Origin of the sequence: Spongiactinospora rosea (assembly GCF_003315795.1) — a bacterium.
Classification (GTDB): domain Bacteria; phylum Actinomycetota; class Actinomycetes; order Streptosporangiales; family Streptosporangiaceae; genus Spongiactinospora; species Spongiactinospora rosea.
Map to the genome: position 1 here is coordinate 167086 of NZ_QMEY01000009.1, position 111514 is coordinate 278599.

At 67.4% G+C, this 111514-nt stretch carries 97 protein-coding genes, 1 tRNA gene and 1 CRISPR repeat array (1 of these 99 cut by a window edge); of the genes, 64 read left to right on the forward strand and 34 right to left on the reverse strand.

The features are described from left to right. Both DP939_RS22035 and DP939_RS22040 read left to right on the forward strand, forming a co-directional pair. Nucleotides 1–122: the end of an MFS transporter gene (locus tag DP939_RS22035; RefSeq protein ID WP_113982649.1), read on the forward strand. 1375 nt of this gene lie to the left of the window's left edge; only the last 122 of its 1497 coding nucleotides appear in the window; the start codon falls outside the window, past its left edge; it ends in the stop codon at nt 120–122. A gap of 50 nt (nt 123–172) precedes the next feature. Next, nucleotides 173–1495 carry a PQQ-dependent sugar dehydrogenase gene (locus DP939_RS22040; protein ID WP_113982650.1) on the forward strand — a complete coding sequence of 441 codons (1323 nt, stop codon included), beginning with the start codon at nt 173–175 and terminating at the stop codon, nt 1493–1495. Between the two features lie 45 nt (nt 1496–1540). On the opposite strand, the gene DP939_RS22045 is transcribed toward DP939_RS22040, so the two are convergent. Next, entirely contained in the window at nt 1541–2728 is a 1188-nt protein-coding gene (locus DP939_RS22045; protein WP_147268071.1) for a DUF418 domain-containing protein, read from the reverse strand. A 264-nt stretch (nt 2729–2992) separates the two neighbouring features. Between DP939_RS22045 and DP939_RS22050 the strand changes: the two genes are divergently transcribed. The 3 genes from DP939_RS22050 to DP939_RS45485 all read left to right on the forward strand — a co-directional run bounded on the left by DP939_RS22050 (nt 2993) and on the right by DP939_RS45485 (nt 4159). Further along, the gene (locus tag DP939_RS22050) at nt 2993–3454 is read left to right on the forward strand and encodes a hypothetical protein (RefSeq protein ID WP_113982652.1); all 462 of its coding nucleotides are present in this window, start codon (nt 2993–2995) and stop codon (nt 3452–3454) included. A 382-nt stretch (nt 3455–3836) separates the two neighbouring features. After that, nucleotides 3837–3980, forward strand: a complete 144-nt coding sequence (locus DP939_RS46260) for a MerR family transcriptional regulator (RefSeq protein WP_158578648.1) — start codon at nt 3837–3839, stop codon at nt 3978–3980. Continuing rightward, the gene (locus DP939_RS45485; RefSeq protein ID WP_147268072.1) at nt 3977–4159 is read left to right on the forward strand and encodes a hypothetical protein; all 183 of its coding nucleotides are present in this window, start codon (nt 3977–3979) and stop codon (nt 4157–4159) included. Before DP939_RS46260 ends, DP939_RS45485 begins: the two co-directional genes overlap by 4 nt. A 532-nt stretch (nt 4160–4691) precedes the next feature. Here the strand turns inward: DP939_RS45485 and DP939_RS22065 are convergent. Next, nucleotides 4692–4853, reverse strand: a complete 162-nt coding sequence (locus DP939_RS22065; protein WP_158578649.1) for a cold-shock protein — start codon at nt 4851–4853, stop codon at nt 4692–4694. Between the two features lie 757 nt (nt 4854–5610). On the opposite strand from DP939_RS22065, the gene DP939_RS22070 reads away from it, so the two are divergent. Together DP939_RS22070 and DP939_RS22075 are read left to right on the forward strand one after the other, a co-directional pair. Further along, on the forward strand, nt 5611–6021 hold the full coding sequence (locus tag DP939_RS22070; protein WP_147268073.1) for a hypothetical protein: 411 nt from the start codon (nt 5611–5613) through the stop codon (nt 6019–6021). Next, nucleotides 6018–6521, forward strand: a complete 504-nt coding sequence (locus DP939_RS22075) for a hypothetical protein (RefSeq protein WP_147268074.1) — start codon at nt 6018–6020, stop codon at nt 6519–6521. Before DP939_RS22070 ends, DP939_RS22075 begins: the two co-directional genes overlap by 4 nt. Here the strand turns inward: DP939_RS22075 and DP939_RS47035 are convergent. Continuing rightward, entirely contained in the window at nt 6518–6778 is a 261-nt protein-coding gene (locus DP939_RS47035; RefSeq protein ID WP_199565351.1) for a peptidoglycan-binding domain-containing protein, read from the reverse strand. The genes DP939_RS22075 and DP939_RS47035 overlap by 4 nt on opposite strands. Between DP939_RS47035 and DP939_RS49320 the strand changes: the two genes are divergently transcribed. Then, on the forward strand, nt 6708–7001 hold the full coding sequence (locus DP939_RS49320) for a helix-turn-helix domain-containing protein (RefSeq protein WP_404828604.1): 294 nt from the start codon (nt 6708–6710) through the stop codon (nt 6999–7001). The two genes, DP939_RS47035 and DP939_RS49320, sit on opposite strands and share 71 nt — an antisense overlap. A 194-nt stretch (nt 7002–7195) precedes the next feature. On the opposite strand, the gene DP939_RS22085 is transcribed toward DP939_RS49320, so the two are convergent. Further along, complete coding sequence (locus tag DP939_RS22085; protein ID WP_113982658.1) at nt 7196–10222, reverse strand: S8 family serine peptidase; 3027 nt, start codon at nt 10220–10222, stop codon at nt 7196–7198. A 750-nt stretch (nt 10223–10972) separates the two neighbouring features. Here DP939_RS22085 and DP939_RS48770 point away from each other — a divergent pair. The 26 genes from DP939_RS48770 (at nt 10973) to DP939_RS22215 (ending at nt 34789) form a co-directional block, all read left to right on the forward strand. Further along, nucleotides 10973–12322 carry a tyrosine-type recombinase/integrase gene (locus tag DP939_RS48770; protein WP_113982659.1) on the forward strand — a complete coding sequence of 450 codons (1350 nt, stop codon included), beginning with the start codon at nt 10973–10975 and terminating at the stop codon, nt 12320–12322. After that, nucleotides 12319–13047 carry a DUF2637 domain-containing protein gene (locus DP939_RS22095; protein ID WP_113982660.1) on the forward strand — a complete coding sequence of 243 codons (729 nt, stop codon included), beginning with the start codon at nt 12319–12321 and terminating at the stop codon, nt 13045–13047. The genes DP939_RS48770 and DP939_RS22095 overlap by 4 nt, the downstream gene beginning before the upstream one ends. A 438-nt stretch (nt 13048–13485) precedes the next feature. Beyond that, the gene (gene cas3, locus DP939_RS22100; protein WP_158578650.1) at nt 13486–16200 is read left to right on the forward strand and encodes a CRISPR-associated helicase Cas3'; all 2715 of its coding nucleotides are present in this window, start codon (nt 13486–13488) and stop codon (nt 16198–16200) included. 382 nt (nt 16201–16582) lie between these two features. Then, nucleotides 16583–18109 (forward strand): type I-E CRISPR-associated protein Cse1/CasA, encoded by a 1527-nt coding sequence (gene casA, locus DP939_RS22105; protein ID WP_113982662.1) that lies wholly within the window; start codon nt 16583–16585, stop codon nt 18107–18109. Between the two features lie 14 nt (nt 18110–18123). Continuing rightward, the gene (gene casB, locus DP939_RS22110) at nt 18124–18837 is read left to right on the forward strand and encodes a type I-E CRISPR-associated protein Cse2/CasB (RefSeq protein ID WP_113982663.1); all 714 of its coding nucleotides are present in this window, start codon (nt 18124–18126) and stop codon (nt 18835–18837) included. Next, nucleotides 18834–19958: a type I-E CRISPR-associated protein Cas7/Cse4/CasC gene (gene cas7e, locus DP939_RS22115; RefSeq protein ID WP_113982664.1), complete on the forward strand. Its 1125-nt coding sequence runs from the start codon at nt 18834–18836 to the stop codon at nt 19956–19958. Before casB ends, cas7e begins: the two co-directional genes overlap by 4 nt. Next, nucleotides 19955–20716, forward strand: coding sequence for a type I-E CRISPR-associated protein Cas5/CasD (cas5e, locus tag DP939_RS22120; protein ID WP_113982665.1), 762 nt, complete (start codon nt 19955–19957; stop codon nt 20714–20716). Before cas7e ends, cas5e begins: the two co-directional genes overlap by 4 nt. Beyond that, nucleotides 20713–21345, forward strand: a complete 633-nt coding sequence (gene cas6e, locus DP939_RS22125) for a type I-E CRISPR-associated protein Cas6/Cse3/CasE (RefSeq protein ID WP_113982666.1) — start codon at nt 20713–20715, stop codon at nt 21343–21345. The genes cas5e and cas6e overlap by 4 nt, the downstream gene beginning before the upstream one ends. Before the next feature lie 457 nt (nt 21346–21802). Continuing rightward, entirely contained in the window at nt 21803–22330 is a 528-nt protein-coding gene (gene cas1 / locus DP939_RS22130; RefSeq protein ID WP_263972337.1) for a CRISPR-associated endonuclease Cas1, read from the forward strand. A 63-nt stretch (nt 22331–22393) separates the two neighbouring features. Then, nucleotides 22394–22687 carry a type I-E CRISPR-associated endoribonuclease Cas2e gene (gene cas2e / locus DP939_RS22135; RefSeq protein ID WP_225878417.1) on the forward strand — a complete coding sequence of 98 codons (294 nt, stop codon included), beginning with the start codon at nt 22394–22396 and terminating at the stop codon, nt 22685–22687. A gap of 72 nt (nt 22688–22759) precedes the next feature. After that, nucleotides 22760–23153: direct repeats of the CRISPR family, unit length 28 nt; unit sequence GTCCTCCCCACGCCCGTGGGGGTGAGCC. Between the two features lie 308 nt (nt 23154–23461). Continuing rightward, nucleotides 23462–24142, forward strand: coding sequence for a 7-cyano-7-deazaguanine synthase QueC (queC, locus tag DP939_RS22140; RefSeq protein ID WP_113982668.1), 681 nt, complete (start codon nt 23462–23464; stop codon nt 24140–24142). A 4-nt stretch (nt 24143–24146) separates the two neighbouring features. Continuing rightward, nucleotides 24147–24527, forward strand: coding sequence for a 6-pyruvoyl trahydropterin synthase family protein (locus DP939_RS22145; RefSeq protein ID WP_113982669.1), 381 nt, complete (start codon nt 24147–24149; stop codon nt 24525–24527). Further along, entirely contained in the window at nt 24524–25222 is a 699-nt protein-coding gene (locus DP939_RS22150; RefSeq protein WP_225878418.1) for a 7-carboxy-7-deazaguanine synthase QueE, read from the forward strand. The genes DP939_RS22145 and DP939_RS22150 overlap by 4 nt, the downstream gene beginning before the upstream one ends. Then, nucleotides 25212–25637: a DUF6884 domain-containing protein gene (locus tag DP939_RS22155; RefSeq protein WP_113982670.1), complete on the forward strand. Its 426-nt coding sequence runs from the start codon at nt 25212–25214 to the stop codon at nt 25635–25637. The genes DP939_RS22150 and DP939_RS22155 overlap by 11 nt, the downstream gene beginning before the upstream one ends. Next, the gene (locus DP939_RS22160; protein ID WP_113982671.1) at nt 25634–26161 is read left to right on the forward strand and encodes a phosphoribosyltransferase; all 528 of its coding nucleotides are present in this window, start codon (nt 25634–25636) and stop codon (nt 26159–26161) included. Before DP939_RS22155 ends, DP939_RS22160 begins: the two co-directional genes overlap by 4 nt. After that, nucleotides 26158–27294, forward strand: coding sequence for a glycosyltransferase (locus DP939_RS22165; RefSeq protein WP_113982672.1), 1137 nt, complete (start codon nt 26158–26160; stop codon nt 27292–27294). Before DP939_RS22160 ends, DP939_RS22165 begins: the two co-directional genes overlap by 4 nt. Further along, the gene (locus DP939_RS22170) at nt 27266–27949 is read left to right on the forward strand and encodes a PIG-L deacetylase family protein (protein WP_113982673.1); all 684 of its coding nucleotides are present in this window, start codon (nt 27266–27268) and stop codon (nt 27947–27949) included. The genes DP939_RS22165 and DP939_RS22170 overlap by 29 nt, the downstream gene beginning before the upstream one ends. Beyond that, nucleotides 27949–28638: a WbqC family protein gene (locus DP939_RS22175; RefSeq protein ID WP_113982674.1), complete on the forward strand. Its 690-nt coding sequence runs from the start codon at nt 27949–27951 to the stop codon at nt 28636–28638. The genes DP939_RS22170 and DP939_RS22175 overlap by 1 nt, the downstream gene beginning before the upstream one ends. Beyond that, nucleotides 28635–29183, forward strand: coding sequence for a GTP cyclohydrolase I (folE, locus tag DP939_RS22180; RefSeq protein WP_113982675.1), 549 nt, complete (start codon nt 28635–28637; stop codon nt 29181–29183). The genes DP939_RS22175 and folE overlap by 4 nt, the downstream gene beginning before the upstream one ends. Continuing rightward, the gene (locus tag DP939_RS22185; RefSeq protein ID WP_113982676.1) at nt 29180–29785 is read left to right on the forward strand and encodes a nucleoside/nucleotide kinase family protein; all 606 of its coding nucleotides are present in this window, start codon (nt 29180–29182) and stop codon (nt 29783–29785) included. Before folE ends, DP939_RS22185 begins: the two co-directional genes overlap by 4 nt. Next, on the forward strand, nt 29782–30798 hold the full coding sequence (locus DP939_RS22190) for a radical SAM protein (RefSeq protein WP_113982677.1): 1017 nt from the start codon (nt 29782–29784) through the stop codon (nt 30796–30798). Before DP939_RS22185 ends, DP939_RS22190 begins: the two co-directional genes overlap by 4 nt. Then, entirely contained in the window at nt 30795–31784 is a 990-nt protein-coding gene (locus DP939_RS22195) for a DegT/DnrJ/EryC1/StrS family aminotransferase (protein ID WP_158578651.1), read from the forward strand. Before DP939_RS22190 ends, DP939_RS22195 begins: the two co-directional genes overlap by 4 nt. Continuing rightward, the gene (locus DP939_RS22200) at nt 31775–32404 is read left to right on the forward strand and encodes a 3'-5' exonuclease (protein ID WP_113982679.1); all 630 of its coding nucleotides are present in this window, start codon (nt 31775–31777) and stop codon (nt 32402–32404) included. The genes DP939_RS22195 and DP939_RS22200 overlap by 10 nt, the downstream gene beginning before the upstream one ends. A 154-nt stretch (nt 32405–32558) precedes the next feature. After that, on the forward strand, nt 32559–33044 hold the full coding sequence (locus DP939_RS22205; protein WP_318656305.1) for a hypothetical protein: 486 nt from the start codon (nt 32559–32561) through the stop codon (nt 33042–33044). Continuing rightward, nucleotides 33035–33832 carry a class I SAM-dependent methyltransferase gene (locus DP939_RS22210; RefSeq protein ID WP_158578652.1) on the forward strand — a complete coding sequence of 266 codons (798 nt, stop codon included), beginning with the start codon at nt 33035–33037 and terminating at the stop codon, nt 33830–33832. The genes DP939_RS22205 and DP939_RS22210 overlap by 10 nt, the downstream gene beginning before the upstream one ends. A 54-nt stretch (nt 33833–33886) precedes the next feature. Next, the gene (locus DP939_RS22215) at nt 33887–34789 is read left to right on the forward strand and encodes a phosphotransferase enzyme family protein (RefSeq protein WP_147268075.1); all 903 of its coding nucleotides are present in this window, start codon (nt 33887–33889) and stop codon (nt 34787–34789) included. Here DP939_RS22215 and DP939_RS22220 read toward each other — a convergent pair. Further along, nucleotides 34775–36157: a transcriptional regulator gene (locus tag DP939_RS22220; protein ID WP_147268076.1), complete on the reverse strand. Its 1383-nt coding sequence runs from the start codon at nt 36155–36157 to the stop codon at nt 34775–34777. The two genes, DP939_RS22215 and DP939_RS22220, sit on opposite strands and share 15 nt — an antisense overlap. A 347-nt stretch (nt 36158–36504) precedes the next feature. Between DP939_RS22220 and DP939_RS22225 the strand changes: the two genes are divergently transcribed. Together DP939_RS22225 and DP939_RS22230 are read left to right on the forward strand one after the other, a co-directional pair. Then, nucleotides 36505–36996: an ATP-binding protein gene (locus tag DP939_RS22225; RefSeq protein ID WP_113982684.1), complete on the forward strand. Its 492-nt coding sequence runs from the start codon at nt 36505–36507 to the stop codon at nt 36994–36996. Then, nucleotides 36986–38404, forward strand: coding sequence for a transcriptional regulator (locus DP939_RS22230; RefSeq protein WP_113982685.1), 1419 nt, complete (start codon nt 36986–36988; stop codon nt 38402–38404). The genes DP939_RS22225 and DP939_RS22230 overlap by 11 nt, the downstream gene beginning before the upstream one ends. Before the next feature lie 294 nt (nt 38405–38698). Here DP939_RS22230 and DP939_RS22235 read toward each other — a convergent pair whose 3' ends face one another. The 7 genes from DP939_RS22235 to DP939_RS22265 form a co-directional block, all read right to left on the reverse strand. Continuing rightward, a complete protein-coding gene (locus DP939_RS22235; protein ID WP_113982686.1) occupies nt 38699–39802 on the reverse strand; it encodes a hypothetical protein in 1104 nt (367 codons plus the stop codon). A gap of 24 nt (nt 39803–39826) precedes the next feature. After that, nucleotides 39827–41770: a hypothetical protein gene (locus DP939_RS22240; RefSeq protein ID WP_113982687.1), complete on the reverse strand. Its 1944-nt coding sequence runs from the start codon at nt 41768–41770 to the stop codon at nt 39827–39829. Further along, nucleotides 41767–42528: a toll/interleukin-1 receptor domain-containing protein gene (locus DP939_RS22245; RefSeq protein WP_113982742.1), complete on the reverse strand. Its 762-nt coding sequence runs from the start codon at nt 42526–42528 to the stop codon at nt 41767–41769. Before DP939_RS22245 ends, DP939_RS22240 begins: the two co-directional genes overlap by 4 nt. A 20-nt stretch (nt 42529–42548) precedes the next feature. After that, entirely contained in the window at nt 42549–43868 is a 1320-nt protein-coding gene (locus tag DP939_RS22250) for a helix-turn-helix domain-containing protein (protein WP_113982688.1), read from the reverse strand. Between the two features lie 566 nt (nt 43869–44434). Next, nucleotides 44435–44836: a serine hydrolase gene (locus DP939_RS22255; protein WP_199565329.1), complete on the reverse strand. Its 402-nt coding sequence runs from the start codon at nt 44834–44836 to the stop codon at nt 44435–44437. 78 nt (nt 44837–44914) lie between these two features. Next, the gene (locus DP939_RS45490; RefSeq protein ID WP_147268077.1) at nt 44915–45298 is read right to left on the reverse strand and encodes a hypothetical protein; all 384 of its coding nucleotides are present in this window, start codon (nt 45296–45298) and stop codon (nt 44915–44917) included. Nucleotides 45299–45457: 159 nt separating this feature from the next. Next, entirely contained in the window at nt 45458–52645 is a 7188-nt protein-coding gene (locus DP939_RS22265) for a polymorphic toxin-type HINT domain-containing protein (RefSeq protein WP_147268078.1), read from the reverse strand. Nucleotides 52646–53870: 1225 nt separating this feature from the next. On the opposite strand from DP939_RS22265, the gene DP939_RS22270 reads away from it, so the two are divergent. From DP939_RS22270 to DP939_RS22355, 17 genes are all read left to right on the forward strand, one after another. After that, nucleotides 53871–54698: a hypothetical protein gene (locus DP939_RS22270; RefSeq protein WP_147268079.1), complete on the forward strand. Its 828-nt coding sequence runs from the start codon at nt 53871–53873 to the stop codon at nt 54696–54698. Between the two features lie 11 nt (nt 54699–54709). Continuing rightward, a complete protein-coding gene (locus DP939_RS22275) occupies nt 54710–55342 on the forward strand; it encodes an SAF domain-containing protein (protein ID WP_147268080.1) in 633 nt (210 codons plus the stop codon). Nucleotides 55343–55380: 38 nt separating this feature from the next. After that, nucleotides 55381–56010, forward strand: coding sequence for a hypothetical protein (locus tag DP939_RS22280; RefSeq protein ID WP_113982693.1), 630 nt, complete (start codon nt 55381–55383; stop codon nt 56008–56010). Continuing rightward, a complete protein-coding gene (locus tag DP939_RS22285) occupies nt 56003–57292 on the forward strand; it encodes a CpaF family protein (protein WP_199565330.1) in 1290 nt (429 codons plus the stop codon). Before DP939_RS22280 ends, DP939_RS22285 begins: the two co-directional genes overlap by 8 nt. Beyond that, nucleotides 57277–58128 (forward strand): type II secretion system F family protein, encoded by an 852-nt coding sequence (locus tag DP939_RS22290; RefSeq protein ID WP_113982694.1) that lies wholly within the window; start codon nt 57277–57279, stop codon nt 58126–58128. Before DP939_RS22285 ends, DP939_RS22290 begins: the two co-directional genes overlap by 16 nt. After that, entirely contained in the window at nt 58128–58967 is an 840-nt protein-coding gene (locus tag DP939_RS22295) for a type II secretion system F family protein (protein WP_113982695.1), read from the forward strand. The genes DP939_RS22290 and DP939_RS22295 overlap by 1 nt, the downstream gene beginning before the upstream one ends. A 60-nt stretch (nt 58968–59027) precedes the next feature. Next, nucleotides 59028–59186, forward strand: coding sequence for a hypothetical protein (locus tag DP939_RS22300; RefSeq protein ID WP_199565331.1), 159 nt, complete (start codon nt 59028–59030; stop codon nt 59184–59186). Beyond that, on the forward strand, nt 59183–59554 hold the full coding sequence (locus DP939_RS22305; protein WP_199565332.1) for a TadE family protein: 372 nt from the start codon (nt 59183–59185) through the stop codon (nt 59552–59554). The genes DP939_RS22300 and DP939_RS22305 overlap by 4 nt, the downstream gene beginning before the upstream one ends. Further along, nucleotides 59554–59958, forward strand: a complete 405-nt coding sequence (locus DP939_RS47040) for a TadE/TadG family type IV pilus assembly protein (protein ID WP_225878425.1) — start codon at nt 59554–59556, stop codon at nt 59956–59958. The genes DP939_RS22305 and DP939_RS47040 overlap by 1 nt, the downstream gene beginning before the upstream one ends. Then, a complete protein-coding gene (locus tag DP939_RS22315; RefSeq protein WP_199565334.1) occupies nt 59955–60344 on the forward strand; it encodes a pilus assembly protein TadG-related protein in 390 nt (129 codons plus the stop codon). Before DP939_RS47040 ends, DP939_RS22315 begins: the two co-directional genes overlap by 4 nt. Further along, on the forward strand, nt 60341–62740 hold the full coding sequence (locus DP939_RS22320) for a BTAD domain-containing putative transcriptional regulator (protein ID WP_147268081.1): 2400 nt from the start codon (nt 60341–60343) through the stop codon (nt 62738–62740). The genes DP939_RS22315 and DP939_RS22320 overlap by 4 nt, the downstream gene beginning before the upstream one ends. A gap of 249 nt (nt 62741–62989) precedes the next feature. After that, the gene (locus DP939_RS22325; protein ID WP_147268082.1) at nt 62990–63430 is read left to right on the forward strand and encodes a hypothetical protein; all 441 of its coding nucleotides are present in this window, start codon (nt 62990–62992) and stop codon (nt 63428–63430) included. Nucleotides 63431–64204: 774 nt separating this feature from the next. Continuing rightward, a complete protein-coding gene (locus DP939_RS22335) occupies nt 64205–65017 on the forward strand; it encodes a hypothetical protein (protein ID WP_113982701.1) in 813 nt (270 codons plus the stop codon). A gap of 778 nt (nt 65018–65795) precedes the next feature. Further along, nucleotides 65796–66320 (forward strand): hypothetical protein, encoded by a 525-nt coding sequence (locus tag DP939_RS22340; RefSeq protein WP_199565335.1) that lies wholly within the window; start codon nt 65796–65798, stop codon nt 66318–66320. Between the two features lie 225 nt (nt 66321–66545). After that, nucleotides 66546–67034: a hypothetical protein gene (locus DP939_RS22345; protein WP_113982702.1), complete on the forward strand. Its 489-nt coding sequence runs from the start codon at nt 66546–66548 to the stop codon at nt 67032–67034. 148 nt (nt 67035–67182) lie between these two features. Then, nucleotides 67183–67449 (forward strand): hypothetical protein, encoded by a 267-nt coding sequence (locus DP939_RS22350; RefSeq protein ID WP_113982703.1) that lies wholly within the window; start codon nt 67183–67185, stop codon nt 67447–67449. Nucleotides 67450–67808: 359 nt separating this feature from the next. Next, complete coding sequence (locus tag DP939_RS22355) at nt 67809–68447, forward strand: hypothetical protein (protein ID WP_113982704.1); 639 nt, start codon at nt 67809–67811, stop codon at nt 68445–68447. Between the two features lie 335 nt (nt 68448–68782). Here DP939_RS22355 and DP939_RS45495 read toward each other — a convergent pair whose 3' ends face one another. The 10 genes from DP939_RS45495 to DP939_RS47045 all read right to left on the reverse strand — a co-directional run bounded on the left by DP939_RS45495 (nt 68783) and on the right by DP939_RS47045 (nt 87446). Beyond that, entirely contained in the window at nt 68783–69223 is a 441-nt protein-coding gene (locus DP939_RS45495) for a hypothetical protein (protein ID WP_147268083.1), read from the reverse strand. Nucleotides 69224–70390: 1167 nt separating this feature from the next. Then, on the reverse strand, nt 70391–76915 hold the full coding sequence (locus DP939_RS22365) for an RHS repeat-associated core domain-containing protein (protein ID WP_158578653.1): 6525 nt from the start codon (nt 76913–76915) through the stop codon (nt 70391–70393). A gap of 380 nt (nt 76916–77295) precedes the next feature. Continuing rightward, entirely contained in the window at nt 77296–78063 is a 768-nt protein-coding gene (locus DP939_RS22370; RefSeq protein WP_113982707.1) for a C40 family peptidase, read from the reverse strand. Further along, nucleotides 78060–78938: a replication-relaxation family protein gene (locus tag DP939_RS22375; protein ID WP_113982708.1), complete on the reverse strand. Its 879-nt coding sequence runs from the start codon at nt 78936–78938 to the stop codon at nt 78060–78062. The genes DP939_RS22370 and DP939_RS22375 overlap by 4 nt, the downstream gene beginning before the upstream one ends. Nucleotides 78939–78953: 15 nt before the next feature. Continuing rightward, nucleotides 78954–81191 (reverse strand): type IV secretory system conjugative DNA transfer family protein, encoded by a 2238-nt coding sequence (locus tag DP939_RS22380; protein WP_113982709.1) that lies wholly within the window; start codon nt 81189–81191, stop codon nt 78954–78956. A 1-nt stretch (nt 81192) separates the two neighbouring features. After that, nucleotides 81193–82158: a hypothetical protein gene (locus DP939_RS22385; protein WP_113982710.1), complete on the reverse strand. Its 966-nt coding sequence runs from the start codon at nt 82156–82158 to the stop codon at nt 81193–81195. Next, entirely contained in the window at nt 82155–83891 is a 1737-nt protein-coding gene (locus DP939_RS22390; protein ID WP_225878420.1) for a VirB4 family type IV secretion system protein, read from the reverse strand. Before DP939_RS22390 ends, DP939_RS22385 begins: the two co-directional genes overlap by 4 nt. Beyond that, nucleotides 83888–84778 carry a PrgI family protein gene (locus tag DP939_RS22395; RefSeq protein WP_113982712.1) on the reverse strand — a complete coding sequence of 297 codons (891 nt, stop codon included), beginning with the start codon at nt 84776–84778 and terminating at the stop codon, nt 83888–83890. The genes DP939_RS22390 and DP939_RS22395 overlap by 4 nt, the downstream gene beginning before the upstream one ends. After that, nucleotides 84775–86175, reverse strand: a complete 1401-nt coding sequence (locus DP939_RS22400) for a hypothetical protein (protein WP_113982713.1) — start codon at nt 86173–86175, stop codon at nt 84775–84777. The genes DP939_RS22395 and DP939_RS22400 overlap by 4 nt, the downstream gene beginning before the upstream one ends. 197 nt (nt 86176–86372) lie before the next feature. Further along, on the reverse strand, nt 86373–87446 hold the full coding sequence (locus DP939_RS47045; RefSeq protein WP_199565336.1) for a hypothetical protein: 1074 nt from the start codon (nt 87444–87446) through the stop codon (nt 86373–86375). A gap of 209 nt (nt 87447–87655) precedes the next feature. On the opposite strand from DP939_RS47045, the gene DP939_RS22410 reads away from it, so the two are divergent. Together DP939_RS22410 and DP939_RS22415 are read left to right on the forward strand one after the other, a co-directional pair. After that, nucleotides 87656–88150 (forward strand): XF1762 family protein, encoded by a 495-nt coding sequence (locus DP939_RS22410; protein ID WP_199565337.1) that lies wholly within the window; start codon nt 87656–87658, stop codon nt 88148–88150. Between the two features lie 127 nt (nt 88151–88277). Next, nucleotides 88278–88514: a helix-turn-helix domain-containing protein gene (locus DP939_RS22415; RefSeq protein ID WP_225878421.1), complete on the forward strand. Its 237-nt coding sequence runs from the start codon at nt 88278–88280 to the stop codon at nt 88512–88514. Between the two features lie 108 nt (nt 88515–88622). Here the strand turns inward: DP939_RS22415 and DP939_RS48775 are convergent, their stop codons facing one another. The 11 genes from DP939_RS48775 to dnaA all read right to left on the reverse strand — a co-directional run bounded on the left by DP939_RS48775 (nt 88623) and on the right by dnaA (nt 102466). Further along, nucleotides 88623–88751: a hypothetical protein gene (locus DP939_RS48775; RefSeq protein ID WP_263972339.1), complete on the reverse strand. Its 129-nt coding sequence runs from the start codon at nt 88749–88751 to the stop codon at nt 88623–88625. A gap of 7 nt (nt 88752–88758) precedes the next feature. Then, nucleotides 88759–88929 carry an ankyrin repeat domain-containing protein gene (locus DP939_RS49325; RefSeq protein WP_199565338.1) on the reverse strand — a complete coding sequence of 57 codons (171 nt, stop codon included), beginning with the start codon at nt 88927–88929 and terminating at the stop codon, nt 88759–88761. Between the two features lie 397 nt (nt 88930–89326). Then, nucleotides 89327–89403, reverse strand: a tRNA-Ile gene (locus tag DP939_RS22425). Between the two features lie 148 nt (nt 89404–89551). Further along, nucleotides 89552–90160, reverse strand: coding sequence for a DUF3566 domain-containing protein (locus tag DP939_RS22430; protein ID WP_113982715.1), 609 nt, complete (start codon nt 90158–90160; stop codon nt 89552–89554). Between the two features lie 414 nt (nt 90161–90574). Continuing rightward, nucleotides 90575–93082 carry a DNA gyrase subunit A gene (gene gyrA / locus DP939_RS22440; RefSeq protein WP_113982716.1) on the reverse strand — a complete coding sequence of 836 codons (2508 nt, stop codon included), beginning with the start codon at nt 93080–93082 and terminating at the stop codon, nt 90575–90577. A 36-nt stretch (nt 93083–93118) separates the two neighbouring features. After that, entirely contained in the window at nt 93119–95062 is a 1944-nt protein-coding gene (gene gyrB / locus DP939_RS22445) for a DNA topoisomerase (ATP-hydrolyzing) subunit B (RefSeq protein WP_113982717.1), read from the reverse strand. A gap of 412 nt (nt 95063–95474) precedes the next feature. Continuing rightward, nucleotides 95475–96002: a DUF721 domain-containing protein gene (locus DP939_RS22450; RefSeq protein ID WP_225878422.1), complete on the reverse strand. Its 528-nt coding sequence runs from the start codon at nt 96000–96002 to the stop codon at nt 95475–95477. Next, entirely contained in the window at nt 95992–97203 is a 1212-nt protein-coding gene (locus tag DP939_RS22455; protein ID WP_113982718.1) for a DNA replication/repair protein RecF, read from the reverse strand. The genes DP939_RS22450 and DP939_RS22455 overlap by 11 nt, the downstream gene beginning before the upstream one ends. 97 nt (nt 97204–97300) lie before the next feature. Further along, nucleotides 97301–98230, reverse strand: coding sequence for a phosphogluconate dehydrogenase (NAD(+)-dependent, decarboxylating) (gene gnd / locus DP939_RS22460; RefSeq protein WP_113982719.1), 930 nt, complete (start codon nt 98228–98230; stop codon nt 97301–97303). 215 nt (nt 98231–98445) lie between these two features. After that, a complete protein-coding gene (gene dnaN, locus DP939_RS22465) occupies nt 98446–99582 on the reverse strand; it encodes a DNA polymerase III subunit beta (protein WP_113982720.1) in 1137 nt (378 codons plus the stop codon). Between the two features lie 676 nt (nt 99583–100258). Further along, complete coding sequence (gene dnaA, locus DP939_RS22470; protein ID WP_450097541.1) at nt 100259–102466, reverse strand: chromosomal replication initiator protein DnaA; 2208 nt, start codon at nt 102464–102466, stop codon at nt 100259–100261. A 330-nt stretch (nt 102467–102796) separates the two neighbouring features. Here dnaA and rpmH point away from each other — a divergent pair, with 330 nt between their 5' ends. From rpmH to DP939_RS22510, 8 genes are all read left to right on the forward strand, one after another. Next, the gene (gene rpmH / locus DP939_RS22475) at nt 102797–102934 is read left to right on the forward strand and encodes a 50S ribosomal protein L34 (RefSeq protein WP_113982722.1); all 138 of its coding nucleotides are present in this window, start codon (nt 102797–102799) and stop codon (nt 102932–102934) included. A gap of 133 nt (nt 102935–103067) precedes the next feature. Continuing rightward, nucleotides 103068–103439 carry a ribonuclease P protein component gene (gene rnpA / locus DP939_RS22480; RefSeq protein ID WP_404828605.1) on the forward strand — a complete coding sequence of 124 codons (372 nt, stop codon included), beginning with the start codon at nt 103068–103070 and terminating at the stop codon, nt 103437–103439. A gap of 17 nt (nt 103440–103456) precedes the next feature. After that, nucleotides 103457–103759: a membrane protein insertion efficiency factor YidD gene (yidD, locus tag DP939_RS22485; RefSeq protein WP_111169113.1), complete on the forward strand. Its 303-nt coding sequence runs from the start codon at nt 103457–103459 to the stop codon at nt 103757–103759. A 4-nt stretch (nt 103760–103763) separates the two neighbouring features. Further along, nucleotides 103764–104726, forward strand: coding sequence for a membrane protein insertase YidC (yidC, locus tag DP939_RS22490; protein WP_113982724.1), 963 nt, complete (start codon nt 103764–103766; stop codon nt 104724–104726). A 41-nt stretch (nt 104727–104767) separates the two neighbouring features. Beyond that, a complete protein-coding gene (locus DP939_RS22495) occupies nt 104768–105286 on the forward strand; it encodes a Jag family protein (RefSeq protein WP_113982725.1) in 519 nt (172 codons plus the stop codon). Nucleotides 105287–106985: 1699 nt separating this feature from the next. After that, the gene (gene rsmG, locus DP939_RS22500; RefSeq protein ID WP_113982726.1) at nt 106986–107669 is read left to right on the forward strand and encodes a 16S rRNA (guanine(527)-N(7))-methyltransferase RsmG; all 684 of its coding nucleotides are present in this window, start codon (nt 106986–106988) and stop codon (nt 107667–107669) included. Between the two features lie 208 nt (nt 107670–107877). After that, nucleotides 107878–108798 (forward strand): ParA family protein, encoded by a 921-nt coding sequence (locus DP939_RS22505; RefSeq protein WP_113982749.1) that lies wholly within the window; start codon nt 107878–107880, stop codon nt 108796–108798. A 101-nt stretch (nt 108799–108899) separates the two neighbouring features. Further along, nucleotides 108900–109895, forward strand: coding sequence for a ParB/RepB/Spo0J family partition protein (locus tag DP939_RS22510; protein WP_113982727.1), 996 nt, complete (start codon nt 108900–108902; stop codon nt 109893–109895). 873 nt (nt 109896–110768) lie between these two features. On the opposite strand, the gene DP939_RS49330 is transcribed toward DP939_RS22510, so the two are convergent. Beyond that, nucleotides 110769–111113 (reverse strand): DDE-type integrase/transposase/recombinase, encoded by a 345-nt coding sequence (locus DP939_RS49330; protein WP_113982728.1) that lies wholly within the window; start codon nt 111111–111113, stop codon nt 110769–110771. Here DP939_RS49330 and DP939_RS22520 point away from each other — a divergent pair. Next, a partial coding sequence (locus DP939_RS22520) for a helix-turn-helix domain-containing protein (RefSeq protein WP_147268084.1) occupies nt 111095–111514 on the forward strand: 420 nt, incomplete at its 3' end. The two genes, DP939_RS49330 and DP939_RS22520, sit on opposite strands and share 19 nt — an antisense overlap.

Consider the following 111514-nt stretch of genomic DNA (forward strand, 5'->3'; position numbering starts at 1 on the left):
TCACCGGCGCATGGCAGCTCGTCCTATGGTCCTGCGCCGCCATCTGCGCCCTGCTCTCGATCACGATCTGGGTCCTGCTCGCCCAGCGCACCGAATTCAAAGCCTTAAAGGAGCAAGGGTAAATATGTGCTGATTCGCCGCTTAGTGGGGGGTATGCGGGCACTTGGGCGGCATGAGAGCAATCCTGCGCCTCTGTACGGCCGCCTCGGTGCTCACGGGACTCGCCGTCAGCGCCCCGCCCCAGCCGAGGGTCGTCGCCACCGGGCTGAAGGATCCGTACGAGATCGTCATGGGCCCCGACGGCCACCTGTGGGTGACGGAGAAGAGCGGCCTGGCCGTCAAGCGCGTCAAGCCGGACACCGGCGAGGTGACCACCGTGCTGAACCTGTCCGGCCAGGCCGCGCACACCCGGCTGGGCACCAAGGACGGCGTACTCGGGCTGGCCCTGCACCCCGATCTCGGCAAGGGAACGGAAGCCGATCACGTCTACCTCTCCTACACCCACAAGGGGGCGGGGGGAAACACGACCAGGCTGGTCCGTTACACCTGGGCTGACGGCCGGCTGGCGAATCCGCGCGATGTCCTGATTGAGCTGCCGTCGAGTGTCGACCACCAATCGGCCCGGCTGCGGTACGGGCCGGACGGCATGCTCTACTACAGCATCGGCGACCAGGGCAACAACTACGAAACCCGGCACTGCCACCCCAACCACGCGCAGACCCTGCCCACCGCCGATCAGGTCGCCGACCGGGACTGGTCCGCCTACCAGGGCAAGATCCTGCGCATGGAACCGGACGGCTCGGTACCGGCGGACAACCCCGAGATCAACGGGGTGCGCAGCCACGTCTACGCCTACGGTTTCCGTAATCCGGACGGTCTGGCCTTCAAGGGCGACGGTCTCTACGCGGTCGATCACGGGCCGAGTACCGACGACGAGCTCAACAAGATCCAGGCCGGTGCGAACTACGGCTGGCCCAACGTCGCCGGGTTCAAGGACGACAAAGCGTACGTGTACGGCGCCTGGGCCGAGGCGCCGAACTGCGCCGGCCTTCCTTACGACCCCAACAAGATCCCACGTCAGGTGCCGCAGACCAAGGAAAGCGCCTTCACCAAGGACGCTCAGGAACCACTGTTCACCTTCGGCACCACGGTCGAGTCCGGTACGGACTTCGGCCCCAGGCCACCGTGCAACGATCCGAAGACCGCCTACGTCTGCTGGCCCACCCTCGCGCCGTCGAGCCTGGAAGCCGCCGGCGACGACCTGCTGGTGACCATGCTGAAGGAAGGCGTGGTCCAGCGGATCTCCAGCACCGGCAAGCCCAAGGACGAGCTGTACCGCACGGTCGACCGCTACCGCGACACGGCGTTGAGCGCCGATGGGAAGACGTTGTACATCGCCACCGATCTCGCCGGTGTACCCACCAGGGACGCGCGGGGAGCACCCACCACGAAGCCGGCCAATCCCGGCACGATCCTGGCGGTGCCGCTCGGCTGACGTCGGCACGGTGACGATGCTCGAAACCACCCGTGACAGCACCGCTCACGTTGCCGAGTGGCTCGGGTCCGCCGCCGCATGAGCCACCTCACGTCGTGGCCTCGCCCATCGTGTGAACCAGCGCAGCACGTACTCGACCGGGCCGTACCGGTGGCCGCGCAGCCACCACGCGCTCAAGGCGAGCAGCACCGCGTAGATCACCGCCGCGACTCCCATCACCGCGAGCGGCGACAGCCTGCCCGCGAGCGCGAGGCCATAGCCGGTGAACACCAGGCAGCACAGGACCGACTGCCCGATGTAGTTCGAGGCCGCCGCCCGTCCCGCCGGGGCCAGCGCCCGGCCCACAGCGGGAAAACGCCTGATCACCTGGAGGAACGTCACCACGTACGCGGCGGTCAGCAGTACCGAGGCCACGTTGTTCACGGCCATCGAGAGGAGTTCGAGGGCGTTCCCGCGGGCTTGCGCCCAGGTGAAGAAGGCCGCCACGGGCAGCCCGACGCCGAAGCCGGCCCACTGGATCCGCGGCACGAGCCGGGCCCAGCGCTCCGGCTCCTGCAACACCCGCGACTTCCCGGCCGCCATCCCGAGCAGGAACAGCGCCAGCGCCATCGGTCCCTGCCCGACCCACACTATTGCGGCCAGCCCCGGATAGGTCTCGGCCTGGAACGTCAGTACGCCCAGCGGCCCGCTCCTGACCAGCTCCTCGGCCCGCGCTCCGCCCGCCGCATCCACCAGCGGCGCCGCACCGCCGGCCGGGTCCAGCAGGGTGAGCCCGGCCAGTACCAGCCAGATCACCGACATGCCCCCGATGATCCAGCAGCCGATGACGAACGCCCTCCTGGCCGAGATGCCGCGCAGGGCCAGCAGGACCAACCCCAGGATGGCGTACAGGGTGAGGATGTCGCCGATCCACAACAGGAACCCGTGCGCCACCCCGATCACGAACAGCCCCAGGCACCGCCGCGCCATCCTGGCCTTCACCTTGACGCCGTCCCGCGACATGAGCGTGAAGGAGTACCCGAACAGGAACGAGAACAGAATGTAGAACTTCGTCAGCACCGCAATGCTGACGAACCACGCGACCGGCCCCTCCGTGATCGGCATCGTGCCGGTGCTCACGGCGTAGCGCGGGTCGGCGAAGAAGCCGATGTTGGCCACCAGAATGCCCGCCAGCGCGAACCCACGCACCGCGTCGATCTCGTGCACTCGCCTTGATCCCGGCGTCTGTGTCATGGCCACGACGCTAAAGACACGGTGCGGGGCGGGGCATCGGCCCTTGGCAGATCCTGGGAGCGACCAAAGTCTACGGCGCGCGGGCGACAGGGGCCGGTGGGGTCGTGCAACGTGTTCTCGATAACGGCCCGGTGGCAACGGAGCACGACGCCTGAATGCCCCGTAAGGCAATGCGGCCCTTCGGAAAGTAGTCGAACTACCGCTGTGCGTTAATGATGGGAAGGCCCCGGCGGGAACGCCGACCCCCACCTCCTGGAGGCACCGATGAAACACCCCCGCCCCCCAGCACCCCCCGCCGCTCGCCGTGCGCCGCCGGCCGCCCGCGCCGCCCTGCTGGCCCTGACCGCCGCATCCGCTCTGACCCTGACCGCTCCCACCGCCACGGCCGAACGCCGGCAGCCCGGATGCGGCACCAGCATCGAGCAGTGGATCAGCGGCTCGTTCGCCCAATACCAGGGCTACCTGCGATCCTCCGACGGCGAGACCGCCGACGTGATCGTCCGACTGGACGGGCAGGACGCCACCGTCCTCCTGAACGGCTCTCCCCAGCCTCCCCAGCCCTACCAACTGGCCCCCTCCGCCACCACCATCAGCTGGGGGCCATCCGCCTTTCCCAGCACCCTGTCCGCCCCGTCCTGCGCAGGCGGCAGCGTGACCGACGCCGACTTGTCCGTCCAGACCCCGGGGCAACTCGCCGCGCAGGGCCGGGGCTACCGCACCGGCTGACCCCGCCGGCGGCACCGATCACGCTCGTCACGGCCGCCACCCGGCATCGAGGCCGGGAATGTCCCGGCCGGTCGGTGACCAGCACGTAGCGGGGCCAGATATCCCGGCGACGCCCAGGGCCGCGGCGATCCGGGCCGGGCCGGGCACGGCGCGACACGATCACCCTCGCAGAATGGGCGAAGGAGATCGGTCGCACGCCCGAGCACATCGCCATACGCTGACGGCCGGCCCGGGACTTCCCACGCCCGACCGGCCGCCGCCGACGGCCGGGCATCCCCGGGCCCGGCGAACCGGTGTACGACCGCCAGGCCCTGGAGGCCTGGCTCGCCGCATGGGAGAAGGCCGACGCCGCCGGTGTGAGATTTCCGGCGATCCCGACGAGATGCGTACCCTGGGTGCGATCGCCCGGCTGCTCGGCATCGACGGCACGACGCTCACGCAGTACCGGCCGAAGTTCGATTCGCACGCAGAACATCGCGGTCAGGGAGCCCGCAGGCTCTACCGCACGGGCGACATCGTTGAGTGACGGGCGCTGCCAATGCTGATGCTCGCCGGGGACGCGACCTCACCGATCAGGAGGCCACGCGCCTGCGGGCCGCCTCCACACCGGAGGAGTGGGCGGCCATCGCGCGGGAGCTGCTGGCCGACGGTGCGAGCCGCCCGGGCATCGGCCGGGCGGCTCGGCCTCAGCGGCAACGCCGTTGAGCAGCGGCTACGGGACCGATAGCGGCAAAGTGCGGTAGTGGTGGCTTTTTGACCCACCCGAGCGGTCCGAGTCAGGGACTTCTCCTCCGCTCAGGACGCGGCACGCCGTGCCTGGCGCATGCGCGATGTGGGTAACGCCAACGCCCGCCTACCACGCTCTTTGTCCTTGGCCAGTACAGCGACTACGCCAGCAAGTAGCCGCACGATCCCATCCGGGGCGTATCGGAGGACAAGAAACAGAGCGACCCGCAGAGACCGGAAGCGCGGCAAGGACGGCGGCAAACGTGGACATGGCGCGGCTCTCCCAACAGTGAGAACAGCGCCTATGCCGCAGGGCCGTCTATGGGTGCGCGAAGCCGCAGAGACAAAATCAATTGCCACCACATTCCACCCGCTGAGCACCAAGCCGAACCGTCACCCCAGAGCCAGGGGATCTTTCCCCTTCACTGCCCGATCCGATAGAGCAGCTTCATGCCCATACCCCAGCCCTCCCCCAAGGATCTGTACAGCGCCAAAGCATCCGGCGGCGAAATCACAACGTGCGGATGTTGACCGCGACGAAGTCGTAGCCGTCCTGCCGGCGCTGAATGAGCTCGAATTCCACGCGGTCTCCGGGTTCCAGGACCCGGTAGCCGACGGCAACGATGTCGCTGAAATGCGCCCACGCGTCCCGCCCCGAGGGCAGCTCACGCAAGGAGATCTCACCCCACCCTTCTTCTGCGTTCTAGGACTTCACAACACCACGCGTCATCACCCAATCCTGCGCCTTGTGGCGGGATGGGACATCCTGGGTCGGCCGAGAAAGCCGACGTGGACGAGGGCGTCGAGCAGTTGGCCGCCCGCGACTTCTTCCGGGCCGACATCGACGCCGTCCGCTCGCAGGACCCTCGCGTTCTGCCCGGCAGCATTTGGGTCGAACTGGCGCTGATCGACGTCCGGACGACGGCTTCGCCATCGGCCACGTCAACCATCAGGAGTTGTTCGATCGAGTGGCCGCAGTCGGCCCCGGGTCTCCGACCAGCCGTACTGGGCGGGCCGGGCGACCGCACCAGGCATCGCTACCGGACACGACGCTCCGACGCCAACCGCGGCGTCCCTGTCAGCCACCCTCACGATCGAGTTGACCGCCGAGGCCGGCGCTCGCGCGGCCGTCGTGGCCGAGACGGTACGTGCCGACGGGGCGGAGGCGCCCGCGAGGCTGCTGCTCGATGTGATCGGCTGGAACGGGCCCGTTGACGCGCCTGGAAATTCGGTTAATTTAACAACTGCAATAGATGGCCTTCCAAATTATGGCCTTCCAAATTCAATTTTGCACGGCGCTTCACCGAGATCAATTCGGTACCATGGCACGGCGACCCATTGATTGGCAGCGATTCGTGGACTAGTATTCATTCCGGCAACGCGTAGGTTCCAGAATTCATTTCCAACAACGGGGGAGTCGGGGAGTTCTGATGACACAGCCGCGCCGGGTTCTGGCAGTGTGCCTTTCGACGCTGCTCATCTCGACCGTCTCGGTGACGCCATCCCAGGCCAGCGCCTTCGCCGGACCGACGTTCGACTGGGGAGCGGGCAAGTATCACGCGAGTAGCGACTTCGTCCCCGGAGCGTCGAAAATCCAAATCGGCGGTGCCGGCGGATCCGGTGGCTCCGCGAAACAGTGGTACACGCAACTCGTCCGCACCACTGACAAGAAAAAGATTCTTTCCACCTACAGCTACCCCACCGACGGGCAGAACCACACCCACCCCCCTCAGGCCCGCGTAGCCACCAACACCGCTTACTACCTGCGCTGGTACGGGCAGGACAAGAACGAGAACAACGGCAAGTCCGCGCCCTGGGCAAAGGCGTACGCACGCTGGTGAACTTCAGCACGCGCGTGACGACGTTGGCAGGGCGAGCGTCGTTGGCCACAGGGATGCTCGCCCTCGCCTGCCTCAGCGGATGCTCCGATGACAAACCGCTCGCCGTGCTCGGCGCGGGCACGATGGACGGCGCGTCCTGGCGGGTCGAACTGGTAGAGGACACTGGTGAGTTCTGCACGCGAGCCTGGGTCGCCGACGTCAGGACCAGTTACGGTTGCGCACCCGCGCCCCGAGCGGCCGACCTGCCGGTCAACTTCGTCCTCGACGGAAGCGATCCACGCATCCTACTCATCTACGGAATTGCCGCCCCGAAGGTCGTGCGGATGGAGTCGCACGGCGATCGGACTCTTGCCGTCCCCCTTCGCACGCAGGCCGCCGCACCCGACCGGCGCTATTTCGCCTACGCCGTACGCCCTGGAACCGCACGCGACCTGATCGCTTTCGCCGCTTCCGGCGAACCGATATTCTCCGGTGCCGCAAAGATCCGAGAATTCTCCTAACGACAGCACGCGCGTCCCGGCTTCACCCCCGCGGCGGCCCACGTCTTCGGCCCGACCACGCCGTCTACGGTCAGCCCCTTGTGGTCATGCTGGAGCCCTTTCTTCGCCGCGCGGTCATGGAGAGGCAGGTTGGCAGCACCTGCCGTCGAGGCGATCGGAAACAGTCGGTGATGTGCATTGATCGCCATGACGATCGCCGAAGTGGAGAATCCACCTGCGGTGATTCCTTTGCTGACCGCAGCGCGTGCGCTCGGCATCAGCCGGAATTCGGCCTACAGGCTCGTGAAGCGCGGCGAATTTCCTGTCGGGTCATCCGGATCGGAGACACGTATCGGGTGCCCACCGTCGATCACTAGGACGGGGTTCCTTGTAAGGGTCGCATCGGTGCGGGACTGTGGCTCCTTCGCCGACGGTGACCACTGGACCATGAGCCGCTGCATCTCGGGTGGTCATGTCCGTGGCCTTGGGCGACAAGCTTGATCTCCGTCATTGGAGCAAGATGCCATGAGGCCGCCCAGCCGCCTCTTGATTTTAGGCCAGGCCGTCAAGGCCATATCGACGATCTTCGCCCAAGTAGTCGTATCCGCCGGAGTTCAAGGCGGAACGCCGTTGCGTTGTGCCTGTCCGATCGGGCGGGCCCGGATTGGACCCGCCCGCCGTCCTGTCGGCCGCCGCTATGCAGCGACGGTGAGGGTGACAGGTACCTTGAGGACCGGCTGCCGTCCGCTGGCGGAGCGGATGAGGAGTTCGCCGGTGCGGGTGTCGCCGGGGGACAGGCCCGTGGTGTCGGCGGTGAGGGTGAGGGTGGCCGTCTCGTTTCGCGGGAGCCCGCCTTCGGCGGGGGTGACGGTGAGCCAGGGGGTTTCGGTGGTGGCCTCGTAGGCGGTGGGGGCGGTGCCGCTGTTGGTGAGGGTGAGGGTGGCGGTCCGGATGGTTTCCGGCGGGGCGGTCACATTGATCTCGGTGGGTGCGGCGGTGACCTTTCCGGTGATGAGTCCGGTGTTCAGGGTGGTGATCGCGCCGGAGGTCACGGTGACGTCCTTGTAGTTGGTGCTGTAGTGCTGTTTGGAAATCTTGGCGTTGTGGGTTCCGGCGCGGATCTGGCCGGTGAAGGTGCCGTCGGGGCCGGTGGTGAGGGTGGCGACGTGGGGGAATTCGACGGTCGCGCCGGCGATGGGTTCGCCGTCGCCGGCGTCGGTGACCGTGCCGCGCACCACTCCGTACTGCCGAGCGGTGAACGTGACGCTCTGCCCGTCCCGGAGCGAGGGGGCGTCGTAGGAGTACTGGAGGGCGTCGGAGCCGTCGGCGTTCTCGATGCCGACGGTGGCGCTGTCGCTCGCCTCGCCGACGTTCTTGTACCGGTAGCTGATCGTGCCGTCCTCGCCGAGCAGCACGGAGAACGAGACCTGCCCCTCTTCGGTGGTGGCGTCACGCCATTCGATGACGAACGAGCGGCGCGGCGCCGTGCCCACCGTGGCGGTGTAGACCCCTGCCCCTTCGTCTACGAACCGCAGGTCGTCCCAGAAGGGGTAGACGGCCGCATTGGGCTCGTCGGGCCCGATCGGGGCGTTCCAGCCGGGCGGGTACGTGTCGGCGAAAGAGGCGAACCCGTCTTCGGTCACCCAGATCTCGGAGTGCGCCGCGCCGTAGAACGGCACCGGGAACGGCAGCGCGACCCGCTCGACCCGTGCGGAATCGCTCACCGACAGGCGTTGCGTCCCGCCCACGTACGGCTCGCTGCCCGCCTCGCAGGTGTGGCCGAAGTCATCCGACTTCACCTGAAGGCTGACGTTCCTGGTCATGTCCCCGGCCACCGTGATCTGCTCTTCGGTGGCGTGGACACAGTGCGAGTCAGTGGCGATCTCCAGTCGGTGCGAGCCGTGCGGTAGCGCCAGCCGGTAGCGCCCCGAGGCGTCGGTGACGGTCCTGAGGGGCGTGCCGGACGCCACGACCCTGACGCCTTCCTCGGGGGCGTTCCCCACGGTGACCGTTCCGGAGACCACGCCGTGCGGCAGCCGGGTCAGTGCGATGTTCGCGGTCGCCGTCTGGCCGTCCACGACGTTCACGTTCACGGGCGCGGAGGTCTCGTGGCCGTACCTGGCCGCGGTGACCTGGTAGGTGCCCGGGGACAGGCGTGGCACAGAGTACGTGCCGTCGGCGCCGGTGGCGAGCATACGGCCGTGCGGTCCGGTGATCGTCACGTCGGCGTCGGGCACCGGTTCGCCATTCGCGGTGACCGTGCCGCTCAGGGTGCCGAGCGGCTCGTCCGGGGCGGCCTGGACGGCGGCGTAGGCATCCAGGCGGCCTTCGCCGTAGACGTTGTTGTCCTGCGGCGTCCCGCCGCACTGGTCGTCGGGGGTGTCGATGGCGCTGCCGTCGAGCAGCGCGCGGGTGGCGGCGACGTCCCTGCGCAGTGACGGCGCGGCCGACCAGATCAGCGCCACCGCGCCGGCCACGTGCGGGGAGGCCATCGAGGTGCCGTTGTAGCTCTGATATCCCCCGCCGGGCTTCGCGGAGCGCACGTTCACCCCGGGGGCGGCGATGTTGGGCTTGATCTCCCCGTTCTCACCTGGGCCCCTGCTGGAGTTGTCCCAGATCGTGTCGTTCACGTCGAACGCGCCGACGCTGTAGCTCTCGGAGTCCCACGCGGGAGTCCGGGCGGTATCGCACCCTGGCCCTTCGTTCCCGTTGGCGAACACTGGAAAGATCCCTGCGGCCAGCCATGTGTCGAGGACCGTTTTGTACCAGTGATCGGGCGTGTTGGTCCTAAAGAAGCCCCAGGAGTTGTTGATGATGTCCGGAGCGAGGTCCGGCCGGGGGTTCTCGCCGTTCAGGTCGGTGGGAGCGGCCATCCACTGGCCGGTCGCGATCTCTCCTACCTTGTCCTCGGCACTAGCGGCGGCGATCCACCTGGCCCCAGGAGCGACCCCGATGCCGTTCCCTCCGATGACGGTCCCCGTCACGTGGGTCCCGTGGCGCCACTTACTGTCGCACGGGGCACTCGGGCACTCACGCCCGGTGTGGTCGAACCAGTTGTAGTCGTGGTCCACGCTCCCGTCGGCCCGCCTGCCGCGGTACTGCCCGGCCAGGTCGGGGTGCTCGAAGTCGACTCCGGTGTCGATGACGCCGATGACGATGCCCTCGCCGCGGTTGCCCAATTCGTTCCACACGCGAGGGGCGCTGATGCGGTCTATGTTCCACTCGACGGCGGCGGCCTTCGTCTTGACCCTGGGATGGGTTCTGCCGGGCAGGGGCTTCGGCGGCTCGACGGTGGTGTTCGGCTCGATGGAGGTGACCTCGGGCAGTGCCGCGATCTCGGCGGCGAGCTTCGCGTCGCCGGTCACGTGCACGGCGTTGACGATCCAGAACGCGGTGTGCTTCGCCTGCCGCCCGGCCAGCAGACGGCGCAGCCCCGCCTGGGACTTCTTCGCGTGCGCGGTCTTGGCATCGAAGACCGCCTTGCCCTTGGCCGCCTTCGTGGTGGCGGCGCGGGCGGCGGACAGGTCGGCCTCGCCCCTGAGCCGGACCAGGAAGGAGGCCCTGCCGTCCTTCAGGTCCGCGCGCACCTCGGCGGAGATCTTGTCGTTCCCGGGTTCGGCTAGGGCCGCGTCCTGGGGGATGAGTAAGGCGGATAGGGTGAGCAGGCCGGCGAACATCCGGGTGAGGATGGCCGGTCGCCGCCGGTTGGAGGGCGTCTTCATGGGCGGTGGCTCCCGGTAGAGATCTTCTACTTCTGGACGGAAGCACCATCCGCCATGCGGATGACCATATGGAAGCCCGTTCCGGGTCCACTTTCTGATCAGCCGCCGACGACCGAACGGAGCCGCGGGCGCGGCCGGTGCACGGGCAGATGTCGGCGGCGGCCGGGCGACGGGGCGGCGTTCGGACAGGAACAGCGGACCGTGCGTACGCGTGGCGCCGTCAGAGAGGCGGAGCAGCCGGGGCAGTAGGTGGGCGGTACCGCTGTCCCAGTACACCCACTGGCGGCGGTCTTGTACCCCTTGCCCATCCAGTTAGCCATCTGGTGGATCACCCACCAGTGACCCATGAGCCGCCGATGCCGCCACGACTTGAACGCCGCTCTCGGTCGCCACGCCGAGGGAGCAAGTGATCAAGGTGCTCTCGCGGGCCCTCCGAGGCCCTGCCGTAACCGCGAGTGGCGTCGTGGGCCACGGTCAAATGACGGCCAAACGATCAAGAGGCCGCACCCGCGATTTGGGATGTGGCCTTTGAATTGGAAAAACAGGGTGGGGCTACCAGGACTTGAACCTGGGACCTCTTCCTTATCAGCGCCTCTTTATCGTTCAATCGAGTTACTGGCCACATTGGGATCAGGACGTAAACTTGCAGGTAGAGGCCATAGCTTTGATCCCCAAGACTGACCAGCAGTGCCCATCGCTGACGGACAGTGCCACGGTCAAACGACGGTCAAACGATCAAGGAGGTGATCCATGGGGTTTTCCCGCCCTCGCCGCAACCGCGAAGGCAAGGTGCGCTACACCGCCTACTACCTCGACATCAAGGGCCTGGAGAAGTCAGCCGGAACCTTCTCAAACCAGAAGGAAGCGGACAAAGCCTGGCAACGAGCCGAGTCAGAGGTAGCCAAAGGTCGAGTAGGTGATCCGAAGCGTGGTCGCCAGACTTTCCGAAGCTACGTACGTGAGACCTGGCTGCCCAATCATGAGATGGAGGCGACCACTCGCCAAAGCTACACATACGCAATCCACAAGCACATCCTGCCCGAGTTCGGCCGGATGCGCATGATCGACATCATGCCCGAACATGTTCGCTCATGGGTCACGACCATGAAGGCACTCGGGCTTGAAGCAGCAACCATCCAGAAGAACAAGACGATCCTGAGCGCCGTCTTCACTACTGCCTTTCACGACCAAGTGACCTTCATTCATCCCTGTAAAGGGGTCAGGACACCGCCGGTTCCAGCAAAACCGCGAACCATCATCACGCCGGAGCAGTTCGACATCCTTTATGAAGAGCTTCCGGACGCCGACACCCAGCTACTCGTCGAGACCGACATCGAGACCGGGCTGCGCTGGGGTGAACTAACAGAACTGCGCGTGAAGGACCTGCATGTAGGATCTCAAATACTGACGATCAGCCGAACGGTCGTCGAGGTCAACCCGAAATTCCACCCCAAGGGCGAGCGGTTTCTGGTCAAGAACTACCCGAAAGACAAGGAGTTCCGCCGCTTCAAGCTCACCCGCCAGCTCGTCACTAAACTGAGCGCCCATATCAAGGAACAAAACCTCGGCCCCGACGACCTCCTCTTCACCTGGCGGCACGAGTCGGCCACCCGGAGGAAATTGCGTCCAGTGCCGGATCCCGAACAGTTGGGCTACACAGAGCCCAATGCCGCGGGACGCGCCTACCGACACGGGACCATCACTGCATACAACACGGGCAAGTGCCGGTGCGATCACTGTCGCGCGGCCTTCGCGATCTACCGTGCCCAACGTCGCAACAGCGGCAAGGACAACCCGCGCCTACCACGCCGCCGCGATACCGATGGCCACATTCCCGCTGACGCCTTCCGCCGTAAGATCTGGAAACCCGCCCTTGCCGCGGCCGACCTTGGCATCAAGGTCCGTATCCACGATCTACGCCACGCACACGCCTCCTGGCTGCTGGCCGGCGGCGCCGACCTCCAAGTCGTCAAAGAGCGCTTGGGTCATGCCTCCATCGCCACCACCGAGAAATACCTGCACACCCTCGACGACGCCGACGAAACCGCGCTGGACGCGTTCTCCAAGATCCGCAACCGCTCCAACGGGGGCCGCGTATGAGGTCGCGTGCTCTTACTCAGTCCACGCCAGATACTGCGCAGGCAGAAGTCTCCGTACCTGCCGATCGCCCATCACGCGACTACATCGCGACCACCAGTCGCTCCGCCAACATCATCCGTCGCACCACCATCGCCACAGTCGTGGTGCTCGCCACCATAGCGGCCATCGTCAGCTACCAGCACATGCACCAACTCGCCATACAACACGGCGAATCTTTCTGGTCTGCCGCCCTCGTGCCACTCGCCGTGGACGGCATGATCGTGGCCGCGTCCCTCGCCCTCCTGGAAGACTCCCGCGCAGGCCGCCGCGGCGGCCTCCTCCCGTGGCTGTTCCTCATCATCAGCAGCGGCGCCAGCCTCGCCGCCAACGTGGCAATCGCCGAACCGACCTTCACCGCCCGTATCATCGCCGCCTGGCCCAGCCTCGCCCTGATCGGCGCCTACGAAATGCTCATGCGCATGATCCGCCACACCGCCGCCCGGCAGCAGGCCCCCATACACACGGCCTCTTATCCACAACTTGTGGACAAGCCCGAAAGCGGCCATGATGCCCATGCCGCCAGTGGCCGCCACCTCCAACGAGAAGCATGGCGATGGGCGACGTCGGTCCAGCAGACGAACGGCCACCTGCCAAGCGCGACCGCCATCGCCGCCGCCTACGGCCGCAGCGCACGATGGGGACGCCTGGTTAAAGCAGCGGGCCAGTCCGGCGGACTGGACTACTGAGCCCCAGGCTTTCTAGAACGCCTTCAAGGAAGGCCGGTCCACACAGCCATGGCGGGCACACAGCGCCTCCGACCACGTTATGGCCGGTGACAGGCTCCCCCACAGCCGCGGCGAGCACAGGCGGCCGGTTGACGCCCACGCTGGCACTGTCGGCTCATCCCCCACAGGCGTGGGGAGCACGCACAGCGGTGACACCCCCTCCGGGTGATCACCGGTTCACCCCCACGGGCGTGGGGAACACCCTTACTGAGCAGCCATGATACGCACGACCTGCGACGATGGAGTGTCGGGGTTTGTCGGTGATCAACTTGGAAAACGTGAATATTGTTCTCGCACTGATTTTTACGAAATCGGCACACAGGCGAAGTCTGATCCCATATGCTCCCGGCGCGCGGGGCTATCGTGCGCGGCGGACTGCCGAGGGAAACCGAGGAGCAAATGGAGATAGACCTAGACCTTTGGGGCAAATCAAAAGGGCTCGATCGGCCCTACCCCGTGATCTGCCACCTGCTGGACGCCGCTGCCATGGCAGAGGCGCTGTGGGAAAGCTACCTCCCGCCCGCGCTTCGCAGCTTCATTGCGAATTCTCTTTCAGTGTCCGAAGAAGCAGCACGCAAGCTTGTAGGTTTTTGGGCAGGTTTGCACGATATCGGCAAGTGCATGGCGTGCTTCCAACTTCAAGACCCCGTCGCGTTCGGCCTCCTTGACGGATATCCAGACGTGGCCGGGGAAAATCAGCGCCACGAATACGCTGCGCACGTCTGGCTGAGTCGCCCGTTGAGTCGCATGGGGTACGACGCCCGCTCCCCGCGCAGCGCCGCCTTCGTGGTGGCCCAGATGCTCGGCGGGCACCACGGACGGTACAGCGTCCGCGATCACCGTGAGTGCCGAGCACCGGCGGCGGCCGTACTGCCGGAACTCGGGGATGGGAAGTGGGAGGAGCAGCGGGAGGCCTTGTTCAGTACGGTCGCCCGGATCGTCGATCCGCCTTCGGCGCCCCCTGCGGTCACCCCGGTGGCCGCTGAGCTGATCTGCGGGCTGGTGATTCTGGCGGACTGGCTGGTCAGCCAGGACGTACATTTGATCAAGCGCCTGCCCGAGGTGCCCACGGTGGCAGATGGCCTTAAGGCCCACTACGAGCGTTCACTCCACCTCGCACCGAGTTTGATCGACGAAGCGGGCTTGGCCCCCGTGCACCTGCGTAGCGGAACCTTCGCCGACGAGTTTCCGCACATTGAAACCCCGAACGATCTGCAACGATCGATCTCCGAGAACCTGCCGCACCTGCTGTCAGGTGGTCCCGGGCTGCTGCTGGTCACCGCGCCCATGGGGGCCGGCAAGACCGAGGCGGTGTTCCATGGTGCGCGACTGCTGGGTGAGGCGAGCGGCGTGCCCGGATTCTTGTTCACTCTGCCGACGATGGCGACGGCCGACCAGATGTACGGCAGGACCAGGGCGTACGGTGAGCGGCGAGCCGAAGACGATGCGGCGCTCACCTTGCTGCACAGCATGTCCTGGCTCAACGACGCCTATACCGGCACCGGTACCGACTCCACGGTGATCACGGACGACACGAGCCTCAGGGCACCGGAGTGGCTGCACGGCAGGAAACGAGGGCTGCTGGCATCCATGGGGGTGGGAACCGTCGATCAGGCCCTGCTGGCCGTACTCCCCTTGAAGCATTCCGCGCTTCGCATGTTGGGGCTGGCGACTAAGGTACTGATCGTCGATGAAGTTCACGCGTACGACGCCTACATGCAGGGGCTACTGGCCGAGACGCTGACCTGGCTGGGCGCGTTGGGGGTGCCGGTGGTGCTGATGTCCGCCACATTGCCCACCCGGATCGCCAGTCGTCTGATGGCGGCGTACCTTCGCGGCGCCGGCCACCCGGATTCGCCCCTGCCGTCGATCCGGTATCCCGGATGGGCCTATGCGGATGCGACGACCGGGCAGATCTCATCTTTCGACGTGACGGCAAAAGCGGTCGATCTGCACTTGGAAGTACGACAAGCGCCTATCAGCGGGGCTGTCATGGATCGTTCCGCGGCCCTGCGCGAACTCTTGAACCCCTTGGTCGAGAACGGAGGATGCGCGGCCGTCGTATGCAACACGGTTGCCGAAGCTCAGGAAACCTATCGGTTCTTGATGAAATGGTTCGATGGTCTCCAGACCGATTCGGTACCAGAGCTGACGCTGCTACATGCACGTTTCCCAGCGCGCCGGAGGGAAGAGCTCACCCGCCAGGTGACGGCCGACTTCGGCAAGTGCAGCACCTGTGAGGACTTGGCCGCCTGCGAACACCGACCCCACGCCGCGGTGCTGGTGGCCACTCAGGTGATCGAGCAATCACTTGATCTCGACTTTGATCTTCTCATCAGCGACCTCGCCCCGATCGCACTGCTGCTACAGCGAGCAGGCCGCTGCCACCGCCACGACGGACGGATCCGACCATCCTGGGCGGCTGTTCCGCGCCTCGCCGTCCTCCGGCCGAGCAGGGCGGATGGCGGGCTGGCCTTACCCGGCTCGTGGCCCTTCGTCTACTCCCGGGCCTTGCTGCGCCGTACCGACGAACTGCTCAACGACCGCGTCATCGCCATACCCGACGACGTCCAGGGACTGGTGGAGGAGGTCTATGACGATGCCTTCGCCAGTGGGCAGCTCGACGACGATGCCTTGGAGTGGCTTGGCCAGGAAATGGCCGGCTTGAGCATGGCTGACGTAACCGCCATACCAGATCCGGACGAGATCTCCAGCCTGCACGAGTTCACCATGTCCGAGGCGAGCGAGGACCTGATCTCAACCCGGCTGGGCGCGGACTCGGTGCGGGTCTTGTGCGCGTACACCGGCGACGACGGCGCCCTATATCTTGATCGCGATTGCTCCACCAAGCTCCCAGACCTCGAAAAGATCCCCCGCCGTTTGATCAAGCAGGTGTTGGCCGAGACGATCCCTCTGCGGGCTGGGCTACTGAAGGACAGGGATATCGCGACCGATCCTCCAGCGAGCTGGGGGTCCAACGCGTGGCTGCGCGATATCACCATAATCAGCCTGAAACGTGACACCGAAGGCTATTTCTCCAAATCGGTCGGCCCTAAACGATTTGTATTGGACGAACGGTTAGGGCTATGGATACGAGAAGGTGAGCAAGAATGATGACCTCACTTCCCCTCAACCGAAGCAGCGACTAGAGTTTCCACCGCACGGACAATTCGCGGTTCCTCACAGGAGGTGTCGGGAAGTGCATGGAGAGCTTCACCTGTCGAGCGATGCCATAACAAAGGCCGCTCGGTGGTTCACGAAGTGGGCCTATCGGATCATCATCCTCGTGCTCATCGTCTTGCTATCCGCGCAACAGGCGAAGGCCTGACGCGTCACGCGCAAAGTGACCGCAATCCTCGTCCTTGCGTGTGGGGGTGAGCTGTAACCCCACGCGCAGGGACGTCACCCAACCCCCACGAGCGTGGGGACACCCACCAGTCACCACAGCAGGGTGATGGCCTCACGGTTCACCCTCATGATCAGATGAGGATCGGTTATGCCCATTGTGCCCGATCCCCGACTCCACTGGGACCTCGTGTCCTGCCCATGGATCCGGGTCGCCGACGATAAGATCATCGGCCTGGGCGAGCTTTTTACGCATGCACACGACCTAGAAGACGTTGAGGCGCCTTTGGCGCCCGGCGGTGCCGGCTTGTGGCGCGTTTTGACACTGATCGCCGCCCGAGTCACTGGCCTGGATGAGGTAGCCCCCTTCGCAACGTGGGCAAGGCGGCGAGAGGACGTATTGATCGCAGGCCGGTTCGACGCCGACCAGGTGCGGCAGTACTTTGACCAGCACAAAAACGGGTTCATGCTGTTTCACCCGGAGCGCCCCTGGCTCCAGGACCCGCGATTGGCCACCGAGTGCAAGAAGACCTCGGGGATCAACAAGCTGGTACTGTCCCGGCCGGCCGGTAACAACCAGGTGTGGTTCGACCACCACACCGATCTCGACACTCGCCCCATTCCTCCAGAAGAGGCGGTCTGGTACCTCCTCGCCCAGCTCTACTACGGCCCTTCTGGCCGATGCACGGCCCGTACCGTCAACGGCCGGAATGAGGCCAACAGCACGGCCGGCCCCCTACGTGGCACGATCTCATTCCATCCTCTCGGCCGTACCGTTTTCGAGTCCCTCATAGTCGGCATTCCCTACCCCGGCAGCCACCGGCCGGCCGATGACCTCGCCCCGTGGGAACGAGATGAGCTTCCCCACCCTCTCGGCCTCCCCCCGGCCCCGTCGGGCGTCGCCGGTCGCTTGACCGGACGGTTCCGGCACGCCGTACTGCTATCGCACCACGACGGCATGGTCAACGACGCGTGGATCACGTGGGCATGGCGCCATCCGACCCCACCCGCGGAGGACCCCTTCCTGATCTATCAGGTCAACAAGACCGGGGATCGCTACGCCCGGGGGGCGCAAAGTGATCGAGCGCTGTGGCGGGACGTGGATGCGCTCCTGCTGGAACGTCTCGGCGAACGGAATGCCCAGCGGCCGAAGGTACTTGATCACGCCAGCGAGCTGCCGTTCGACGTGCTCGACCACCTGCGCGTGCGTGCCTTCGGCTTCGACCAGGACGGACAGACCCGTGACCGGCAGTGGTTCACCGCCACCACGCCCGCAGTCCTGTCTCTCCTCCGTGACGACCAGAGTGCGAGCGGCCTCAGCCGCGTCAGAGTGGCCGCCGAAGGCGTCGCCGTACACCTGCGTTCAGCACTGCGAAGCGTCTGGGTGGCGATCAATGACCCGTCCAATGGCCAAGGACCTCCCGCCCGCAAGGACGTTTCACCCGGGCCGTTGCGGGACCAAGGCGAGGCGTGGTACTGGCCGGAAGCCGAAAGGATCTTCTGGCGCAAGGTGTGGGCACGCGAGTTCGACGATCCGACGCTCGACTTCATCAAGCTGGCGCTGCACATCTATGACAAGGCCTGCGACCGGGCCGGCAACACTCCGCGGGTACGGCGCGCGGTCGAGCGCAACCGCGGTCACATCTTCGCCGCACGTAACCGCCCCAAAGCCGCATAGTCCCAGGAGCACGGATGCCCGACAACGCCACCTGGCAAGAGCAACGCGATGAACTCGGGAGACGGGCGGCCATGCTGGTCGAAGCGGCCGTCAGGACACTCGACGACAAGAAGGACTCTCGAAACAAACGCCGCCGTGTCGCGCTACGCAGAGCCCTCGGCCGGGCTCCGGAACATCCCGCCGCGCGCCCGGCCCATATGGTGGTCGCCTACACCCTTCCCCAGAACCCGGACGAGGCCACCGAGCGCGCGTTCTACACGGTCGCAGCGATGATCGCCGCCCAACCGAGAGACGCCCGCGACCAGGCCACAGGCCGAAACGACGACAATGCCGACGACGCTCCCCAGGCAGAGGATGAGCCGGAAGCGGCCGAAGCCATCGAGTCCGCGTCGGAAGATCAGCAGGAAACTCTCGGTGCCACGCTGGGCCGAATGGTGGCGACCGGCAAGGGCCGCGAGGACACCATAGAGCCACGCCTGCACCTGATGTGCCGCCAGGACGTGGCGGGCATCCATCGCCACCTGCCGCGTCTGATCGCCACCATGCGAGCCGACCTGGTCCGGGTCGATTGGTTGCGTCTCACTCTCGATCTCGCCGCCTGGGGGACACAGCGTGATCGCGTGACCAAGCGGTGGCTTCAGGACTACTACCGCACCTTGCACGCCATACGCGGCGTGCAGAAGAAGGCCAAGGCCAAGAGCGAATCACCCGAAGGTGAGGACCAGTGACGAAAACCCCCCGATTCATCGACATACACCTGCTGCAAACCCTCCCCTACAGCAACATCAACAGAGATGATCTTGGGTCTCCCAAATCCGTCACCTATGGTGGCGCGAACCGTACCCGCGTGAGCAGCCAGAGTTGGAAGCGCGCCGTGCGACTGGCCGTGGAACAGGCGCTCGGCGACCCGGCCGCGCGCACCCGCCGCATCCCTGAGCAGGTCGCACAACGGCTTGTCGCCCGCGGCTGGCCGAGCGAACTCGCCACGGCCGGTGGGCAGCAGGTCGTCCTGTCGGCCGGCAAGGGCCTGAAGGTGGAAGACGATGGTGTCACCTCGGTACTGCTGTACCTGCCCGTCTCCGCCCTCGACGAGCTGGCCGACGTGGCCGCCGAGCACCGCGAGAAGATTGCCGCGGAAGCGGGGAAGAAGAAGCCACCAGCAGTGCTCCCCGCCGCCCGGATCGCCGACGTGCTGTCCCGTCGCAACGGAGTGATCAACCTGTTCGGCCGGATGCTCGCCGAACTGCCCGGCGCTGAGGTGGACGGTGCGGTCCAGGTCGCGCATGCCTTCACCACCCACAGCACCAGCGCCGAGGTGGACTTTTTCACCGCGGTGGACGACCTCAACCCGGAGGAGATGCGCGGCAGCGGCCATATGAACTCCGCCGAGTTCTCCGCCGGTGTTTTCTACCGCTACGCCAGCGTGGACATCACCGGCCTGCAAGAAAACCTCGCCGACACCGCGTCGGCGGCCGAACTCACCCGTGTCTTCCTGACATCGTTCATCTCCGCCCTGCCGACCGGCAAGCAGAACTCGACGGCCGCCAACACCATTCCTGACCTGGCCTACCTCGCGGTCCGCGCGGATCGGCCCGTCTCGCTGGCGCCGGCGTTCGAGGCACCGGTACGGCTCACCGCGGAGGGCGGTTACGCGGCACGGTCCCGCGACGTGCTGGCCTCCTACGCCCAGCGTCTGCACACCCTGTGGGGCGAGGAGGGGGTCGTACGACACGCGCACGCTGGAATCGACGCCAAGCAGCTTTCCGGGCTGGGCGGCATGGACAACTCCTACGCCGACCTGATCAAGAACGCGGTGGCCGCGGCGTTTTCCTCGGGTTCGGGCGAGTGAGCGGGCTGGTCCTGCGTCTGGCCGGGCCGCTCCAGTCCTGGGGTGAACACAGCGCCTTCACCGAACGTGACACCCAGCGCTTCCCGACTCGGTCCGGCCTGATCGGCATGTTCGCCGGGGCGTACGGCCTGTGTCGCGGCGAAAGCCTCGACCGTTTCGGGGACCTTGAGTTCGTCATCAGGATCGATCGCCCCGGTGTCCCGCTGGTGGACTTCCACACGGTCGGGGGCGGACGCAGCCGTCAGCAGACCGTGCCCACCTCGGAGGGCGGGCGCCGCAGCGTGGAGACCGCCACCATCGTCACCCGCAGGCACTACCTGTCCGATGCGGTGTTCGTCGTGGGCGTCATCGGTCCGCCCGACGTGATCAAGCCTCTCGGCGATCGGCTTGCCCGGCCGCGATGGCAGCCCTACCTGGGGCGTCGCTCCTGCCCGCCCGACCCACCGCTGCTGCTGCGCCGTACCGACGATCCGCACCAGGACCTCGCCGAGCACGTCCCTGTCGCGCGCCGCCTGCCTCAATCGAACGGAAACCCCACGCCCGAACCACAACTCGAATTCGTCAGGGAAGGAGCCGACTCCCGCGCCACGGCGGTCGCGGAACTGCTCGATGCGCCGGTCAGCTTCGCCCGATTCGACCGGCGTTACCTGCTCCGCACGGTCAGCGTCACCCCTCACCATGTGCCCGCACGCCTCTGGCTCGGACACGGAACCGAATACCAGAAAGCCCTGTTCGACTACGCAGGAGGGACATCATGAGCACCTGGCTGACGCGGATCGTCCCCGAGCCGCGTAGCCGCCTGGCCCGTCTGGACCTCCGCAACGCCGAAGCCCTGCACAAGCGGGTCATGTCCCTGGTTCCAGACGGACTCGGTGAGCGGGCCCGAGCCCAGGCGGGCGTGCTTTACCGCTACGACGACACCAGCGCCGTTGGCCCGCACCTGCTCATTCAGACCCGCGCGCCGGTCGATGCCACCCGGCTGCCCGACCAGTACGGCACGCTCGCCGTACGCGACCTCACCCCACTCCTGAACATGCTGCGGCCGGAACTCGCCGTTCAGTACCGAATCATCGCCAACACCTCCAAACGGCTCGGCCGAACTTCGGAGCGTTCCGGCAAGCTGGTCGCCCTACGCGGACCGGAGGCCGACGAATGGTGGCATGCCAGGGCCCAGGCGAACGGCCTGATCCTGCGTACCGTCGTCTCGACATCACTGCCCGACATCCGCAGTCCGGGCAAGGCGGGGATACGACACGCCGCGACCCGCTTCGACGGCATCGCCGTAGTGAAGGACGCTGAGCTGGTACAACAGGCCGTGCTCAACGGAATCGGCCGCGGCAAGGCGTACGGTTGTGGCCTGCTGAGCCTCGCTCCGACGGCCCTCTGATGGCCGGGCCCGCCAACGCCAAACGGCGTCTCGGTCAACCCACGCTGGCGATGCTGCCGCGCATCGCGGACTCACTTTCCTTTCTTTATATGGAGAGTGTCCGAATCGTCCAGGATGACACCGGCGTGTGCGCCCAGGTGGAATCACCTCGGGGCATCGAACGCGTCTATCTGCCGACCGCCTCCCTCGCCTGCGGACTCCTCGGCCCGGGCACATCCATCACACAACCCGCCCTCGCCACCTTCGCCCGGCACGGCACCAGCCTGGTATGCGTCGGCGCGGGCGGCGTACGCTCCTACGCGGGCATCCTGCCCGCTCAGCTCACCACCGACTGGCTGGAACGCCAGGTCCGCGCCTGGGCGAACGACGACGAACGACTCCGTGTTGCCATCCGGATGTACGAGCACCGGTTCGGGGCGGGCTCTCTTCCTTCTGCGGTCAACCTCAGCTCCGCGGCTTGGAGGGCCAGCGGATCAAGGCGTTGTATCGCATGCTGGCGACGAAGTACGGCATCACCCGCTTCCGCCGTAACTACGACCCGGCCGCTTGGGACGCACAAGACCCGGTCAACCTGGCACTGTCCGCGGCGAATGCCGCCCTCTACGGGGTCGTCCATGCCGCCACACTGGCGCTGGGCTGCTCGCCGGCATTGGGCTTCGTTCATGCGGGTACCCAGATGGCGTTCGTGTATGACATCGCCGACCTCTACAAGGCCAAGGTGACCATCCCGCTCGCCTTCTCGCTGGCCGCTTCCGCACAGCCCGAGCGTGAGGCACGTACGCGACTCCGCAAGGAGTTCCGGCTGATCAAGCTCATGCCCACGATCGTCTCCGACCTCCAGAAGATGATCGCTCCGGACGCCGTCGAGGCCGCATCTACCGCTCGCACCGCCGACATCGTCCATCTCTGGGGCCCAGATCTCGGCTCTCTCCCGGCGGGCGTGAACTACGGCGACGACCTGGCCAGCGGCGACATCCCCTGGTAAGCCTCAACCTCGTCGGTGTGCGGGGCGTCGCATTCCTCAGAAGGTGTATCTCGCATGGCATCCATGATCGTCATATCCACCACCGCTGTCCCCGACCATGTCCGCGGGGCCCTCACTCGCTGGCTCATCGAACCGGCCCCCGGCCTGTACGTCGGCACCGTCTCAGCCCGCGTCCGCGACGAGCTCTGGTCCGCTCTCGGCGCATGCATCGCCGACGGCGCCGCCGTGTGTCTTCACCCTGCGGAAAACGAGCAAGGCTTCACCATCCGCACCGTCGGCGAACGCCGCCGCCACGTCGCCGACTTCGACGGCCTCCAACTCGTCCGGTTCCTTCCAGAAGTACCTGTCCAACCATGACCCCTAAAAAATCACCGACAAACACCGACATCACATCACCGCAGGTCGCACGAGTTTCCGCACTTCACGAAGGTCCTCCCCACGCCCGTGGGGGTGAGCCTTCGGCGGTGGCGGTGGCGGTGGTCGTGGTGGTGTCCTCCCCACGCCCGTGGGGGTGAGCCTTCGGCGGTGGCGGTGGCGGTGGTCGTGGTGGTGTCCTCCCCACGCCCGTGGGGGTGAGCCTTCGGCGGTGGCGGTGGCGGTGGTCGTGGTGGTGTCCTCCCCACGCCCGTGGGGGTGAGCCGGTGTCAGGCGGACGCGCGGGCCATGCCCTGCGGTCCTCCCCACGCCCGTGGGGGTGAGCCTTCACCCTCCAGGAGCATCCGGGGCTGCTGCGCGTCCTCCCCACGCCCGTGAGGGTGAGTCGCTGGACTTCGGCGCCCTTTGAGGGGCGATCTTGCCCTCCCCACGCTCGTGGGGGTGAGTCGCGAATGTTCGGCCCCATCGATGTAGCCGTGCTGTCCTCCCGCGCTCGTAGGGGCTGCCAGGTGCATGGGCCACCTATTCCCGTGCAGGAACCCGGCTACAACAGGCGCATCGCCTTCTGGGCGTTGTTGGGCGCGCCGTGGGCGCGCCTGGGTGTGCGCCGGGTGTTCGCCTGGGGGCGCTGGGTTTCTTCGCCGGTGGGGGCGGTGGTGAGCTTGCTCTGCGCGATTGGACGGACTGGTCCCGTCCACCCTGTCTGCCAGGGCGGTGTGCTCTGGTGGCCCCGGGAAGATCACTGGGAGGAACGCCATGAGCAAGGACCAGGCAGACACCGTTGTCCTCGCCTCGGGCGGGCTGGACAGTACGGTTTTGGCCTATCACCTGCGGGACAAAGGCCGCCGGATTCGGATGGTCTCGTTCGACTACGGGCAGCGGCATCGGCGTGAGCTTCAGGCCGCTGCCCTGGTGGCGACCGCTCTGCGGGTGACTCACGATGTGGTGGACCTGAGCGTCCTCGGTCGGCTGCTGGGCGGCTCGGCGCTCACCGATGACTCGGTCGCCGTGCCCGACGGGCACTACACCGACTCCAGCATGGAGGCGACCATCGTTCCCAACCGCAACGCCATCCTGACCGCCATCGCTGTCGGGATCGCATCTGCGGAAGGCTGCGGCCAGGTAGCGCTCGGGGTGCATGCCGGCGATCACCCCGTCTATCCCGACTGCCGGCCGGACTTCGTCGAGTTGGCGGACCGGATCGCTCAGGCTGCCACGGCGAACACGGTGCGGGTGGTGGCGCCGTTCGTGACGTGGAGCAAGGGCGAGATCGTCGGCCATGGGGCCGCGTTGGGTGTGCCGTATGACCTGACCTGGTCCTGCTACCGGGGCGAACTGCTGCACTGCGGGAGGTGCGGGACCTGCGTCGAGCGGCGAGAGGCGTTTGAGCTGGCCGGGGTGCCCGATCCGACCGGGTATGCGGGCGGGAGGCACTGAGACGATGGGCACGTTCGAGATCGCCAAGCGGTTTCGGTTCGAGGCCGCGCATCGGATCGGTGGCCTGCCGAAGGGCCATCCGTGTGGGCGTGTGCATGGGCACTCCTACCAGGTCGAGGTACGGCTGGCCGCGGAGCGGCTGACGGCTCCCGGGTTCGTGACGGACTTTGGGGAGTTGGCGCCGCTGGGCAAGTACCTCCAGGCGACCTTCGATCACCAGCTACTCAACGACGTGCTCGACGTCGAGCCGACCTCCGAGAACCTCGCAGTGCATCTGGCCTGCTGGTTCCTGGACAACCTTCAGCCCGGCCTGCCGGGGCGCCTGGTCGCGGTCCGGGTGGCTGAGACGGCGACGAGCTGGGCCGAGTACCGGGTGGAGCCGTGACGACCGCGACGCGGTTGCTGGTGGCCGAGACCTTCGGACCGACGCTTCAGGGGGAGGGCCCGAGCTGCGGCGAGCAGGCGATGTTCATCCGGCTGTCGCGGTGCAACCTGAGTTGCGGCTTCTGCGACACCCCGTACACCTGGGACTGGGCCCGGTACGACCCCCATCACGAGGCTCGTTGGCAATCGGTCGCGGAACTTGCGGAGTGGGCTGGCGGGCATTCGCCACGGCTGGTCGTGATCACAGGTGGGGAGCCGTTGATTCAGCAGGACCGCCTGCTTCCACTCGTGGACGTGCTGATCGCTGATGGCAGACGAGTGGAGATCGAGACGAACGGCACGATCGCTCCCACGCCGGGCTTGGTCCGCGAGGGCGTACAGTTCAACGTCTCCCCGAAGCTCGGCAACGCCGGTCTCGCAGAAGATCACCGGATCGTGCCCGCCGCGCTGACCGCACTGGCCGACACCGGCAACGCGATCTTCAAGTTCGTCGCGACCGAGCCCGCGGACTTGGCCGAGGTCGCTGAGCTGGAAGAACGGTACGCTCTGGCGCCGATCTGGGTGATGCCCGAGGGCACGACCACCCAGGCCGTACTCGATCGCGCCCGGCAACTCGCCGACCAGGTCATCGCTCGCGGCTGGAACCTCTCCCTCCGCCTCCAGGTCCTGTTGTGGGAGGGCGAACGTGGCCGCTGACCCGCGCAGTGGGCTGGTCATCGTCGGATGCTCCCGTCGCAAACTCGACACCGCCCAGCCGGTCCCCGCCCTGGAGCTGTACCAGGGATGGTGCTTCCCGCAGCTCCGCGCCAGGATCGCCCGCGGCCCGGCGTACCGCGACCGCGTGCTGATCCTTTCCGCGCTGCATGGCCTGATCCCCGCCGATACCCCCATAACCCCCTACGACCAGCAGCTCACCCCCAGACGAGCTGCCCAGCTACGGCCAACAACCGCCGCGACCTTGGCCAGTCGGCCGGCATCGCGTGTACTGCTCCTCCTGGAACCCCGCTACCGCGACGCGCTCCCCGACCTGCCGAACACCATCGAGATCAACGATGCCGTCCGCGATTGGCCGAAGGCGGCAGCGGTCCTGGACTCCTGGGGCTGGCCATGATCATCAAACGCATCTACCAGCACAAGCGGATCTGGTCCCTGAGCAACGAGCGCTTCGAGGCAGCAGTAGCACTGCTCGCCGAGCACGAACGCCGGAACGCTCCAACCCTGCTCGTCGGCATCGCCCGAGGCGGCGTACGGCTTGCGCATCACCTCGCCGCCCGCCTTCAGGTCCCCGCCACGTTCATCACGGCCCGCCACAACCCCGACGACACGATCGAATCCCCCGCTACCGGACACGTCACCGTCACCGACATCCCCACCATCGACCCAGCGGAACGAATCCTCCTGGTCGATGACGTATGCGGATCAGGCGCGACCCTAGCCACGGTTGCAGGCGTGCTGGCCGTACCTGCCACCCGCGCCGCCACCCTGTGCCGCAACGTCGGAGCCGCCCACCACCCCGATGCCTGGGTCTGGGATGTCGCCGACTGGACCGTCTTCCCCTGGGAGACCGCGCCGCCCGACGTGTCGCCACGCCCCCTGCCGTTTCCCCATCGCATCCGAACGAGGAGCGAACCATGAGCGTCATCGCCTTCTGCCTGCTCACCTACGCCCCCGACGAGCCGGCCGGGATAGAACGCAGCGTGGCCGCCCTGATGGAAGGCTGCCGCCGGCTCGGCCACCGGCCGCTCGTCCTGACCGCCACGATCCCCGGCCATCCCGCCAAAAGTCCGGACATCATCCCGCTACGCTCCCTCGTCCTACCCCGCCCGATCATGGGCAAGCACATCCGGGAGGCGCTCGACCACCCCGCCCCGGTCGTCACCGAGCTCCACCGCATCCTGCGTGAACGCGAAGTCGAGATGGTCTGCTGGATCGACGCGCTCTGGGGCCTCGGGTACCTCGGCGCGGCCCCGGACGACATCCGCTCGGTGCTGATGGTCCACAAGATCCGCAAAGACGACCTCTTCCACGACGCCATCGCCACCGCCGACCTGGTGTGCCCGATCAGCGACTACCTCCTGCACGAGGCCACGGCCGCGGGACTCGACACGCGCACCTGGCATCTGATCCCCAACGCGCTGCTCAGCCCGGTCCGCCCCGTCCCCGCCCCGGAACGCGAACTGCTGCGCCGCCGCGCCCCGGTCCGGATCGTCTCGCGGGCCGAACCGTACAAGGGCCTGGCCGAACTCCTCCAAGCGCTCCCCGACACCTGGACACGCCCAGTGGAGATCGTCCTGGCCGAGGCGGGCTTCGAGTACTGGCAGGGCATGCAGTCCGACGTCATCGACGCCTGCCAGCGTGCCGCCAGAGCGCGGCCGGAGGTGGTACGGCTGCTGCCCGCGATGCCGTGGCGTGCCGTACCGGACTTCCTGGCCGGGGCATGCACCACGGTGATCTCCAGCTACGAACCGGAGACCTTCTGCAACACGGCCGCGGAAGCGCTCAGCGTCGGCACCCCGGTCGCCGGGTTCTCGCTGGGCAATCTTCCGTACCTGATCGGAGCGGCGGGCCCACTTGTCCCCCTGCAACACGGCTACCGCGCCCTATGGGACCAGCTCGCCCACTTCCTGGACGACCCGCACCACTATCACGCCGCCGCCCGCGTGGCACCCGAGCGCGTACGCAACAACCGGCCCGAACAGGCCGTCGCCGCCCTGCTGGCCCACGGACAGGAGGCCCCGAATGCCGCCGTTCGGACTCACACCCGCTGACCACGTACTCGTCATCGCGCCCCACCCCGACGACGAGACCCTCGGAGCCGGCGGCACGATCGCCCGGCTCGCCGAATGCGGAATCCCGGTGCACGTCCTGGCCGTCGCCTGCCCGGCCGTCACCACGGGCAACGCGGCGGACCGGCTCGACGAGTTCGACACCGCCTGCGACGCGCTCGGCGTCACCAAGCGCGACGTCGCATGGACCGGAGCACGGGCGCGCCACCCGGGCTCTTGCCCGCGCGACCTGGTGAGCCTCATCGAACTCGATCATTCACTCTCCCTGCACACGCTCAGGCCCACCGCACTTCTGATCCCCGCCGACGGGACGTTCCATCAAGACCACATCGCCGTACACCAGGCGGCGCTGGCCGCCGCCCGCCCCCGAGGAACATGCGGCCCCGTGCCGAGGATCGTGCTGGGGTACACCGGCCCGGAGGACCGGGCGTGGACCGCCCGTGAAGGCGTCGTCCATGTGGACACCACCGCAGCGTGGCCCCGCAAGGAAAAGGCTCTGAACTGCTACGTCTCCCAGCTTCGCCGGCACTGCCACCCCCGCAACCTCGACCGGATCCACGCCTTCGACATGACCTCGGGCGCGGCGATCGGCACCGAACTGGCCGAGAGCTTCGTGCCGTACCGGATGGGGTTTTAATGACGATGACGCGCCCCGAAGTGCTGGTCGCGCACCAGCCCGCCTACCTGCCCTGGCCCGGCTACCTGTCGCGGCTGCTCGACGTGGACACGCTCGTCCTGCTCGACCACGTGCAGTTCGCCGAGCGAGGTCGCCAGCACCGCAACCTGATCCGTGGCAGCGGCGGCGTGCCCCAACGTCTGACGGTTCCGGTCCTGCACCGCTTCGGACAGCGCATCTGCGAGGTCCGCGTGGCCGGTACGGCGTGGGCCGCCGCCCACTGGCGTGCTCTGACCTGCGCGTACGGCAAGGCGGCCTACTTCGCCGACTACCCGCTACGAGCGGTGTACGAGCATCACTGGGAACGCCTCACCGAAGTCAATCAAGCGGTCTTGGACGTCCTGCTCGACGGGTTCGGCATCAAGGTGCACTGCGTCCGCTCCTCATCGATCGCCCCAGAGGGCTCGGGCACGCACATGCTCGCCGACCTGGCCCGCCGCCTGGGGCGGAACGTGCTGCGCGTCGGCACCGGCGCGACGCGGTACCTCGACCACGCCGTACTCGCCGAAGCCGGCATCGCCGTAGAAGTCGCCACCTACGACCCACCCGACGGCCTCGCGGTCTCGGCCGTCGATCTGCTCATGCGCCATGGGCCGGCGGCCCGAACGATCTTGGAGCAGCACGGGCGCGTCACGGCGGTGACAGCATGACCATGGACGAGGCCCGCATCCAGGCCCTTTACCGCGAACTGCTGATCGCGATCGGAGAGGACCCGGACCGCGAAGGGCTGCGCGACACTCCCCGGCGCGCCGCCGCCTTCTGGCGCGACTTCCTCACCTACCAGCCCGACCGGATCGACACCACGTTTCGCCACGAGCCGGCCGGTGAGCAGTTCGTCCAGGTCAACGGGATCTCGACCTGGTCCCTCTGCGAACACCACCTCCTCCCCATCCACTTACTCGTGAACATCGCCTACCTCCCCGCAGGCGCGGTACTCGGACTGTCCAAGCTCGTACGCGTCACCGAACTGGCCGCGAGACGCCTGCAGATCCAGGAGCGGATTGTCGAGCAGGTCGCCGACGAACTCCAGAAGATCACCGGCACCGACGATGTCGCCGTCGTGGCCGCCGGCCATCACCTGTGCATGAGCATGCGCGGCACCCGCGCCCAAGGTTCCCGGACGCTGACCCGGACCTTGCGCGGACGCTTCCTGCAAGACCCCCGCCTGGTCTCTGCACTCGGAGCCGGGCCATGAGGTGGGTGACCGTGGAGGGCGTCAACGGCGTCGGCAAGAGCCACCTCATCGCCCAGGTCCCCGATGTCGTCCGGCTGGCCGAGTTGCCGGACTGCGCCGCCGATCCGCTCACCGAACGACTGATGGCCGCACTCGGCGGAGATCGTTTTCTGCGTACCGGATTCCCGCTCGCCGAGACGTTCACCCTGCTCGGCCTGGCCGCACGGCGCTTCGAGCTGGCCAGACGAGCCTACGGGGACAGTGCCGTGACGATCCTCGAAGACCGCGGCGTGGACACCATCGCCATCTACCAGGCGGCGATCCTCTCCAACGGAGATGACGACCGCGCCCTTGAGCTGGCCCTTCGCCTGCGGGCGATGGCCGCGCAATGGCGGCCTCCGCCCGACAGGACCGTACTGGTCGTAGATGACGATCAGACCTGCCTCGCGCGATGGAACGCCCGCGAGGGCAGGTCCCCCACCCCCTCCGAACGGTCGCTGATGCGCCAGGCGAGCAGGCTCTACCAGCGGCTTCTCCAGCACTACACCATCATCGACCGGCGCGAACTCAACGAGCAGCAAGCGGTCCAAGCCCTGCTGAACGCCTGCCAGGAGCATTCATGAGAAAGCCGATCACCCTGCTGTGGTCCTTGCGATCACCCTGCAACCTGGGCTGCCGGTACTGCTACTTCGGCACCATCGAAGAGCATCGCGGCCGGCCGACCCGCCCTGTGGGACAGCTCTCCCACCTCTCCCGAGACGACCTGAAGGCCGACGAGGTGTTCGCCTTCGCCCGCACGCTCGGCCACTCGCCGGTCGGCCGCGTGTACGTCGCAGGCGGTGAACCGCTGATCTGGCCCCCGATCCTCGACCTCCTGAAGATCCTCAAAGAGGCGGGCATCGAGGTCGTGGTGTGTACCAACGGCATACCGCTCGCCCGAAAAGAGATCCTCACTGGGCTGGTCTCGCTCGGCATCGACGCCGTCTCCGTTTCGCTGGACTCGACCGACCCCGCCTACAACGACCTGTGGCGCCCGGCCCGCAACGGCGCGGACGGATGGACCCAGGTGATCAACGGCATCCGCGCCACCCGCCACGCGACCCCGCGCCTGCGCATCGGCGTCTACAGCGTCATTACAAGGTGCAATATCCCGCAGGTCGTCCAGGTGGCGCGGCTGGCCGCCGACCTCGGCTGCGACTACTACGTGCCACAACCGGTCGCGCTGGACACCACACACCGTCTGCACAAAGAACTGTCCCTGCGGGTGAGCGACATCCCCACGATCCAGGAGGCGTTCGCCGAGCTCTACGCCGCCGGCCTCCCGCTCACGCTGCCGCACCCGGGTTTCCCTACGCAGGTCATCGCCTCGATCTCACACGCCACGGCGACCGTCCAGAACTGCTTCGGCGGCCACACCCTGCACTTCATCCAGCCCGACGGCACGGTATGGGACTGCCCGTCGTCCCTGCGTATTGCGGCGACCCCCGAAGGACGCCGAAAGACCATCAAAGGCCACAGCGCTATCGAGATCTTCCCCGAACCGCGTGGCTGCCGAGCCTCCTGCGCGCTGTTCTCCCGGGACTGCGTGAACATGTGGCCGCTGATGGACGGCGTACCGCTGGAGCGTGCCGCGTGACCCAGTCTCATGTGCGAGAGCTGGAGTCCGAGCTGGCGGAGGCGTTCGGCTTGCCGTACGCGGTCGCGGTCTCCTCCGGTACGGCGGCGCTGCACACCGCCCTCGTCGCCGCCGGGATCGGCCCCGGCGACGAGGTGGCGGTACCCGCCGCGTGCGTACCGATGACCGTAGCAGCGATCACGTACACCGGAGCCCGGCCAGTACTGATCGACGGAACCGGCCACCAGATCACCCCCGCCACCCGTGCCGTCATGGCCGTGCACCTGGCCGGCCGCTGCACGGACCTGCCGAAGCTGGCCGACTTCGCAACAGCTCACGGCCTCCGCCTGATCGAGGACGCCTGCCAGGCCCAAGGCAGCGAGTATGCCCACCGGCCCGCGGGAAGTTACGGCGACGCAGGCTGCTTCTCCCTGAAGGACGGCAAGATCCTCAGCGCGGGCGAAGGCGGGTACCTGCTCACCCACGACGCCGACCTCGCAGAACAAGCTCGTCGCTTCCGCACTCACCTCCCCGTCGATCACCACCGCGCCGGACCCCGTTTCGGCCACAACTACCGGATGCCCGAGCTCACAGCGGCCCAGGCCCGCCGGGCGCTACAGGAGTTCCCCGCCAAACTCGCCCGGCGCAGAGCCCAGGCCATGCTCCTCATGAAGCTCGTCGAAGGCACGCCCAGAGTCCGGCCGATGCACCCGCCACCCCAGGAGAACTGGAACGGTTACAGCGCACTGTTCCACCTCGATCTCCCCCGGCCACGCGACTTCTGCGCCCACCTGTCCGAAGCGGGCGTACCCAACAGCATCGGTACCTATGGCCTCATATCCGCCGATCAGCTCCCGGCCATGGCCGCCTTCAGGCCCACACGATGCCCACAAGCAGCAAAGTTCCTGGATCACACCCTGGCCGTGGTACTCAGCGAGCAGGATGACGACGACCGCATCCGGCACCTCGCCCACACCATCGCCAAGGAGGCCCGCTCGTGGAACTGACCGAGCCGACGTTCGTCATCATCGACTTCGAGACGGTCACGCCCGCCGGTCAGCGGCCCCACCCCATCGAGGTGGCCGCCTGCGCCGCACGCTACCGCGACGGCTCTCTGACCGAAACCGGCCGGTTCACCTCACTGATCCGGCCGCCGGACGGCATCAGCCTCACCCGCTACGACATCGCCCAGACCGGCATCACCCCGGACATGCTCGCCGACGCCGAACCGGCCGCGACCGTACTGGCCGCCCTCGACGGCCGCCTGCGCCAGCCCCCTTACCTCCTCGTGGCCCACAACGCCCCCTACGAGGCCGGCCTGCTGTACGACTGGCGCACCGCCTGCCCGGTCCTCGCCCGTACCCCGTTGCTCGACACTGTACGGCTGGCCCGCGCCGCCTACCCGGACCTGCCCCGACACCGCCTGGACGACCTGCTGCGCCACCTGGACATCCCCGCCCCCGCCGACCGGCACCGCGCGCTGCCCGACGTCCTCGCGACTCTCGCCGTCTTCGAGCGCCTGCTGGCCGGCGGACACGACCTTTCGCACGCCGAGATCACGCCAAAGCTGCTGGAGGAGGAGCGTGAAGCCGCCAAGGGGCAGCAGGAATCTCTGTTCGCCCCCTGACCGTCCAGGGCACCTGCTGACCGTCGAAGGTCTGAGCGGCACCGGCAAGACCTTCTTGACCACCCGTGCCATAGCCCGACTGGGTTCGCGGGCACCACACGTCTTGGACGACTTTTCACAGCGCCTGGGACGGCCCGACCTCGGCAGCCGCATCGTGACCGAACTCGCAGCGACCGGCGACCGCTTCCTCCGTAGCGGCCTTCCGCAGAGCGAGACGCTACTGCTGCTCGCCGTCCAGATGCACGCCTACGAAACGGCCCTGCCCCACTTACACCGTGGCCATGACGTACTGGAAGGCCGCAGCGTCCATGCCGTAGCGGTCTACCAGGCCGTACTCCGCCACCCCGACGATCCAAATCTGGCGCTGACCCATGCGCGAATGCTCATCGAACTCGCCGCCGCCTGGCGCCCCTTACCCGATCGCGTCCTGCTGATCACGGATGACGTACCGGCCGCGCTCGCCCGAGCCGAGGCCCGCGACGGCCGCCCCCACAATTATGAGGAACTGCGGCTGCACCACCTTGCCGACCACCTCTTCACCTGCCTCGCTGCGGAGGACCAGGTCCGCTTCCATATCCTGGACCGGCGGACCACACCACCAGGCAGGGCATTGGACGAGGTGACCCGCTGGTGCGGCTGAATCCCACAGAATGCACCCACGCCCGTACCCGATTCCCCACCTACCTGTGCGAGGGCTGCGACACCACCCGCGACCACCTACGTGGCTGCGCCTCTTGCCGCCGCGCATGGAACCGCTATCGATGGGACATCGCCGCCACCACCCTCCTCTACGCCGAGCTGCGAGCCTTCTTAGGCGCGTCGTTCACCCCCTACCTCGACTCCTCCGAAGTACTGGCCCGCGAATGGCGTGCCAGACCACCGGGGGCGGACATCGCCGACTTCTTCCGCCACAGCACCGCCTACCTCTACAACCTGGCGATCTGGCAGGCCAGCGGCCACCGCCCGGACTACTGCGCCGCCGGAATCCCACTACTGCATGAACTCGGCGTACGGACCGTCCTGGACTTCGGCTGCGGCATCGGCAACGACACCCTGCCCCTCCTTGACGCCGGATTCCAGGTCACCGGATGCGATTACGACTCCCCGTCCACAGCCTTCCTCCGCCACAGGTCACGCCACCCGATCACAGTGGTGGACCCCGATCATGTCCGCACCCTGCCGCCCTTCGACGCCGTGTGGATCATCGACACCCTCGACCACCTGCCCGACATCGACGCAGCGATCGGCCCGCTGATGCGAACCACGCAGGTGCTGGTGTGCGAGAACCTCGCCGTACCGCGCGGCGTGACCGGCAAGGGTTTCCACCGGCAGCTCACCCTCGCCCAGTTCACCGAGCTGGCGTCCCGGTACGGCCTGCGCCCGGCCCCACTTCCGGCAGATTCACCGATCATGGCCTGGCGGCGCTGACCTTCCCCCCGGTTATGCTCGCAAGCAGGTGACCGAGCCGGCAGCGGGGTGATCATGGACAGCGAAACGTCCTTCACCGCGGACATCGCACTCGACGTCCTCCAGCAGGTCTGCGCGGATGCCGGGCTCGATGCGCGCGGAGCCGAACTCCTCGGCCCCGTCGGCGACAACGCCGTATGGAGGCTGCCGCTCGAAGGAATCGTCGCGCGGATCGCCTGGAGTACCGACGCGCTGCCCAGCGTACGGCGTGAACTCGGAGTGGCGGCCTGGCTGGCGAAGCAGGACTTCCCCGCCGTACGCGTGGCCGCGTGCGGAGATCAGCCGGTGATCCACCGCGGCCGGGTGGTGACATTCTGGGAGGAGATTCCCAAACCACAGCAGGCGTCCACCGCCGAGATGGGCACCCTACTGAAGCGGCTGCACGCACTCCCATGCCCGGACGACGGGCTACTGACGCCCTACGACCCTTTCGCCCGCCAGCATTCACACATCGACGAAGCCACCGGGATCAACCCGACAGCACGTGCATTCCTCACAACCCGGCTCACCGAACTACAGAACGCCCACGCCTCCCTGAACTTCGCGCTGCCGCCCGGCGTGATCCACGGTGACGCCCACCGCAAGAACATCGTCCGCGCCGCCGACGGCCAGGTCATGCTGCTGGACCTGGAGCGCTTCAGCACTGGGCACCCCGAATGGGACCTCACCGTGCCCGCCGTCTACCGCCGGGTGGGCTGGTACGACGACGCGACCTACGCCGCCTTCGCCCACGCCTACGGCCTGGACGTGACCGAATGGAGCGGCTTCCCGGTTCTCGCACAGATCCGCGAACTCCGCATGACCACCTGGCTGGCCTCCCGTACCGGCCGCGAACCCCGCCTCATCCCCGAAGCGCTCCACCGCATCGCCACCCTGCGGGACCCCGCACTGCCGCGCCACTGGTCACCCGGCACATAGCGCCACTTCACGCAGTTGTGCGCGAAAGGCGACCACCGGCGCCAGCGTGGCATACGAGTCGAGCCTGCGGTCGAACGTACGAACGTACTCACGCACCCGATGCGACTTCAGCCGATCCACCAACGCGAGCGCCTGCGACGCCACGGCACAGGCCTGCTCCACATCCCGCTGCGACGGACGCTGGGTCGCGAGGTACGCGCCCGCCATGGTCATGCGGCAGAAGGTCCGGCTCCGCGGATAGGCGTCGCTGGAGGATTCGAGCGCCATGAGCGCATGCCGGGTCGCATCGCTGCTCTGCCGCAAAGCGGCGAAACAGTGCCCGAACTCATCATGGAACTCCGCCTCATCGAAGTAGCCGATCCATTCCGGCTCCTCCACCGTCCCCGCCTTCGCGAACGCGCCTTCCGCCTCCCGAAGCGCCCTCAAACACGCCCGCCGGTCGCCGAGACTGGCGAGCCCGCGCGCCTCTGTCACGCAGTACATGGCATACACAGTCGGTGTGGTATGGCCTTTGGCACCCAGTTTCGCGGCGCGAGCGAGATCCACGGCCTCGCCGTACTCCCCGAGGAAATTGGCCTGATTGCTCATCACGGCCAGCACTTTGCCACCGAGCGCCCGATCCCCCGACGCGTGAGCGAGGTCCAGCGCCTGCACGAAGTACCGGCGGGCCAGCCCGTGCAGGCCGATGTCGTAGGCCATAGCCGCCGTCTTGTACGTGAAGCGCGCAGTCACCGCGAACAGTTCGCGCCTTATCTGGTCGGTGTAGTTGCCGTGGAGCAGGGGCGCGACCTCGCTGTGCAGGTACTGCACGGCCGCACGCCGGGCGTGGCCCCCGCCATACTTGTGATCGAGATCCTCGAACACGCGGGCCGTAGCTCGCACGGCCTCTACATCGTGGCGGCTGACCTTCAAGGTACGCCCGGTACGGTTGAGCGGCTCAGACAACGGCGCCACCAGCCAGCGCGCCATCGCTGGGATGAGCATCGCGGCCGAAACCGTGCCATGCCTGAGAAAATCCGCACGTCGCAAATCCTCGTCGCAAAGAATGCGGGTGGTCCGCACCGTGGCGGCCTGCTGGCCGGAGAAGGTGAGTCCGAGAGTCAAGGGTGGCCCCTTCCGAGAGTCCATCCCGATCTCGGAGAGGGTTATCGGCCGTCCGAGGCGCTGTCCGAGAACGGAGGCGATCAGCTCAGGTTTGGCCCCACGAGGCCGCATCCCAGACAACCATCGCGCCACATCGACATGTGTGCAAGAGGCGGACAAACCACGCTCTTCACCGAGCCGGCGGATTTCTCTGGCCAGAGCCTTGTTGGAGATCCCGGCCTCTTCCATGGCGGCAGCAAGATCGTCGTTGGGGTTGCTCGACATCGTCCGCCCCTCGCTCAGGAAACAGCCACATTCAACGCACCAAGGGCCTTGACTGAGAGTAACCACTTAATCGCGCCAGATGTATAGCGCTTACGGGTATAGCGGCGGCCGAGTGCACCCTTTGTGCACCCCCTACCGGAAAGTGCACCCGATCTGATCGCTTCCCCGGCCTCGCCACGCGGACTTAGCTGAGCAGGAGCACACCTCCTGTTCTCCCGAATGCGCAGGTCAGGCACATGATCAACCTCCCCCGCCCAACGCGCGACATCGCCCCTGGGACATCCACCCCGTGGTGGCAGTCCTGGTACACGACGGCGGCGAGCGTTGTCCCTTGCTCCAAGGTCATCGTGCGTACGTTGCCGAAGGGCGACGCCGCCCACCGCGCCCGCCACCTCCTGCGGGAGACCCTCACCCAAGCCGCCGTCGCGGACGACCAGATCGCCGACGCCGAACTCGTCGTCGCCGAACTCGCCACTAACGCCGAGCTGCACGGCCGCGGCCCTCTGGAGATTCGCATCGGCACCGTCGTGCAGAAGCCCCTCTGGTGCGAGATCGTCGACAGCGACCCCAACCTCGGCGACGTACCGACACTCCTGGCAAACCTGCGCGCCACGGCACGCGACACGCTCCCGACGCTGGACATCCCCCTCATCCCCGAGGCCAGCCGAGGACTCCTCATCGCCCACCGGCTCTCCAACGGCCGCTGCTACGCCTACCGCACGAGACTCTGCACCAGCACGACCCTGGGAAAGGCGGTCGCGTTCGCCCTCCCCATGGCGGCCACACCGCCCATTCCCCGTCAACTGACCCTCGTGGAGGCGGACCACGATGCCCGATGACCGCCGCGCCACCCAGCCGAACCGCGCCCTGCAACACTGGTTTGACCTATCGGGCTATTCCAAGCAGGGCCTGGCCACAGAGATCACCCGCCTGGCACGCGCCGCAGGCCACGTCAACGTCTGCCCGGACGGCAGCCGCGTCCGACGCTGGCTGGTAGACGGCGAAGTACCCCGGGATCCGGTACCGGACCTCCTCGCCCAGATCTTCTCCGAACGCACCGGCAGCCGGGTCACCCCAGCCGATCTCGGCATCTGCCGCCAGCCTGCCGATCAGCTCACCTGGGGCACAGAGTCCACGACGAAGACCCTTGCCCACATCACCCGACTGGACCTGCTCCGCCAGGGCGCCGCATCAAACGAGGGCATGGAGTACAACGTCACACCCGACGCCCTCCTCCAGCACCTCCAAACCTGGGCACACGCAACCCCGTCCCCCTTGCCGAACGCCGTCGAAGCGGCCCGCTCCATCGGCATGAACGACGTCGAGAAGATCCAAGCGACCACCGACATCTTCAAGAAACTCGACAACGCCTACGGCGGCGGACTCCTGCGCACCGCAGTGATCGGCCAAGTGGCCTGGGCAAACAGCCGCGCCCATCACGGCACCTACTCCGAACCCGTCGGGCGGGCGCTAATGGCGGCCCTCGCCGACCTCTGCGGAGTAGCCGGCTGGATGAGCCACGACACCGGCGCCTCCGATGAGGCCATCCGATACCTCGTACTCGCCACCCAGGCCGCCAAGGAAAGCGGCGACCGTAACCTCGCCGCCCATCTCCTCCAGTGCCTCGCCCGCGTCTACGGATACCTCGGCCAACCAGCCCCGGCCCTGGAATTCATCACCCTCGCAACGTACGGCTCCCGCGAGACCGCCACCCCACGCATCCGCTCCGGGCTCTATGCGCTGGAAGCCCGCTTCAACGCCATGCTCGGCCGCGAAAGACCTGCCCTACAGGCCATCAACCGTTCCCTTGAGACCTTCACCGAAAGCTGCCCATCCGACCACGAAGAAAGCTTCACATCCCACCTGGACGAAACAGAACTGCACAGCACCCTAGGCGAGGTCTATCTCTTCCTCTCCCACACCACCCACCGCCCCGAGCACGCCGCCGCCTCAGCGGAACTCCTGTCCCGCGCCGCAGCATCACGCCCCACAGAACGACTACGCAGCAAGATCTTCGACCACCTCGGCCTCAGCCGCGCCTACCTCGCCCTCAAAGATCCCGAAGCCGCCAGCACAGCAGCCGCCACAGCCGTGGGTATCTCGGGGGAGGTGTCTTCACTACGCATTATCAATCGGTTCTGCGATGTCCTCCGCGAGGGGCAGAAGTTCAAAGAGATTAGCGATCTCACCGAGCCGTGTAGGTGCGTAGTTAACAAGACGAGGAGTGCGATAAAGGCAGTTGAATAATAAGTCGCCTTTATGGCGGCTGTGGAGGTGCCGTTGATGAAATTCGGCGACCATCTACTTTTCCTCGTGAGCCGTACATATTGATATGAGCGCGACGGCGATCTTCGCATCGTGGACAATGGTGATGAGAGTCGATGCGGCCGGGCCGCGAGGAGCGGTTCGGCCGCAACCGAAGAGGGCGGTCATGCGCGCAAGTGCGCCTGGCCAGCGAGTTCGTGGAGAGAAACCAGCCGCGCGAAATCAACGACAAGCGGGTTAACGACACAAGGACCACTGGTCCTCGGCCGGGCACCGTCACTCCTGGTCGGTTGTCGGCGGCGGGTCCGGAGAATCGGCGTCGGGCGGATCGGAGGGGGGCGGCGGCATGGGCGGGGGGTCGAACCGTTGCAGCAGTTCTTCGGCCACTTCCGGATGCCCATGTTTGCCGATGTGCGAGGCGATCTGGCGGATGAGCAGGGCGCTCTGCGGATCGCCTTCCGTGAAGTTCATCTTATGTAGGAAGGCCGCGAAGCAGTCGGCAGCGGATGCGCCGTTCGCCCACGAAGTCGGCGTGAAATCCTCGAATGGGAGGAACGGCCCCGCTGATCCGTTGGGCGATTCCGATCCGGACCCTGGATGCTCCGAATCCTCAGGGAGTGACTTGTTGTTGGCCGCGTATGAGAGCCGAGTGAGCATGTCGATGTCGTGGACGGTCTTCTCCACCTGATCGTCGTTTCTGGCGAGCCACCAGACCACCGCGCTGCCGGCATCCTTCAGCACATCCTCGCCAAGGTACTGCCGCTTGCTCTGCTCGCTCAGCCTTGCATGCTCCCAGACGGCCCGGTCCTTGCGCGCCGTTGAGAGCCGATCCAACCGTTCTTGGTCGGGGCCGCTGAGCATGACATCGATGGCCTGCGCCATCGCACGCAGACGCCCCGTTGCGTCCGGCTCCATCGTGCCGAGAGCTCCGCCCAACTCATGCTGAACGAGCGACGCCCGACCAGGTTCGCGCCGCTGGGTGATCTCCTGAGCGCGCTTCAACACGGCATCGATCGCCAGCGCACCCGGGTTGACCATGCTCTCGCCTTTCGGCGGTCCGAGCGCCGCCCACACCACGGTCGCGGAGAACAGGAACATGTAGTCGTCCTCCGCGCTCGGCAGTGGCACATTGACGATGCGTTCCTCCCCCCGCTCCACCGGCGGCGGCGTGGGAACCTGGAACTGTGGTGGCTCCTGTGAAGGAAAACGGACAGGCCGAGGGCCTGTGTCCCTGGTCACGGCAATGACCGTGCCCACGAACGCCACGGTGACGACCAGCGACACCCACCACGGCCAGGGAGCGAACAGGGCCGTGCCCACCAGGACGACGACCCCGACGACGACAAGGTAGATCACGACCGTGTGGCGGCCCGAACTCATTGCCCTTCTCCTCTCCGTTCAGGCTCAAGCGGTCTGCAGCCCCTGGGCGTCGGTTATCCGGCGCAGAACGAACTCCACAAAGGCGTCCTGCCGTTCCTGGTCGCCGGGTGCCGCGCAGGGCAGGTCACGGGCGGTGGCGTAGAGACGGCCCAGAATGTCGCCCCGCTCGCCCACCGCCTCGATAGGTGTGCCGGCGAGCGCTTCCCGATGACGCTCATCCGCACGCGCCAGGGCGAACCACTCCGCGACGCGTGGCCGCCACCGTGCGTCGTCCACCTCGGTCAGCGTACGTCGCCAGCCGTCCGTCAGCATGGTCCTGACCTCCGCCTCCGCGATGAGCGGCCGATGCCGAGGCCCGGGCCTGGTGAACGCCTCCGGATCGGCGATCTCCAGGTAGATGTCAGGATCGATGTCCCATGCTCTGCCACCATCGGGAACACGGGTCAGCCGGGCGAGCAGTTGGCGACGCAGCCGCAGATCCTCCGTGACGAGCCGGATCAGCGCCTCCCTGGCGGCGGTGGATCGCCGCTCCCGCCGTGCCCGGTGATGCAGCCGTACCATCGCCTCGTCCGGATGGTTGATGACCACGACTTCGGCACAGACTTTGACGATCACTTCTGCCAGCCGTTCCGACAGCCTCTCGTCCATGGCCCACATGCGAATCTGCTGGCGGAAGAGCCTGCCATGATTCTGCGCCACCACCGCGCGCCGCAGTGCTCGGTCGGCAGCCGCCACCCTGCGCTCGTTGGTCGGCTCCGTCGTCCAGCGGAACACCGCGTCCGCGAGCGTCGACCAATGCCTCTCGTTGATGCACAGATCAGCGAATCGATCGACCAGGCCGGCGCGTTCGTCTGGTTCAAGGGCGGGGGAGTCGGCCAGCGCGACCACCCATGCCTGGATCTGGGCCCGATAGCCCGGCATGTGGTTCCAGAAGTGGATGCGGACCGCCGTGTCGTATCCGAGGCGCTCGAACCGCACGTGGCCGCTGTCGTCGAGCCTCGCATTGACGGCCTTGAACATCCGGAAAAGGTCTTCCCCCTCCAGTGGCCTGCTCGGCTCGTTGGGGAACTTCACGGCCGCGAGCAACCTGCCTGCGGCTTGGTCCACGATCTCGGCGTGTGAGCCGTGCAGCATGGCCGTGGCGAGCAGCAGTGCGCGCCGCCGTCCATCCGGTAACTCCGCGATGTTCCCGGCTACCACGTCGTCCTGTCTGGTGACGGCCTCTAGCGCTGTGGCCAGCCAGCCCGAGAGGTCGCCTCGCGGGGAGATGTTCATCGCCTCCGCGGTGAACTGCGCCAAGGCCGCGACCTCACCGAGCGGCGGTTCCCCGTCCAGGTACTCGGCAAGCTCTGGGGGTGCCGGGGCGCTGTGGGCGTCCGGGATGCCGTTCAGTCGGAGGTGGCGGCGCAGCACCTCCGTCTCCGGAGGCCTGGAGATCTTGGTGTGGAAGGGCGCGAAGTCCGGCAGTACCGGTTCGATCCGGTTGTTCGGCAGCACGACCGCGAGATACGCCCCACGGTCGATGACCGCATTGCGAACAGTGGGCAGCACTCTCTGCACGTCCCGCCAGACCCACTCCTCGACCTGCGACAGATCCAGCCACACCCGGTCGTCATCACCGATGTGTCCTGGGTCCAAGCGCGGCCTCTGGGGATCGTCATCCCAGAGCAGTTCGTGAAACCGTTCGTTGCCCGAGGACAGCTCATATAGGAGGACTCGTGCTGCGGCGTTCCGGCCGCTGCCGGGCGGACCGTCGAGCAGGACGGTCCGGTAGGTCTCCAGAATCCGGCGGGCGTCGCCGAAGCCTCTCGGGTGGACGAAGCTCCGGGCGTGCCGGGCCAGGTCTTCGGCCGCATGCGCCAGCGGGCTCCACGGCCGGTCGCCATTGAACGTCACATTGAGGTTTCCAGGGCCCGTGTGAACGAGCCCGTGGACCTCCGAAATCTGTGAGAACAGGTAGTCGCTCAACTGCCGTCCTCGTTCTTGCGGTCGTTCTCAGGCGGGGGAACACTGCCGAAGTTCTGCCGGATACCGCCTCGGTTGTCGCCCGCGATGAACGTCGCGCCGGGCCCGGAGATGTTCGGCGAGTTGAAATTCATGTCGCCTTTTCCGGTGTGGAGCGCTCCATGGTGTGTGCCCTTGAAGACGTTCCCCACGTCACCGCTGATCTGGCCGCTCTGCACCACTGTGCCGTGCGCCTCGTTCACCGAGTTGTGCACACCACCGTTGCCCTCCGGCGGCGGTGGCGGTACGGCCGTACGGTCCGCCGCACGCAACGAGGGGATCTTCCGGGCGAGCTCATTCCCGATGTATGCCAGTCCTGTCTCCTTCTGGTGCAGGTCGAGCCGGATGGACTGGACGTCGGCCAGCCGGGCCAGCTCCTGCGGCAGGTCGGTGGCCTTCAGTCGTTCGGTTCTGCGCCCGTCGAGGATCGGTATCACCTCGATCCCGCAGTCGAACGCCTCCAGGATCTCCCTGCGCACCCAGTCGTTCTCGTCGTGCAGTTCGGTCCTGGTGGACCAGTCCCCGCCCATGACGGCCAGCAGCACCTCGCACCGCCGTACCGCCCGCAGCAACGCGTCGGGGTAGTGCGTTCCGGGCTCGATGGACGTGGACGCGCGGAAGATGTGCTCGTCGCCGAAGCGGTTGGCCAGGTTCTCGTGGATGAGGGCAGCGATCTTTTCTCCGTTGCCGGTCCGGTAGTTGACGAACACCTCGTGTGACATGTGCTCTCCCTTCCCGATCTTCATAGGTCGGCGTCCCGCATCGCCGCTCCGAGCGCGGGCGACAGCTCGCGGACCGCCGCATTCCTGGGGTGGCGGGCCAGCGCGCGGGCGAGCTTGCGCAGGTCCGTGGTGATGGTGGCGGAAGTGACTGTGGCAGCGCCATTGAGCAGCCGGCCGGTGAGGTGGCAGGCGTGGTCGATCTCACCTGCCGCGGCGTACGCGAGCGCGTGACGCACGCCGTACCGAACCCTGGTGCGTAGCGCGTACGACGGGACCTGCGCCAATTGCGCCGCTATGACCTCGGCGGCCTCCGCCGGGCGCCCCAGGTCATGGAGACACCAGCCGCTGATCATGCCAACCGGGTCCGGCAGGTGGGTCGTACCGATCACAGGGCCATCGGACTCAGTCGCGGACTCGGCCATGAGGGCGCGGGCCCGGTCCAGGCTGCGCATGCAGGCACTGTGATCTCCGGCCAGCGCATGCCCCTGCGCCTCCCGCTGGGCCGCGAGACCGCGAATCCGTGCGGAGATGTCGCCCTCCTGTGCCTTCCTGGCCAGGTCGATGGTCTGCTCCGCGTCCTCCTGGTACAACGTCACCAGCGCCCTGCGGACCAGCCCGTACGCGGCCAACTGCCGGTCGCCGCCCGCCTCGGCGAGTTCGACCGCCCGCTGGGTCCACCACAGAGCCGCCGGTTCGTTCCCACTTTCCTGCGCCAGCCAGCCGACGTACTCGGCGTACCGCGATGCGAGGCGCAACAAAGCCGGCCGCTGATTCTCCCCCATACGCGAGGACATCTCCTGCAAAGCATGGGTCTGCGCGATGAGGGCCGGAAGCAGCAGGCCAGGGCCGGCCACCTGGCCCATCCGGCGGTACTGGTCGAACAGCGCTCGGGACATCCCGAGCAGCGTCGTGTCATCGGGCTCGGACGCAGACCCGAGTACCGGTACAGAAGCCGTGGCCGGTATGCCAATGCCCATGCCCGCCATCGACACGGCTCCCGCCACCATGACCTGCCGCCGGTTCACCGGGTGGAACCGGCTCTGCCCGTCCTTGGACAATCGCATCAGCCACACCTCCTCATCACCGAATCCCCATCCCGCTCCGCCGCTCCCGCTGCGAGACGGCCGCCGGCCGACCAGTGCGGTCAGCGCGCCCTCGGCACCGAGCTTGGCGTCACAAAGACGCGCCAGCTCTGTGCTGGGCGCTTTCAACCCTCGTTCGACCTTGCTCAAGTGGCCCTTGCTGTAGTGCACGAGCCTGGACAGTTCCGTGAGCGACAATCCGGCGCCAAGGCGCCGCCGGCGCAGTTCCGCTCCAAAGGGGATCGGCTGCTGGACCACATGGACCTCCCTCGCTGCACATCCGGGCAGCCGAGGGCCGGTACTCGCAAGAGTGCGCCACCCGCTGCCGGACGGACAAGACCGGTTCCGGCGTTTCCCGTTTCCACTTCGGAGGCAATACGATGCCGCCACCTCTGTCGAGAGCCGTTCACGCAGGTCCTGCCGTAGAAAACGGCAAATGCATCCTTACCCTTGGGTGATGCCGAGCGTGTCGGCATCGGCATTCGACTCCATTTGGGATGGTTTGGTAATGATCAGAGGGCGGTGAGGCGGGCGGTGGCGAGCAGGATGGCGAAGGCGCCGATCACGGCGGCGGTGTAGCCATGAACCGAGGCCGCCGCCCTCGTCTGGTTCTCGGCCAGGGGGTCGGCGATGCCGGCTGCCGGGCGGTCAGTGCTGCGTCCCGGCCGGACTCCACACCGCGCCCGTGATGGGTCACGGTGTGCCGCTCACCGCCCGGAGTTGGCTTCCAGCTATTCGGATGATCCCTCGGCCTCGAAAGGCACGTGCGCCAGACACGCTGTCATTGGAATCCACGTGGCCCGTGGTGAGCGAGTGCGCCGTGGCTACCCGAAGGCCTGGTAGATGGCCCGTGTATAGCGCGCACTGCGGTCGGAGCCGATGATGCTGGAGGCCATCTTGTTCATCACGTAGGAGATCGTCATCCGTCTCCCGACGTCCATGATGATCACCGATCCGCCCCAGCCGCCCCAGAAGTAGATCCGTTCGTCGGGGATCCAGGGCACGGCCGCACGCTTCGACAGCGCGTAGCCGATGCCCCGGCGCAAGGGCATGCCGAGGACGAGGTCCATCCCATCGCTCTGTTCGTCGAAGATGAGGTCGATGGTCGTGCGTTCGAGCAGGCGTATGCCGCCTGCCTCGCCGCCTCTGGAGATGTCCGAGAGCACCTGGGCGGGCGAGCGGGCGTTGCCGTGCGGGTCACCGCCCCGATGTCCGCGCGGCGCCACGACGAGGGGTTGGCTGAGGATGGCATTAAGTGCTGACCTGCACAGCATAGGCGAAACCGTTTCTGCGCCGGTCTTGTGCTAACTCCGCTGCAGTAGCTTAATAGCTTCACTCTGATCGATCATCAAATAAGCCGTATCCGACCCTTCCACGTCGGCCATGGAGAAATAGGGGAGCATGCTCCTGTCGATCATCAATCGCAACTTGGCGCCATCTTCACAATTATCGATCGTCAGCGCGCCGATCATGGTCTCCTCCTTGAGGTGATCGGCGGCACTTCTCAGCATATGGCAAGTAGTGGCGACTGCGAGTGGTGCGATCTTCTCTTGCCATGCCCGGTCGGACAGTCCCATCAAGCCGGGCATGATCGGGCCGCACTGATCAGGATCATCGACATAAATACTGTTCATGAACAGTTCGTAGTCGGTCGCATCGTGCCCTTCTTGGGGGGCGGGTGCATGCACTCTCGCGAAGTGTGTGAGGACAAGCGAGTCGAGATGGCTACGCTCCCACCCCAAGTCAATTATATGTGCGATTCGGCCTGGCAGAACAGCATTTCGAGGCGGTTCCCGCTCAACTGCGCTCCACAGCTCCCTCATCCGCCTGTTCGCTAGCATTCACTATCACATCCCCAAAAAGTCGAGCGCCTTCCGTAGCGCCTTCTTGAATTCTTGGCTGTTCTTCAGCTTTCTGGCCAGCGCCTTTGAGATGCCCTTGAACTGGCCGGTCGCGAAGTCATATTGATATTTTCCACCTCCCCTGAACTGGAGGTGAATTTGCCCGTCACGATCCGCTGGATTCTCTACATCCAGGCTCATGCCGTCCTCGACGTGATTAAGGGTCCATCGCTTGCTCTTGTTGAGAACTCCGTTGGCGCCGATCTTCTTGTCGGGAACCGCGTCCGGCGGGCAATTGTGGACGAGGACGTCCGCCCGACCCGCAGAAACGTAGTAGGTGTGCGCGTCGGCGACCGTCAGATTGTATACCTGAAGGGGGGCGCTCCAGGCTTTCAACGCGCTCACCTGAAGCGGGCGTCCGATTGCGGCCTGCAGTAAAGCCCCGGGCTTGAGGCTGCCGGCGTCGGCCCAGATGTGCATGTCAGGCAGCCAGAAGGGATGATCTTCGGTTGTGATGATGACGCCTACTGCTTCTCCGGTGTCACCATCGGTGTCTACGGTGATCTGAACGAGGTGCTTGGTCCCGGCTCCAGTGATGACGGCGGTAACCGGCTTGGCATGTGTCTTCCCGGTTTCCGGGTCGGTTGCGAGAACCTTGTCGCCGATCTTGACTTGCTCGATGGGTTTGTGTGTGCCATCGGCCATCAGCACCTTGGTGCCGGCCGCGAAGCTGTTCTTACAGGATTTCTTCGCAGCCGTTAGGGCATTCTGCGCGGCTTTGAGCTCATCGCCTGCTTTAGCCCAAGATTTGTATCCTTGGTAAGCCTTGTCGATAAGGTGTCCGACCTTGGCCACCACGTTGGCGAGCTTTTTCCATTTCCAGGGCAGGCCGTACTTGGCCACTAGCTTGCCGGCGATGCCACCCGCCAGGCTCCCCAGAATGTTCCGCGCCGTTTCGCCGCAAGCCGCGAGATCCTTCTTGGCAAAACACTTGATGCCATCGGTGATGCCCAGTTCATCGGCGGCGAGTTTGCCCAGCTCGAACAGGGCGTCCATGAACGAATCCCAGTAGATGTCTCGCCGCTTTTTCACCTGACTCAGGTTCTTTTCGGCGCACTTGACCCTGCCGTGTTTCTTGGCGCACTGGTCTTGCAAACAGGTCTTGTAATCGGAGTCCCGGCTGTTGCAGGGGGACAGCCCGCCTGGATCGGACAGGCCGATGGGGTTGTTGCCCGCATAGCTGTAGGGGTTAGCCCAGGACGGGGTGCTGATCTCCAGAAGTGGATCGGTGGAGACGAACTTGCCGATGGACGGGTCGTAGTAGCGTGCCGACAGATAGTCCAGGCCGGTGGACTCGTCCTCGATCTTCCCGAGGAAGCCTCGGTCGGTGAACGGGAGGTCATCGATGCCACGGCGTTGGCCGTAGGGCAGGTAGCGTTCCCGGCTCACCGTCCCGGTGGTCTCGTCGATGCCGATTTGCTGGCTGCCGTGCAGGCCGGCGGCCAGCCAGGTGACGCCTCCGCCGGTCGAGCGCATGGCGACCGTGGCGTCGTCGGAGGTGGTGTAGTAGCGCTTGCCAGTGACCTGTCCGCCGGACAGTTCAAGTTCCATCGACCCCAGGTACAGCGTGGTCTTTCCGTCCGGGGTTCGGCGGATCAGTCGTTCGCCGTCGGCGTCGTAGACCATCGAGGTGTCCTGGCCGTCGATGGTGGCCTTGGCCAGCTCGCCGAGCTCGTTCCACTGGAAGGTGCCGGTCTTGCCGTCCTGGGTGCGCGAGGTCAGTTGGCCCGCGTCGTCATAGGTGTAGGTGTCGGTGCCGCCAGGCCGTTCGATGGAGGTGACCGCGTTGGGGCGGGTGGCATCGGGGCCGGGCGTCGGGTAGCGGTAGGTGGCGGCCTGACCTGCGTCGGTCTTGCTCGCCAGATTGCCGACCGGGTCATAGGTGAAGCGTTGGTCATATGGGTCGACGCCCTGCTGATCAGCGCCGCCGGCGCATGAGGACGCGGTAGTGGTCCATGCTGCCGAGAGTTGATGACGGCCATCGTAGGTGAAGCACTCCGCCTGGCCCTCGGTCACACCGGGAACGGCGGAGGCCGCGTCCAGGATTCGGGTGATCTCGCCGGAGATGTCGTAGGTCAGCCGGTCGTCTTGTGCGGTGCGAGGTGTGGTGGTGTCCGCTCTGGCGGTGGTCGTCACCCGGCTCAGCCAGCCGGTTTCTTCGTTCCACTGCAGGCCGCGTTTGACCTGCCCGCGCTCACCGTACAAGCGCTCGCTCATCCGGGCGGTCGCCGTGTAGGTGGTGTCCTTGACGTAGGTGTATCCGCCGCCGAGATCGGAGGTGAGGCCCTTGGCCAGTCCGAGTGCGGTGAACGTGGAGGTGACGGTCTCGGCGGGCAGTCCACCCGCGGCGGGCATACCGACCCGCTCGACGTCGCCGGCGGTGTTGTAAGCGGCGGTGAACGTGTACTCCCCGGCCAGCGCCCCTTCTCCGGCCGGAATGACCAGCGTTGATCCGGTGGGGCGGCCCATCGGGTCATACCCGGTGACCTTGTCAATGTAGGCGCGTCCATCGGCGAAGCGGGTGGCGGAGGTCAGTTCGCCCTTGGCCAGCGTGTCGTAGGTCCACTCGGTGAGCTTGGTGCCGGTGTCCGGTTCGCCGGCCCACTGGCTGCGGGGGCGGCCGATGTCATCGTAGCGGTAGGAGACCTTGGTTCCGTTGCCGTCCACGGACCAAGCCATACGTCCGCCCTCGTCGTAGTGCTGCTCGGAGTCTCCGGCATCGGGGTCGTGGCTGTGGGTGCGCCGTCCGAGCAGGTCGTAGCGGAAGGTGCGGACGTTTCCATTGGCGTCCGTCATCGAGGTCAGCTTGCCATTACGGTCATAGCCGTAGGTGGTGTCGTGGTGGGTGGCCGCGTTCGCCCATTCTTCGATCTTTATGACCTGGTCGATGGCGTCAGTGTGGTAGACGCTCTTGCCGCCGGCGGGTGGCTGTACCTCGTGCCGGTCGCCGAAGTAACGGGTCGCGGTACGACGCAATTCGCGCGAGCCGGTGTAGGCGATGCTCGCCGTGGGCCGTCCCACGCCGTCGTACACGGTGCGAGACCATCGTGGTAGGTCGGCCAGAGCGGGGTTGAGCAGGCCCGCCCCAGGCGCCTGGGTGTTGTGCGCGGCTTCGGAGACCGCGTCTTCCTGACCTCGCCCGTTGTAGGTGGTGACGCTCACCATGCGCCCACCGGCAGGGGAAGCGGACTGCTGTTCGCGGGGCCGCCCCTGACCATCCAGGTAGTTGTACTGGGTTAACCAGACGGCACCGGTGCCGCTCCCCGACTGCACGGTGCTCGTCGCCGTGCGTACTGATGTGGTCGGCTGCCCCAGCGAGCCGTCAAAGGGGATCGAATAGCTGACCTTCGCGGCCGGCGTGCCTCCGCTGCGCGGCTGTACCGGTGTCCACAACTGCGTGGTCCGGCCGGCGGCGTCGTAATCGACCTGGATGTCTTTGTTGTTGGCGTCGCGAATACCGCTCGCCTGACCGTGCGCCGCCGACGGCCACGATGTGCTGGTGTGGCCGAGGGGATTGGTGACGGTGATGCCACCCGTCGGCCAGCCGGTGGCGGGGTTGTAGGCGGTCGTGGTCACCTTGCCCAGCGGATCGGTCGCTGACGTGGGACGGCCGTATCCGTCGAACGCGGCTTTGGTCGTGCTGTAGACCGAGGCGCTGCCGTAGGCACGGCTCTGGGTGGGGTTGCCCCGGGTCGGGGTGTTGGACGCGGGATCGGTGGCACCGTCGTACAAGATGAGGGTCTTGCCCAGGAGTTCACCCGAAGCGCAGTCGTCGCCGGCACGGCGCTCTTCGCCTGCCGGAACATTGATGACCCATTTGGCGGTGTTACGGGCGTAGGTGGTCGTCTGGCAGGTGTTGTCGGCAGCCGTGGAGGTGTCGCCGTAGTCGTTGACCTTGGTCGGCAGGCCGTAGGAGTCGTAGCTGGTGCGCTGGTCGGTGTAGCGCCAGCCGGTCGAGACCTCCTCACGGGTGACCTCGCGGCTGGTGCTGATCCGCAGCGGGTCGTGGATGCCCGGGCCGGTGCCAGTGGAGGTGCGGACGTACTCGTACCGGGTGGAGCTGACCTCTTCGAAACCGCTGGGGCCGGGGCCGTTGCCGGGTGGGATGGTCGGGGTGACGGTCGGCGTGGGGGTGATGGTCGGGGTGGGGGTGCTGCCGCCGGAGCAGAGGCCGAGGTCTTTCCAGGTGCCGTCGCGGCCGGGCTCGATGATGGTGGAGGTGGTCGCCTCCCAATGGTGGTCCTTCCACGTGACTCGCGCGCCCTTGGCGTAGAACGCGAAGTCGACCCAGGCCGGATAGGTGCAGGCCAGGGCACCTCTGCTGGCTTCGGTCAGGGCGCCCAGCAGGTGGCGGGCGGGGGCGGCCACGGCGGCGGCGACCTTGGCGATCGGCCCGCCGGCCGCCGGTGCCGCGATGGGAGCGGGCTGGGCGGCGGCCGGGGCGTTGGTGGTCATGGTGGTCGCGCGGAGGGTCTGTTCCTGAAGGGTCCGGCCGGCCAGGACGCGCAGGTCGTTGAAGGCGTTGCCGTCGAAGTCGGTCACCGTGGCGTGCTTGAGGGTGCCGTCGGCGCGCGGGTCGTCGTACATGCCGCGGAAGTACGTCGAGCTGGTGACGCTGTAGTCGTCGGGGTCATCACCGCTGCCGGTGATGGTGCGTACCGTGCCGTACCCGCGGAAATCGTCCCAGTCCTCGTTCAGCCGCTTGCAGATCTGGTCGGGGGGCAGGTCGCAGAACGTCCCGTGAGTGGTTTCTGTTTCGAGGTAGTTGAACGGCTTCGCCCAGGCAGGGGTGCCCACGTACTGGTAGCGGGTGACGACGTCCGGTGAGCCGCCGACCAGGTCTTTGTCGATGACCTGGGTGGTCAGCCATTTCAGGTACACCGCGCGGGAGGTGCGGGCGATGCCGCCCTCGTCGTAGTAGGTCCCCAGCGTGGACATGTAGCAGTCGCGAGCATTGGTGTCCCAGCCTGAGCTGGGGTAGCCGGAGGGGACAGGACAGGGATTGGCCTGGCCGTAGGAGACATCGGTGCGCCCGCCCAGCCCGTTGTACACGGCGGAGATGCGGGGGAACCGCAGCCGGGTCTTGTTCTCGCCGTTGTAGTCGGCCCGGTTGTCCAGCAAGGTGGCCTCGAAGTCCACCGGCGGCAGCGGAATGTCCGGGCCGCTGCCGGCCAGACCGACCGGGCGGATCGTGTCCAGCCACAACACCGGCATTCCAGGCGGAAGCGGGTCCAGGATCTGGGTGTAGACCCACTTGTAACCCAGTTCCAGCCGCGTCACCTCGTCCCACCCGCCGGAGCCGTTGGCGGTGGAGGTGACGATGGTGTTCAGTCGCTTGGAGGTGAAGAACGCCGGCCCCTGGTCATCGCAGGTGACGAACTCGCCTGGAGCCGGGGGTGCGCAGTCCAGGTCGGTGGGGGTGTCATCGTCCCACGGCATGCCTGAGGAGGGCGGGGTGCCTCGGTCCACCGTGTTGAAGGTGACCTTCGCGATCGGGGTGGTCCCGGTGATCTGCTTGTTGTGGCCGTATTCCACCTGCTGCAGGTAACCGCCCCGGTCATAGGCCAGCCGCCGGGATGCCGGATCGCCCGGGCCGAGATTGCACAGGGCGACGTGGACCATGCAGTACCAGTTCTCCTCGCGGTGGTAGCGGTAGTCCACGAGGTTGCCGTTGGTGTCCAGCTCCTGGTCCAGGTTCCACCGCCAGGGGGCGTAGCAGCGCTCGGAGGGGTACTTGTCCCGGCACGGCTCCCCGGCGTCGTCGCCGAAGTACGGCGTCTGCCACATCGCATCGCGGCGGTAACCGAACCGGTAGGCGTTCCCCTCCATCGTGGTGACCAGCCAGAACGGCTGCTGGGTCACGCTGGAGGTCAGCCGTTCGATCTTCCAGCCGAAGTCCTCGGCGGTCTTGTAGCCGCCGGTGCTCTTGTCCTTGACGATCGTGGTGGACTTGCCCTCCAAGGAGAGCACCAGGTGGGAAGTGGTGTAGTCGGTGGTCGCCGGGTCGTCGTCGTTCTCATCCGGGGACTCCCAGCACAAGTCCTTCCAGTCCCGCTGATCGCCCTTGCGGCTCTCGAAGGCATCGTCGGCACACGGCCGGAAGCGCTGCTCGATGTAGCCGGCCCCCACGTCCCAGCCCATCCCGGCCACCGACGCCTGGTTGTTGGTGTAGTTGGTCAGGCCGTCGATCGCCGTGGATGAGTACGACAACGCCAGCTCCGGGCCGGCGCCGTTCACCGACGGCGGCACCGTGATCGGGTAGGAGTAGGAGAACCCGCCGCCGGAATCGCCCGCCTGCCAGGTGCCTGCCGGCTTGAGGTCGGTCGCGGCGAAGTTGCCGGTACCCGATCCGGGGTCCTCGGCCGCCGCCGCGGTGTCCAGTACGTACACCGACTCGTTCGTTTCGACGGTCGCCTCGATACGGCCGTGGGCGACGTCGTTGCGTATCCCGGTCACGGTCGTGGCCCGGCCTGCTTGCCCGGTGTAGTCGGCCTTCTTGCAGCTCGCGTCGAGCGCACAGGCGGGCAGCGCCTTCATGGTCAATCGGTAGGCCGCACCGGCTGGTAGCGCGTCACGAAATCCGGAGTAATCCAGACCCAAGCGCACCTTGCCCGGCCCGGTCTGAGCGTCACTGCGGGCAAGCCGTACCGCAACCCCGATGCCGCCGAGCCGCTTGGCGATATCCGCGCCGAGGGTTTGCACCCGGACCTTGGCCGGGGCGCTCTGCCCGCCCTGCCCGTTCCGGGTGACGGTGACCGGCGTACCCGGCACCGGCGTCCGTCGCTCGGTAACGGGCACCTCCCCGGCCCCCGGCTTCGGCCACACCGGGGCCGCTTTGGCCTGGTTCGGCGGCGGGACGTCTTCTGCGCCGATGGTGTCGGCGACCTTCTCGATCTCACGGCCATCCACCGACTTCTCCGAGCCGGCGCCGCCGGATAAGTCCGGGATGGTGTTCACCACGATCATCCCAGCGAGTGCGACGGTGGTCACAAGAACACCGATGAGCCAGACACGCACGCGTGAATACAGCACGCCGCAGCCTCCAGATGCCGATGAAACCTGCGACGCGCCGCCTGGCTGTCGCCCGCCAAGATGGTGGAAATATGAACGATCAACCGGAATATCGATCAGCAACAGCGTTCGGTCAATACGGTCAAGGTGACTTATCGATCACCGACCGCAGGCAATCGGGCGAAATCGAGGCGCTCGTCGCGGCGGTCATGGCAGGTCAGCCGACAGGTAACTGTCGAACCAGTCAGGTGGCTGAGTACGTGATCACGTTTAGGTCACGGACACTGGATGTGGCGCTGCGGCTGTGGTCAACCTCACAGGGGGTGGTCCCAAACCCGAGCCGGGAGGCCCGCTCGCCTCCGCTCCCGCTCCATGGAGCGGGGGCGGAGTGCCGTCTCGGTTGTGAACGTTCGCGTCATCCACAGAGCGGGGGGTCGTGAAGTTGATCGGGCAATGGCGGCATCCAAGTCCGACCGTCTGGCTACCGCACGTTCAGCGGGCGGCCACTCACGCGAACCCTCGAATCCGCCTCCGTTGGCGCGCAGTCCTCGGCTTCACGACAAGGGCACCTCGTCGCGCATGGCATATGGTTCAGCGGTCTACGTAAACTTTAATTACGTCACGTGTCCGTAGATGCAAGCCCGACGAATCACGTCAGGATGCCTGAACTGTAATCAAGAGGGCGGATGGTGGCTAGAAATGTCATTTCGGTATGGCAAAAGCCACTTATCTACACGAGCCCTAGACTCCTTTTGGCTCTGGAGGCTTTCCGTATTACGCTGACCACTCCAAGTAGTCGCTCTGTTTCAAGGCGAGGACATGTCATGTGGCGGAGCCATGCCTTCTACTGGCCGGTTGCAGCTTTGCTGATCGCGGGACTGACTGCGTGCCAGTCGTCCGGTTCGCGCTCCGAAGCTCCAGACACCTCTCACTCGCCCGCGCCGACCGACACTCTGGCTGCGGCGAAGCAAGCTGTTCTGACTGCATACCGCGGCATGTGGCAGGACTTTCAGGATGCGGGCCATACCGCCGACTGGGAGGCTTCTGTTCTTGGCGACCATGCCACCGGTGACGCTGAAGTGGTCCTCCGGCATGGGCTTTACGTAGCACGCCAAAAGGGGCAGATACTCAAAGGTAGGCCACTACTGCATCCACATGTGACCGAATTCGCCGCGAGTACGGCAACAATCGCTGACTGTGTCGATGACTCTCACTTCGGCCTCCACACTAAACGCGGCAAACGAGCCAAAGAGGCTGGAGTAGGGGGCCGTCACAAGGCCACGGCGCAACTCGTTCGTCGTGAGGGCTCGTGGTACGTGAGTTCCTACCTCCTGGATGAGGTGGGCACGTGCTGAAACGACTGGCTATTGGCGGCATTGTCACATCCCTATTCAGCCTGATGCCGGCTGACGGTGACGGTGGCGGCGCGGCTCTCATCCAATGCGGTGGGAATGGTGGTCCAGGTTGTGTCACCGAAGCCCGGCGCTGGTGGAACGGCCTGCCTGCTGGAAACAGCGGTGCCCACCCTGCCCCCCAAGCGGAGAAGCCGCGATGCACCACCGTGCCTGCGGAGCCGCCGCCGGGGGCGTTCGACAGTGGCCGGTGGTCGATGATCCAATGCCCCGGCCAGCCGGGACTGCTGGTCAGGGATGGCGGTGCGCTCGAGCGTGACCCGGCGGATGAGCAGGTCACCCCAGTGATGGTGGCGCTGATGGCCCGCGACCGTCTGAAGCTTCCGCGGCCCAAGATCGTCTCGTCGCCCAAGCAGGACGTACCCCAACTCGTACGCCTCCCTATATGGCTGTCGGTCTCGCCTGCGACCTGGCAGCCCCACAGCGCAGCCGCCGATGCCGGCGGTATCACGGCGACGGCGACAGCGACACCGACCACCATCACGTGGGACATGGGAGGCGGCCGCACCGTCACCTGCCGCGGCCCCGGAACACGGTTCCAGCCCGGCCGTCACGATCCCAGCCAGGCGTCACCGACCTGCGGTCATACGTACCAGGAATCCAGCGCAACGGTTCCGGGAGGGCGCTATCGCGTCACCGCGACGATCACATGGGCGGTCACCTGGTCCACCGCTGGGGAGCGCGGCACTCTGCCGCTGCTGACCACCGCCTCAACCACCAGCTTCCGCGTGGCCGAGAGCCAAACGATCATTACGGCGTCCTGAACGGGGGAATCATGGTCAAGTCGGCGCTCAATCCAATGAAGCCCAAACCGCTCCCGTTCATCACACGCCCTGGCGCTGGACGCGTTCTGCTCGGCGGGCTTGTGGTGATGGGATGCGCCTTCGCTTCCACCACATTCACCATGCGGGCCGAGGTGACCGCGTCCACGCTGGCCGTTCAGTCCGACCTGCCGGTCGGCCACACACTGAGCCGGCACGACCTCAGCACGGTCAATGTGACCGTGGGGCCGGGCGTACGGTTCGTCCAGGCCGATCGAGTGCAGGAGGTCGTGGGAAGGCGGCTGCGGGTCCCTATGGTGGCCGGTGCCCTTCTCACTGAGGGCAACCTCGGCAATCCCACGTATCCGCACCCAGGCCAAGCGCTGATCGGCATCGCGGTCAAGCCGGGCCAGTACCCACCTGACATCGGTCCAGGGGACCACGTCGCCGTTTCCACAGTCTCCGACGCAACCGACTCGCAGCGGACGGCGCCCGTCTCCGTCACCGCCGTCGTGACCAAGATCGATCGTCCCACGGAGCCACAGAACCCCGCGGTGGTCACACTGCTGCTCTCGCACGCCCAAGCGCGCCTGGTCGCCGCTCCGGCCGCGCAGGGACTGACGACCTTGATGCAGGTGGCGCCTTGACCGTGATCGGTGTGGCCTCGATGTCAGGCGCTCCAGGGGTGACGACGCTCGCGTACGCGCTCGCCCTGGCCGCACATGCGACGCTCCTCGAACTGGACGCATCCGGCGGCGACCTGACGAGCCTTCTCCGGCTGCCGCCCGATCCCGGGCTCGTCTCCTTGGCGGCTGAAGTACGGCGGAACCGTGGCGCGGACGTGCTCGGCCGCAACGCTCAGATGCTGCCGGCCGGTGTCGCAGTGATCGCCGCACCCGCCCGGCCCGATCGCGCGAGCGCGGTACTGAGTGCGTTGGCCCCGGCCCTGCCCGAAGTGCTCAAGGAGGTGCCCGCGCACATGCCGATCGTGGCCGACCTCGGGCGGCTCACCGGCCCGTCCAGAGAATTCGCCGCCCTAACAGACCGGCTTCTGGTGTTGACACGACCTCGGATGCCGGACCTCGTCCACCTCGAAGGGCTCGCGGAAGCCGTACCGGATGCCGAACTGATCCTGATGGGACGCGGACCGTACCCGCCAGGAGAAATCACGGCCGCCCTCGGCCTGCCGGTCACCGCCCACGTCCGTCATGATCCGGCGGCGCGGGCGCTCCTGGAAGGACGGCGACACCGTACCCGCCTGACCCGCGCTGCCGCCGAGATCGCCGCGACCTTGATGGAGCCGGCCCGTGCATGACCTCATCAGCAAGATCCGCGGTGAGGTCGCCGACCGGATCGCCGAGCGTGCCCGCGCAGACGAGGAGATCGGGCGGGCGCCCATGTCGCCGCAGGAGCGGCGGAAGTTCGGGCAAGAGCTGATCACCGAGGCGCTCGACTCCCACGTCCGGCGGGCACTCGATTCAGGGCGAACACCGCTCGATCCGACCGGAGAAGCCCAGATCGCGCGGGCCGTGGACAACGCGCTGTTCGGGCTGGGCGGCTTCCAGCAGTACCTGGACAATCCGCTGGTCGAGAACATCAACGCCAACGCCTACGACGATGTCCACGTCCGCTACGCCGACGGCACCGAGCGCGAGGTCGGCCCCGTGGCCTCCTCAGATGAGGAACTGACCGAGCTCGTCCGCACCGCCGCCGCCCTCCTCGGCGTCGGCGAACGCCGCTTCGATCCCGGGTCGCCGACCCTGGAGATGGAGTTGCCCGACGGCTCCCGGCTGGTCGCCACGATGGCGGTCTCCCGGCACCCCGCCGTGTCCATCCGCCGGCACCGCTTTCCCACCGCCACGCTGGACGAACTCCGCCGTACCGGCACCTTCGACCGCCCCATGCAGGCCTTCCTGTCCGCCGCGGTCGCGGCCCGCAAGAACATCGTGATCGTTGGGGCCACCGGCAGCGGCAAGACCACCCTCGCGCGGGCGATGGCCTCCGCCGTGCCCCGGCATGAGCGGATCATCACGGTGGAGGAGCAGTTCGAGCTGGGCCTTGACCGCGACCGGTCCACGCACGCCAACGTCCTGGCCCTTCAGGCCCGCCGGGCCAACATCGAGGGCCTGGGCGCGGTCACGCTGTCGGACCTGGTCCGTACCGCCCTCGGCATGTCACCGAGCCGCGTCATCGTCGGCGAGGTCAAGGGCGATGAGTGCATTCCGATGCTCAACGCGATGACCCAGGGCAACGACGGGTCGCTGTGCACGCTGCACGCGAGTTCCAGCCAGGGCGCGTTCTCCCGGCTGGCCTCCTTCGCCGCCCAGGCACCCGAACGCCTGTCGGCCGAGGCGAGCGCCCTGCTGATCTCCGAGGCTCTGCACTTCGTCGTGTACATGGCGGTCACCAGGGACGGCATACGGGCGATCTCCAGTGTCCGGGAGGTCGTGGGCTGCGAAGGCATCAACGTGATCTCCAACGAGGTCTACGCCCCAGGAATCGACCGGCGTGCCGTACGCGCCAACCCGCTCCGGACCGAGACGCTCGACGACCTGGAGGCCGCCGGACTGGACGTCGAAGGGTGGCTGCTGTCGTGATCAGCGCCCTGGCCATGCTCTCCGCACTCGCCGGCGCGGGTTTCGGACTCGGCACGCTGCTCATGGTCTCTGGCTTCCAGGGCCATCCGATCGAAGCGCGGCCAAGGCCCACACTGCATCCGAAGCTGCTGGTCAGGCTCGCGGCCTGCGCAGGGGCCGGCGTACTCGTCGGGGCGCTTACCCGATGGCCGGTCGGGGCGTTCCTGGGCGGGCTGGGTGCATGGTTCTTGCCGCAGGCGCTTGGCCCTGACCGGGAGCATGTCCGCCGCGTCGAGAAGATCGAAGCGGTGGCGACCTGGGCGGAGATGCTGCGGGACACCCTCGCCGCGTCCGCCGGGCTGCACCAGGCGATCATGAGTACGGCCCCGATCGTGCCTGAGGCCATCCGGCGGGAGGTCACCGAGGCCGCGGCGCGCGTTGATCGCGGTGAACGGCTGGCCCAGGCGTTGAAGCAGCTCGCCGACGAACTCGCCGATCCGACCGCCGACCTGGTGTGTTCCACACTGGTGATGGCCTCGACCCGGCAGGCCGGACATTTGGGCGAGCTGCTCGGACGGCTCGCGGAGGTGGCACGCGCCCACGCGGTGATGCGGCTCCGGGTCGCCGCCACGCGTGCACGGACCCGCTCGTCGGTACGTACGGTCATCGCGGTCACCATGCTCATGACGGGCGGCCTGGTACTCCTCAACCGCGACTTCCTCGCCCCCTACGACAACGCGACCGGTCAGGCGGTACTGCTTCTGGTGGGCGTGGCGTTCGCCGGATCGTTCGTACTCATCCACCGGCTGGGCCGGATCCACGAGCCGCCGCGCATCCTTAGCCGGGCGGAGACCTGATGGCGGCGTCGCTGCTGCTCGGAGCGGGGATCGGCCTCGGGGTGATGTTGATCGTCTCCGGGCTCTGGCCGTCCCGCCGGCCGCTGGCCCTGGAACTGGCCCGGCTCCGCCACAGCCTCCCCGAGAGCCGGACGCGCCTGCTGACCGCCCGTGGCATGCCACAGGCCGCCTCCACCGACCTGGCCGTTTGCGGCAAGAGCATGGCCCGGCACCTTGCCGAGAAGGGCGTCGCGACCTTGGTCTTCGCGCTGCTCGGTCCCGCCGTGTACGCGGTTCTGGCCCTGGCGGGTGTGCCGATGCCCTGGCAGGTGCCGGTCTGGTGCATGCTGCTGCTCGGCGCACTCGGATTCTTCGTGCCCGATCTGGCACTCCGGTCGGAGGCCGCCAGGCGCCGCGCCGAGTTCCGGCACGCCCTTTCGGCCTTTCTGGATCTGGTCGTCGTATCCCTGGCCGGTGGGCGGGGCGTGGACGGCGCGCTGGCCGATGCCGCAGAACAGGGCGGCGGCTGGGCGTTCGTCCGGATTCGCAGCACGCTCGTGGCGGCGACCTCCGCCCGCCGTACGCCCTGGTCGGCGCTCGGACAGGTCGGCGAGGAGTACGGCATCCGCGAACTGTCCGAGCTGGCCGCCTCCGTCGCCCTGGCCGGTACCGAGGGGGCGCGGGTACGCGCGTCGCTCATCGCCAAGGCGAACTCGATCCGCACCCACCAGCTCGCCGCGATCGAAACGGAGGCGCAGGCGGCCACCGAGCGGATGAGCGTCGCCACGGTAGGGCTGTTCGTCGGATTTCTGATCTTCACGGGGTACCCGGCCATCGCCGCAGTGCTGACCGGGTTCTGAACGAGGGGGAGAGCCATGTCCCGAATTGCGTTGACCGTCTTTGTCGCCTGCGGGGAGAGGGTGCGAAGGTGCCGGGAGATCGCCAGGCAGCGGCCGGACGGGGGCTATACAACGGAAACCGTGGTCGTCGTCGCGATCCTGGTGGCCATCGCGGTCGCCGTCGGCGCGGTGCTGATGTCGAAGCTGCTCGCCAAGGCCAACTCGCTCGACCTGCGGTGAACGATCGGGGCTCGGCCACGGCCGAGCTGGTGGTGGTCTTCCCGTTCGTGATGCTGCTCATCTTGCTGGTGATCCAGTTCGGGATGTGGCAGCACGCCGTACACGTCACCGAGGTGGCGGCGGCCGAGGCGCTGGCGGTCGCGCGGGCGCATGGCGGAAGCGCGGGGGCGGGGCGGGCCGAGGCGTCTTCCCTGCTGTCGCGGCTGGGCGGCTCGGTGCTGCGGTCACCGCGGGTGTCCGTGTCGCGTACGGCGGAAGCCGCACGCGTTCAGGTCTCGGGGGTGGCGCCGGCCGTCGTGCCGTTCTTGCGGCTACCTGCGACGACCGTCGCGTACGGGCCGGTGGAACGCTTCCGGGGCGACCGGTGATGGGTGACGATCGAGGGTCTGTCACCGCGGAGGTCCTTCTGCTTACGACGCTGCTGATCGTGCTCGCGCTGTTCGCGGTCGCCGCGGGCCGGCTCGTGACGGCTCGGCTGGAGGTCAACAACGCCTCCCATCAGGCCGCGCGGGCCGCGTCGATCGCCCGTACTCCGGCCGCTGCCGAGTCGGCGGCGCGGAAGGCAACAGAGATGGCGTTGGGGGCCGAGCGTGTGACATGTGCCGATCGGAGGGTGAGCATCGGGCTGGCGTCTTTCCGGCCAGGCGGAACGGTCACAGTGTCGGTGACCTGCACGGTGAAGCTGTCGGATGTGGCGCTCGTCCGGCTGCCCGGGAGTTCGGCGCTGACGGCGTCGTTCTCCGCGCCGATCGATTACTGGAGGTCGAATTGACCGGCTTCGTGGTGGCCATCATCGGGGCGCTCTTCCTGCTCTGCGGGTTGATCGTGGACGGCGGGCTCGCACTCGGTGCACGGGTACGTGCCCTGAACGAGGCCCAGGAGGCGGCGCGCTCCGGCGCGCAGCAGCTCGACCTGGCGGCGTACCGGCGCGATGCCACGGTACGGGTGGACGCCACCCGGGCACGTACCGCCGCTCTCTCCTACATCGCCGCCACCCCGGATACCGCGGCCGTGGAGGTCGTCGGCGACACGGTGACGGTCACCGTGCGGGCGGTCCAGCCGACGCAGATCCTCGGGCTGGCCGGGCTGAGGTCGATTCGGGTTACGGGGAGGGCCACGGCCGTGGCCCAGCGTGGGGTGACGGGGGTCATCAGGTGATCAGGTTCCTTGTTGTCGTTGGTCGGGTTCTGGCCGTTTGTGCCTTGCTCATCGGGGTGGAGGTCGGCATACCGGTGATGCTGCTCCGTTTCGCGGGCTGGCCACTGCCTCGCGCGATTCCCACGGGCGGGGACATCGAGGCGTTCCTGATGAATCCGATCTCGGAGGAAGTACTGCTCAAGGCACTTGCGTGTCCACTGTGGCTGCTTTGGGGAGCGTTCACGGCGGCGTTGGTGGTCGAGGCGGCTGCGGCGGTCCGTGGTGTGGAGATCCACGTGCCGATGCTCGGGCCGTTGCAAGGCATCGCGGCCGGCTTGATCGGCTCGCTGAGTTTCGCCATGCTGCCCATCGAGGCGGAGGCGGCCTCGTTCAGTACGCCCGGACGGCCCGTCGTGGACGCTCCACAGCATGTGGATCCGCGCACCCATGTGGTGAAGAAGGGGGACAGCCTCTGGTCGATCGCCAAGCACGAGTTGGGGGAGTCGCGGAGCTGGCGGAAGATCTGGAAGCTGAACGCCCATCGCCGCCAGGGCGATGGGCAGGTGTTCACCGATCCTGAACACATCCGACCAGGCTGGAAGCTCCGGCTGCCCGCACTTCGTCCAGAGGCGATCACCCTGGACCACACCCGCTCGGTGGCCCTCATCCCCGAGGCGCAACCCAGCGCAGCACAGCCGGTTCCCGCCAAGGCGCAGGCGGAAGATCTCGGAGGGCAGTTCGTCGTGACGATCAACGTGCCGTCCGGCGCGGTGATCGCTCTATCGGCGGCAAGCGGCGTCTGCGCTGCTTACGCCGCCGCCCAGTTCCACCGCCGCCGTCGACGGTCTTCCGACCCGGTTCGCCCTCCCGCCGTCGTCCAGGCCGCTCGCAGCACCTTCTTCCAGCCCTTCCGTGATCAGGGCGTATCAGTACCCTCGAACGGCGATTTGATCCGGCAGATGTCGTCGATCGAAACCCCGGACCGCCTGATGATCGGTACTCACGACGACGGTACGGCTGCCGCGGTACCACTGAGCGGACTCAGCCTCGGACTCACCGGCCCAGGATCCCTGGACGTCGTCCGCGCTCTGCTGCTCGACCTCCTCCACCAGGCCGGCAACTTCCGCCTGGAGATCATCATCACGACCGCCGACGCCGCGGCGATCGTCGAACTCGACCGAGGCGGCCTGGACGCGCTCGCCAACCGCCTGCCAGGCGTCACCCTCGTCGATTCACCGGCCAACCGGTTGGAGGAGATCCGCTTCACCCGAGGACGCATCCTCGCAGAACGCGACGCCGCCGACATCGACGAACTGCGCCAACGCGACCCCGGCGAACTCCTGCCGAACGTCCTGCTCATCGGCACGATCGAAGGCGATACGGCAGCACGCGTCCAATCGCTTGTGACAGCCGGCGCTCAGTACGGACTCGGCGCACTGCTGTTGGGAACCTGGACCTCCTCCTGCCACATCGGCCCCGACCACCGGGCGACCACCGCAGAAGGACCGTACGCCCGGCCACTGCACAACGCCTCCCTCGTACACCTACCGGCCGCCGATCTCGTGGACGCCCTGCGCAACCTCGCCGATGCACAACCTGTGGACAACGTCCCCGACACCCCCGCACCGCCCGCAACGGCGATCCCCTGGGAGCACGCCACACCGATCCGCGTACGCGTCCTGGGCAAGCCCGCCGTCTGGGTGAAAGGCCATGACCAGCCACTACGCATCCGAGGGCTGAAGCTACTGCTCCTCGTCTACTTCGCCCTCCACCCACAGGGAGCCACCAAGGAAGCGATCGGCGAAGCCCTATGGCCGGGCAAACAACTCGGCCACGAGTTCCACAGCCTCCTCCGCCACCTCCGCGACGCCCTGGAAAAGGCCACTGGCCTGACAGGCGAGCCCTTCATCCAGGCCATGGACGACGAAACCTACCGCATCGACCCTGCCAAGATGAGCTACGACCTCTGGGACTTCCAAGAGGCGGCCAAGACCGCCCGCACCACCCCCGCCCCCGAGACCCAACGCGCCGAACTCGACCGGGCGGCATCCCTCTGCGGCGGCGAGTTGGCCACCGGTATCCACGAGGATTGGGTCCTGGACGAGAAATACCCGCTCACCCTGGCCCAGGTCGACGTACTCACCCAGTTCGCCTCGCTCTGCCGGGCAGACGACCCCGACCGCGCCGTGGACGCCCTCGAACGAGCCCGCGACATCGACCCGGACGCAGAAGAAACCTGGTGCCACCTGATCCGCCTACTCCACAACCTCGGCCGCCCCGCCCAGGCCCGCCACACAGGCCAACTACTCCGCGCCCACCTCCATGGCCTCCAGGTCGAACCCACTCCAGAGACCGAAGAACTTCTGGCAGCCATTACAACCTGGAGCACTCCCCAGAGCAGACGGCGTTCCTCATAGGCTCGCCCCTAGGAAGAAACCTGAGCGGTGATCTCCGGTCCACTACTCGGTGATCATGACCTTCCCCGAGATGTGGCTCCGGGCCCTTTGTTACCAGCGGGTACCGCTAACGGCTGTCCTGCTGTCCCCCGACCCCGTGAATACTCCGTAAGGTAATACGGCCCTTCGGAAAGTAGTCGATCTACCGCTGTGCGTTAATGATGGAAAGGTCTTGACGGGAACGCCGACTCCCACCTCCTGGAGGCACCAATGAAACACCTCCGCCGCCCAGCACCCCTCACCGCTCGCGCCGTGCTGGTGGCCCTGGTCGCCGCATCCGCCCCGACTCTGATTGCTCCCGCCGCCACGGCCGAACACCGCGGGCCCGGATGCGGCACCGGCATCCAGCAGTGGATCAGCAACTCGTTCGCCCAATACCAGGGATACCTGCGATCCTCCGACGGCGAGACGGCCGACGTGATCGTCCGGCTGGACGGGCCGGACGCCACCGTCATCTTCAACGGCAATCCCCAACCCCCCCAGCCCTACCAACTGGACCCCTCCGCTACCACCATCAGCTGGGGGCCATCCGCCTTTCCCAGCACCCTGTCCGCCCCCTCCTGCGCAGGCGACCGCGTGACCGACGCCGACCTGTCCGTCCAGACCCTGGGACAACTCGCCGCACAGGGCCGGGGCTACCGCACCGGCTGATCCCGCCGGCGCGGCCGGGTCACGCTCGTCATGGCCGCCACCCGGCATCGAGGCCGGACATGTGCCGGCCGGTCGGTATCCAGCATGTAGCGGACGGTATGGCCGTCGCGGCCATCACATACCTGGGTCGGATATCTCGCGGCGGCCAGAGCGGCCAGCGCCAGGTACACCACCCGTTCGGTGACGCCCGGGGCGGCGGCGATCCGGGACGGGCGGGGCCGAGGGGTTCGGGCCAGGTACAGCAGCACTTGCGCGTGACGGCTCAGGCGGCCTCATCGACAATCGGTTCGACAGGCATGTTTGCCCAGCGGGCCCCCGCTCGGCAGGGGAGTGCCTACTTCTACTTGAGGACGCGAGACCCACGCGTCAGTCACGGCGTACCGGCTGGGGCGACCGCCGGCGTGTGCGCAGGCCGGTCTTGAGCGCGAAGCCTTGGCGGGCGTGTTTGCCCTGGTAGAGCGGGCGATTAGGGGTGCGGTACCAACCCCGACTCGTAGGCGTATGTGCCACCTCTGTTAATGGGCGGGGGTGCAGTCGCAACTTGATTCAACGAGCAAAATATCGCCTTACAACTAATCCAGAATTCACCGGCCACCATTTCTGTATTGGGGCACGTATATCCGTGAGACCTAGCTGGTAACGCCACGTTTCGCCAGATCGGTAGCCGACACTCCACTGAATGTAATTGCCTTTCTCCTCCCTTCGCGATTGAATTGGATTGTCGAAAGCAAGGGTGGCATGCGAAACGTGTGTCATAGGAGATCGGAGCCGATCATGGCGAACGAAATTCCCGGCCGATACGTCCCGACCAGCGTCCCGGGGGCGTCCCTCACATCAGAGGACATCGCGCGGGTAACACCAGACGACTGGAAGGAGATTCGCGACCTCGCGCGCGGATACTGCCGCACGGTGGATGCCGCGCGTTCCCGGAAGCGAATGGACAGAAGCGCGACCGTAGTACGCGACGGTCACGCACCCTACGGTACCGACGACGTTTCGGACGACGTCACTCAAGACGCGGTGCTCATGTTCGCGCAGCGTTTGCATGACATCACGACCAAGTGCCAGGTCGCGCCGACCAGTACGCCGGACGATCCAGCATGGATCTATGTCCGACGCGATGGTGGCGAAATGATCGTCACGCCGACCACTCTCAAGCGGTGGGCGGTCCGTGACGCCGCCGCTCGGAACGGCTACCGGGCTGATCTCTCCACAGCCCAGAACAACGGCACACAGGCTGATCAGCCCGTGAGTACGCCACCGCAGGCCGAGACCCTCACCCGGGCCGTCGTCGCGTCGGCTGTAGCTCAGAACAGCGAAGCGATCTTCCAGGCGGCCTACGGCGACGGTCGTGACTTCCCGGTACTGGCGCGCGTATACAAGTTCGCCTCCCAGGCGGAGGATCTCGGGCGGGCCGGTGTGCTGGCGTCGGTCGCACAGGAGATGTACGGCGGTTCGTACGGCTCTCGCTGGAACGTCATCAAAGTGCGCGACGCAGCGAGAGCAGAGTGGTCCGATCTGTCGGCGCGCCTGGATGACGCCAGGGACACGATGATTTACCGGGGGACGGAAAGCGCGGGCGACTGACCAGACGCACCGTTGGCCCCAGGGTTGTTGCCCTGGGGCCATTCTCATGCCATGCCGGTTCCTCGATAAGCCAGTTCTTCAAGCAGTCGGAGTCCCGGCGAGATCGGGCTAGCCAATAGACGATCGGCCCTGCTCGCCCGCCGTATTTATATGTGAGCAGAAACGATGCTCCTAACCGCATTCTCGATTTGATGAGAATGCGTCCTGCCAAGACGTCCGCCACCGTTCGGATACTTCCTGGCCGCGATCCACAGTGCGGTACAGACTGCGAGCCACATCCGGCGTGACCCTGGACAACCACGCCGACACCACCAGTGGACACCGCAACGGCTCACCACTCCAAAGGATTCCACGATGACACTGTCACCGAAGATCATCAGAGTTATGTGCCTGATCGGCGTACTGGCGCCTACCGTTGCGTGCATGGCCGCACCGCAACGCCCCATCGTCGCCAAACGGGTGCAGCCCAAGGTCCACTCAAAGGGGCTGGACTGTGGGGGTAGACAGATCGCGGGTCGGCAGGCTGACGGATGCGTCCGCACAACGCGGTATGTGCCCGCGCGGTACTGGCTGATCACCGGGAGAGGCGAGAGGCTGGAGGTCTCGCCCGAGCAGTACAGGAGGTGTCGGGTCGGCGACCGTTACCCGGCCTGCGTCCGAGACTGACAAGGCGAGCTCCACAGTTTCCTCAGTACGGCAGATGCCGCAGTGTCGTTGCTGCCAGCGACCAGGTGTCATCTACGGGACACTCGACCGGGGGAACGAGGGGCATGAATGAATGAATGAGATGACGGCTGAACTCCTGTTCGATGTGGTGCGCCGGTTGGAGAAGTGCATCGTGTCCCGGAGTTCGCCCGCGATCGTGGCTCTGCAAGGAGCGCGCACGCTGGTGCTCAGCGACTATGACCATTCGCGCGACATCTCCAGCGCTGTTGCCTTCGAGCGCCGTGCCGCGCTCAAGGCTCGCGAGATCGCTGCGGTCCGCTGGGTGCTGGCCGTGCCTCAGGTGTGGGTGTTCACGCCGCCGGACTCGGTCTCGGTGCGCGCCGTGTCGAACCATCCGCTGCGACAAGGCGAACAGGAGGCCATCACCTGGATGAGCTTCGATCGGGGCGCCGGTGTGGACTACGGGCGTGTCGCATACGCTCGCCGTCCGAACGGCGATCCGGTGTTCGAGGAGCCGGAGATGTTCCAGATCGGCATCCGGCCGACCCCGGCGTCGCCGGGCTACACGCTGCTGCAAGCCTTCCTTGCCGAACTCTGTGAAGGTACGGAGCCGACTCCCAAGGGAGTCGGCTCCTGACCCCCTTCCAAACCCGGCCGTCGAAAGCAAGGGCGGAGCTGGAGGCCGCTCCCCAGGATAGGGGCTCAAGACCCTGGGTGCCGAGGGTCGGCGCGGCAGTTCAAGGCTAGGTCAAGATCCAGCTCAGGCGATGTTCTCCGGCTTCCCAGGAAGCTAAACGGGTATGCTGTAGTTAGTTAGAGCGGGACGCACACCCGCCACCACCCCACGACAAAAAGGAGTCCTATGAAGGCCACCAAGACCGCCCCAGCCCCGCGGACCATGCATTACCTCCCCGGCGTGACCCTCCGCCTGACCGGTGCGGCCGAGACCCGCGTGGTCCCCCGTCGCGACCAGGTGGACGTCTACCTTCCCGGGGCCATCGTGATCCTGTGGGATGAGCAGGCCGCCTGGACCATGATGACCGTCTGGCGCAACGCGGGCGGTCAGGCGGAGCGAGTGTTCGGCGCGCGGCGCGCCGCAGGCTATACGGTGATCAACCGGCACACCAGCCACATCACCATCGGGCTGCAAGGCAAGCAATCGGTGGAGGTGTTTGCCCGCAACTACATCCACTCCCGCAGCCAGTGCGGGGAACTGGCCATAGCGGTCGGGCCGCTGACCATCGTGGCCGACGATCGGGAAGCGTACGACCGGCAGGTGGCGACCTGGCGAGAGGCCGCCGCCGCAGCGAACGCGGTGTTCAACCGGAAGAGAGGCCGCGCCCGGCAATAGCAGGGACAGCGACTTCGGGGGCGGCCCTGCCCTGCGGGCCGCCCCCCGAAGTTATCCACAGAACAATGCTCCGGCCGTCGCCGCCCTGTGCGTACCCGTCATCCTGGAGGGGAAGCACAAGCGCACCGCCCCCCGGAAGAGGAGCACCATGTACGAGATTCGCGATCCGGCCGGGCGGGTCCTCGGTACGGCGGACACGATGAGCCTCGCCGAGGCTCGCCTCGACGAGCTGACCCGTGACCAGCCCGGAGAGCCGCGCCGCGCCGGCACCTGGACCATCGTCGATACCGAGACCGGAGTCATAGCCGCCGAACTGACCCGCTACGACGGGCCATCGACACCCTTCCGGTCAGTCGTGGCCACACTCGCCCACCTTGATGCAAGCCCACCAGAGCCGCCGGAAGAGCGAAGATAGGAGCCTCACCCTAAGGCACTGTTCTCCACCCCGTCGCCCGCCTCACGAACGGGTAGGGCCGAGTATCAGGCCGCCCATATCTACCCCCTGGTCAGTAGGTCTGGAGGCTCACGAATTGCCATACCGCCGCCCTGGTGGCAGTCAGTGGCGGCCGATGATACGGGCAACGCCCGCTCGCACACACCGGCCGCCGACGTTCCACCCCACGAGGAAGGAACACCTGCAACCCTACCGACCCGCCAACTCATCGACCCCGAACCCACAGGACACCGCGCACCAGGCACCGGCTACGAGATCGCCCGCCCCGCCCTGGGAGCAGAGCAGTCGCCGCCGAACCCTTCCGGTGGAGGATGGTGGACATGACCAGGGACGACAATCAAGGGGGCGACACGATCACCCTCGCAGAATGGGCGAAGGAGATCGGTCGCACGCCCGAGCACATCGCCATACGCTGGCGACCGGCCCGAGACTTCCCAGGCCCGACCGGCCGCCGCCGACGGCCGGGCATCCCCGGGCCCGGCGAACCGGTGTACGACCGCCGCGCCCTGGAGACCTGGCTCGCCGAATGGGAAAAGGCCCGCGCCCGCCCGCGCCGCCGATATGAGATCCCCGGCGATCCCAACGAGATGCGTACCCTCGGCGCGATCGCCCGGCTGCTCGGCATCGACGGCAAGACGCTTACGCAGTACCGGCCGAAGTTCGATGCGCACGCAGAACACCGCGATCAGGGGGCCCGCAGGCTTTACCGCACGGGCGACATCGTGGCACTGCTGAACGACCGGCCGGGGGCCGGAGTGACGGGCGCCGCCGATGCTGATGCTCGCCGGGGACGCGACCTCACCGACCAAGAGGCCAGGCGCCTGCAAGCCGCCTCCACACCGGAGGAGTGGGCGGCCATCGCACGGGAGCTGCTGGCCGACGGGGCGAGCCGCCCGAGCATAGGCCGGGCGGTCGGCCTCAGCGGCAACGCAGTCGAGCAGCGGCTACGAGACCGCTAGCCAAATACAGCAGCAGAGCGCTCGCACCTCAAAGCCGTGAGCCGTCGGCGTGCTAGCTTCGCTACGGGCGGTTGAGCGCGGAGACGGCTCGTGAAGGAACTCCTAGGCCATGCCTGCACCGCCCTCACCGGCAAAACCCATGCCCGGCTCCGTCTCCAGCGCGACGCCATCGAACGCATGCCCGGGGCCGCTCGGCGACGGCTCCAACAATGGCCGTCAGAAATGATCGCGGGCACTGTAGCCGTGCACGTGGCCGCGAACGTCTCGTTGGCCTCGTCGGAGCTGCTATCACGAGGCCAACAAGGCGCTTTTACGCAGACATCTGCGACCTGTCCTTATCGACCACCGAATACTTCTGAAAACCGACTGAAGATCTCGGCAAGGCCATCTTTTTCCCTAGTGTCCCAGAATTCAGCCAAGAGGCTGAAGAGGGCTTCAACCGCCGCCACGTTCTCTTCATCGCCGAGTGGTTCGGCGGGATATTTCTGGGGAAAATTTGGCAAGGCGTGTCTTATGACAAGCGCTTGCCAGCTCAGATTGGCGCCGTCTTCTAGGTTCGTCGCCAGCCACTCACTGAATCCGTCTAGAAGACGCCATGAATTCCCTGCGTCACACCCAGCCACGAATGCGGTCGCTGCCAGGAAGGAGTCATCCAGTCCGAGCATTCTTGGGCGCTGTCGAGCAATATTGAAGACCTCTAGATAGTCCATGGCCTCAAAACCCGAAGTTGATAAGTCACGATAGTCGAAAAGTTGCTTGTATTCGTTGACAGGCACGCCAGCTCTTGGACTGAACCTATCATAAACCCTACTATTCGCAGCCTGTACTGCAAGAAACGCTGAACGAAGGGGCGGGCTTCCACGTGGGGACTAGATCGCCACATTCCTCAGAGTTGTGAATCAGGATCGCCTGGCCCCTGCCGCTACATCGTAGGCGTGGGTGCCATCAACCGATCAGGTTGTGGACCCCGCTGACCGTCCGATTGAGAATGGAGAACGGCTATTTGAGCATGTGTCCCGTACTGGTACGAAGCCAATGGCCGGTCCGAAGTGCTTCTACCTCCCACCACCGGTGGAAAGCCGGCAGTCAGAAGGGGTGTGTCGGCGGCGTAGATGACGGTCGCATGGCTGCCCCTGCCCACTGTGAGGCGGGCGATTTCTTTTGCGCCCTTGCTCGTGTGCAGGGCCGCTACCGTGCCTGACTGTGGTCTGGCCGGCTTCAGAGTCGGTAGCGATGACCTTGTCCGGCCTTGACGTCTTCGATGTGCTTGTGGGTGCCGTCAGCCATCGGCACCTTGGTGCCGGGGACGAAGTAGCTACAGCCCTGTCTGACGTAGGCTCTGTTGTTCCGACAGGTTCCCGGGCGCCTTAAATCCTGCAGTCGAGGTACACGCATCGGGATCCCTACGCCGATCCCCTCGTCGTCGATGCCCCTGCCCTACAGGCACCTGGCCGACGTCCGTCTCACCGGGGTACGCGCTTTTGCGGGCCCGTCTCGCCGACGTCGGCGACAGGACAGAGTCGACTCCCGAGAAGCCGAATCACTCGACCTTGTCAACATCGCCAAGTCAATTTGTGAGATTTCCCGCCGACGGCACCTATTCTCTCAGGCGCTGCCTCCTTGAAGGGCCTCCTGCAATGCGAAGTGCAGTTCACTCGTCACATCGAACTGCTGGGCGTCTTCCAAGATAAGATCCAAGAATACCGAGTCGGGATAGCCTGCGGTAGCACCGGACGCCGATCGCATCTGATCGATCAGGCGTATTAATAGTTCATTGCCCCCCATTAGCTTCTTTATAGACTCCATAGCAGGAAGCCCCGTGCTTCGCGGGTATGCAGCACGAATAGCGATCCCGAAGTTGGCCGCCACAGCCAGCAAGAACGCCTGCCTTCCTGGTGATGCGAGGACCGCCAGAGCTTCGCTTTTCCTTAGCATAAGAATACTTAGTCCCAGAATCCGTCTTTCGGCTGCTCGCTTTTATAGATCGTTCGCGGCAGCCTGCTCACGTCTATGCCGCGCCCCTTGAGTACATGTATGCGCGTGTTGCCGTTCATGATCGTTCCATCCGGCTTCACGAGCAGCGCACCCTCCTTGGAGCCCAGCTTCAATGACTTGATGATTTCGTCGTTGGTCTTCTTACTCCAATAGTCCAAGGAGGACTTGTTTAGAGACTCTACCGGGTGAAGCATCTTTAATGCGGGAGGGCATTCGTCTGTGTTGTGAACAAGAACAGAGTGGGACCCCAGAAGAACATAGTACGTACGGCTACTGTCTACGGTAAGGTTGTGGACTCGTTGGCCCATCCTAGGCCGGAGGTTGATGTCCGCGATCTGGACGTAGGTTCCCGTGCTGGCCAGCAGCCACTGGCCGGGCCGGAGGTCTTCTGCTTCTCTCCACTGGCGGAGTTCCGGCAGCCAGAACGGGTGCTCATCGGTCGCGTAGGCGACCGCTATCTTTTCGCCCCGTCCCACAGTGATCTGGACGATTTCCTTTGCGCCCTTGCTCGTGTGCAGGGCCGCTACCGGCTTGACCGTGGTCTGGCCGGTTTCGAGGTCGGTAGCGATGACCTTGTCGCCGACCTTGACGTCTTCGATGGGCTTGTGGGTGCCGTCGGCCATCAGCACTTTGGTGCCGGGGATGAAGCTATTGCATTTGGGATTGAAGATTTTAAAGCCAGGGTATGGCCGCTTCGCCCCTAAAGGTATCTTCAATGAGATACCGCGGGGCCCCAAGCTGAGCTTGTCACTCCAACCCGCCCCCAAGAGGTAGACCTGGATATCGGCGTCGCCCCTGGCCATTGCCTGCTGTTTGGCCACGGCGAGCAGGCGGGCGAGGAAGTTTCGATGCCACTCCTCTTCGAGTAGCACATCGGTTTCCCACTGGGTGGGGTCTTGCTTGGTGATGCTCCGGTCCCGTGTGCGCCGGTCGATTTCGGCCTGCCGGGCCTTCTTTATCTTGCGTTCCTGGGCCTCGGTCGCTCTCTGGTGCTTCTTTTCCAGCTTGTGTTCCCACTTGGTCTTCTTCTGACCACTGGGTTTATGTGTCTTGTAGAAGGTGCGGTCGGAGCCGCGGTTGCCGGTGTCCACTCGCAGCCCAGTCGGATCCGACATTCCGATCGGGTTGTTACCGGCATAGGAATAGGGGTTGGCCCATTCGGGTTTGCGGGGGTCGACTTCGGGGTCGGGGCTGATGAACTTGCCGATCGACGAGTCGTAGTATCGCGCGGACAGGTACGACAGCCCCGTTCCGGCGTCTTCGACCTTGCCCAGGAATCCCCGGTCGGTGAACGGCAGATCGTCTTCACCGCGGCGCTGCCCGAACGGCAGGTACCGTTCCCTGCTGACCTGGCCGGTGCCGTCATGGACGGAGAGCTGGGTACTGCCGTGCGAGCCGGACAGCAGCCACCGCACGCCGCTCGCGTCCCGCATCGCGATCAAAGCGCCGTCCGCGCTGGCGTAGTACCGCTTGCCGGTGACCTGCCCGCCGGAGAGCCGCAGTTCCATCGGACCCGCGTACAGAATGGCCGAGCCGTCGGGCTCGCGGCGGATCAGCCGCTCGCCGCTCGCGTCGTAGACCATCCCGGTCTGCTCGCCCTCCACGGTCGCCTCGGTGAGCCGGCCGAGCGGGTCCCAGGTGAAGGTGCCGGCCTTGCCGGCGACATTGCGGCCGGTCAGCTGCCCGACCGCGTCGTAGGTGTAGGTATCGGTGCTTCCAGGTCGGGTGATGGAGGTCACCGCGTTGGGCCGTACAGCGGAGGCGCCCGGTGCCGGGTAGGCGTAGGTCGCGTTCTGCCCGCCGTCGGTCAGGGACGTGATGTTGCCGACCTTGTCGTAGGTGAACGCTTGGCGGTAGGGATCGCTGCCGTTGCCGTCACCGGTCCCCGTGCAGGAGGGTGCGGTGGTGGTGTACGCGGTCTTCAGCCGTAGCAGGCCGTCATAGGCGAAGCATTCGGACTGGCCGTCGGTGGTGCCCGGGACGGCCGAGGCGGCGTCCAGGACGCGGGTGATCTGGCCGCCGATGTCGTAGCTGTAGCGGTCATCCTGCACCGTCTCGGGTGCGGTGGTGTCCGCCTTGGTCTGGGTGACCAGGCGGCTGAGCCGGTCGGTCGTCGGGTCTCGATGCAGGGTCCGCTTGATCTGTCCATTGGCACCGAGGGCGCGGGCGTCCAGCTTGGCGGTGGGGCTGTAAGCGACGTCCTTGAGGTAGGTGCCCAGCCCTGATGTCAGGCCGTTGACCAGGCCGAGATCGGTGTAGGCGTGTGTGAGCGTTTCGGCGGGCAGGCCGCCGCCGGCGGGCAGGGTCTGCTGGCGCATGTTGCCCGCCGCGTCGTAGGTGTTGGTGAAGGCGTATTCGCCGCCCAGCGCGCCTTCAGCGGCCGGGATGGTGAGCTTGGTGGCGGTGGGCCGGTAGGAATGGTCGTAGGCCGTGACCGCCTGGGAGTAGGCTCGGCCGTCCGCATAGCTGGTGGACGCGCCGGGTTGCCCCAGAGCCACGGTGTCGAAGGTCCACTCGGCGAGCTTGGTACCGGTGTTCGGCTCGCCGGCCCATTGCGCGGTCTGCCGGCCGAGGTCGTCGTAGGTGTTGGAGATCTTCTGGTTCTTGGCGTTGAGGCTCCACAGCAGGCGGCCCGCTGCATCGTAGCCGTAGCTCGACGCCCCCGCGTCGGGGTCGGCTGCTGTCAGACGCCGCCCTAGCCAGTCGAAGGTCGAACTCCGGACGTTGCCGTTGGCGTCGGTCATTTTGACCGGGTTGTTGTTCAGGTCGTAGGCGTAGGTGGTGTCGTTGTGGGCGGAGCCGTCGGCCCATTCCTCGACTTTTACCGTGCGGCCGAACGCGTCGGTGACCGTGGCGGTCTTGCCGCCGACCGGTGGGGTGACCTCGGTGCGATCCTCACCGGGGTAGGCGGTGGTGGTCCGCCGAAGTTCGGTGCCCAGGTTGTAGTCGATCGCGGCGACCACCCGCTCCTGGTCGTCGTAGACGTTCTTGGTCCACTGCGGCAGGCTGGTCAGGGCCGGGTTGAGCAGGCCGCTGCCCGCTTCCTCCTGGTTGTGCACCGGATCGGAGTCCGCCAGCGTCAGCCCGCGCGCGTCGTAGGCGGTCACGGTCACGATCCGGCCGCCGGCCGGGGAGTCGGACTGCGCCTCGCGGGCACGTCCGAACCCGTCGTCGTAGCTGTGGCTGGTCAGCCACTTCGCGCTCGGCCCGGAACCGGTCAGCAGTCGTTTGGTGGTGGTCTTGGTGGCCGCGGTGGGCTGGCCCCAGCCGTCCCAGGCGATGTGGTACGACACCGTGCCTGTGGGCGTGCCGCCGCCGCGCGGTTGACCGGGCCCCCACACCGTGGTGGTACGGCCGAGCGCGTCGTAGTCGAACTCGGCGACCTTACCGTTCGCGTCGGTGATCTTGGTGGGGCTGCCGTACCGGAATGAGGTCTGAGTCGTGAGGGTGTGCCCGAGCGGGTTGGTGACTGTGACGCCGTCGCTCGGCCAGCCCACCGCCGGGGAGTAGGTCGTCGTGGCGACCTTGCCCAGGGCGTCGGTGCCGGTCAGCGGCCGACCATAGTCGTCGAAGGTCGCCTTGACCGTCGAGATCGTTGACGCGGTGGCGTACGAGCGGACCTCAGTGGCATTGCCGTCGGTCGGCTTGTTGGTCGCCGGGTCGGTGCCCTGGTCGTACAGGGTGACCTTCTTGCCGATCAAAGTCCCCGAGGCGCAGTCGTCGCCCGCGCGTACCTCGGTCACCGAGGGGAAGTCGAGCAGCCACTGGCCAGGGTCGCCGTTGCGGGCGTAGGTGGTGGAGGTGCAGGTGTTGTCGGCCGTGACGCCGTCCTGGCCGTACTCGTTGACCTTGTTCGGCAGGCCGTCGGCGTTATAGGCGGTGCGCTTGTCGGTGTACCGCCAGCCCCCGCCGGTGACCTTCTCCCGCGACCGCTCACGAGTGGTCAGAACGAAGGCCGGATCCATGGTGCCGGGGCCGTTGCCGGTGGACTGGATGGTGTACTCATAACGGGTGGAATCGACCTCGGTATAAGCCCGCGGGCTGAGCGAGGTCATCTTCCATTCCTGCTCCTGCAGAACCTCTCCCTGCAGGGCCGCCACATCGGTGACCGTGCCGCCCTCGAAGTGGGGGACGGCCTGACCGGTGCCGCGCAGGAAGGTGCGGGTGGACACGCTGTACCCACTGGGGTCGGTACCTGAGCCCTCGATGGTCCGTACCTGTCCGTAGCCGCGCCAGTCGGAGCCGGTGGGCGCCTGGTTCGGCTGAGCGAACTGCACCCGGTTGGTCCACCACGGCGAGCCGATGAACTCGTAGTTGTAGACCATGTCCGGCGATCCGGCCACCATGTCCCGCTCGACGACCTTGACCGCGAGTTGCTTGTAGAACCGTGCCCAGCTCTCGTATCCCGAGTCGGGGTCGCTGCCGTAGTCGACCTGGTAGCAGTCGCCGGTCTTGTCAGGCAGGTAATCAGAACCGTCGCGGCCCTTGCCGCCGCCACATGGGTCCGCTTGGCCGTAGGTGACCTCGATACGGCCGCCCATGCCGTTGCTGATCGCGCCGATCCTGGGCACCATCCGCCACGACAGCAGGTCGGTCCAGTCCGACATCGTGTCGTAGTCCATCTTTCCGGCCAACATCACCGCGTCGAAGTCATGTGGTGGCACGGTGATCTGCTGTTCCCCGGCGATGCCGACCTCGTGCACCGTGTCCAGCCACAGCACCGGGTCGTACGGCGGGCCGAAGTCGGTGCGCTGATAGATCCAGTCGTGGCTGAGGACCAGGCGGCGCACCTGGTCCCACTCCCCGGTGTCCGGGTGGCGCGCCTCGCTCGATATCGAATCCAGTTTGCGGCTGGAGTAGAACGCGATCGCGCTGTTCCCGCAGTCGATGGGCAGCGGGCAGTCCAGGTCGGTCGGCTCGTCCACACCGCCCCGTGAGGAGGTGTCGAACGTCATCCGCGCGGTCGGGACGCTGCCCGTCACCTGGGTGTTGTGGCCCCAGGTGGCCTCGGCGAGATGACCGCCCTGGTTGTAGGGCAGCACCCGGTACGTCTCGTGCAGGCACGAGGGCAGGCAGAAGTAGTTGGTCTCCTCGACATAGGAGTAGTCGGTCACGTTCTCGTTGCGGTCGATCTCCTGGTCGAGGTTCCACCGCCACACGCCATTACAGGTCGGCGGGATGGCGTCATTCTGGTACCGGTCGAAGCAGGGTTCACCCTGCTCGTTGCCGACGTAGGGCACCTGCCACTGCGCGTCGGCGGTGTAGCCGAACCGCCAGTCCTGCCCCTGCTCGTCGGTGAGCCGCCAGTACGGCTGGCCATCGGCGCCGCCGTTGACCTGTTCGATCTTCCATCCGAAATCGGGGACGGTCTTGTATTTGCCCGAGGTGCGGTCCTTGACGATCTGCGCGGACCGGCCACCCGCGTTCAGCACCAGCTCCGACTGCGACTTGTCGTTGGTCGTGCTGTCGCCGTCGTTCTCGTCCGGCGACTCCCAGCACAGCGCCTTGCCGGCGATGCCGTTCGGCTCAGTGGCGATCCAGATCAGGTCGGCGGTCTCGGGATCGTAGTAGTTGTCCACATCACAGCGCCGGAAGCGGCGCTCGATGAAGCCCGCGCTCAGGTCCCACCCGGTGCCGACGACACCGGCCTGATTGTTGGTCCACTTGCCCTGTCCGTCCACCGATGAGGCGCTGTACTGCAGCGCAAGGTCGGGGCCGCTCCCAGTGGGGGAAGGCGGCTCGGGCAGCGGTACGCCGTAGTCGAACCCGCCGCCACTGGTGCCCGCCTGCCAGGTGCCCGAGGGCTTCAGGTCGGTGGCTCCCCAGTTGCCGTCCGGCCCGGTCATACCCGCCGCAAGGACGTACACCGACCCGGCGGCGAGCTGAGCGGCCAACGCGGTCTCCGCAGCCTTGGCGGCGGCGGCCTTACGATCCTTGGGCTTCGCCGTGGGAGGCTCGACTTCGGCCAGGGAGGCGCCGACCGCGCTCACCTCGATGTCGGCGACGAGCGTGCCACTCTTGACGTCGTTATGCGCCTTGATCGGCGTCGGCTGGGTGATGCATCCACGGGGCCGGGGGCTTTGCAAAACACATGTGGGCAGCCGCAGCACCTGCAAACGCCCGGCGAACTGACCGCCGTACGCCTCCCGGAATCCTGCATAGGAGAACTCAGCGCGTACCTTTCCAGCCACCGGCTTGCCGTCGGCCCGTAGCAACTGCGCTGCGATGCCGACACCGCCGAGCTTCCGCACCGTTTCGGCGGGCAGAGTCTCCACCTTCACCCGGGTGACATCGCTGCCCTTGACGGCGGCCACCTTGACGGGAAGGCCACCGGCCTCTGCCAATGCCACGCCGGAGAGGCCGACTTCGGCACTGCCCGCCTTGGGCCACACTGGTGCACGCCGCTTGACCTTGGGCTGAGATTCCTCGGCGCCCTTGGTGGTCTTCTTCTCCGGAACTTCCCTCCCGTCCACGGACGGTTCAGGAGTTGGGACGGCAGCCGAAGCGGGCCGGACCAGCGGTTCCGGAGCACCCATTCCAGAGATAACCAGCAAGGCCGATAATCCGGCGACTATCGCCACCAGCCACATTCGCGCACGACGAAAACGCATACGGCACCCCGTCCAATGACAACCTGACGCAGAGCTACACGCGCCGATAACCGGCGAAAAATGGATCACCTGGAATGTGAATCATGTCAGGGGATCGGTCAATGCCGGGAAAGTGCCTTTCCCGATGCGCGTGGTCACGATACGGCCGACACTCACCCCATGAAGACTGGTCAGATGTTGTGTACGAGGCTGCGAGGCGAACTACTGTGATCTATGTCACATTTAGGGTGGCTCATTAGGCGCTACAGGCGGCCAGCTCCCAGGTAACCCGCTCTCTCGATAATGTCCACTCGGACGACGGCTCCAGTGTGGGGAGCGTTCACCATGTGGGTGGCTGAAATGGCGAGGCCGACGTGATCGGGGCCGGGGCGAGTCGGATCGGTCTCGTAGAAGACCAGGTCGCCTGGGGTGATCCTGCTTTTCGGAACTGGTGAGCCGGCTCGCCACTGTTCGTAGGTGGTGGTTCCGATCCGGACGCCTGCTTGTGCCCAGGCGTACTCGGTGAGTCCGGAGCAGTCGAAGCCCAGGGTTCGTGCGCCACGGCCGATGCCGTACGTCGGGCCGGCTGGTCCGCCGCCGCCCCAGGAATAGGGAACGCCGAGCATGGTCAGGGCTGCGCGGACCGCTATCGCTCCACGACCCGAAGTGGGGTCGGCCAGTGTGTCGGAAGCTTGGCTGCTGCATGGGGTGGTCGCGGCCGCATTCGCGGTCTTGGAGCGAGTGCTGAGCATGGTGATGATGGCGTGGGCTTGGGGGCCCCAGCCGTGGTCGCTGATGGTGGTCTCGTCCTGGGCGGATTCTTGGAGTGCGGTGGCGAGGCCGATGATGGCGGCCTCCCTTGGCAGGCCAAGGGAGTTCGCCGCGTCGATGATGGCCTGGGCGTTGGCCATCTGCTGGGGGCTCAGGCTGAGCGTGCAGGTGGAGAGGGTGGCGGCAGTGGCTCCGGTGAACAGGGCAATGCAGACGATCAGGGCGGCGCCTGCTGCGATGGCCTTTGTGAGGGTGGTCACTCGGTGACCTGGCGGGGTAGTTCGCGGGGGCCGAGGTGGGGCCAGTGGGTGGCGAGGGTGGCCAGGCGGAGGCGGGGGTTGGGGGTGTTCAGGGGGAGCCAGCGTTGGCCGGCGGGGCCGTCGTTGATCAGGCCGCCGGTGCGGGAGGTGGTGGCGATGGGGACGGTTTGGGCGGCCGGGTGCTGGAGGAGGCGGGTGCGGAGGTTGGCTTCGCGGCGGTCGCTGTGGACGGAGAACAGGACGGGCGTGACGATGGCGGTGCGCTGGGCGAGGAGGGCGTAGCCGTCGAGTTTGGCGGCGACGCGGTCCAGGGGTTCGGTGCCGGTGTCGTGTTCGAGGAAGAAGTCCAGGTTGTAGCCGTCTTCGCGCCAGCGGGCGTAGCCGTCGGGGCGTACGGTCTGGCCCCATTGGGCGGTGCAGCGGTGTTCGGGCCACCAGGTGACCAGGCGGGCGTTTTCGTGGCGGCGGGCGAAGGCCGCGAGGGCGGCGTGGAAGTCGTTGACGCCGACCAGGTGGGTGAGGCGCTGGTTGTGGGCGATGCCGAGGGCGCGGTCGCGGCGGTAGCCGAGGGCGGCGAACTCGATGCCATCTTCGGAGGCCAGGACGGCGGCTCCGGCCGCGCCGATGACGTAGTGGTAGGGGGCGGCTCCGGCGCCGACGGGGAGGTTGGGGCGGAAGCGTTCGAGTACGCCCATGTGGTGCAGGGTGAGCAGGCGCTTGCGGGTGGCGGTGTCGGTGTCGAAGAAGAGCTGGGTGATCTGGGGTGAGGTCAGGACGCGGTGGTCCCAGACGGCGCGGAGGATCTTGCGGTCGCGGGGCGTGAGGCGTACGGCGAGCGCGGCCAGGACGGCGGGCGTGAAGCGGGACTGGGTCATGGGTGGTGCTCCTTTTCAGTGGGTTCGTGGATCGTTGGGTACGGGGATGGCGGTTTGGCGGCCGTGGGCGTGGGCTGCTGCGGTGCGGACCTGAGCGGCGACGTTGGGGGCGGGCTCGGGCAGGGGGCGGGTCCGCAGGGTGAAGGGCGGGGCTTCGGCTGAGCGGACGACCAGGCGGGCGGCGGCTTGGAAGGCGTCCAGGTTGGCCAGGTCGTGGGCGGACAGGTGCGGGGTGAAGTGCCGTTCGGCTTCGCGGGCGTCCTCCGGCGACAGCGAGAAGTAGATCTTGTTGCGGGCGTCGGAGGAGATGGCCTGGCGCAGGTGGCGTGGTAGCTGGGCGAGGTGCTGGTGGGCCAGTACGAGTGACACGCGGTAGGCGCGGGCTTCGGCGAGCATGTCGCTCAGCGCGTGCGGGAGGGTGAGGAAGTTGTGCGCCTCGTCGCAGTAGAGCGCGGCGTGGCCGCGTGGGCGGCCGAGTTTGGCGCGGCGGGCGGCGGCCTGCCACACCTGGGCGAGGATGACCGAGCCGAGCAGGCGGGCGGTGTCGTCGCCGAGTACGCCTTTGGGCAGGCGGACCAGCAGGATGCCGCCGTCGAGTACGTCGGCCAGGTCGAAGGTGGAGGTGGCCGAGCCGAGGATGTCGCGGACGAACGGGCGGAGCAGGAAGGCCCGCAGTTTGTTCATGATCGGGGCGGTGACGTTGGCCTGGGACTGTTCGGACAGGCTGTCGTACCAGTTCCAGAAGCCGCGCAGGATCGGGTCGCCCAGGGTGGCGGTGGCGCGTTGGCGGCGGGCCGGGTCGGTGAGCAGGTCGGGGATGTCGGCGAGGGTGCCGCCGGTGCGGGCCAGGGTGAGCGCGCAGCCGCGCAGGATGTCGTCGGTACGCGGGCCCCAGTAGTCGCTGTAGATGGTGTGGAAGATGCCGACGAGGTTGTCCACGGTCATGTCGGCGTCTGTGGACGGGCCGCCGAGGGCGTTGAGGGAGGGGCGGGGGTGGCGGTCGTCGGGGTCGATCAGGACGACCTTGGCGGCGTGCTCGGGCGGGATGAGTCCGAGGAGGTCGCGTATCAGGTCGCCCTTGGCCTCGATGATCACCGTGCCGCGCCCGGCCTGGATGTCGGACAGGATCATCTGGGCGAGGAGGGTGGATTTGCCGGTTCCGTTGGGGCCGAGGACGTGTACGTGGTGGCAGGAGTCGGCCACGCGTAGCGCGACGGGGCGTTCGTGGCCGGCGTCGGAGACGCCCAGGATCTTGCCGGTCCTCGGGATGGCCGGTGTCGGCGGGACGCTGTTGGCGCCCGCGCGGGTCAGCCCGGGTACGGCGGGGTCGAGCGGGAGGTGGGCGAGTGCGGCCAGTTCGGGGACGGAGAGGAGGAAGCCGCGGCCGAGTCGGCGGTCGGCGAGGCGGCGGGCCGGGGCGGGCAGGCGGTGGCGTTGCAGGCGGTTGTGCCCGTTGTAGAGGGCGAACGCGGACGCGATGGCGTGGGCGCGGCCGGTGAGGGCGCCCCGGGCGGAGCGTGGGTCGTCGGCTTGTACGGCGTAGCGGATGGCGACTTCGTAGCGGGGTCGTTGCGCCTTGTCGCGGATGGCTCGGGCTTCGGCGGACTCCTCCAGCCTGGCCACTCGGTCGGGGGTCGGGTGGTAGCCGTGGCCGGGGGTGATGAGGTCGAGTACGGCGCGTACTGGTCGGACGAGGAGTGGCAGGCCGGAAAGGCGTCTGCCGGTGGCGGGGCGGGCCAGGATCTGGATGGCAGCGTGTTGCCGCTGTGGCATGCCGGCTGCCGCGCCGAGCAGGGCGCGGAGCGGGTCGATGCCGTGGCCGTGCCGGATCGGCAGCCGTTCGCCTCGGGCGGGCAGGAAGCTGCCGCCGATCGCGCGGCCGGTGAGCGGGACGGGCGGGGTGGCGTCGGCCGGTCGGGTACGGCAGGACGGCCAGGCGGCCTCAATGGCGCGTTCCACCAGGTGCTGGGGGATCACGCCCGGGACCCAGATCCGGATGCGGACGCCGTTGATGCCGAAGAGGTACTCGAAGGCGAGGTGCGGTTGGCCGAGCAGGACCCGTTTCCAGGCTGGGTGGAGCAGGCCGATGAAGTTGGCCCACAGCGTTTCGGCGGCGGGCATGTCGGCGGCCGGTGGGGCGAGGATCTCGACGCAGCGGGCGTCGCGGGTGAGGCGGCGGTGGCGTAGGCGCTTGACGGCCGCGTGGGTGAGGGGGACGGCGGCGGCGACGGTGAAGGCGAGAAGGTGGCTCATGTCAGGCGCCGTCCACGGCGGTGGTGAGGGACCAGGCGCCGATGATGTCGGCCTTGGCCCGACTGCCCGCCGGGGGGATGGCGGCGAGGAACCATCCGGCGCGGTCGATCGAGACGCGGCGGGTGTAGTACGCGCGGCGGGCCAGCTCGGTCTTGGCGAAGCGGATGGGCGCGGGGGAGGCGGTCGCGGGCAGGAAGCGCTGGCGGTCGTGTAGGCCGTACCAGGCCAGCGCGCCGCCATCGGCGGTGCGCAACGTGTAGATGGGCGGCGGGATGCGGGCGGCGTGGCGGAACCACCACTGGCCGCGTAGGACGGCGCGGTCGGCGAGTACGGCGCGGGCGGCTCGGGTGGTGTGCGCGCCGGGGGCGAGTAGTGTCCGTGCCTGCTTGGCGCGGTGGGCGCTGGCGACCGACCAGCCGTGGGCGTGGGCGACCTGGAGGGGGTCGGCGATCAGGCCGGTTCGGGTGCCTGGGTCCAGGGCGGTGGCCTGGCCCTGGGCGTCCAGGTGTGGCTGTGGCACCTGCCTGTCCGTACGGGACGCGGCCACGACCCGCCATCCTGCGGTGGTCTCCTCGAAGATGAGGTGGGTGCGGGCGGTGGCTCCGGTGTAGGCGATCGTGGCGAGGAACCATCGGGCGCGGCCTGGTTGTGGGCGGGGAATGGTGAAGCGGGCCTCGCTGATCGAGGGCGGGGGTGAGATGGGGTGGTTGGTCTTGGCGGCGAGGCGGAACTGCGTGCGGGTGAGCTTCAGGGCCAGGCCGGCTTCGGCATGCTCCATTCCTCGTCCGCCGGCGTGGAGGGCGCGAAGGTACGTCTGCTGGTACGTGTGGTGGATGCGGCTGGCTTCGGCCTGGGTGAGCTGCTTGCGGGGTTGGACGGTGGCGTGGGTCTCTTTGGCCTGGCCGCAGGCAACGCAGAGCGTGAGCTGGGCGGCCAGCAGGGCGGTGGCGATGGGGCGGGTGATCATATGTCCTCCTCAGGATCGAAATTCGGGTTGGTGGTGAGTTCGGCGAGTTCTGCGGGGTCGCTGGTGACGGTGTCGTGCTCCCAGGCGCTGCTGATCACCTGGAAGGCGGCGCGTTGCCGTCCGGCTGCGAGCAGGCCCATCCCGCGTTCGGCGGACAGCAGGAGCTGACGTTCGCCGTCGGAGAGCTGGAAGGCGTCGGTGACGGTGTCGATGGCCTGCGGAGCTTGGCGGAGCAGGATCTGGGTGGTGGAGTTGCCGATCACCGCTTGGCCGATGTCGGAGCCGAGAAGGTCGGCGGCGTCCTGAGTGATCACTGACAGGCCGGCCCAATGTTTACGGGCGGCTTTGGCCATCTTGAGCAGGAATTTCGCGCCTTCGGGTTCGCGCATGAGCAGCCATGCCTCATCGACGACGACCAGGCGGGGGCGGCGGTCGGCCGGGTTGGAGAGGCGTCGCCAGACGGCGTCCAGGGTGAGCAGGGTGCCGACCGGCTTGAGTTCGTCGGGCAGGTCGCGCAGGGAGAAGACGATCAGGTGGGAGTCGGGGTGGGTGGTGGTCTGGCCGTCGAACAGGCGGCGGTGGCTCCCGGTGACGTAGGGGGCGAGCCCGGCGGCGAGCTGCTGCGCGTGCGGGTCGGGGTCGGCGGCGAGTGCGGTGGCCAGGTCGCGCATGAGCGGTGGGCGGCGCTGCCAGGTGTCCGGTTCGGTGGTGATTCCGGCGTTTCGGTAGGTGGCCAGGATGGCGCGATCGAGGGCGGCTTTGGCGGTGTTGGGCAGCGGTTCGCCGAGCATGACCGCGACCAGGGTGTGCAGGAACAGGGCGCGGCGGGTGAGCGGATCGTCGCCGGGGCGGCTGCTGGGCGGCAGGTCGAGGGGGTTGAGCCGGACGTCGGGGGCGCCGAAGTGGAGGTAGGCGCCGCCGACGGTTTCGGCGAGGCGGGCGTACTCGTCTTCGGGGTCGATGACGGCGACTTCGACCCCTTGGTACAGGGAGCGCAGGGCCTCCAGCTTGGCCAGGTAGGACTTTCCGCTGCCGCTGCTGGCCAGGATGACGGAGTTGTGGTTGGCCTGGGCGAAGCGGTCCCAGGCGACCAGGGACGCCGAGGAGAGGTTGGCTCCGTACAGGACGGCGGTGGGGCCGAGTTCGGTGGTCAGGTCGGGTGAGGTGAAGGGGAAGGCGGCGGCCAGGGCGGGGGTGTCGAAGCTGCGCCGCAGGTCGAGGTTGTCGTAGGCGAGGGGGAGGGAGCTGATCCAGCCTTGGAGTTGCCGGTAGGTGAGCGGCCGGGCGTCCAGGAGGAGGGATCCGGCCAGGGCACGTACCTGGGCGCATGCCTCATCAAGGGCTTGTGGCGTGGTGGCGTGCACGGTCAGGTAGATCGAGGCGCGGAACAGTTTGGCCTGGCCGCGGGCGATGCGGGCGGCGAGGTCCTGGGCGTCTTCGGCGGCGGCTTCGGTACCAGGGTCCAGGAGGCGTCCGTGCTGGTGGTCGCTGCGCAGCCCGGACTCCAGGCGGGCGAACTGCTTGCGCAACCGGTCGGAGGCGACGAGCGAGGGCACCGGCTCGATGTGCAGGGAGACGTCCAGGCGTCCGGGGTAGGTGAGCAGGGGTTCCAGCCATCCGGGGGCGACCTCGCGGGGGTAGCCGGTGATCGCGAGGATGGCGCAGACACCGTCGGTGACGTGCAGCCTTCGGGGCTGGACCTCGATCGAGTCAGGGCCGAAGCGGATGGTCACCGGGAGCCTCCGATCACGTCGTCGCCGTCGGGCAGTGGTGGTGCGGTGGGGTCGAAGCAGGAGGTCAGCAGGGCATGGACGGCGGTGGCCGGGAGCGGCCGGACCACCAGTCCGCCGGCCGACAGCACGCGTGCGGCCTCGTCCAGCCGGCGTAGGGCCGTACTGCCATGCGGACCTGCGGCGGGTTCACGGACGATGAGCAGGACCTGGCGGCGCAGCAGGTCATGCCGGGCCGATAGGTCGGTGAGGAAGGCGGCGTGCTCGGCGGCGGCGTGTGAGAGTGCCGGGTGGGGCAGGGCGGGAGCGGAGTTGCGCAGGTCGGCGATGGCGGCCGACAGATCGATGCGCTCGGCGCGTACCAGGACCTGGACCTGGCCGGACAGCGCGTTGAGCCACCGGGCGAAGGCGGACACGAGCGCGTCCTGCTCCTCGGCCGTACGCAGCGCGAAGTTGACGGTGGAGACCTCGGCGACGGCGGCGACGCCGTCCGGGCCCAGGTCGATCAGGCCGTGCTCGGTGACACCGCGGGCGGGCAGCCGCAGCGGGGACGGCGATGGCCCCGGGCGAGCAGCTATCCAGGTGGGTGGGGCTGGGGCGGCGGATCGGGTCATGTGCTTGGCGGCGCGGCGGTGGCGCAGGGCGGCGAGGACGTAGCGGTCCAGGGAGATACCGTCGTGCCGGCCGATGGCCAGCACGATGCCCGCAACCGCGATGGGCACGGCGAAGACGGCCAGGGCCAGCGGCGGGACGTGGTCGGCCAGGAGCAGGTAGCCGCCGTACAGCAGTACGCCGGTGCCGCCGAAGATGATGATCTGACGCGCGGTAAAGCCTCCGATGATCTTGTCCGGGGCCTCGACGTCGGCGGGGATGCGGACGATGTCGTTCATCGCTTGTCACCGCCCTTGCGGCGGGCGGGCGGCTTGCGGCGGGGCTCGCCGTGGTTCTCCGGCCATTCGGGCGTGCCGGGAATCGGCGCGCCGGGCGCGACGATCGGGCGGACCGGGGTGCCGCCGGTTGCCTTGGGCGGGGTGGCCGTGCTCTGGTTGCGGAGGTGGTACATCTGCCCGAGCCCGGCCGGGCCTCTGGCGTAGTAGGTCTCGCGCGGGTAGCCGTAGACGGGGGTGGTCGCGGGGACCGGGCCGGGCGGGTTGGGAGTGGGCCGGTACTTGCCCGGCATCGGCGGCCCGGTCGGCGCGTGTTTGATCGGGGTCGGGGCCCATTGCTGCGGCGGACGGCGGGCACCGACCGGGGCGTGCTTGAACGGCCCGCTGCCACCCCGTGCCGCGACGGCAGCGGTGCCGGCAATACCGGTTGCCGCGGCTGCCGTACCGGCAACCGCTCCTGCCATCGCTGGCAAGGCCCGCCCTGTCATGGCAGTGGCCGTTGCCGTTTTCCTGCCGCTGCGGCCCCGCCCGAGGTGCAGCGTGCTCAGGATCGGTGAGGCGAGCCGGTAGGCGATGGCGTACTTGACGATCCGGGCGATCGTCGAGCCGCGGCCACGGTGGGTGAAGACCGTACGCGACACCCAGCCAGGGATGCGGACCAAGATGATCAGCAGGCACAGGGCGATCAGCAGGTTGTAGAGCTGGCCGTGGAGCGTCAGCCCGACGATCTGACGGCCGTCCTGGTTGAAGAAGATCCGCACCGCGGCCACCAGGGTCAGGGACTGGCCGATCTGGATGAGCAGCAGACCGGTGAACGCCCGGCCCCACAGCCGGGCCGCGCCGTCGGTATGCGGTAGCGCCAGGCAGGCCAGCGCGAGAGGCGCGACGATCACCAGCAGGATCGTCATGGCGATGCGGAACATGAAGGTGATCAGCAGCAGGATCAGCAGGATGACCGCGACCAGGGCGAGCAGGACGTAGAAGATCTCGCCGTCGTTGTAGGGCAGGATCATCGTCCGGATGGCGTTGGTCGCGCGTGCCGCGTCGAAGTCCTGGCCGAGCAGTGCGAGCGAGACGCCGTTGGCCAGCCGGACGGCTTCGATCGTGAAGAACAGGCTGAAGTTCGCGGCCCCGAACGCCACGACCAGGCGCGGCAGTACCTCCTTGATCGCGTACCGGGTCTGTACCGTGCCATGGCCCATGACCATCACCCCGGCGGCGATCACCAGGACCACGAAGCCGCTGTTGGCCAGGACCGCGCTCGCCTGCCACAGATCATGGATCCGTGGCTGTCCCTCGATGTCCGGTGTGGCCAGCAGGGTCTCGGCCAGGGCGCTCAGCAGGGGGCGGATCGCCATGGCGGTGAGCTGGGCGAACCAGTTGTTGATCTGCCCGTTCACCCAGCCGCCCAGGTCCAGTCCGAACGGCGGAGCCGGAGGAGAAGGGGGGCTGGGGGTGGGGGTGGGTGCCGGCGTCGGTGCGGCGGCAGCGGGCCCGGCAATGGCGATCACGGCCAGTGCCGGTGCGGCAACGGTTGCGGCAACCGGGACGGCAACGATGGCAACGGGCCGGAAGGTGCCCGGCCAAGGGGCCGCCATCACCCGCTCACCAGATGCCGCAGGACGTTCACCAGCAGCGGCGCCAGTACGGCCAGCGCGTACCCGAACGCGCTCGCCTTCAGCGCCGCCTTGGCCTTGTGCACCTCTCCCGGATCACCGCCCGCGATCAGGTACCGCACCCCGCCGACGGTGAGCATCAGCGTGGCAAGGGCCGCGAGCAGGCCGACCAGCCAGGTTCGCGTGTTGTCGAAGACCCTGCCGAGATCTTCCGGTCGGGTCGGCGGGGAGGGCGGTGGGTTGGCGATCATCCCGAACGCGACGGTTGCCAGCGTGGCAACGACCACGGCAACGATTGCCACGATCACGACGGCGTTCCGTAGCCGCCGCTGCCACCGCCTGCCGGGCGTTGCCGTTTCGGCAGGTGCGGTGGCGGCCGTGCCGGTCAGCGGCGGGGCGTCCTGCGGCCGTCGCGCCTCCGCCGGAGCGGGTCGGGGTGGGGGAAAGAGGGGCCGCGCGGAGCCGGAGGTGACGCCCCTGCCTCCTTTCTCATGGTCGGAGTCGGATGCGGTATCTGAGGTGATCCGGCTCCGCGCGGAGTTCATGGGTGTCGCGTCGAGGGGGGCGATGGCCCGCGCGCCGGGACGAAACCGTTCCTGTGCCTGCCGCGCTTGTGCGCACAACCGGAAGCGCAGGTTGGGCTGGTCGAGGTCGGCGCTACGGACCGCGTCAAGGAAGCGGGTCAGTACCTCGTGATCGATGACCGCCACATCCGGTACCCGCCGCTGGGCGGTGATCTCGTCGGCGATCCGGTCGGCGATCGCGCGCAGGGTAGGCAACGCGATCCCGGTGATGGCGGCCTGCCACAGCGGGCCTCCGGTACGGGCACGGCTGATCATTTTCCGCCACACCGCATCGCGGGTCGCGCTGCTCAGTAGTGGATGCCGCAGCATGCTGCGCAGCTCGTTCAGCGGGATGGGCCGTTGCGGGAGATCGGGCGCGAGCGTTCCGTCGATCGTCAGGCAGTGCGGCTGCTCGCAAAGAAGCTGGAAGAGATGCTCGACGGCGTCCAGCGTGAGGTGCCGGCGGGTGGGCTGGTGGGGCTTGGATTGCATCGGTGACTCCCCGGCGCGAGGAAATTTCGGTTGCTCGCCATCCGGTCTACGGGCCGGCTCAGGCAACCCTCTGGCGGAACCCGAAGCGCCTCACTTGCCAGCGTGAACGCTATTTCCGCAGGTCAAAGCCCAAATGCGGGAACCTGCCAGTGGTTTGCCAGTGCTGCCGCCTCAACTGGAATCCATCTGAGGAACGCCCCGCACCACCCGTGAACCCACTATCCGCACCCGGCCACCACGCCACCAACACCCGCCCGGCCATCCGGCAGCGCCTGGTCATCGTTCCGCTGGCCATCCGTACCGCCCGCGCGTTCGTCGCCTGGCAGCACCGCCACCTCGGCCCGCCGCCCGGCGCCATGTTCGCCATCGGCGTCACCACACCCGACACCACACTGGTGGGCGTGGCCATCATCGGCCGCCCCACCACCCGCGCCTTCGACGACGGCTTCACCGCCGAAGTCACCCGCCTGGCCACCGACGGCACACCCAACGCCTGCTCCGCCCTACTGGGCGCGGCCTGGCGAGCCGCCCGCGCCATGGGCCACCGCCGCCTGATCACCTACACCCGCGCCCGCGAACCTGGGACCAGCCTCCACGCCGCCGGCTATCGCCGCGTCACCGCCCGCCCACAAGCAATCGCCGCTGACGGCATCCAGCGGACCTTGTGGGAGATCACCGCCGTGAATCCGGACGGAGGGCGCTGATCATGTTCACGCGCCCTCCGAGCGATTCCGACCGACGCGTAGGTGGCCGCCGGCCAGAGGCGTGCCGTTGTGACGCTGTGACCAACGCCACGCCGTATGGGACGGGCGGTGATACGGAATGACTCCCATGACGATCGATGAGGTGGAGCGGCTTCCCGCGGTGATTCCGCTGCTGACCGCCGCCCGCGCGCTCGGCATCAGCCGTAACTCTGCATACCGGCTGGTGAAGCGTGGAGAGTTTCCCTGCCGGGTCATACAGATCGGTGAAACCTACCGGGTACCCACAGCCGAGATTCTGTCCATCCTGGGACTGAGCAGCGCCCTGTCGAATGATGCACCACCGTCACCAAAGGACAGGCGTTAAGAGTCGAATCGGTGCGGAACCGTGGCACCTCCCTGGACAAACTGATCGAGGATGCCACGGACCGCCCTTCACAAACAGGCAGTGCGTGACGGCGCCTGCGGGCCCGGCTCAGGAGAGGTCAGCGAAGAAGCGTGCTACGTCGTAGTTGGCGATCAGGCGGGCAAGGCCGAGAGGTGTTTGACCGCTGCTGTTCGCCTTGAAAGGGTCGGCTCCCCAGCGGCGCAGCAATTCGATCATGCGACCGTCACCGCGCGAGTTGAACACGGCACTCCTGAGCGGCAAAGTGCACAGGTGTCAGCCCTCGGCGATCTGGCGCGCTTGGATCTGCTCCCGCGTCCAAGAGCGCCTTGGCGGTGCCGAGGTCGTTCGAGACGGCCGCGTAGTGAAGCGGTGACCTACCAGCGCGATCAAGCATCGTGCCCCGTTTCCGTTCGCAGGCTCATCGACGGACGTGAAGCCGTGATCAAGGTGCGACTGCATCCATCACCCACGGTACGGCTTGCTTTGGTGACTTGACCGAGTTGGCCATGACGGCGTGGATCCACTCGGGCAGGAACCTCTTCATCTGATGGTCCTGACGCCTCACGGGTCGGCGGCGAGTACGGGCCCTCCGCTGGTGCCTTCCGCGGCCCAGCGCTTGAACGGTGATCTTGGCTCGCAAGCCAGGGATCATGTGATCAAGGTGCTCTCGGTGACCCTTCACGCCCCCCGCGTGACCGGCGGTCACGTCAAAGACCACGGTCAAATGACGGTCAAACGATCAAGAGGCCGCATCCATGATCTTGGGATGTGGCCTCTGAGCTGGGGAAACGTGGTGGGGCTACCAGGACTTGAACCTGGGACCTCTTCCTTATCAGGGAAGCGCTCTAACCGTCTGAGCTATAGCCCCGCAGAGTGTGGCATTGAGCGTATCGCATCCGGATGGCCGGAGCGAATCGGTTGCCGACGGGGAAAAGCTTACCGTGTCGCGGGGGGTGGGTGGGTCGTCGTCCCCGCGAGGGTGGGGCCTCGCGGGGACGGGGTAGGGCGAGGTGGGTTTATTCGGCCTCGCTGAAGGTGACCTCCACGCCGCCCACGACGTCGGAGGCGAGGTTGTAGATGACCGCGCCGAGAGTGGCCAGGGCGGTGATCAGGACGACGTTGATCGCGCCGACCAGGGCGGTGAAGCCGAGGATGCGGACCGGGTCGAACCATGCGGAGGCGTCGATGGCGTTGGTGGCCTTGCCGTCCGGGTTGGTGAGCTGGTTGACGGTGCCGACGATGGAGTCGAAGACGCCGACCGCACTAAGCACGCCGTACAGGACGGCGACCGCGACGAACAGGATGACGAAGCAGACCAGGGACACCACGAAGCTGAACTTCATGGCGGACCAGGGCTCGACACGGCGCAGGACCAAGTGGGCCTTGCGCGGAGTGCGGGCGTTGCCGGATTGCTTGCCGCCCTTCCTGCTCGAGGTGGTGGTCAGGAGCGGTTCGCTCAGGCTGCCGCGCGTGTCGTGGGAGCCGTCCTGAGAAGTGGTGGGCGCCGAAGCGGCAAGCCCGGCCGGACGGCCGCCGCCCGGCGCGGAGCCGGGCGACGGGGGCTTGACGGGCGAGCCCGGGCCTCCCCGGCCGCCGGGGCCGCCTGGGCCCACGGGGGAGCCCATGGGGCCGTTGGGGCTCTTGGAGCCCGGCGCGCCGCCAGTGCCCCCGGGGCCCCCAGGGCCGCCCGGACCCCCATGACCACCAGGACCGCCGGGCCCCCCGGGTCCACCAGGTCCGCCGGGGCCTCCCGGCCCCTTGGCGCCCGGGCCGGGGCCCTTGCCGGCGTTGGGCCCGCCGACCGGCCCTTTGGAACCGGGGGATGGGGAGTCCACCACCTCGATAATGGCGTTGTCGGTGGTCTTGTCCATTTTCTCCGTCACCTGGTTGCGCGGTCCTGAAGCAGCGGCCGGGGGCCTCCGCTGCGGATTTCCGCCAGAGTTTCCGCCAGTGCCCGAAGAACCCGCAGGCTGGCCAGGGCCTCCCGGCCCCTGCGCCGGCCCCGCGCCCCCGCCGGGTTTCGCCTGGGCGTTCATGGGTTACTCTCCTCCCCCGGCAACCGCCTCTTCCACTGTCTCCACCGTCTCCAGCGACTCCGCGTTCCGGGCAAGGGCCACCACGCTGTCGCCCTCTGCGAGGTTCATCAACCGCACTCCCATGGTCTGACGGCCAGACTGCTTGATCTCCGCGGCGCTCGTCCGGATCACTCCCCCTGCGGACGTGATGGCGAAGACCTCGTCCTCGGGGCTGACCATGACAGCACCGACCAGCTTGCCACGAGCACTGACGATCTTCGCGGTCAGCACTCCCTTGCCGCCTCGTCCTTGTACCGGATACTGATCAGCGGGGGTGCGCTTGGCATACCCGCCCTCCGTGGCGATTAACACATCATCGCCGTCTCCGACCACATTCATCGACAAAAGCTCATCTCCGCCGACAAATCTCATTCCGATCACCCCGCTGGTCGCCCTGCCCATCGGGCGCAGCGCGTCGTCGGAGGCGGTGAACCTGATCGACTGCGCGTTGCGGGAGACCAGCAGCAGGTCATCGCTTTCGGAGACCAGCCGGGCGGCGATGACCTCGTCGTCCTCACGCAGGTTGATCGCGATCAGGCCGCCGGAGCGCGGCGAGTCGTACTCCGCCAGCCTGGTCTTCTTCACCAGGCCGCTGCGGGTGGCCAGCACGAGGTACGGGGCCACGTTGTAGTCGCGCAGGTCGAGGACCTCCATGACCACCTCGTCCGGCTGCATCGCCAGCAGGTTGGCCAGGTGCTGGCCGCGGGCGTCGCGGGCGGCGTCGGGGAGCTCGTACGCCTTGACCCGGTAGACCCGGCCCTTGTTGGTGAAGAACAGCAGCCAGTGGTGGGTCGTGGTGACGAAGAAGTGGTCGACGATGTCGTCCTGGCGGAGCTGCGCGCCGCGCACCCCCTTGCCGCCGCGCTTCTGTGCGCGGTACAGGTCGGTACGGCTGCGCTTGGCGTATCCGCCGCGGGTGATCGTGACGACCATGACCTCCTCGGCGATGAGGTCTTCCATGGACATGTCGCCGTCGTAGGCGATGATCTCCGTCTTGCGGTCGTCGCCGTACTTGCCCGCGATCTCGGTCAGCTCGTCGCCGACGATCTGCCGCTGCCTGGCCTCAGAGCCGAGGATGTCGTTGTAGTCGGCGATCTGGGCCATCAGCGTGTCGTACTCGTCCTGGATCTGCTGGCGCTCCAGGGCGGCGAGCTTGCGGAGCTGCATGTCCAGGATGGCCTGGGCCTGGACCTCGTCGATCTCCAGCAGCGACATGAGGCCCTGCTGGGCCACCGCGGCCGACTCCGAGGCCCGGATGAGGGCGATGACCTCGTCCATGCGGTCCAGGGCGCGCAGCAGGCCGCGCAGGATGTGCGCCCGCTCCTCGGCCTTGCGCAGCAGGTAGCGGGTCCGCCGTACGATGACCTCGACCTGGTGGGCCACGTAGTAGCGGACGAACTGGTCGAGCCGCAGCGTGCGCGGCACGCCGTCGACCAGGGCCAGCATGTTGGCGCCGAAGGTGTCCTGGAGCTGGGTGTGCTTGTACAGGTTGTTCAGGACGACCTTGGCCACGGCGTCGCGCTTGAGCACGATGACCAGGCGCCGGCCGACCCGGGCGGAGCTCTCGTCGCGTACGTCGGCGATGCCGCTGATCTTGCCCTCGCGCACCAACTGGGCGATCTTGAGGGCGAGGTTGTCCGGGTTGACCTGGTACGGGAGCTCGGTGACCACCAGGCACTGGCGGCCCTTGGCGTCTTCCTCGAACTCGACGATGGCCCGCATGGTGATCGAGCCGCGGCCGGTGCGGTACGCCTCCTCGATGCCCCGGCGGCCGACGATCAGCGCGCCGGTCGGGAAGTCGGGGCCCTTGACCAGGGCCACCGAGGCGTCCAGCAGTTCCTCGTCGGTGGCGTCGGGGTGCTCCAGCGCCCACTTGACCGCCTCGGCGACCTCCCGCAGGTTGTGCGGCGGGATGTTGGTGGCCATCCCGACCGCGATCCCGCCCGAGCCGTTGACCAGCAGGTTGGGGATGCGGGAGGGCAGGACCGACGGCTCCTGGGAGCGCCCGTCGTAGTTGGACTGGAAGTCGACGGTCTCCTTGTCGATGTCGCGCAGCAGCTCCATCGCGATCGGGGCCAGCTTGGCCTCGGTGTACCGCATGGCCGCGGCCGGGTCGTTGCCCGGGGAGCCGAAGTTGCCCTGGCCGTCGACCAAGGGATAGCGCAGCGACCAGGGCTGGGCCAGCCGTACCAGCGCGTCGTAGATCGAGGTGTCGCCGTGCGGGTGATAGGAGCCCATCACGTCGCCGACGACTCTGGAGCACTTGAAGTAGCCGCGGTCGGGCCGGTAGCCGCCGTCGTACATCGCGTACAGGACGCGCCGGTGCACCGGCTTGAGACCGTCACGCACGTCCGGCAGGGCTCGCGAGACGATGACCGACATCGCGTAGTCCATGTAGCTGCGCTGCATCTCGGACTGGATGTCGACCGGCTCGATGCGATCGGCCGGAGGAGTGGTGTTCACTTCCGTCACGGGATCAGGATTCCTTTTCTCACAACGTAAGTCGGCTTAGACGTCGAGGAAGCGGACGTCGCGTGCGTTGCGGATGATGAAGTCGCGGCGGGCCTCGACGTCTTCGCCCATGAGGACGCTGAACAGCTCGTCGGCCTGGGCCGCGTCGTCGAGTGTCACCTGGAGCAGCAGGCGGGTGTCCGGGTTCATCGTGGTGTCCCAGAGCTGGGCCGCGTTCATCTCGCCCAGACCCTTGAACCGCTGCACGTTGTCGCGGGGGCGCGGGTCCTGCTTGCCCGCGGCCACACCGGCCTCGATGATCGCGTCGCGCTCCCGGTCGGAGTAGGCGTAGGAGGCGTCGTCGCCGCGGCGGTCCCACTTGATCTTGTACAGCGGCGGCTGGGAGAGGTAGACGTGCCCGGCCTCGATCAGCGGGCGCATGAACCGGAACAGCAGCGTGAGCAGCAGCGTGTTGATGTGCTGCCCGTCGACGTCGGCGTCGGCCATCAGGATGATCTTGTGATAGCGCAGCTTGGAGATGTCGAACTCGTCGTGCACGCCGGTGCCCAGCGCGGTGATCAGCGCCTGGACCTCGTTGTTCTGGAGGACCTTGTCGATCCGGGCCTTCTCCACGTTGAGGATCTTGCCGCGGATCGGCAGGATCGCCTGAAAGCGGGAGTCGCGGCCGCCCTTGGCCGAGCCGCCCGCCGAGTCGCCCTCGACGATGAACAGCTCGCACTTGTCGGGCTCGCTCCACTGGCAGTCGGCCAGCTTGCCGGGCAGGCCCGAACCCGACTCCAGCAGCGACTTGCGCCGGGTCAGGTCGCGCGCCTGGCGCGCGGCGATCCGCGCCCGGGACGCCTGGAGCGACTTGCTGATGATCTCCTTGGCCTCGCCGGGGTTGCGCTCGAACCAGTCGCGAAGGTGATCGTTGCACGCCTTCTGGACGAAAGACTTGGCCTCTGTGTTGCCCAGCTTCGTCTTGGTCTGTCCTTCGAACTGCGGATCGGCGAGCTTGACCGAGATGATCGCGGTGAGGCCCTCACGGATGTCCTCGCCGGCGAGGTTGTCGTCCTTGCCCTCCTTGAGGAACCGCTGCTCGCGCGCGTAGCGGTTGACGATCGACGTCAGCGCGGCGCGGAAGCCCTCCTCGTGGGTGCCGCCCTCGGCGGTGTTGATCGTGTTGGCGAAGGTGTAGACCGACTCGGTGTAGCTGCCGTTCCACTGCATGGCGATCTCGACGGAGATGCCGTCGCTGTGCGACTCGAAGTCGATGACCGAGTTGTGGACCGGTTCCTTCTTCGAGTTGATGTGCGAGACGAAGTCGGAGATGCCGCCTTCGTAGTGGTAGGTCACCACGTGCGGTTCGCCGTTGACGTGGTCGGCCCGCTCGTCGCGCAGGGTGATCGTCAGGCCCTTGTTCAGGAAGGCCATCTCCTGGAAGCGGCGCGCCAGGGTCTCGAAGTTCCAGGTCGTGGTCTCGAAGATGTCGCCGTCGGCCCAGAAGGTGATCGAGGTGCCGGTCTCGTCCGTCTGCTCGCCCTTGGCCAGCGGGGCGGTGGGCCGGGAGTGGTCGTAGGACTGCCGCCAGTAGTGCCCCTCGGTGCGGATCTCCACCTCAAGGCGGGTGGAGAGCGCGTTGACCACGGACACGCCGACACCGTGCAGGCCGCCGGAGACCGCGTAGGACTTGCTGTCGAACTTCCCGCCCGCGTGCAGGACGGTCAGCACGACCTCGACCGCCGGTCTGCCCTCGGCCTCGACGATGCCGACGGGAATGCCACGACCGTTGTCGACCACGCGCACACCGTTGTCGGGAAGCAGGGTTACCTCGATGTTGTCGCAGTAACCGGCGAGGGCCTCGTCGACGGCGTTGTCGACCACCTCTTGCACGAGGTGGTGAAGCCCGCGCTCCCCGGTGGAGCCGATGTACATGCCGGGGCGCTTTCTGACCGCCTCCAGCCCTTCGAGTACGGTGATTGAGCTAGCGTCGTAGGACAAGTGCAAATCCTCCTGCCGCGGACACGCGGCGCGGGAGGCACCGTGAATGCGTGCTCCCTGCCGTGCCCGTCACCGATGTGAGTGCCCCGATGCGTTCACCCAGGGGAAGCGGCCGTGCATGCCGGGGTGACGCGCAAGCGGACGTGTCCGGAATCATTTTTCATTCTACCGGGCGCGAGCCCATGATGTGGCATTGACGGCGGCTGTGATGGCCCTGTCGGGCGTTCACCCCTCTCTCAAGCATCCCCCTACTGGAAAGGGGCTCGTCGCCGTAGAGAGCGCGCTGGCCCATCCAGCCGGGATTGTGGGGGTCCGCGCGTGAGTGTTCGCGATCAGGTCGTGATGAGGCCGCGACGGGGGTACGGCGGGCGCGCGGACGACACGGCGCGGCCCTGCTCCGGCTCGGCCCGGCTCAGCCGTACGTGTCGCGCGGGCCGCGGCTGCCGGTGGCCCGCAGGCCGCCCCTCGGGCGTGGCCCGCGCTGCGGCCCCTGGACCTTCACCCGGCGGACGGTGCCCTCGCCCAGCTCCTCGTTCAGCCGTTTGACCAGCGTCGTCGCCAGCAGCCGCACCTGCGTGGCCCAGGCCGTCGAGTCGGCCGACACCACGACCTCGCCGTCCGTGAAGCTCTCCGGCTTGGTGTGCGCCGCCAGATCCGCGCCCACGATGTCGCGCCAGCGCCCGAAGACCCCGCCGACCGCGACCTCCTGCTCCCACCCCCGGTAGGCCAGCAGGTCGCGGATCGCCGCGCCGAAGAGCTGCGGGTCGCTCGCGTCCCTGCGCGCGCCCGCGCGTTTGCGCCGGGGCTCGCGGCGCGGGAGCCTGCCGCGCCGCTCGGCGTCGGCCTTGGCCTGGGCGAGCTTCTCCCTGGCCATCGCCGCGCCGCGGGCGGCGATCCGCTTGGGGTCGATCGGGTCAGGGGACGTGAACTCAGCCGCCACGCGACACACTTCCCTCCGCGACGTGGAACCGGAAGCCGGACAGTTCGGCCGGTACGTCTTCGGGCACGGCCGCGGTGACCAGTACCTGCTCCGCGTCGCGCACGGTCTCGGCGAGGCGCCGCCGGCGCTGCGCGTCGAGTTCGGCGAAGACGTCGTCGAGGATCAGCACCGGGTCGGAGCCGTCGGCCCGCAGCAGCTCGTAGGCGGCCAGCCGGAGGGCGAGCGCGTACGACCACGACTCGCCATGGCTGGCGTATCCACGGGCGGGCAGCTCGCCCAGGCCCAGCAGCAGGTCATCGCGGTGCGGGCCGACGAGGGTGACGCCGCGTTCCACCTCCGCGTCGCGGACCTCAAGCAGCCGGGCGCGCAGCCGTTCGGCCAGTACGGCGCGGTCGCTCGTCCCCAGGTCCTCCTCGCCTGTGGACAAGTGCGTGCCGCGGTAGGAGATCGCGACGGCCGCCGAGCCGGGGGCCAGCGCGGCGTATGCCTGGGCCACCAGGGGTCGCAGCGCCTCCACCAGGTCCAGCCGGGCTCCCAGCAGCTCGGCCCCGTGACGGGCCAGGTGGGCGTCCCACACGTCGAGCGTGCTCAGTACGTCGCCTGCGCCCATCGCGGCGAAGCCGGCCTCGTCGTCGGACCGGCGTACCGCGGTGTGGCCGATACGGCTCCCGCGCCTGCCGCCCTGACGGGTGGCCATCGCGGTGCGCAGCAGCGCGCCGCGCTGCTTGAGCACCCGGTCGTAGTCGGCGCGCACGCCCGCGAACCTGGGGGCGCGCGCCACGAGCAGGTCGTCGAGGAAGCGCCGCCGTTCCGACGGGTCGCCCTTGACCAGGGCCAGGTCCTCAGGGGCGAACAGGACGGTCCGCAGCAGGCCCAGGGCGTCGCGGGCGCGGGAGAGGGCGGCGCGGTTGAGGCGGGCGCGGTTGGCCCGCCCGGGGTTGATCTCCAGCTCGACCAGGGCCCTGCGGTCGTCCTTGACGACGGAGGCCCGCACGATGGCCCGGCCCGCGCCGTGGCGCACGAGCGGCGCGTCGGCGGCCACTCGGTGGCTGGACTGCGTCGCGACGTAGCCGATCGCCTCGACCAGGTTGGTCTTGCCCTGCCCGTTGGGGCCCACGAACGCGGTCACGCCCGGCTGGAGCTCCAGCTCGACGGACGGGTAGGACCGGAAGTCGGTCAGCGACAGGTGGGCGACATGCACTCAGGAAGGCTACTGGGCCACAGGGCTCACCGTCGTCACACCCGTGTCGTCCGGTATGTCGGAATGTGCCGCCTGATCTTCCCGGACCCCGCCCGGCTCAGGCGGGCGGCGCGACGTCGGCGCCGGGGGAGTCGGCCCCCAGGCCCTCAGAGCCCTCAGCCGAGGAGACGGCGTGCCCGCCGAACTGGCTGCGCAGCGCCGCGATGACCTTCATGGCGGGGGAGTCGGACTGGCGGGACCTGAACCGCGCGTAGAGCGCCGCGGTGATCACCGGGAGCGGTACGGCGTGCTCGACCGCGGCCTGGACCGTCCAGCGGCCCTCCCCGGAGTCCTGAGCGTAGCCACGGAGCTCGGAGAGGTCGGGGTCCTCGTCCAGCGCCCGGACCATCAGGTCGAGCAGCCAGGAGCGGATCACGGTGCCCTGCCGCCAGCTCTTGAACGTGCCTTCGACGTCATCGACGACGTCGGCGGCCTCCAGCAGCTCCCAGCCCTCGGCGAAGGCCTGCATCATGCCGTACTCGATGCCGTTGTGGACCATCTTCGCGAAGTGCCCGGCACCGATCTTGCCCGCGTGGACGAACCCGCCCTCGGCCGGCTTGAGGGTGTCGAAGACGGGGGAGAGCGCGCGGATGTGCGCCTCGTCGCCGCCGGTCATCAGCGCGTAGCCGTTGTCCAGACCCCACACGCCGCCGCTCACGCCGACGTCGACGAAGCCGATGCCCTTCGCGGCCAGCTCGTCGCCGTGCCTGCGGTCGTCCACGTAGTGCGAGTTGCCGCCGTCGATCACGATGTCGCCGGGGGCCAGCAGGCCCGCCAGCGCCTCCACGGTGGCCCGGGTCGGCTCACCCGCCGGGACCATGACCCAGACCGCCCGCGGCGGCCTCAGCCGCTCCACGAGCTCCTTGAGGTCCTCCACGTCGCTGATCGCGGGATCGCGGTCATAGCCGACGACCTCGTGGCCGCCGCGGCGCAGCCGTTCGGCCATGTTGCCGCCCATACGGCCGAGGCCGACCATGCCGATCTGCATACGAGCACCCCCCTGAAGGGTTTACGTCAGATTCGCGTCGGTATCGCGGCTGATCCCCTGACTCTGAATCCGCCGGAATCCACGCCCCGCATACCCGCGAGCGCCGCGCCGAATCGAATCCGGCACGGCTGTGGACAAGCCTAGCGTCCGCCGGATGACGCTTCGCGCCGGGCGTACCTGGGCCTGCCGGGGGTCGGGGGGTTCGGGGCGTGGGGTCAGCCGGACAGGCGGATGGGCATGATCAGGTAGCGGTAGTCGGGCGCGCTCTCGTCGCCCTCGGGCTTGCCGCCGGTGAGGATGGCCGGCTTGGTGGACGTGGTGAACGAGAGCCTGGCCACGTCGGAGTCGATCGCGCCGAGCCCTTCCAGCAGGAACTGGTGGTTGAAGGCGATGTTGATCTCGTCGCCGTGCAGCTCGGCGGGCAGGGCCTCGACGGCCTGGGCCTCATCGCCGCTGCCCGCCTCCAGGACGACCTCGCCGCCGCGGAACGCCAGGCGTACCGGGGTGTTGCGCTCGGCGACCAGCGCCACGCGCTTGACCGCCTCGACGAACGGGCCGGTGGCGAGGTCCGCGTGCGCGGAGAACTCCGTCGGCAGCAGCGAACGGTACTTGGGGAACTCCGGGTCGAGCAGCCGGGTCGTGGTACGCCGTCCCCCGCTGGAAAAGCCGATCATGCCTTCGCCGGTGCCGCCCGCGGAGCTGAGCGCGATCTCCACCTCGGCGCCGGTCGTGAGCGACTTGGCGGTGTCGGCGAGGGTCTTGCCGGGGATCATCGCGACCGCGCTGAACTCGGGCTGGTCGGGCTGCCACTTCAGCTCGCGTACGGCCAGGCGGTACCGGTCGGTGGCGGCCAGCGTGACCGTGTCGCCGTCGATCTCCATCCGGACACCGGTGAGCATCGGCAGGGTGTCGTCCCGGCCCGCGGCCACGGCCACCTGGCCCACCGCGGACGCGAACACGTCACTGCCCACGCGCCCGGCGGCGGGCGGCATGGCGGGCAGCGACGGGTAGTCCTCCACAGGCATGGTCAGCAGGGTGAACCTGGCGCTGCCGCAGGTGACGACCGCCTTGGCCCCATCGACGACGAAATCCACAGGCTGTGCGGGCAGCGCCCGGGTGATCTCGGCGAGCAGGCGGCCGGAGACCAGTACCAGGCCGGGCTCGCCGGTCTGCAGGTCGAGGGTCACCTCCGCGGACACCTCGTAGTCGAAGCCGGAGAGCTTCAGCTGCTGGTCTTCGGTGACCTCAAGGCGCATGCCGGCGAGGACCGGCACAGATGGGCGTGCCGGAAGGCTGCGTGCCGTCCATGCGACCGCCTCGGCGAGTACGTCTCGGTCGACCCTGAACATCACGGTGGATCCGCCTCCTGTGGGTATCGGCTCTCGTTGGTGTCGTGAGTCTCGTTGATCTCGATGCTTGATCTCGGTGCTTGATCTAGACGCGAGCGCGGCGTCTGGTCTCGCCGCGGGGTGTGGGTCCAAGTGTCGCCTGACCCGCACCGGGGTCGGGCCGGAACCCTTCTATGGGTTTTGAGTTTCTTGGAGGGAGAGATAGCTGGTCATCTTCTTAGGGGCTGTGGATACTGTGGGCAAGTACGGTTTCCGCAGCTCGGCTCGCGTGTCGTCATCCACCGCTCCTGTGGGTGAAGCCTGTTGGAAACTCGTTCGGTTGGGGATGACGGGCCACTGTGCACAGGCCATCCCCAGGCGACGGGGTCTCTGTCCACGGGCTATCCACAAGGTTTCCACGGGTTTTCCACCGGGTAGGTGTCCGGTTTGCGCTCTCGTTGCCAACGCGTTCACAGGCCATCCCCAGGTTGTCCACGAGTGGTCCACAACCTTTCCCCAGGATGTCCCCAGAGTTATCCCCAGGGCGGGAAGAGGGAGTCCGGCCGCCGATCGTGCCGGACCGATGCCCAAACCCCCTGTCCCACCGGCCAAGTAGGGCATTCGCGACTGATCCACAGCGTTATCCACAGGCTGTGTACGATGGGCGCCGGTACTGGGGATCGTGTGGTACAAGCGGCGGTCAGGCATCGCGGGACTGCTGTTTGATCCGGCCGGTCAGTTCGTTGACCTGGTTGTAGATCGACCGGCGTTCGGCCATCAGGGAGCGGATCTTCCGGTCGGCGTGCATGACGGTCGTGTGGTCGCGTCCGCCGAACTGCTGGCCGATCTTGGGCAGCGACATGTCGGTGAGTTCGCGGCACAGGTACATCGCGATCTGCCGGGCCGTCACCAGCACGCGCGAGCGCGACCCGCCGCACAGGTCGTCGATCGAGATCCCGAAGTACGCGGCGGTCTGCGCCATGATCGTGGCCACCGTGATCTCCGGGCTGGAGTCCTCGGTGATCAGGTCCTTCAGCACGACCTCGGCGAGCTGCAGGTCCACCGACTGCCGGTTCAGGCTGGCGAACGCGGTGACCCGGATCAGCGCGCCCTCCAGCTCCCGGATGTTCGTGGATATCCGGGACGCGATGTACTCCAACACGTCGCCGGGCGCGGCCAGGCCCTCCTGGATGGCCTTCTTACGCAGGATCGCGATGCGCGTCTCCAGCTCGGGTGGCTGGACGTCGGTGATCAGGCCCCACTCGAAGCGGTTGCGCAGCCGGTCCTCCAGCGTGACGAGCTGCTTGGGCGCGCGGTCGCTGGAGATGACGATCTGTTTGTTGGCGTTGTGGAGGGTGTTGAAGGTGTGGAAGAACTCCTCCTGCGTCTGTTCCTTGCCCTCCAGGAACTGGATGTCGTCCACGAGCAGGATGTCCACGGCCCGGTAGCGGCTGCGGAAGCCGTCGGCCTTGTGGTCGCGGATGGAGTTGATGAAGTCGTTGGTGAACTCCTCCGAGCTCACGTAACGCACCCGGGCTCCGTCGTACAGGCTCTGCGCGTAGTGGCCGATCGCGTGCAGCAGGTGGGTTTTCCCCAGGCCGGAGTCGCCGTAGATGAACAGCGGGTTGTACGCCTTGGCCGGCGCCTCGGCGACCGCGACGGCCGCGGCGTGCGCGAACCGGTTGCTGGAGCCGATGACGAACGTCTCGAACGTGTACTTCGGGTTCAACCTGGCAGGTTCGCCGCTGCGCGTGCCGCGGCTCTCCCAGCGGTGCTGTGGCGGTGAAGCCTGTGGACGGCCGCCCTGTGGATGGTTCTGCGGCCGGTCCTGCTCGGGCGGAGGCTGCTGGTCGGCGGTGTACGGGAGCTGGTCGCTCGCGTAGGAACGCTGCTCTCCTGTGTACGGCAGTGCCTGCTCGCCGAAGGACGCGGGCAGGTCGAACCGGCCCTGGCCGTCGAAGGAGGGGCCGGGTTCGCCGTATCTCTGCTGGTCACGCTGTTGATCGTGGGTCTCGCCGTACGGCTGGCCGGTGCCGCGGGGCGGTTCGGCCCGCGGCGGTTCGCCCTGGGCGGCCGGGCGGTACGGCTGGGCGGGCTCGTCCCGGTAGGCGGGCTCGTCCCGGTCCCGGTAAGGAGCCGGGGGCTGTGGACGGCCGGGCTGATCCTGTGGCCGGTGCTGTGGAAAATCTGTGGACAACTGTGGATGAGCGGGGGCGCCCGCGTAGCGGGACTGACCTTCCAGACCCTGCCTGTGCTGGGGATCCGCAGGTTGTCCATAGCCGTGCGACGATCCACCGGCCTGGGGATAACTCTGCTGCCGCCCCTGCGGATAGTCGCCGGAACGCGGCCCTTCGTCCTCAGAGTCGGCCGCCGACGGGTCCACCGTGACCGCGACCCGCATCGGCCGGCCGAACTCCTGGGAGAGCGCGTGCGCGATCAGCGGGCGCAGCTTGCTCTCCAGCACGTCCTTGCCGAACTCGTTCGGGGTGGCGAGCAGCAGGGTGTCGTTGACCAGGCCGAGGGGGCGGGTGATGGAGAGCCAGGCGCGGTAGTGGACGGGCACGTCGCCGTCGAGAATGCTGCCCAGCGCACGGCGCCACACCGTGTCGAGATCGACACCGTCCATGGTCTCGGCTCCCCTCCCTTCCAGCCACGGGCCCCCGCTTTCGGTTCGTCCACACCGCTGTGTTATCCACAACGGTGCCGGACGTCTCGGTGCGGGCGACCCGGCGCGTTCCTCTGTGTCCACAGCCTGCCGGTGGTGGGTCCTCCACCGGAGATCCACAGGGAATCCACAATGTATGCACAGCCCGCTGGCCGCCTTCGAGTGGCCGCCGGGCGGCGTTCTTGCAGCGTCCGGGCAGCACGGAAGGGAGATCCTGAGGACCGGCAGTAGCCGTGTGCACATCTGTGTTCAAGACGTTGTCCACAGCCTAGTGGCAGGAGAGACGGGGCTGGGTGCACATGCTGTGGATGGCGTGGCACCGGTGGAAAACGTGCCTGTGGATTAGTGGATAACCACTGGCCACGGCATTCCGGCCGGCGGTCCTGGGGTCCGATCGGCCGCGGAGCCGGGGCTTCGGTTTGACCTGGAGCGTGCCGTGCCCGTAACGTACGACGGTCGGCCCATGCGCGGCGGTCTTTGTCATGCCCGTAGCCGTGCCGGCGACCAGACCATGTGTGTGTCAGGCGTCTACGCCCGTCGGCGAGGCGCGTTTCCCAAGCCTGGAGTCCAGTCGTGAGCAAGCGTACTTACCAGCCGAACAACCGCCGTCGCGCGAAGACCCACGGCTTCCGGCTGCGCATGCGCACCCGCGCGGGTCGCGCGATCCTGGCCGCTCGCCGCCGTAAGGGCCGCGAGCGGCTGGCAGTCTGACGCCGCGGTCTGACGCGCCGCCGGGTCAGGTAAGCGTGTCCTGTCGCCCGCCGGGCGGACTCCCCGGTGGGCGACTGCCGTACCTGCCCGCGGTCCTGCCGGAGGTCTGATCGTGCTGCCTTCCCGATCACGCATGCGCCGCGGCGATGAGTTCGCGGCGGCCGTGCGGCGGGGGAGCCGCGCGGGTCGCCCCACGCTGGTCGCGCACCTGAAAACGCGGGCTGACGTGGGGACAGATGGCGATAGTCCGCCTTTGGTGGGGTTCGTGGTGAGCCGCGCGGTAGGGGGAGCGGTCGTCCGGAACAAGGTGAAGCGCCGGTTGCGACACTTGATGCGAGACCGTCTGCACCGGCTTCCGCAAGGTAGCCTGCTGGTGGTACGCGCCAATCCACCGGCCGCGTCCGCGCGGATCGAGCACCTCGCCGCCGAACTCGACGCCGCGCTGGATCGTTTACTCAGGCGGCGAGGGCCTGCCCCACAGGCCCGGACGGATGGACATCGATGAGCGACCGACCGAGCGTCATGGCGCAGGCGGCGACGGGCGTGATCACGGCGGAACAGGCCGCCGCGGCGAGCCCCGCCGCCCGGATCCTGATGGGTCCGATCCGGTTCTACCGTGCCTTCGTCTCGCCGCTGCTCGGCCCGCGTTGCCGGTTCTATCCCTCGTGCAGCGCGTACGGCCTTGAGGCGGTCGCGGTGCACGGCGCGCTGCGCGGCTCATGGCTGACGATCCGGCGAATCGGGCGTTGCCACCCCTTCCATCCTGGAGGCGTCGACCCCGTGCCTTCCCGCCCGATCCGACCCCACGAAAAGCAAGGGAGCTAGTTCGGTGGAGCTGTCCTGGCTGAATTGGCTCTACGAGGCCGTCGCGACCGTCATCACCTGGATCCACACGGGATACAGCAGCGTTCTCCCGGCCGACAGCGGCCTCACCTGGGCGCTCACCATCGTCACGCTGACCGTGGCGATGCGGTTGCTGATCTTCCCGCTGTTCCTCAAGCAGATGCGCTCGTCGCGGAAGATGCAGGAACTGGCTCCGCGGGTACAGAAGCTGCGCGAGAAGTACAAGAACGACAAGCAGCGCATGAACCAAGAGGTCATGCGCGTCTACCAGGAGGGCGGGGCCAACCCGCTCGGCGGCTGTCTGCCGCTCGTCGCGCAGTTCCCGATCTTCATCTCGATGTTCACCGTGCTGAACGCGATGGCCCAGGGCCAGACCAAGTTCGGCATGACCACCGAGCTGGTGGAGAGCGCCAGAAACGCGCACATCTTCGGCGCGCCGATCCCGGCGACGTTCTGGACCTCCAGCGCCGACCTCGTCAAGCTCAACGCCGACCCGGTGATCAGCAAGATCGTCCTGGTGCTCTTCGTCGCGATCAGCTCGCTGACGACCTTCCTGACGGTACGGCAGAGCGTGCAGCGTTCGATGCTGCAGATGCCGAACAACCCGATGGTGCAGCAGCAGAAGATCCTGATGTACATCTCGCCGCTGTTCGCCGTCTTCAGCCTGAACTTCCCCCTGGGCCTGATCCTCTACTGGGTCACCACCAACGTGTGGACGCTGGGCCAGCAGCACTGGTTCTACAGCCGCTACCCCATGCCCACGTACGACGACAAGGGCAGGCTGATCGAGCCGGAGCCCAAGCCGAGCCTGCTGAGCAAGCTGCGCAAGCCCAAGGCCGAGGCTGAGACCGAGCAGGACGCGCCGCCGGAGCCGCCCCAGCCCAAGGTGGTGCGCAACCAGCCCACCCGGCAGGCGCGCAGCAAGCGCACGGGCAGCAAAAAGTCGTAGCAGCAGGCCGGGTCCGCTCGCGACCCGACACCACGAAGGAGATGCCGGACGTGACCGAGGCCGAACAGGAGACGGCGCGAACCCCCACCGCGACCGCTCCGGATCTCGTGGCGCTTGAGCAGGAAGGCGAGATCGCCGCCGACTACATCGAAGGACTGCTGGACATCGCCGACATCGACGGCGACATCGACATGGACGTCGAGGGCGACCGGGCCATCGTGTCGGTGGTGGGGGTCAAGGGAGGCGACCTGACCGGCAAGCACGGGGAGGTCCTTGAGGCCCTTCAGGAGCTGACCCGTCTGGCCGTCCACCGCCAGACCGGGGAACGGTCCCGTCTGATGCTCGATGTGGGCGGCTTCCGCGAACGCCGCCGGGCGGAGCTGACCAAGCTCGGCGTCAAGATCGCCGACGACGTCAAACGCAGCGGCGAGCCCAAGCCGCTCCAGCCGATGACGCCGTTCGAACGCAAGATCGTGCACGACGCGGTCGCGGCGGCCGGCCTCCGCAGCGAATCGGAGGGCGAGGAGCCCAACCGCTTCGTCGTCGTCATGCCCGCCTGACCCACCCACGGCCCACGCCCGGGGCCCCGGCCCCGGCGCGGCCCTCCCCCACCACCGCCGGCAGTGTGAATCTCCACACCACCGCTCGGCCTTACCCGCCCAGCCGTACACCTCCGGCATTCGCCCCCTGCGGCAGGCACCGCCCGCACCCTGCGCCGTTGCGCACCACCACCACCGAGATCGGTGGGGGCCAGCGTGCTGGGATCGCCACCACCGCGTCACCCCACCGGGCCTGTTCCGCACTATCGCCGAGCCGGCCAGCACAGTGTGAATCTTCACCAGCGCATCGCCCCGCACGCTCGCCCGCGCCCGCCGGTCATCACGACCGAGATCGGTACGCCCGGCGTGGCGTAACTCTCCACCGCCGAGGACCCTGCGTCCAGCCGTACGCCGCGGTGCTCGCCCGTACCAGGCCCTGATCACCATTGCTGAGGTCGGCACAGCCGGTGTGATGTAGCCCGTCACCTTGCCACTCGCGCTCGTCATGCGCTCACGCTGTGCCCGCTGATCACCCCCTGAGCCCGCTACGGCCAGCGCGGTGGATTTCCACCGTCGCGGTGCTCGTTAGGCCCTGATCATCATCGCTGGGTCGGTACGGCCCGTGCGTTGTAGATATCCATCAGCACTTCGCCTTGCGCCCTTGGCTGTACCGCTGTGCCCGCTGCTCGTCACGAGTCGGGGCCTGTACGTCCACCGCGATGTGGATCTCCATCAGCGCGTCACCCTGCCTACCCAGCCACTCGCGCTCGTCATTGGCCCACACCGTGCCCGCTGATCACCCCCTGGGCCCGCTATGACCACCCCGGTCCACCTCCACCGTCGGGTCGCCCTGCGCCCCCAGCCGTAGACTGCGGCTTTCGGTCGCGCGGCCATGCCACTGGGGCACCACCGTCGAGGCGGCTGTACCAACTCGCCCTCCACCCCGCGGAACCCGTCAAGCAGCAAGTGCGCCCTGGAAGGCGATCCATAGGACACCCCCGGGTCAGGTGACATTCGACCGCCTCGGCAGCGCGGCCGATGCCGTCCGCGCTGGAGCTGGATCAGCATCCTCATCCCTGACCGTCGGCCAAGCCCACCGCCGCTCATGCCGGCCTTAGCGTGCATGGCCGACGGCTCAGCCCGTACTTCGAAGGCCCTTATGCTTCGGCCCTCGACTCTCCTTCCCCCCTTCCTCGCCTCCGACCGCAAAATCATGAGCCGTGCAGCGGGTATTCGCCGGGACTACGTACGTTCCCCTACGCAATAGCGGCCGATCACCCCAACGCGGACGGCCTGCGCAACCGGCACACGGGCCCACGGACGGTACGGCCACGGTGCCCGCCCGGCATCGGGCCTGACCACCGCCCCGAAGGGGTGGTCCGTCACCACGACGAGCGAAACACGACCATCGGGCCGGCGCTCGCCTGTCCACAGGCTGGGGCCGGCGATCGCCCCGGGTTCGGTGATCGATCCGGACCGTTAGCCTAGATAGGGACTTTTCGCATGCGGCAGCCGAGTTATCCACAGGCAGCGGCGTGCCGTCCGTAGCGTGGGCGAAAGCTGGATATGGTCATCGGGTCGAGCAAATGCCGGCGGAAGTCGGACCGTCACCTGATGCGAGTCGTGGGCAGGTGTACGAGGCGCATGGCCGTCCGGGAAGTGAAGGGGAGGGCAGCAGTGCGAGCCCGTTGGAGCGGCGGCATGCGGTTGGGGAGTGACCATGAGCGCTGACGCGCCCCTTCCTCCCCCTGTGGCCCGTGAGGTGTTCGCTGATGACGCATGGCCTCTGGCCGAGGCATACGCCCGGATGCTCGCCGGCCCCGCCGTTGTGCGCGGTCTGCTCGGGCCGCGGGAGGTCGATCGGTTGTGGGATCGCCACCTGCTGAACTGCGCCGTCGTCGCCGAGGCCATCCCGCGTGACGTGCACGTCGTGGACATCGGCTCCGGCGCCGGGCTGCCGGGCGTCGTGCTGGCGATCGTACGACCGGACATCTCGGTGACGCTGCTGGAGCCGTTGCTGCGGAGGGTCGTGTTCCTGGAGGAATGCGTGGCTGAGCTGAAGCTCGGCAATGTGGAGGTGGTGCGCGGCCGCGCCGAGGAGCTGGCGGGGGAACGCTCCTTCGACGTCGCGGTCGCCCGTGCCGTCGCTCCGTTGGAGCGGCTGCTGACCTGGTCCATGCCGCTGTTGCACCAGGGAGGCGAGTTGCTCGCGATGAAGGGGGAGCGCGCCGCGGCCGAACTGGCCGAGGCCGAATCGCAATTACGCGCATGCGGGGCCGAGAGGGCCGAGCTTGTCGCGGTCGGGCACGGTAAGGTCGAGCCGCCTGCAACTCTCGTCCGGGTGGTCGCCGGCCGTCCACCCGGGCGAGGCCGGCGCGACCCTCGGCGCAGACGGAAGAGGTGACGTCGTGGCCCGTACGGCTAGCGGCCTTGGCTGGCCGGCGAGCGGCGGCGATGCCATAGAGCTTGGGCATTGCTCCGGTCTGGGCTGGCCGCACTCCCCAAGGGAAGGTTCCGGGGGATGGTCGTCCGCGTCGGCTCCTCCCGCCGCCGCCCGGCCGGTCGAAAGGACGACGGTGACCGACACTCCGCTTAGCTCCGGCGACTCGCCGCTGGTACGAGAGGCACTCAGCTCAGTGGTTTCACGTGAAACATCGGCCCCCCAGACGACACCGACGACCCAGCCCGCGGCGGCAGCGCCCGCGGCCACGGCCTCCAGGCCCTCAAACGGTGACTGGCCGCGTCCCAAAGAGCGACGGATCATCACCGTGGCCAACCAGAAGGGCGGGGTGGGCAAGACCACCACGTCGGTCAACCTCGCCGCTGCCCTCTCCATGCACGGCCAGCGCGTTCTGGTGATCGACCTCGACCCTCAGGGCAACGCGTCCACCGCGCTGTCCGTCGAACACCGCGGCGACGTCCCTGACGTCTACCAGGTGCTGGTGGGCGACCGCCCGCTGTCCGAGATCGTCAAGGAGGTCCCGGAAATGCCGGGCCTCTACTGCGCTCCTGCCACGATCGACCTCGCGGGGGCCGAAATCGAGCTCGTCTCGCTGGTCGCCCGCGAAGCCAGGCTGCGCCGTGCCATCGCCGCCTTCGACGCCATCGAGCTCGACTACATCCTGATCGACTGCCCGCCGTCCCTCGGGCTGCTGACGGTGAACGCCCTGGTTGCCACCCGCGAGCTGCTGATCCCGATCCAGTGCGAGTACTATGCGCTCGAAGGGCTCGGGCAGTTGCTGCGCAACGTCGACCTGGTGCGAGCGCACCTCAATCCGGACCTCATCCTCTCCACGATCGTCCTGACGATGTACGACGGGCGGACACGCCTGGCGTCGCAGGTGGCGGACGAGGTCCGGTCACACTTCGGCGATACCGTGCTGAACACGGTCATCCCTCGAAGCGTGCGGGTATCAGAGGCACCCAGCTACGGCCAGTCGGTCATGACGTATGACCCAGGGTCGAGCGGTGCGATGGCGTACATGGACGCGGCGCGCGAGATCGCGTACCGTGCCGCCGCCATACAGGCATAGGCGAAATCGGGGCACGCGTCTCGTCGTGAGCCCAGTTGTCGCAGCGGTAACCTCGCAGGAACGGGCGGCCCGTTGGTGGGCGGGCGGATGAGGGAGTTGTAGTGGCGCAGCAGCGACGCGGACTGGGCAAAGGGCTTGGGGCACTCATCCCGACCGGCCCTGTCGTGGACGGCCCGGCGGGCGTAGCCCCGGTCGACGTACCTGCCGGGGCCGTCGCGGTCGTACCCCAGCCGGGACACGGCGGGATCGACACCACAGGCCCGGTACCGGTGCCAGGTGCCTATTTCCAGGAGATTCCAGTCGATGCGATCGAGCGCAATCCCCGCCAACCACGGAGCATCTTCGACGAGGAGGCCCTGAGGGAACTGGCCGACTCGATCAGCGAGGTTGGGCTGCTCCAGCCGATCGTGGTCCGGCCCGCCCCTTACGGCAAGTTCGAGCTCATCATGGGGGAGCGGCGGTGGCGGGCCTTCCAGCGCGCCGGCCTGACCGACATCCCGGCGATCGTCCGCAAGACCCAGGACGACGATCTTCTCCGCGACGCCCTCATCGAAAACCTGCAGCGCGAGCAGCTCAACCCTCTCGAAGAAGCGGCCGCCTACCAGCAGCTCCTCGACGACTTCGGCGCCACCCACGAACAGCTCGCCCAGCGGATCGGCCGCTCCCGCTCCCACATCACCAACACCCTGCGCCTGCTCAACCTCCCCCCCGAGGTCCAAAAGCGGGTGGCCGCCGGCCTGATCAGCGCCGGCCATGCCAAGGCCCTGCTCACGCTCACCGACCCCGCCGCACAGGACCACCTGGCCCGCCGGATCGTTGCCGAGGGCCTGTCCGTACGATCAGTAGAAGAAATCGTCGCCTTCGGCGACGCCACCTCCGCCCCCGCTCCCCGCCAGCGGTCCCAGAAGAAGGCACCTACACCTGGACTCCGCGACCTCGCCGAACGCCTCTCAGACCACTTCGAGACCAAGGTGAAGGTCGACCTCGGCACCCGCAAGGGCCGGATCGTGGTGGAGTTCGCCACCATCGACGACCTTGAACGCATCATCGACACCATGGCCCCTGACGCCGCGAAGTCCATCCGCACCGACGACTGATCCTCCTCCCCACGTGTTCCACGTGAAACAAACCAAGCCGCCTCCACCACTCCACCCCGCCCCGCCTCAGGGGGCGCCTCCACGCTGGAGTACAACGGTCCGGACGAATAGAAGACCGCTTCCCTCCGGAAGCCCCTATGCTGCCGCCGTTGCCTGTCGGCCGCTCGCCCGTCAGCCGATGGGGCCAGAGAGCGGAACGGACGACTTTTCGACTGTGCATGGATTTCCCGATCCGGCCATGCCTTCTAAGGGACCGCAAACGACTCAGACTGAGCTCCCAGCGCTTCATCGCGCCTATAGGGGAGCCTCCGCTATATCGGACCGAGGAGATCCGCGGCGCTAAGCGCAGAGCCTTTCGGTGTAGTGCCGTCGCTCGCGCTCCAGAACGCCCCTAGGACCTTTATCGCAGCATCCGTTGATCGCGGGCGACGCGGACAGCGAGCTTGTCGTATCCGGTCGCGACGGCGCGTTGGCGTTCGAGTTGGTCGATACCGCACTCCAACAACATGGCGCAGCCAGTACAGCACCGAACCGAAGGCGGGCCACCGCCCTCCCGTAGAGCCCTGGGCACGGCGGTTGGCGTCCTGGTCGGCCTTGCTCGGGATGGCGACCCTGATCCCACGCCGTCGCAGATACGCCCGGTTGGCCCGGGAGACGGAGCTCTTGTCGACCAGGACCGCATCGGGGCAAGTCCTGGGCGGCCCGTGGCTCAGCTGCAGTCCCCAGATGTCATCGATCACGGTGGCGAACTGCAGGCTGCCTCCATGCCAGCCCGCAGTGAGTACAACCGAAAAAAGGGCCTTTGACCCTGCTAACAAGCCGGATGCCTCTCGTTGGTTGAGCACCACACCAGAGAGGGGCGCGCGCCCGTCATTACCGGATGCAGGCACGGATGTTGGTCCGTTCATTGAACAGTATGCGGTTGCAGTGCTCTGCCTTGCTGTTGATCTGTGGGCGGTAGGGGCGGGGGCGTTTGCCGTTGATCCCAGATCGGCCAGGGCTTGGCGCCAGGCGGTAGCTGTAGGCGTTGTCGGTCAGCACGCGTTCGATAGCAAGGATGCCCCTGCCGGCGAAGTCGGCGGTGGCGCGGCGCAGGAGCGCCGGACAGGTGATTGGCTTCTCATCCGGATGGGCTTCGCTGTAGGCCAGGCTAGTGTCATGCGCCTGAAATTCGTCGCATAAATATGTATGCTCGTTGTGTGTCGACTCCAGGTCCATCCGCAGTGGAGATCCGGCTGACCGATGCCGAACGCGCCCGGCTGATGGCCGTGGCCGCCGACCCGTCGAGACTGGCGATCAGAGCACGGATCGTGCTGGCGTGCGCGCAGCCGGGCGCCACTAACGCGCAGGTGTCGCGCGACCTCGGGGTATCGGTGCATACCGTGCGCAAGTGGCGTTCGATATTCGCGCGGGGCGGGGTGCAGTCCCTGGTCGATGAGCCCCGGCCGGGGCGGCCCAAGGCAGGGCTGACGCTGAGCGACGCCGAGCGGGAGACCTTGCGGCGGTGGGCACGGCGGGCCAAGTCGTCGCAGATCCTGGCGACCCGCTCGAAGATCGTGCTGGCCTGCGCGGACGGCAAGGACAACAAGCAGGTCGCCGCCGAGTTGCGGGTGGATCCG

What these genes read in the sequence shown, in the direction of transcription:
- DP939_RS22040 (WP_113982650.1), top strand. Translation starts at nt 173, where the DNA reads ATGAGAGCAATCCTGCGCCTCTGTACGGCCGCCTCGGTGCTCACGGGA.
- DP939_RS22045 (WP_147268071.1), bottom strand. Translation starts at nt 2,728, where the DNA reads ATGACACAGACGCCGGGATCAAGGCGAGTGCACGAGATCGACGCGGTG.
- DP939_RS22050 (WP_113982652.1), top strand. Translation starts at nt 2,993, where the DNA reads ATGAAACACCCCCGCCCCCCAGCACCCCCCGCCGCTCGCCGTGCGCCG.
- DP939_RS46260 (WP_158578648.1), top strand. Translation starts at nt 3,837, where the DNA reads ATGCGTACCCTGGGTGCGATCGCCCGGCTGCTCGGCATCGACGGCACG.
- DP939_RS22070 (WP_147268073.1), top strand. Translation starts at nt 5,611, where the DNA reads ATGACACAGCCGCGCCGGGTTCTGGCAGTGTGCCTTTCGACGCTGCTC.
- DP939_RS49320 (WP_404828604.1), top strand. Translation starts at nt 6,708, where the DNA reads ATGACGATCGCCGAAGTGGAGAATCCACCTGCGGTGATTCCTTTGCTG.
- DP939_RS47035 (WP_199565351.1), bottom strand. Translation starts at nt 6,778, where the DNA reads ATGCCGAGCGCACGCGCTGCGGTCAGCAAAGGAATCACCGCAGGTGGA.
- DP939_RS22085 (WP_113982658.1), bottom strand. Translation starts at nt 10,222, where the DNA reads ATGAAGACGCCCTCCAACCGGCGGCGACCGGCCATCCTCACCCGGATG.
- DP939_RS48770 (WP_113982659.1), top strand. Translation starts at nt 10,973, where the DNA reads ATGGGGTTTTCCCGCCCTCGCCGCAACCGCGAAGGCAAGGTGCGCTAC.
- DP939_RS22095 (WP_113982660.1), top strand. Translation starts at nt 12,319, where the DNA reads ATGAGGTCGCGTGCTCTTACTCAGTCCACGCCAGATACTGCGCAGGCA.
- cas3 (WP_158578650.1), top strand. Translation starts at nt 13,486, where the DNA reads ATGGAGATAGACCTAGACCTTTGGGGCAAATCAAAAGGGCTCGATCGG.
- casA (WP_113982662.1), top strand. Translation starts at nt 16,583, where the DNA reads ATGCCCATTGTGCCCGATCCCCGACTCCACTGGGACCTCGTGTCCTGC.
- casB (WP_113982663.1), top strand. Translation starts at nt 18,124, where the DNA reads ATGCCCGACAACGCCACCTGGCAAGAGCAACGCGATGAACTCGGGAGA.
- cas6e (WP_113982666.1), top strand. Translation starts at nt 20,713, where the DNA reads ATGAGCACCTGGCTGACGCGGATCGTCCCCGAGCCGCGTAGCCGCCTG.
- cas2e (WP_225878417.1), top strand. Translation starts at nt 22,394, where the DNA reads ATGATCGTCATATCCACCACCGCTGTCCCCGACCATGTCCGCGGGGCC.
- queC (WP_113982668.1), top strand. Translation starts at nt 23,462, where the DNA reads ATGAGCAAGGACCAGGCAGACACCGTTGTCCTCGCCTCGGGCGGGCTG.
- DP939_RS22145 (WP_113982669.1), top strand. Translation starts at nt 24,147, where the DNA reads ATGGGCACGTTCGAGATCGCCAAGCGGTTTCGGTTCGAGGCCGCGCAT.
- DP939_RS22160 (WP_113982671.1), top strand. Translation starts at nt 25,634, where the DNA reads ATGATCATCAAACGCATCTACCAGCACAAGCGGATCTGGTCCCTGAGC.
- DP939_RS22165 (WP_113982672.1), top strand. Translation starts at nt 26,158, where the DNA reads ATGAGCGTCATCGCCTTCTGCCTGCTCACCTACGCCCCCGACGAGCCG.
- DP939_RS22170 (WP_113982673.1), top strand. Translation starts at nt 27,266, where the DNA reads ATGCCGCCGTTCGGACTCACACCCGCTGACCACGTACTCGTCATCGCG.
- DP939_RS22175 (WP_113982674.1), top strand. Translation starts at nt 27,949, where the DNA reads ATGACGATGACGCGCCCCGAAGTGCTGGTCGCGCACCAGCCCGCCTAC.
- folE (WP_113982675.1), top strand. Translation starts at nt 28,635, where the DNA reads ATGACCATGGACGAGGCCCGCATCCAGGCCCTTTACCGCGAACTGCTG.
- DP939_RS22185 (WP_113982676.1), top strand. Translation starts at nt 29,180, where the DNA reads ATGAGGTGGGTGACCGTGGAGGGCGTCAACGGCGTCGGCAAGAGCCAC.
- DP939_RS22190 (WP_113982677.1), top strand. Translation starts at nt 29,782, where the DNA reads ATGAGAAAGCCGATCACCCTGCTGTGGTCCTTGCGATCACCCTGCAAC.
- DP939_RS22215 (WP_147268075.1), top strand. Translation starts at nt 33,887, where the DNA reads ATGGACAGCGAAACGTCCTTCACCGCGGACATCGCACTCGACGTCCTC.
- DP939_RS22220 (WP_147268076.1), bottom strand. Translation starts at nt 36,157, where the DNA reads ATGTCGAGCAACCCCAACGACGATCTTGCTGCCGCCATGGAAGAGGCC.
- DP939_RS22230 (WP_113982685.1), top strand. Translation starts at nt 36,986, where the DNA reads ATGCCCGATGACCGCCGCGCCACCCAGCCGAACCGCGCCCTGCAACAC.
- DP939_RS22235 (WP_113982686.1), bottom strand. Translation starts at nt 39,802, where the DNA reads ATGAGTTCGGGCCGCCACACGGTCGTGATCTACCTTGTCGTCGTCGGG.
- DP939_RS22245 (WP_113982742.1), bottom strand. Translation starts at nt 42,528, where the DNA reads ATGTCACACGAGGTGTTCGTCAACTACCGGACCGGCAACGGAGAAAAG.
- DP939_RS22275 (WP_147268080.1), top strand. Translation starts at nt 54,710, where the DNA reads ATGGTCAAGTCGGCGCTCAATCCAATGAAGCCCAAACCGCTCCCGTTC.
- DP939_RS22295 (WP_113982695.1), top strand. Translation starts at nt 58,128, where the DNA reads ATGGCGGCGTCGCTGCTGCTCGGAGCGGGGATCGGCCTCGGGGTGATG.
- DP939_RS47040 (WP_225878425.1), top strand. Translation starts at nt 59,554, where the DNA reads ATGGGTGACGATCGAGGGTCTGTCACCGCGGAGGTCCTTCTGCTTACG.
- DP939_RS22325 (WP_147268082.1), top strand. Translation starts at nt 62,990, where the DNA reads ATGAAACACCTCCGCCGCCCAGCACCCCTCACCGCTCGCGCCGTGCTG.
- DP939_RS22335 (WP_113982701.1), top strand. Translation starts at nt 64,205, where the DNA reads ATGGCGAACGAAATTCCCGGCCGATACGTCCCGACCAGCGTCCCGGGG.
- DP939_RS22340 (WP_199565335.1), top strand. Translation starts at nt 65,796, where the DNA reads ATGAATGAGATGACGGCTGAACTCCTGTTCGATGTGGTGCGCCGGTTG.
- DP939_RS22345 (WP_113982702.1), top strand. Translation starts at nt 66,546, where the DNA reads ATGAAGGCCACCAAGACCGCCCCAGCCCCGCGGACCATGCATTACCTC.
- DP939_RS22350 (WP_113982703.1), top strand. Translation starts at nt 67,183, where the DNA reads ATGTACGAGATTCGCGATCCGGCCGGGCGGGTCCTCGGTACGGCGGAC.
- DP939_RS22355 (WP_113982704.1), top strand. Translation starts at nt 67,809, where the DNA reads ATGACCAGGGACGACAATCAAGGGGGCGACACGATCACCCTCGCAGAA.
- DP939_RS22375 (WP_113982708.1), bottom strand. Translation starts at nt 78,938, where the DNA reads ATGACCCAGTCCCGCTTCACGCCCGCCGTCCTGGCCGCGCTCGCCGTA.
- DP939_RS22380 (WP_113982709.1), bottom strand. Translation starts at nt 81,191, where the DNA reads ATGAGCCACCTTCTCGCCTTCACCGTCGCCGCCGCCGTCCCCCTCACC.
- DP939_RS22385 (WP_113982710.1), bottom strand. Translation starts at nt 82,158, where the DNA reads ATGATCACCCGCCCCATCGCCACCGCCCTGCTGGCCGCCCAGCTCACG.
- DP939_RS22395 (WP_113982712.1), bottom strand. Translation starts at nt 84,778, where the DNA reads ATGAACGACATCGTCCGCATCCCCGCCGACGTCGAGGCCCCGGACAAG.
- DP939_RS47045 (WP_199565336.1), bottom strand. Translation starts at nt 87,446, where the DNA reads ATGCAATCCAAGCCCCACCAGCCCACCCGCCGGCACCTCACGCTGGAC.
- DP939_RS22415 (WP_225878421.1), top strand. Translation starts at nt 88,278, where the DNA reads ATGACGATCGATGAGGTGGAGCGGCTTCCCGCGGTGATTCCGCTGCTG.
- DP939_RS48775 (WP_263972339.1), bottom strand. Translation starts at nt 88,751, where the DNA reads ATGATCGAATTGCTGCGCCGCTGGGGAGCCGACCCTTTCAAGGCGAAC.
- DP939_RS49325 (WP_199565338.1), bottom strand. Translation starts at nt 88,929, where the DNA reads ATGCTTGATCGCGCTGGTAGGTCACCGCTTCACTACGCGGCCGTCTCG.
- DP939_RS22430 (WP_113982715.1), bottom strand. Translation starts at nt 90,160, where the DNA reads ATGGGCTCCCCCGTGGGCCCAGGCGGCCCCGGCGGCCGGGGAGGCCCG.
- gnd (WP_113982719.1), bottom strand. Translation starts at nt 98,230, where the DNA reads ATGCAGATCGGCATGGTCGGCCTCGGCCGTATGGGCGGCAACATGGCC.
- dnaA (WP_450097541.1), bottom strand. Translation starts at nt 102,466, where the DNA reads ATGTGCACACGGCTACTGCCGGTCCTCAGGATCTCCCTTCCGTGCTGC.
- rnpA (WP_404828605.1), top strand. Translation starts at nt 103,068, where the DNA reads ATGCGCCGCGGCGATGAGTTCGCGGCGGCCGTGCGGCGGGGGAGCCGC.
- yidD (WP_111169113.1), top strand. Translation starts at nt 103,457, where the DNA reads ATGGCGCAGGCGGCGACGGGCGTGATCACGGCGGAACAGGCCGCCGCG.
- DP939_RS22495 (WP_113982725.1), top strand. Translation starts at nt 104,768, where the DNA reads ATGCCGGACGTGACCGAGGCCGAACAGGAGACGGCGCGAACCCCCACC.
- rsmG (WP_113982726.1), top strand. Translation starts at nt 106,986, where the DNA reads ATGAGCGCTGACGCGCCCCTTCCTCCCCCTGTGGCCCGTGAGGTGTTC.
- DP939_RS49330 (WP_113982728.1), bottom strand. Translation starts at nt 111,113, where the DNA reads ATGGACCTGGAGTCGACACACAACGAGCATACATATTTATGCGACGAA.